This is a genomic window from Pseudomonas sp. EYE_354 (assembly GCF_023148575.1).
Lineage (GTDB): Bacteria > Pseudomonadota > Gammaproteobacteria > Pseudomonadales > Pseudomonadaceae > Aquipseudomonas.
The window spans coordinates 1-113049 of the sequence record NZ_JAHXNQ010000012.1 but is presented as its reverse complement, the minus strand read 5'-3'; the positions used below and the strand labels follow the sequence as shown (position 1 = coordinate 113049).

Annotated in this window: 108 protein-coding genes, 1 other RNA gene and 1 pseudogene (1 of these 110 only partly in view); 67 read left to right on the top strand and 43 right to left on the bottom strand. The window is 61.0% G+C overall.

The window, feature by feature from the left end:
• Together KZX66_RS17725 and KZX66_RS17720 are read left to right on the top strand one after the other, a co-directional pair.
• Positions 1-1808: the 3' portion of a cytochrome c/FTR1 family iron permease gene (locus KZX66_RS17725; protein ID WP_248081738.1), read on the top strand. It extends 88 nt beyond the left edge of the window; only the last 1808 of its 1896 coding nucleotides appear in the window; its start codon lies beyond the left edge, outside the window; its stop codon occupies positions 1806-1808.
• Between the two features lie 2 nt (positions 1809-1810).
• The gene (locus KZX66_RS17720; protein ID WP_248081736.1) at positions 1811-2266 is read left to right on the top strand and encodes a YaiI/YqxD family protein; all 456 of its coding nucleotides are present in this window, start codon (positions 1811-1813) and stop codon (positions 2264-2266) included.
• Between the two features lie 56 nt (positions 2267-2322).
• Here KZX66_RS17720 and elbB read toward each other — a convergent pair whose 3' ends face one another.
• Positions 2323-2988 (bottom strand): isoprenoid biosynthesis glyoxalase ElbB, encoded by a 666-nt coding sequence (elbB, locus tag KZX66_RS17715; protein ID WP_248081734.1) that lies wholly within the window; start codon positions 2986-2988, stop codon positions 2323-2325.
• A gap of 116 nt (positions 2989-3104) precedes the next feature.
• Here elbB and KZX66_RS17710 point away from each other — a divergent pair, with 116 nt between their 5' ends.
• Complete coding sequence (locus tag KZX66_RS17710) at positions 3105-4340, top strand: sterol desaturase family protein (protein WP_248081732.1); 1236 nt, start codon at positions 3105-3107, stop codon at positions 4338-4340.
• On the opposite strand, the gene KZX66_RS17705 is transcribed toward KZX66_RS17710, so the two are convergent.
• On the bottom strand, positions 4321-4956 hold the full coding sequence (locus KZX66_RS17705; RefSeq protein WP_248081730.1) for a DedA family protein: 636 nt from the start codon (positions 4954-4956) through the stop codon (positions 4321-4323). The genes KZX66_RS17710 and KZX66_RS17705 overlap by 20 nt on opposite strands.
• Before the next feature lie 207 nt (positions 4957-5163).
• Between KZX66_RS17705 and hemB the strand changes: the two genes are divergently transcribed.
• Both hemB and ppk1 read left to right on the top strand, forming a co-directional pair.
• On the top strand, positions 5164-6177 hold the full coding sequence (gene hemB, locus KZX66_RS17700) for a porphobilinogen synthase (RefSeq protein ID WP_248081728.1): 1014 nt from the start codon (positions 5164-5166) through the stop codon (positions 6175-6177).
• 18 nt (positions 6178-6195) lie between these two features.
• Positions 6196-8418 (top strand): polyphosphate kinase 1, encoded by a 2223-nt coding sequence (gene ppk1, locus KZX66_RS17695; protein WP_248081727.1) that lies wholly within the window; start codon positions 6196-6198, stop codon positions 8416-8418.
• 152 nt (positions 8419-8570) lie between these two features.
• Here the strand turns inward: ppk1 and ppx are convergent, their stop codons facing one another.
• A complete protein-coding gene (gene ppx / locus KZX66_RS17690; RefSeq protein ID WP_248081726.1) occupies positions 8571-10073 on the bottom strand; it encodes an exopolyphosphatase in 1503 nt (500 codons plus the stop codon).
• Between the two features lie 447 nt (positions 10074-10520).
• On the opposite strand from ppx, the gene KZX66_RS17685 reads away from it, so the two are divergent.
• From KZX66_RS17685 to KZX66_RS17670, 4 genes are all read left to right on the top strand, one after another.
• Positions 10521-11168: a DUF1120 domain-containing protein gene (locus KZX66_RS17685; RefSeq protein WP_248081725.1), complete on the top strand. Its 648-nt coding sequence runs from the start codon at positions 10521-10523 to the stop codon at positions 11166-11168.
• A gap of 121 nt (positions 11169-11289) precedes the next feature.
• Positions 11290-11988: a fimbria/pilus chaperone family protein gene (locus tag KZX66_RS17680; protein WP_348983822.1), complete on the top strand. Its 699-nt coding sequence runs from the start codon at positions 11290-11292 to the stop codon at positions 11986-11988.
• A gap of 7 nt (positions 11989-11995) precedes the next feature.
• A complete protein-coding gene (locus KZX66_RS17675; protein ID WP_248081724.1) occupies positions 11996-14494 on the top strand; it encodes a fimbria/pilus outer membrane usher protein in 2499 nt (832 codons plus the stop codon).
• On the top strand, positions 14484-15017 hold the full coding sequence (locus KZX66_RS17670; protein ID WP_248081723.1) for a hypothetical protein: 534 nt from the start codon (positions 14484-14486) through the stop codon (positions 15015-15017). Before KZX66_RS17675 ends, KZX66_RS17670 begins: the two co-directional genes overlap by 11 nt.
• On the opposite strand, the gene KZX66_RS17665 is transcribed toward KZX66_RS17670, so the two are convergent.
• From KZX66_RS17665 to KZX66_RS17650, 4 genes are read right to left on the bottom strand one after another with little or no spacing between them, the layout of a single operon-like run.
• Complete coding sequence (locus tag KZX66_RS17665) at positions 14989-15726, bottom strand: amino acid ABC transporter ATP-binding protein (RefSeq protein WP_248081722.1); 738 nt, start codon at positions 15724-15726, stop codon at positions 14989-14991. The two genes, KZX66_RS17670 and KZX66_RS17665, sit on opposite strands and share 29 nt — an antisense overlap.
• Positions 15713-16363 (bottom strand): amino acid ABC transporter permease, encoded by a 651-nt coding sequence (locus tag KZX66_RS17660; protein WP_248081720.1) that lies wholly within the window; start codon positions 16361-16363, stop codon positions 15713-15715. The genes KZX66_RS17665 and KZX66_RS17660 overlap by 14 nt, the downstream gene beginning before the upstream one ends.
• A complete protein-coding gene (locus KZX66_RS17655; protein ID WP_017736949.1) occupies positions 16360-17028 on the bottom strand; it encodes an amino acid ABC transporter permease in 669 nt (222 codons plus the stop codon). The genes KZX66_RS17660 and KZX66_RS17655 overlap by 4 nt, the downstream gene beginning before the upstream one ends.
• Positions 17029-17045: 17 nt before the next feature.
• Positions 17046-17831 (bottom strand): transporter substrate-binding domain-containing protein, encoded by a 786-nt coding sequence (locus KZX66_RS17650; protein WP_248081718.1) that lies wholly within the window; start codon positions 17829-17831, stop codon positions 17046-17048.
• 262 nt (positions 17832-18093) lie between these two features.
• On the opposite strand from KZX66_RS17650, the gene KZX66_RS17645 reads away from it, so the two are divergent.
• The 5 genes from KZX66_RS17645 (at position 18094) to KZX66_RS17625 (ending at position 23325) form a co-directional block, all read left to right on the top strand.
• Complete coding sequence (locus KZX66_RS17645) at positions 18094-18789, top strand: FCD domain-containing protein (protein ID WP_248081717.1); 696 nt, start codon at positions 18094-18096, stop codon at positions 18787-18789.
• Between the two features lie 121 nt (positions 18790-18910).
• Positions 18911-19240, top strand: coding sequence for a thioredoxin TrxA (gene trxA, locus KZX66_RS17640; protein WP_015886460.1), 330 nt, complete (start codon positions 18911-18913; stop codon positions 19238-19240).
• 235 nt (positions 19241-19475) lie between these two features.
• On the top strand, positions 19476-20735 hold the full coding sequence (gene rho / locus KZX66_RS17635) for a transcription termination factor Rho (protein WP_003176825.1): 1260 nt from the start codon (positions 19476-19478) through the stop codon (positions 20733-20735).
• A 155-nt stretch (positions 20736-20890) separates the two neighbouring features.
• Positions 20891-22357, top strand: a complete 1467-nt coding sequence (ubiD, locus tag KZX66_RS17630; RefSeq protein WP_248081715.1) for a 4-hydroxy-3-polyprenylbenzoate decarboxylase — start codon at positions 20891-20893, stop codon at positions 22355-22357.
• Positions 22357-23325 (top strand): CDP-6-deoxy-delta-3,4-glucoseen reductase, encoded by a 969-nt coding sequence (locus KZX66_RS17625; RefSeq protein ID WP_248081713.1) that lies wholly within the window; start codon positions 22357-22359, stop codon positions 23323-23325. Before ubiD ends, KZX66_RS17625 begins: the two co-directional genes overlap by 1 nt.
• Here the strand turns inward: KZX66_RS17625 and KZX66_RS17620 are convergent.
• Entirely contained in the window at positions 23322-23798 is a 477-nt protein-coding gene (locus KZX66_RS17620) for a sn-glycerol-3-phosphate transporter (protein WP_248081711.1), read from the bottom strand. The genes KZX66_RS17625 and KZX66_RS17620 overlap by 4 nt on opposite strands.
• A 273-nt stretch (positions 23799-24071) precedes the next feature.
• Here KZX66_RS17620 and KZX66_RS17615 point away from each other — a divergent pair, with 273 nt between their 5' ends.
• Positions 24072-24725: a gamma-glutamylcyclotransferase gene (locus tag KZX66_RS17615; protein WP_248081709.1), complete on the top strand. Its 654-nt coding sequence runs from the start codon at positions 24072-24074 to the stop codon at positions 24723-24725.
• On the opposite strand, the gene glpT is transcribed toward KZX66_RS17615, so the two are convergent.
• Both glpT and KZX66_RS17605 read right to left on the bottom strand, forming a co-directional pair.
• Positions 24722-26059 carry a glycerol-3-phosphate transporter gene (glpT, locus tag KZX66_RS17610; protein ID WP_248081707.1) on the bottom strand — a complete coding sequence of 446 codons (1338 nt, stop codon included), beginning with the start codon at positions 26057-26059 and terminating at the stop codon, positions 24722-24724. The two genes, KZX66_RS17615 and glpT, sit on opposite strands and share 4 nt — an antisense overlap.
• A gap of 283 nt (positions 26060-26342) precedes the next feature.
• A complete protein-coding gene (locus tag KZX66_RS17605; RefSeq protein ID WP_248081705.1) occupies positions 26343-27320 on the bottom strand; it encodes an NADPH:quinone oxidoreductase family protein in 978 nt (325 codons plus the stop codon).
• A gap of 150 nt (positions 27321-27470) precedes the next feature.
• Here KZX66_RS17605 and KZX66_RS17600 point away from each other — a divergent pair, with 150 nt between their 5' ends.
• Complete coding sequence (locus KZX66_RS17600) at positions 27471-27878, top strand: flagellar basal body-associated protein FliL (protein ID WP_248081703.1); 408 nt, start codon at positions 27471-27473, stop codon at positions 27876-27878.
• Here the strand turns inward: KZX66_RS17600 and KZX66_RS17595 are convergent.
• The 5 genes from KZX66_RS17595 to KZX66_RS17575 all read right to left on the bottom strand — a co-directional run bounded on the left by KZX66_RS17595 (position 27868) and on the right by KZX66_RS17575 (position 35354).
• A complete protein-coding gene (locus KZX66_RS17595) occupies positions 27868-29871 on the bottom strand; it encodes an acyltransferase family protein (protein ID WP_248081701.1) in 2004 nt (667 codons plus the stop codon). The two genes, KZX66_RS17600 and KZX66_RS17595, sit on opposite strands and share 11 nt — an antisense overlap.
• A gap of 99 nt (positions 29872-29970) precedes the next feature.
• Positions 29971-31089: an ABC transporter permease gene (locus tag KZX66_RS17590; protein ID WP_248081699.1), complete on the bottom strand. Its 1119-nt coding sequence runs from the start codon at positions 31087-31089 to the stop codon at positions 29971-29973.
• A complete protein-coding gene (rbbA, locus tag KZX66_RS17585; RefSeq protein ID WP_248081696.1) occupies positions 31089-33806 on the bottom strand; it encodes a ribosome-associated ATPase/putative transporter RbbA in 2718 nt (905 codons plus the stop codon). Before rbbA ends, KZX66_RS17590 begins: the two co-directional genes overlap by 1 nt.
• Entirely contained in the window at positions 33803-34768 is a 966-nt protein-coding gene (locus tag KZX66_RS17580) for a biotin/lipoyl-binding protein (protein ID WP_248081692.1), read from the bottom strand. The genes rbbA and KZX66_RS17580 overlap by 4 nt, the downstream gene beginning before the upstream one ends.
• 136 nt (positions 34769-34904) lie before the next feature.
• Entirely contained in the window at positions 34905-35354 is a 450-nt protein-coding gene (locus KZX66_RS17575; protein ID WP_248081689.1) for an EVE domain-containing protein, read from the bottom strand.
• Between the two features lie 195 nt (positions 35355-35549).
• On the opposite strand from KZX66_RS17575, the gene KZX66_RS17570 reads away from it, so the two are divergent.
• Complete coding sequence (locus KZX66_RS17570) at positions 35550-35699, top strand: hypothetical protein (protein WP_092355790.1); 150 nt, start codon at positions 35550-35552, stop codon at positions 35697-35699.
• Between the two features lie 24 nt (positions 35700-35723).
• Here the strand turns inward: KZX66_RS17570 and KZX66_RS17565 are convergent, their stop codons facing one another.
• The 4 genes from KZX66_RS17565 to KZX66_RS17550 form a co-directional block, all read right to left on the bottom strand.
• Positions 35724-36338, bottom strand: a complete 615-nt coding sequence (locus KZX66_RS17565) for a 5-formyltetrahydrofolate cyclo-ligase (protein WP_248081686.1) — start codon at positions 36336-36338, stop codon at positions 35724-35726.
• Between the two features lie 57 nt (positions 36339-36395).
• A non-coding RNA gene (ssrS, locus tag KZX66_RS17560) (6S RNA) lies at positions 36396-36574 on the bottom strand.
• A gap of 30 nt (positions 36575-36604) precedes the next feature.
• Positions 36605-36922, bottom strand: a complete 318-nt coding sequence (locus KZX66_RS17555) for a cell division protein ZapA (protein ID WP_248081685.1) — start codon at positions 36920-36922, stop codon at positions 36605-36607.
• Positions 36919-37128 carry a TIGR02449 family protein gene (locus tag KZX66_RS17550; protein WP_007982902.1) on the bottom strand — a complete coding sequence of 70 codons (210 nt, stop codon included), beginning with the start codon at positions 37126-37128 and terminating at the stop codon, positions 36919-36921. Before KZX66_RS17550 ends, KZX66_RS17555 begins: the two co-directional genes overlap by 4 nt.
• 139 nt (positions 37129-37267) lie before the next feature.
• Here KZX66_RS17550 and KZX66_RS17545 point away from each other — a divergent pair, with 139 nt between their 5' ends.
• The 9 genes from KZX66_RS17545 to gcvH all read left to right on the top strand — a co-directional run bounded on the left by KZX66_RS17545 (position 37268) and on the right by gcvH (position 46522).
• Positions 37268-37825, top strand: coding sequence for a YecA family protein (locus KZX66_RS17545; protein WP_248081684.1), 558 nt, complete (start codon positions 37268-37270; stop codon positions 37823-37825).
• 20 nt (positions 37826-37845) lie between these two features.
• A complete protein-coding gene (gene pepP, locus KZX66_RS17540; RefSeq protein WP_248081683.1) occupies positions 37846-39168 on the top strand; it encodes a Xaa-Pro aminopeptidase in 1323 nt (440 codons plus the stop codon).
• Positions 39165-40352 (top strand): 2-octaprenyl-6-methoxyphenyl hydroxylase, encoded by a 1188-nt coding sequence (gene ubiH, locus KZX66_RS17535; protein WP_248081681.1) that lies wholly within the window; start codon positions 39165-39167, stop codon positions 40350-40352. Before pepP ends, ubiH begins: the two co-directional genes overlap by 4 nt.
• On the top strand, positions 40345-40830 hold the full coding sequence (locus tag KZX66_RS17530) for a DUF4442 domain-containing protein (RefSeq protein WP_248081678.1): 486 nt from the start codon (positions 40345-40347) through the stop codon (positions 40828-40830). Before ubiH ends, KZX66_RS17530 begins: the two co-directional genes overlap by 8 nt.
• Before the next feature lie 9 nt (positions 40831-40839).
• On the top strand, positions 40840-42057 hold the full coding sequence (locus KZX66_RS17525) for a 2-octaprenyl-3-methyl-6-methoxy-1,4-benzoquinol hydroxylase (protein WP_248081838.1): 1218 nt from the start codon (positions 40840-40842) through the stop codon (positions 42055-42057).
• Positions 42058-42152: 95 nt separating this feature from the next.
• Positions 42153-43157, top strand: coding sequence for an extracellular solute-binding protein (locus tag KZX66_RS17520; protein WP_248081675.1), 1005 nt, complete (start codon positions 42153-42155; stop codon positions 43155-43157).
• Positions 43158-43232: 75 nt separating this feature from the next.
• Positions 43233-44849 carry an iron ABC transporter permease gene (locus KZX66_RS17515; protein WP_248081672.1) on the top strand — a complete coding sequence of 539 codons (1617 nt, stop codon included), beginning with the start codon at positions 43233-43235 and terminating at the stop codon, positions 44847-44849.
• Between the two features lie 156 nt (positions 44850-45005).
• The gene (gene gcvT / locus KZX66_RS17510; protein ID WP_248081669.1) at positions 45006-46088 is read left to right on the top strand and encodes a glycine cleavage system aminomethyltransferase GcvT; all 1083 of its coding nucleotides are present in this window, start codon (positions 45006-45008) and stop codon (positions 46086-46088) included.
• 50 nt (positions 46089-46138) lie between these two features.
• Positions 46139-46522 (top strand): glycine cleavage system protein GcvH, encoded by a 384-nt coding sequence (gene gcvH / locus KZX66_RS17505; protein ID WP_248081667.1) that lies wholly within the window; start codon positions 46139-46141, stop codon positions 46520-46522.
• Positions 46523-46587: 65 nt separating this feature from the next.
• Here the strand turns inward: gcvH and KZX66_RS17500 are convergent, their stop codons facing one another.
• The 6 genes from KZX66_RS17500 to KZX66_RS17475 all read right to left on the bottom strand — a co-directional run bounded on the left by KZX66_RS17500 (position 46588) and on the right by KZX66_RS17475 (position 51827).
• A complete protein-coding gene (locus KZX66_RS17500) occupies positions 46588-47730 on the bottom strand; it encodes a DegT/DnrJ/EryC1/StrS aminotransferase family protein (protein WP_248081664.1) in 1143 nt (380 codons plus the stop codon).
• A 163-nt stretch (positions 47731-47893) separates the two neighbouring features.
• Positions 47894-48208, bottom strand: a complete 315-nt coding sequence (locus KZX66_RS17495) for a DUF2388 domain-containing protein (RefSeq protein ID WP_135290698.1) — start codon at positions 48206-48208, stop codon at positions 47894-47896.
• Between the two features lie 69 nt (positions 48209-48277).
• On the bottom strand, positions 48278-48724 hold the full coding sequence (locus tag KZX66_RS17490; protein ID WP_248081663.1) for an NfeD family protein: 447 nt from the start codon (positions 48722-48724) through the stop codon (positions 48278-48280).
• Between the two features lie 4 nt (positions 48725-48728).
• Entirely contained in the window at positions 48729-49649 is a 921-nt protein-coding gene (locus KZX66_RS17485; protein WP_248081662.1) for an SPFH domain-containing protein, read from the bottom strand.
• A gap of 77 nt (positions 49650-49726) precedes the next feature.
• Positions 49727-51406, bottom strand: a complete 1680-nt coding sequence (locus KZX66_RS17480; RefSeq protein WP_248081661.1) for a GspE/PulE family protein — start codon at positions 51404-51406, stop codon at positions 49727-49729.
• 82 nt (positions 51407-51488) lie between these two features.
• Positions 51489-51827 carry a hypothetical protein gene (locus KZX66_RS17475; RefSeq protein WP_248081660.1) on the bottom strand — a complete coding sequence of 113 codons (339 nt, stop codon included), beginning with the start codon at positions 51825-51827 and terminating at the stop codon, positions 51489-51491.
• A gap of 127 nt (positions 51828-51954) precedes the next feature.
• Here KZX66_RS17475 and KZX66_RS17470 point away from each other — a divergent pair, with 127 nt between their 5' ends.
• Positions 51955-52425 carry an Lrp/AsnC family transcriptional regulator gene (locus KZX66_RS17470; RefSeq protein ID WP_248081659.1) on the top strand — a complete coding sequence of 157 codons (471 nt, stop codon included), beginning with the start codon at positions 51955-51957 and terminating at the stop codon, positions 52423-52425.
• A gap of 21 nt (positions 52426-52446) precedes the next feature.
• Here the strand turns inward: KZX66_RS17470 and KZX66_RS17465 are convergent, their stop codons facing one another.
• On the bottom strand, positions 52447-53814 hold the full coding sequence (locus KZX66_RS17465; RefSeq protein WP_248081658.1) for a CYTH domain-containing protein: 1368 nt from the start codon (positions 53812-53814) through the stop codon (positions 52447-52449).
• A 158-nt stretch (positions 53815-53972) separates the two neighbouring features.
• Between KZX66_RS17465 and argE the strand changes: the two genes are divergently transcribed.
• Both argE and argA read left to right on the top strand, forming a co-directional pair.
• Positions 53973-55121: an acetylornithine deacetylase gene (argE, locus tag KZX66_RS17460; RefSeq protein ID WP_248081656.1), complete on the top strand. Its 1149-nt coding sequence runs from the start codon at positions 53973-53975 to the stop codon at positions 55119-55121.
• 139 nt (positions 55122-55260) lie between these two features.
• Positions 55261-56562, top strand: a complete 1302-nt coding sequence (argA, locus tag KZX66_RS17455) for an amino-acid N-acetyltransferase (protein ID WP_248081654.1) — start codon at positions 55261-55263, stop codon at positions 56560-56562.
• A gap of 196 nt (positions 56563-56758) precedes the next feature.
• On the opposite strand, the pseudogene tauA reads toward argA, so the two are convergent.
• A pseudogene (tauA, locus tag KZX66_RS17450) lies at positions 56759-56998 on the bottom strand (taurine ABC transporter substrate-binding protein); the annotation flags it as partial.
• 370 nt (positions 56999-57368) lie between these two features.
• On the opposite strand from tauA, the gene KZX66_RS17445 reads away from it, so the two are divergent.
• On the top strand, positions 57369-58769 hold the full coding sequence (locus KZX66_RS17445; protein WP_248081652.1) for an OprD family porin: 1401 nt from the start codon (positions 57369-57371) through the stop codon (positions 58767-58769).
• A 290-nt stretch (positions 58770-59059) separates the two neighbouring features.
• Positions 59060-59698: a peroxiredoxin gene (locus tag KZX66_RS17440; RefSeq protein ID WP_248081650.1), complete on the top strand. Its 639-nt coding sequence runs from the start codon at positions 59060-59062 to the stop codon at positions 59696-59698.
• On the opposite strand, the gene KZX66_RS17435 is transcribed toward KZX66_RS17440, so the two are convergent.
• Entirely contained in the window at positions 59676-59960 is a 285-nt protein-coding gene (locus KZX66_RS17435) for a hypothetical protein (protein ID WP_248081648.1), read from the bottom strand. The genes KZX66_RS17440 and KZX66_RS17435 overlap by 23 nt on opposite strands.
• Between KZX66_RS17435 and ssuE the strand changes: the two genes are divergently transcribed.
• The 6 genes from ssuE to KZX66_RS17405 all read left to right on the top strand — a co-directional run bounded on the left by ssuE (position 59947) and on the right by KZX66_RS17405 (position 64645).
• Positions 59947-60540 (top strand): NADPH-dependent FMN reductase, encoded by a 594-nt coding sequence (gene ssuE / locus KZX66_RS17430; protein WP_248081646.1) that lies wholly within the window; start codon positions 59947-59949, stop codon positions 60538-60540. The genes KZX66_RS17435 and ssuE overlap by 14 nt on opposite strands.
• A 93-nt stretch (positions 60541-60633) precedes the next feature.
• On the top strand, positions 60634-61602 hold the full coding sequence (locus tag KZX66_RS17425; protein WP_248081644.1) for a sulfonate ABC transporter substrate-binding protein: 969 nt from the start codon (positions 60634-60636) through the stop codon (positions 61600-61602).
• Between the two features lie 26 nt (positions 61603-61628).
• A complete protein-coding gene (gene ssuD / locus KZX66_RS17420; RefSeq protein ID WP_248081642.1) occupies positions 61629-62777 on the top strand; it encodes an FMNH2-dependent alkanesulfonate monooxygenase in 1149 nt (382 codons plus the stop codon).
• A gap of 9 nt (positions 62778-62786) precedes the next feature.
• Complete coding sequence (gene ssuC, locus KZX66_RS17415) at positions 62787-63575, top strand: aliphatic sulfonate ABC transporter permease SsuC (protein WP_248081640.1); 789 nt, start codon at positions 62787-62789, stop codon at positions 63573-63575.
• A complete protein-coding gene (ssuB, locus tag KZX66_RS17410; RefSeq protein ID WP_248081638.1) occupies positions 63572-64378 on the top strand; it encodes an aliphatic sulfonates ABC transporter ATP-binding protein in 807 nt (268 codons plus the stop codon). Before ssuC ends, ssuB begins: the two co-directional genes overlap by 4 nt.
• 51 nt (positions 64379-64429) lie before the next feature.
• Entirely contained in the window at positions 64430-64645 is a 216-nt protein-coding gene (locus tag KZX66_RS17405; RefSeq protein WP_003176783.1) for a TOBE domain-containing protein, read from the top strand.
• Positions 64646-64701: 56 nt separating this feature from the next.
• Here the strand turns inward: KZX66_RS17405 and KZX66_RS17400 are convergent, their stop codons facing one another.
• Together KZX66_RS17400 and KZX66_RS17395 are read right to left on the bottom strand one after the other, a co-directional pair.
• Complete coding sequence (locus tag KZX66_RS17400; protein ID WP_248081636.1) at positions 64702-65334, bottom strand: TetR/AcrR family transcriptional regulator; 633 nt, start codon at positions 65332-65334, stop codon at positions 64702-64704.
• A gap of 257 nt (positions 65335-65591) precedes the next feature.
• A complete protein-coding gene (locus KZX66_RS17395; RefSeq protein ID WP_201140833.1) occupies positions 65592-66968 on the bottom strand; it encodes a glutamine synthetase family protein in 1377 nt (458 codons plus the stop codon).
• Between the two features lie 597 nt (positions 66969-67565).
• Between KZX66_RS17395 and KZX66_RS17390 the strand changes: the two genes are divergently transcribed.
• From KZX66_RS17390 to KZX66_RS17360, 7 genes are all read left to right on the top strand, one after another.
• Positions 67566-68924 (top strand): glutamine synthetase family protein, encoded by a 1359-nt coding sequence (locus KZX66_RS17390; RefSeq protein ID WP_057014226.1) that lies wholly within the window; start codon positions 67566-67568, stop codon positions 68922-68924.
• 58 nt (positions 68925-68982) lie between these two features.
• A complete protein-coding gene (locus tag KZX66_RS17385; RefSeq protein WP_248081634.1) occupies positions 68983-70347 on the top strand; it encodes an aspartate aminotransferase family protein in 1365 nt (454 codons plus the stop codon).
• 182 nt (positions 70348-70529) lie between these two features.
• On the top strand, positions 70530-71624 hold the full coding sequence (locus tag KZX66_RS17380) for a polyamine ABC transporter substrate-binding protein (protein WP_282445978.1): 1095 nt from the start codon (positions 70530-70532) through the stop codon (positions 71622-71624).
• Between the two features lie 150 nt (positions 71625-71774).
• The gene (locus KZX66_RS17375; protein WP_282445973.1) at positions 71775-72869 is read left to right on the top strand and encodes a polyamine ABC transporter substrate-binding protein; all 1095 of its coding nucleotides are present in this window, start codon (positions 71775-71777) and stop codon (positions 72867-72869) included.
• A 66-nt stretch (positions 72870-72935) separates the two neighbouring features.
• Positions 72936-74078, top strand: coding sequence for a polyamine ABC transporter ATP-binding protein (gene potA, locus KZX66_RS17370; RefSeq protein WP_248081630.1), 1143 nt, complete (start codon positions 72936-72938; stop codon positions 74076-74078).
• Positions 74075-74995, top strand: a complete 921-nt coding sequence (locus KZX66_RS17365; protein WP_248081628.1) for an ABC transporter permease subunit — start codon at positions 74075-74077, stop codon at positions 74993-74995. The genes potA and KZX66_RS17365 overlap by 4 nt, the downstream gene beginning before the upstream one ends.
• Positions 74992-75876 carry an ABC transporter permease subunit gene (locus KZX66_RS17360; RefSeq protein WP_003176774.1) on the top strand — a complete coding sequence of 295 codons (885 nt, stop codon included), beginning with the start codon at positions 74992-74994 and terminating at the stop codon, positions 75874-75876. The genes KZX66_RS17365 and KZX66_RS17360 overlap by 4 nt, the downstream gene beginning before the upstream one ends.
• A 155-nt stretch (positions 75877-76031) precedes the next feature.
• On the opposite strand, the gene KZX66_RS17355 is transcribed toward KZX66_RS17360, so the two are convergent.
• Both KZX66_RS17355 and KZX66_RS17350 read right to left on the bottom strand, forming a co-directional pair.
• Positions 76032-78386: a penicillin acylase family protein gene (locus KZX66_RS17355; RefSeq protein WP_248081626.1), complete on the bottom strand. Its 2355-nt coding sequence runs from the start codon at positions 78384-78386 to the stop codon at positions 76032-76034.
• Between the two features lie 27 nt (positions 78387-78413).
• Positions 78414-78989 (bottom strand): DUF6436 domain-containing protein, encoded by a 576-nt coding sequence (locus KZX66_RS17350; RefSeq protein WP_248081624.1) that lies wholly within the window; start codon positions 78987-78989, stop codon positions 78414-78416.
• A 99-nt stretch (positions 78990-79088) separates the two neighbouring features.
• Here KZX66_RS17350 and KZX66_RS17345 point away from each other — a divergent pair, with 99 nt between their 5' ends.
• Positions 79089-80030 (top strand): alpha/beta hydrolase, encoded by a 942-nt coding sequence (locus tag KZX66_RS17345; protein ID WP_248081622.1) that lies wholly within the window; start codon positions 79089-79091, stop codon positions 80028-80030.
• 41 nt (positions 80031-80071) lie between these two features.
• Here the strand turns inward: KZX66_RS17345 and KZX66_RS17340 are convergent, their stop codons facing one another.
• Positions 80072-80824, bottom strand: a complete 753-nt coding sequence (locus KZX66_RS17340; protein ID WP_248081620.1) for a DUF2059 domain-containing protein — start codon at positions 80822-80824, stop codon at positions 80072-80074.
• A gap of 131 nt (positions 80825-80955) precedes the next feature.
• Here KZX66_RS17340 and KZX66_RS17335 point away from each other — a divergent pair, with 131 nt between their 5' ends.
• Positions 80956-81588, top strand: a complete 633-nt coding sequence (locus tag KZX66_RS17335; protein ID WP_248081836.1) for a 2OG-Fe(II) oxygenase — start codon at positions 80956-80958, stop codon at positions 81586-81588.
• Position 81589: 1 nt separating this feature from the next.
• The gene (locus KZX66_RS17330; protein WP_248081618.1) at positions 81590-82072 is read left to right on the top strand and encodes a DUF523 domain-containing protein; all 483 of its coding nucleotides are present in this window, start codon (positions 81590-81592) and stop codon (positions 82070-82072) included.
• Here KZX66_RS17330 and KZX66_RS17325 read toward each other — a convergent pair.
• Positions 82023-82547, bottom strand: a complete 525-nt coding sequence (locus KZX66_RS17325) for a transporter substrate-binding domain-containing protein (RefSeq protein WP_248081617.1) — start codon at positions 82545-82547, stop codon at positions 82023-82025. The two genes, KZX66_RS17330 and KZX66_RS17325, sit on opposite strands and share 50 nt — an antisense overlap.
• A gap of 134 nt (positions 82548-82681) precedes the next feature.
• On the opposite strand from KZX66_RS17325, the gene KZX66_RS17320 reads away from it, so the two are divergent.
• A complete protein-coding gene (locus tag KZX66_RS17320) occupies positions 82682-83122 on the top strand; it encodes a DUF4399 domain-containing protein (protein ID WP_248081615.1) in 441 nt (146 codons plus the stop codon).
• Between the two features lie 67 nt (positions 83123-83189).
• On the opposite strand, the gene serA is transcribed toward KZX66_RS17320, so the two are convergent.
• The gene (serA, locus tag KZX66_RS17315) at positions 83190-84419 is read right to left on the bottom strand and encodes a phosphoglycerate dehydrogenase (RefSeq protein WP_248081613.1); all 1230 of its coding nucleotides are present in this window, start codon (positions 84417-84419) and stop codon (positions 83190-83192) included.
• A gap of 204 nt (positions 84420-84623) precedes the next feature.
• Here serA and KZX66_RS17310 point away from each other — a divergent pair, with 204 nt between their 5' ends.
• From KZX66_RS17310 to KZX66_RS17295, 4 genes are all read left to right on the top strand, one after another.
• Positions 84624-86018, top strand: coding sequence for an FAD-binding oxidoreductase (locus tag KZX66_RS17310; RefSeq protein WP_248081612.1), 1395 nt, complete (start codon positions 84624-84626; stop codon positions 86016-86018).
• A 22-nt stretch (positions 86019-86040) separates the two neighbouring features.
• On the top strand, positions 86041-86706 hold the full coding sequence (locus tag KZX66_RS17305; protein WP_248081610.1) for a fumarylacetoacetate hydrolase family protein: 666 nt from the start codon (positions 86041-86043) through the stop codon (positions 86704-86706).
• A gap of 283 nt (positions 86707-86989) precedes the next feature.
• Positions 86990-87916 (top strand): SdiA-regulated domain-containing protein, encoded by a 927-nt coding sequence (locus tag KZX66_RS17300; RefSeq protein WP_248081608.1) that lies wholly within the window; start codon positions 86990-86992, stop codon positions 87914-87916.
• Positions 87917-88037: 121 nt separating this feature from the next.
• On the top strand, positions 88038-88955 hold the full coding sequence (locus KZX66_RS17295; RefSeq protein ID WP_248081606.1) for an SdiA-regulated domain-containing protein: 918 nt from the start codon (positions 88038-88040) through the stop codon (positions 88953-88955).
• Here the strand turns inward: KZX66_RS17295 and rpiA are convergent.
• A complete protein-coding gene (rpiA, locus tag KZX66_RS17290) occupies positions 88945-89616 on the bottom strand; it encodes a ribose-5-phosphate isomerase RpiA (protein ID WP_248081604.1) in 672 nt (223 codons plus the stop codon). The genes KZX66_RS17295 and rpiA overlap by 11 nt on opposite strands.
• A 137-nt stretch (positions 89617-89753) precedes the next feature.
• Here rpiA and ilvA point away from each other — a divergent pair, with 137 nt between their 5' ends.
• Both ilvA and KZX66_RS17280 read left to right on the top strand, forming a co-directional pair.
• Positions 89754-91268, top strand: a complete 1515-nt coding sequence (ilvA, locus tag KZX66_RS17285; RefSeq protein ID WP_248081602.1) for a threonine ammonia-lyase, biosynthetic — start codon at positions 89754-89756, stop codon at positions 91266-91268.
• Positions 91269-91308: 40 nt separating this feature from the next.
• Complete coding sequence (locus KZX66_RS17280; protein ID WP_248081601.1) at positions 91309-91722, top strand: DUF2269 family protein; 414 nt, start codon at positions 91309-91311, stop codon at positions 91720-91722.
• 21 nt (positions 91723-91743) lie between these two features.
• Here KZX66_RS17280 and KZX66_RS17275 read toward each other — a convergent pair whose 3' ends face one another.
• The gene (locus tag KZX66_RS17275) at positions 91744-92400 is read right to left on the bottom strand and encodes an HAD family hydrolase (protein ID WP_248081599.1); all 657 of its coding nucleotides are present in this window, start codon (positions 92398-92400) and stop codon (positions 91744-91746) included.
• 143 nt (positions 92401-92543) lie between these two features.
• On the opposite strand from KZX66_RS17275, the gene KZX66_RS17270 reads away from it, so the two are divergent.
• Together KZX66_RS17270 and ptsP are read left to right on the top strand one after the other, a co-directional pair.
• Positions 92544-93023, top strand: a complete 480-nt coding sequence (locus KZX66_RS17270; protein ID WP_003176750.1) for an RNA pyrophosphohydrolase — start codon at positions 92544-92546, stop codon at positions 93021-93023.
• Between the two features lie 22 nt (positions 93024-93045).
• Positions 93046-95325, top strand: a complete 2280-nt coding sequence (gene ptsP, locus KZX66_RS17265; protein ID WP_248081598.1) for a phosphoenolpyruvate--protein phosphotransferase — start codon at positions 93046-93048, stop codon at positions 95323-95325.
• Positions 95326-95442: 117 nt separating this feature from the next.
• Here ptsP and KZX66_RS17260 read toward each other — a convergent pair whose 3' ends face one another.
• Positions 95443-96189 carry an NRDE family protein gene (locus KZX66_RS17260; RefSeq protein ID WP_248081597.1) on the bottom strand — a complete coding sequence of 249 codons (747 nt, stop codon included), beginning with the start codon at positions 96187-96189 and terminating at the stop codon, positions 95443-95445.
• 119 nt (positions 96190-96308) lie between these two features.
• On the opposite strand from KZX66_RS17260, the gene KZX66_RS17255 reads away from it, so the two are divergent.
• From KZX66_RS17255 to KZX66_RS17245, 3 genes are all read left to right on the top strand, one after another.
• Positions 96309-97091: a sulfite exporter TauE/SafE family protein gene (locus KZX66_RS17255; protein ID WP_248081596.1), complete on the top strand. Its 783-nt coding sequence runs from the start codon at positions 96309-96311 to the stop codon at positions 97089-97091.
• A 65-nt stretch (positions 97092-97156) separates the two neighbouring features.
• The gene (gene lgt, locus KZX66_RS17250; protein ID WP_248081595.1) at positions 97157-97969 is read left to right on the top strand and encodes a prolipoprotein diacylglyceryl transferase; all 813 of its coding nucleotides are present in this window, start codon (positions 97157-97159) and stop codon (positions 97967-97969) included.
• Positions 97970-98021: 52 nt separating this feature from the next.
• On the top strand, positions 98022-98855 hold the full coding sequence (locus KZX66_RS17245) for a thymidylate synthase (protein WP_248081594.1): 834 nt from the start codon (positions 98022-98024) through the stop codon (positions 98853-98855).
• Positions 98856-98918: 63 nt separating this feature from the next.
• On the opposite strand, the gene cadR is transcribed toward KZX66_RS17245, so the two are convergent.
• Complete coding sequence (gene cadR / locus KZX66_RS17240) at positions 98919-99368, bottom strand: Cd(II)/Pb(II)-responsive transcriptional regulator (protein WP_248081593.1); 450 nt, start codon at positions 99366-99368, stop codon at positions 98919-98921.
• A gap of 84 nt (positions 99369-99452) precedes the next feature.
• On the opposite strand from cadR, the gene KZX66_RS17235 reads away from it, so the two are divergent.
• From KZX66_RS17235 to KZX66_RS17205, 7 genes are all read left to right on the top strand, one after another.
• Positions 99453-101705: a heavy metal translocating P-type ATPase gene (locus KZX66_RS17235; protein WP_248081591.1), complete on the top strand. Its 2253-nt coding sequence runs from the start codon at positions 99453-99455 to the stop codon at positions 101703-101705.
• A 15-nt stretch (positions 101706-101720) separates the two neighbouring features.
• Complete coding sequence (locus tag KZX66_RS17230) at positions 101721-102584, top strand: LysR family transcriptional regulator (RefSeq protein ID WP_248081589.1); 864 nt, start codon at positions 101721-101723, stop codon at positions 102582-102584.
• Positions 102585-102771: 187 nt separating this feature from the next.
• Positions 102772-103836 carry a putative 2-aminoethylphosphonate ABC transporter ATP-binding protein gene (locus KZX66_RS17225; RefSeq protein ID WP_248081587.1) on the top strand — a complete coding sequence of 355 codons (1065 nt, stop codon included), beginning with the start codon at positions 102772-102774 and terminating at the stop codon, positions 103834-103836.
• Between the two features lies 1 nt (position 103837).
• Complete coding sequence (locus tag KZX66_RS17220) at positions 103838-105550, top strand: putative 2-aminoethylphosphonate ABC transporter permease subunit (RefSeq protein ID WP_248081585.1); 1713 nt, start codon at positions 103838-103840, stop codon at positions 105548-105550.
• Positions 105551-105571: 21 nt separating this feature from the next.
• Entirely contained in the window at positions 105572-106594 is a 1023-nt protein-coding gene (locus KZX66_RS17215; RefSeq protein ID WP_248081583.1) for a putative 2-aminoethylphosphonate ABC transporter substrate-binding protein, read from the top strand.
• Positions 106595-106668: 74 nt separating this feature from the next.
• Positions 106669-107805 (top strand): TIGR03364 family FAD-dependent oxidoreductase, encoded by a 1137-nt coding sequence (locus tag KZX66_RS17210; protein WP_248081581.1) that lies wholly within the window; start codon positions 106669-106671, stop codon positions 107803-107805.
• On the top strand, positions 107802-108374 hold the full coding sequence (locus tag KZX66_RS17205) for a phosphonate degradation HD-domain oxygenase (RefSeq protein ID WP_248081579.1): 573 nt from the start codon (positions 107802-107804) through the stop codon (positions 108372-108374). The genes KZX66_RS17210 and KZX66_RS17205 overlap by 4 nt, the downstream gene beginning before the upstream one ends.
• Here the strand turns inward: KZX66_RS17205 and KZX66_RS17200 are convergent.
• Together KZX66_RS17200 and KZX66_RS17195 are read right to left on the bottom strand one after the other, a co-directional pair.
• Positions 108353-109720, bottom strand: a complete 1368-nt coding sequence (locus KZX66_RS17200; RefSeq protein ID WP_248081577.1) for a DUF3482 domain-containing protein — start codon at positions 109718-109720, stop codon at positions 108353-108355. The genes KZX66_RS17205 and KZX66_RS17200 overlap by 22 nt on opposite strands.
• Positions 109713-111092 carry a DUF2868 domain-containing protein gene (locus KZX66_RS17195; RefSeq protein WP_248081575.1) on the bottom strand — a complete coding sequence of 460 codons (1380 nt, stop codon included), beginning with the start codon at positions 111090-111092 and terminating at the stop codon, positions 109713-109715. The genes KZX66_RS17200 and KZX66_RS17195 overlap by 8 nt, the downstream gene beginning before the upstream one ends.
• Before the next feature lie 69 nt (positions 111093-111161).
• On the opposite strand from KZX66_RS17195, the gene KZX66_RS17190 reads away from it, so the two are divergent.
• Positions 111162-111674: a dihydrofolate reductase gene (locus KZX66_RS17190; RefSeq protein ID WP_248081573.1), complete on the top strand. Its 513-nt coding sequence runs from the start codon at positions 111162-111164 to the stop codon at positions 111672-111674.
• Between the two features lie 128 nt (positions 111675-111802).
• On the opposite strand, the gene KZX66_RS17185 is transcribed toward KZX66_RS17190, so the two are convergent.
• Both KZX66_RS17185 and KZX66_RS17180 read right to left on the bottom strand, forming a co-directional pair.
• Positions 111803-112276 carry a DUF6392 family protein gene (locus KZX66_RS17185; RefSeq protein WP_248081571.1) on the bottom strand — a complete coding sequence of 158 codons (474 nt, stop codon included), beginning with the start codon at positions 112274-112276 and terminating at the stop codon, positions 111803-111805.
• The coding region (locus KZX66_RS17180; protein WP_248081570.1) for an S-type pyocin domain-containing protein at positions 112183-113049 on the bottom strand (867 nt) is incomplete at its 5' end. The genes KZX66_RS17185 and KZX66_RS17180, both read right to left, overlap by 94 nt.

Below are 113049 nucleotides of genomic sequence, written 5' to 3'. Positions count from 1 at the left end.
GCGCCCCGCAGGCCCTGCATTTGCTGGACTACATTGGTGCCGATTACCCACCGACGGTGCAAGCGGGCAAGGTTATCGATGACTCGGAATACCGCGAGCAGGTGGAGTTTCTCGGGGTGTTACAGGGGCTGGTGGCGGATTTGCCGCAAAAGCCTGAGCGCGCCGAGTTGGTCAAGGGCGTCGACGAACTGCTGGCCGCGGTCACCGCTCGCCAGGACGGCGCGACCGTCGCGCGCCAGGCCCGCCAATTGGGTGCCAGGTTGGCGGTGGCGTATGAGGTCAGCCAGGCCCCGGCCATCACGCCTGATCCAGCGCGGGGTGCACCGCTCTACGCCCAGCATTGCTCGGTGTGCCACGGCACGACCGGTGCGGGTGATGGCCCCGCAGGCGTGGGCCTGACGCCGCCGCCAGCCAATTTGCGCGATGCCGCACGGCTGGACCGCCTGAGCCTCTACGCGATCTATAACACCTTGGGCCTGGGCGTCGAAGGCACCGATATGCCGTCCTTCGCCGACCAACTGGACGACCGCCAGCGCTGGGACCTGGCCACCTACATCGCCGGTTTCACGGCCGACCCCACGGCGGCGAAAAGCGAGCAGTCCTTTAACCTTGCCGACCTGGCCCGCCAAACCCCAAATGAAGTGCTGGCCGCAGAAGGCCCCGCCGCCGCGGCAACCTTCCGCGCCCAGCGTGCGCAACCGCCGCAGGTCAAGCGTGGCCCTGCGCAGTTGCTCGACTACACCGCGACGACGTTGGACAAGAGCCTCGCCGCGTTCCGTAACGGCGAACACGAACAAGCCTACGACCTGTCCGTGGCGGCTTATCTGGAAGGCTTCGAGCTGGTGGAAAGTTCGCTGGATAACGTCGACGCCAACGTGCGCAAAGACACCGAAAAGGCCCTGATGGCCTACCGGCAGTCATTGCAGGACGGTTTGCCAATCGAGCAGGTGCAACAACGCCTGGACGTGGCCAAGGGCAAACTCAAAGAATCCGCCGGCTTGCTGGGCAGCGACGGCTTGAGCTGGTCGCTGAGCTACATCTCGGGCCTGCTGATCCTGCTGCGTGAGGGCCTGGAAGCGATTCTGGTGCTGGCGGCGATCCTCGCCTTCCTGCGTAACACCGGCCAGCAGTCGGCGGTGCGCAGCGTCAACGTAGGATGGGGCCTGGCGCTGTTGGCCGGTTTGGCCACCTGGGCGTTGGCGGCATACGTGATTGACGTGAGCGGCGCCCAGCGCGAATTGCTTGAAGGCTGCACCGCGCTGTTCGCCAGCGTGATGGTGCTGTGGCTGGGGGTGTGGATGCACGACCGCCGCCATGCCGCCGCTTGGCAGGACTACATCAAGAGCAGCCTTGTGGGCGGCGGCGGGCGTTTTGGTTTCGCCGTGCTGGCGTTCTTCTCGGTGTACCGCGAGCTGTTCGAAGTGATCCTGTTCTACGAAACCCTGTGGCTGCAGGCCGGCCCCGCCGGGCACAACGCGGTGCTGGCCGGTGGCGCCACCGCACTGGTGCTGCTGGTGGGTCTGGCCTGGGTGATTTTGCGGGGCTCGGCGAAGCTGCCGCTGGCGTTGTTCTTTGGGATCAACGCGGCCTTGTTGTGCGCTCTGTCGGTAGTGTTCGCCGGGCATGGCGTCAAGGCGTTGCAGGAAGCGGGCATCTTCGGCACACGACCGGTGGCGTTCTTTGACTTTGACTGGCTGGGCATCCACGCCGACGCCTATTCGTTGAGCGCCCAGGCCGTGGCGATCCTGGCGATTGTGGTGCTGTACGGTCGCAGTCGCCTGGCCGAAAAGCGGCGCGTGGCGGCATGACCATGCGGGTATGGATCGATGCCGACGCCTGCCCGCGGGCGGCCAAGGATCAGGTGGTGAAGTTTGCCCTCAAGCGCCAATTCGAGGTGGTGCTGGTGGCCGGGCAAAGCCAGATCAAGCCGAGCTTTACCTGTGTGAAGCTGATTGTGGTGCCCAGCGGGCCGGATGCCGCGGATGATTACCTGGTGGAGCACGCGGTTCCTGGCGAGCTGGTGATCTGCAGCGACGTGCCCTTGGCCGACCGCTTGGTGAAGAAGGGCGTTACCGCCCTCGATCCTCGCGGCAAGGAATTCAGCCCCGCAAATATGAGTGAGCGTCTGGCGGTGCGTAACCTGTTTACCGACCTGCGCGAACAGCGCCAGATGGGCGGTGGTCCACCGCCCCATGGGGAGAAGGACAAACAGGCATTTGCCAACGCGCTGGACCGCATTCTCACCCAGTTGATGCGCCCGGCCTGAGCCCCGTGGTGAGCGAGCTCGCCTCGCGCACCACAATTTATTGCTCTGTCCGTTGATCAGTCATTTTCGTGGGTCAGTTCTAACACTCGATCCACCAGCTTGTTGATCCCGGATGCAACTTCGCCGATGTTCTTGCCGAGCATGTAGGCCGGCGTGCTGACCAATTTGCGCGCCGTATCTTCGACGATGTCCTCAACCGTGGCTTCCTGGTGAATGGCGCCCATCTTATCCAGCGCGGCGGCGGTGTCGGCACAGTTGCCGATGGTGCAGGTCACGCCCGGACCATAGATCTTCGCGGCCAGGGCCGGTGAAATGCAGATCAGCCCCACCGGCTTGCCCGCCTCGGCAAAGGCTTCGGCCAGCGCCAATACCTGCGGGTTGACGCTGCAACCGGCGCCTTCCACGGCAAAGTTCGACAGGTTCTTGGCCGCGCCAAATCCACCAGGCACGATCAGGGCGTCAAAGTCTTCGGCATTGGCCCGGGCGATGTCTTTCACCTCGCCACGGGCAATGCGCGCCGATTCCACCAGCACGTTGCGCGACTCGGGCATCTCTTCGCCGGTCAGGTGGTTGATCACGTGTAACTGCGCAATGTCGGGGGCAAAGCATTGGACCTGGGCGCCGCGTTGATCCAGGCGCAGCAGGGTGATCACGCTTTCGTGGATTTCTGCGCCGTCGTACACGCCGCAGCCGGAAAGGATCACTGCAATCTTTTTGCTCATGGGCATTTCTCCTGAAGTCTTGGCGTTAAATGTCTACTAATTTGTAACCTGTTGCCAATGGGATCTCCTACCGCTGCACCTACTCTTGATGTCACAAAAACAGACCGGACCAGCCCATGGACTTCGTGCCTTATGCGGTACCGTTTTTCATCGCCCTGATCGTGGTGGAACTGCTCGCCGATCGTTGGCGCGGGCAGCGCAACTACCGGGTCGCGGATGCCATCAACAGCCTCAGCACCGGCGTGCTGTCCACCACCACTGGGTTGTTGACCAAGGGTGTGGGGCTGCTGACCTACGCATTCGCCCTTAAACACCTGGCCGTCATCGAACTGCCTGCCCGGAGTGTCTGGACCTGGGTGTTCGCCTTCGTGCTCTACGACTTCTGCTACTACTGGCTGCATCGAATGGGCCACGAGCGCAATATCCTGTGGGCCGCGCATTCGGTGCATCACCAGAGCGAGGACTACAACCTCAGCACTGCCCTGCGCCAGACCAGCACCGGCTTTTTGCTGAGCTGGATCTTCTACCTGCCCCTGGCCGTGCTCGGCGTACCGCTGGTGGTGTTTATCAGCGTGGCCTCGCTCAACCTGCTCTATCAATTCTGGGTACATACCCGCCACGTGCCCAAGCTCGGCTGGTTCGAGTGGTTCTTCGTTACGCCGTCCAATCATCGGGCCCACCATGCACAGAACGCTCTTTACATGGATCGCAACTACGGCGGGGTGTTCATTCTTTGGGATCGGCTGTTCGCAACCTTCCAGGAAGAAGACGACAACGAACCGGTGATTTTCGGGGTAACCACCCCGTTGGCCAGTTGGAACCCGCTGTGGGCCAACCTGCAGTTTTATGCGCAGCTGTGGAGTGATGCGCGGCGCACCGAACGCTGGTGGGACAAGTTGCGCATCTGGTTCATGCGCACCGGCTGGCGCCCGGCGGACGTGAGGGAACGGTACCCGCAGGCCAAGCCGGACTTGAGCCAGTTCCGCAAATTTGACGTGCCGCTGGAGGCGCGCCAACAGGTGTATATCGCGCTGCAGTTTGCCGTGTATGTGGGGTTTGGCAGTTATTTGATGAATGCTGGCGAGGGGTTGCCCACCGCAGCGCTGGTGGTGGGCTGGAGCGTGATGGCGCTGGGGTTGTTTACCTTGGGCGTGGCCCTGGAGAACCGGCCATGGGCGCTGAAAGCCGAGCTGACACGCCTGGCGCTGAATGTGCCGCTGGTGTGGCTGGCGCCGCTGGTTGGGCTGTGGCCGGCCAGCCATGTGGGCTGGCTGGCCCTGCTGAGTTACAGCCTGCTCAGCCTGATCGGCCTCTACAGCTGTAGAAGCCGGTTTACTCGACGGGTGTCTTAGGCGCTTGGACCGCGGCCTGCTCGGCCGCGAGCTGGGCCTTGGCATCGGCACAGGCCTGGCGTGCGATACGCGCATTCTTGAAGCGGCGGCGCAGCCACAGGCCGAAGCCCAGCAGCAGCAACGCGCCCAGCACCCACAGTTCGTACTTCTTGACGCTGCCAAGCATGCCTTCCAGCACGGCGCCGAAATGGTAGGCCGCAGCGCCCAGTGCCGCCGCCCAGACCGCGGCGCCGATACCGTTGAGAATCAGGTAGCGCATCGGCGGATAGCCGGACAGGCCGATCGCCACCGGCATCACGGTGCGCAGTCCATAGACGAAGCGGAAGCTCAGCACCCAGATATCCGGGTGTTTGCGGATATGTTCCAGGGCCTTGTCGCCCATCAACTGCCAGCGCGGCTTGCGCGCCAATAGCTTGCGCCCGTGCTTGCGCCCCATGTAGTACCAAAGCTGGTCGCCGGCGTAGCTGCCGAAGAAGGCAACGACCACCACCAGGTTGATATCCATGTAACCACGGAACGCCAAGAAGCCTGCGAGAACCAAGATGGTTTCGCCTTCGAAGAAGGTGCCCAGGAAGAGGGCAAAGTAGCCGAAGTCATGCAGAAATTGTTGAAGCATGGTCTGGGTGCTGGCGAAATGAACGCGCAGCCTACGCCTTCGTGAACATTCATGAAAGTATCGAGATGTGTCACGAAGTGAACATTTCCTACAGAAACGACGAATGCGACTACAGGTCGCATCGATAAACACAACTGTCATTCTTTCGTCATAATGACCGCTTATAACTGCAACGCTCGCCCGTAAACCCGGGCTCAGGAGTCTGTCGTGAGCTTTACCCCAGCCAATCGCCTGTTTCCCGCCACCCGTCTGCGTCGCAACCGCCGTGATGATTTTTCTCGCCGTCTGGTTCGTGAAAACGTACTGACGACGAACGATCTGATTCTGCCGGTATTCGTGCTGGACGGTGAAAATCGGCGTGAAGCGGTTGCGTCAATGCCGGGGGTCGAGCGTTTGACCATTGATTTGCTGCTTGAAGAAGCGGCGGGCTGGGTCGAACTGGGGATTCCAGCGCTGGCCCTGTTCCCGGTCACGCCGTCTGAACTCAAGTCCCTGGATGCGGCCGAAGCGTGGAACCCGCAAGGCATTGCCCAGCGCGCCACCCGCGCGCTGCGCGAGCGTTTCCCGGAGCTTGGGGTGATCACCGACGTGGCGCTGGACCCGTTCACCACCCACGGCCAGGATGGCATCCTCGACGAAGACGGCTATGTTCAGAACGACATCACCGTCGACGCACTGGTCAAACAGGCCTTGTCCCACGCCGCTGCGGGCGCCCAGGTGGTGGCACCTTCGGACATGATGGACGGCCGCATCCAGGCGATTCGCGAAGCCCTGGAAGTGGCCGGCCACGTCAATGTGCGGATCATGGCCTATTCGGCCAAGTACGCCAGCGCCTATTACGGCCCGTTCCGTGATGCGGTGGGCTCGGCCCTGAACCTGGGCAAGGCCAACAAGGCCTCGTACCAGATGGACCCGGCCAACAGCCAGGAAGCCCTGCACGAAGTGGCAGCCGACCTGGCTGAAGGCGCTGACATGGTCATGGTCAAGCCGGGGATGCCGTACCTGGACATCCTGTGGCGGGTCAAAGATGAATTCAAGGTGCCGACCTTTGTCTATCAGGTCAGCGGCGAATACGCCATGCACATGGCTGCAATACAGAATGGATGGTTGAGTGAAGGGGTGATTCTGGAATCCCTGACGGCCTTTAAACGTGCGGGGGCTGATGGCATTCTGACTTATTTTGCCGCCCGCGCCGCCCAATTGCTTAGAGAGCAACAATAGCCCTCACAGGAACACTCGATGAATACCGAAGGACTCTCCGAAGTGGCAGTAAAAGACGCTCATCCGGTGGTTGAACAAGTCGCCGAGACCCCGCCGGAGCTTGAGCCGGCTCCGCCTGTGGTGGTGGCCGAAGCGCCTGCGCCGGCCCCCGTCGCGGTGATTACCAACCTGGATGACAGCAGCCTGTACATCCACCGCGAGCTGTCCCAACTGCAATTCAACATTCGCGTGCTGGAGCAGGCGCTGGATGAGTCCTATCCGCTGCTCGAACGCCTGAAGTTCCTGCTGATCTTCTCCAGCAACCTGGACGAATTCTTCGAGATCCGCGTGGCCGGCCTCAAGAAGCAGATTACCTTCGCCCGTGAACAGGCCGGCGCCGACGGCCTGCAGCCGCACCAGGCCCTGGCGCGAATCAGTGAGCTGGTGCACGGTCACGTTGATCGCCAATACGCGATTCTCAACGACATCCTGCTGCCGGAACTGGAAAAACATCAGGTCCGCTTCATCCGTCGCCGTCATTGGACCACCAAGATCAAGACCTGGGTGCGCCGTTACTTCCGTGACGAGATCGCGCCGATCATCACGCCGATCGGCCTTGATCCGACGCACCCGTTCCCGTTGCTGGTGAACAAAAGCCTTAACTTCATCGTTGAGCTTGAGGGCATTGACGCCTTCGGTCGCGATTCGGGCCTGGCGATCATCCCTGCGCCGCGCCTGTTGCCACGGATCATCAAGGTACCGGAAGAGGTGGGAGGCGCTGGCGACAATTATGTGTTCCTGTCGTCGATGATCCACGCCCATGCCGATGACCTGTTCCAAGGCATGAAGGTCAAGGGCTGCTACCAGTTCCGCCTGACCCGAAACGCCGACCTGGCGCTGGATTCCGAAGATGTCGAAGACTTGGCGCGTGCCCTGCGCGGTGAGCTGTTCTCGCGGCGCTACGGTGATGCGGTGCGACTGGAAGTGGCCGACACCTGTCCGAAGCATCTGTCGGACTATCTGCTCAAGCAGTTCAATCTGGGCGAGACCGAGCTGTATCAGGTCAACGGTCCGGTAAACCTGACGCGCCTGTTCAGCATCACTGGCCTGGACAGCCATCCGGAGCTGCAATACAAGCCGTTCACCCCGCAGATTCCGAAACTGCTGCAAAACAGCGAGAACATTTTCAGCGTGGTCAGCAAGCAGGACATCCTGTTGCTGCACCCGTTCGAGTCCTTCACCCCGGTGGTTGACCTGCTGCGCCAGGCCGCCAAAGACCCGCATGTGTTGGCCGTGCGCCAGACCCTGTACCGCTCCGGTGCCAACTCGGAAATCGTTGACGCCCTGGTGGACGCCGCGCGCAACGGCAAGGAAGTCACCGCGGTGATCGAGTTGCGTGCGCGGTTCGACGAAGAATCCAACCTGCAACTGGCCAGCCGCCTGCAAGCGGCCGGTGCGGTGGTGATCTACGGCGTGGTCGGCTTCAAGACCCACGCCAAGATGATGCTGATTCTGCGCCGCGAAGCCGGTGAGATCGTGCGCTACGCCCACTTGGGCACCGGTAACTACCACGCCGGCAACGCCAAGCTCTACACCGACTACAGCCTGCTGACCTCGGACGACGCCTTGTGTGAAGACGTTGGCAAGCTGTTCAGCCAGTTGATCGGCATGGGCAAGACGTTGCGCATGAAGAAGCTGCTGCACGCACCGTTCACCCTCAAGAAGGGCATGCTCGACATGATTGCCCGCGAGACGCAGTTCGCCCTGGACGGCAAACCGGCGCACATCATTGCCAAGTTCAACTCGTTGACCGATCCGAAGATCATCCGCGCGCTGTACAAGGCCAGTCAGTCCGGTGTGCGTATCGATCTGGTGGTGCGGGGCATGTGCTGCCTGCGTCCTGGCATCGTCGGCGTGTCGCACAATATCCACGTGCGCTCGATCATTGGCCGCTTCCTGGAGCACACGCGGGTGTTCTACTTCCTCAACGGCGGCGAAGAGCAGATGTTCCTCTCCAGTGCCGACTGGATGGAGCGAAACCTCGATAAACGCGTGGAGACGTGCTTCCCGGTCGAGGGCAAGAAGCTGATCATGCGGGTCAAGAAAGAGCTGGAAAGTTATCTCACCGATAACACCCACAGCTGGAGTCTGCAGTCGGACGGCCGTTACGTGCGCAATACGCCGACCGGCAACCAAAACCCACGCAGCGCCCAAGCGACGTTGCTGGAGAAGCTGGGTAGCCCGATTCTGTCGGTGAACTGAAGCGGGCTCCAGTGTTTTGGCCGGCTTGTCTGTGTGGCGTGCCCGTGCACCCCGATGGTGAGTGAAGCCGTTGTGGTGTGCGGGCTTGCCCGCGCCGGGCTGCGCAGCGGCCCGCCCTCGCCACAACACGCCCGCCCGCACGTCCTGGTTTTTTAGCGCACGTTCAGTGTGAACCCCACCCGTGTCAGCCACTCCGCTTCCTGGCCGAAATCCGCCTGGGTCAGCTGGTTTTCATCCAGCCAGCCTTTGGGGAACATCACTTCCAGGCTGTCGCCATCGGCGCGCAGTTTGACCTGGGGCATTTCCTGGGTACCACGAATATGGTGGAACAGGATCGCAAAGCGCAGCAGGGCGCACAGGCGGATCAGCTTGATGCCGTCATCGCCGAATTCAGCGAATTTGTCCTTGGGGATATTGCGCCGATGGCCGCGCACGAGCAGCGCGAGCATCTGCTGGTCCTCCCGGGAGAAGCCGGCCAGGTCGGAGTGCTCGATCAGGTAGGCGCCGTGCTTGTGGTAATGGTAGTGGGCGATATCCAGACCCACTTCATGCACCTTCGCGGCCCAGCCCAGCAGCTCACGCCATACACCGTCTTGCAGGTCCCAGTCTTCGGCCACTTGGTCGAAGGCATGCAGGGCTTTGCGCTCTACGCGCGCCGCTTGCTCCAGGTCGACGTGATAACGCTCCATCAACGAGGTGAGGGTGCGTTCGCGCACGTCTTCATGGTGATGACGGCCCAGCAGGTCGTAGAGCACACCTTCACGCAGCGCGCCATCGCAGTGGTCCATGCGTTTGAGTTCCAAGGCGTCGAAGATCGCCTCCAGAATCGCCAGGCCCGCCGGGAAAATGGTGCGACGGTCGGGTTTGATGCCGTCGAAGTCGATTTTCTCGGCATCGCCCAGCTTGAACAACTTGCGCTTGAGCCACGCCAGGCCTTCGGCATTGACCTCCCCGGTACCGTGGCCGCCCGCCTTGAGGGCCAGGCCGATGGCACGGATGGTACCGGACGAGCCGATGGCTTCATCCCAGGTCAGGCGGTGCAGGGCGTGCTCGATGCTCATGATTTCCAGGCGCGCCGCGGTGTAGGCCTGGGCGTAGCGGGCCGGGGTGATCTTGCCGTCCTTGAAGTAACGCTGGGTATAACTGACGCAGCCCATCTGCAGGCTTTCACGCAGCAGCGGTTCGAAGCGTTGGCCGATGATGAACTCGGTGCTGCCGCCGCCGATGTCCGCCACCAGGCGTTTACCGGGGGTATCGGCCAGGGTATGGGACACGCCCAGATAGATCAGGCGCGCTTCTTCTCGGCCGGAGATGACTTCTACCGGGTGCCCGAGGATCTCCTCGGCGCGGCGGATGAATTCGCCGCGGTTACGCGCCTCGCGCAAGGCGTTGGTGCCCACAATCCGCACGGCACCCAGTGGCATGCCATTGATCAGTTGGGCAAAACGTTTAAGGCAATCGAGCCCGCGCTGCATGGACTCTTCATTGAGCTGGCGCGCGTCGTCTATCCCGGCTGCCAACTGCACTTTCTCGCCGAGCCGCTCAAGGATGCGGATCTCACCGTTCTGGGCCTTGGCCACGACCATGTGAAAGCTGTTGGAGCCCAGGTCTATGGCGGCGATCAGGGACAGATTCTTGGCTTGGGTTTGCGGCATGGTTTGGGGGTCTCGGTCGATAACCTGACCATCGTGCCACGATCGACCGCTGACGCCAACGCGTAGCGCTACGGGAATTTTTCTGAGCCTGGCTGTAGGGCGTTATTGCGGAAACTGTAGGTTGTCTTTTCGGGACACCGTTGAGTCCGTACAGGCATGAGTAGGAAAGTTTAACTTATTGCAGTTTTAAGGCTCGCTAAGATTATCCCCACAGGCTTGGGGTTTATGGTTTAGTTGTTTTTGTGTTTGGGACTACTGGGTTAATAAGTTTGGCCGACGTTTGTTTCTAATGGCTCTCACATGCATTGAAAGGTTGTCTTATTTTTTAATGGGCTCGTGAAACGTCAGACTGTGATCCGGCAATTCTGCCGTGGTGGTACTTATTTATGGCGTGTCACGCCAAGGTAAAAATAAATACGCCGGATAACTTTCAGTCACAGGTCAAATATGAAAAAAATTGTAGGGTTGACTCTCGGAGTTGTGTGCCTGGCTGCAGTGGTGGGTGCCCAGGCCTCCACCAGTGCCCAATTGGTGGTGAGAGGGACGATCACGCCCGCGTCCTGCAACCTCAGCCTGACCGGCAGCGGCATTATCGATTATGGCGTCATACGGTCCTCCGAGCTGTCGCAAACCGCATTCAATCCGCGCGAGGAGCGCGTCACCTCAGTGGCGATCAATTGCGGCAACACCCCCGCCAAGTTCGGCCTGAGTTTCAGCGACCTGCAGTCCGGCAGCAAGGTGTACGGCATTCTCGGTGCAGGCTATACCGAAGCGCAGAACTACGGGCTGGGCAGCGTGGGTACCAAGCGAACCGGTGGTTACTCGGTGACCCTCAGGGACCTGCGGTCTGTGGGGACGGTGCTTCATCCCATCACACGAGTGGGTGCGGGTACCTGGCAGAGCAGCGATGGAAAAGTCGCGCAGACACCGAGCCAATATTCCTGGCGTTCCGGCTCGTCTTTTTCGCCTGCATCGATCAGCCAGATGACGGGCACCATCGCCGTGAAAGCCGTGATCAACAAAGCGCAGGATCTGGACTTGAGCCGCGACATCGCCATGGATGGGCGCGCCACGTTGGTATTGAGTTACCTATAAACCACGGAACACAGCCGATAACGAAACCCTTCACTTCTTGTCGGCTGTTTTTACGTGGGTGTTTGAGCGTGTGTGGTCGGTTTTATACGAGCGGGGAAACGAAGTGCGTGCTTTTTTAAAGATAAGTAAGGCGCTGTTATCAAGTGCAAGTATGTGTCTCTGTTTTTCAACTATGGCAGTGGCGGACGGTATGCGTCCGGACACCACGCTGGTTATTCTTTATGAGGAACAGGGCGAAGCCACCATTAATGTAGAAAATACCGATGCGGGGCCGGCGCTTCTTTACTCTGTAGTAGAGGACGTGCCTGAAGATACCGAGCCGCTGCTTATTGTCACACCGCCCATCAGCCGTGTAGAGGCGGGCGACGTCCAGCTGGTCCGGTTCATCAGCACTTTGAAGGCGCCACTCAAAACCCAGCGATTGAAGCGTGTTTCCTTTGAGGGAATCCCTCAGGCCCGTGCCGCGGACGGTGCGACCATTGGTATCACGCTGCGGCAAAACCTGCCGTTGATCCTGCACCCCAAAGGCTTACCTCGGCATAACTCGCCATGGGAATTGCTCAAATGGGCACGCAACGGTGACCGTCTGAGCGTACATAACGACAGCGCGTATGTGGTCCGCCTGGCCTCCGAGGTGCAGTTGCTTCCCACACAGGGCGTGGCCTTGTTGCCGCGTACCTATCTATTACCGGGGGAAACCCTGACGGCAACGGTCGAAGGCCGCTTGGAGGGGGTGTCTGCAGTCGAGATACAACCGGCGACGGTTTACGGATTTTCGACCGACATCTTCCGTGCCTCGGTTGAAGCCAGTGGGGGGTAAGCGGTTCATGCAGAGAACCCGACAGCCATCCCCGCGCAATTCATCAACGTGCCGACCTACGCTGTTAGTCGGGCTTGCGACGTTGTGGGGGTTGCCAGGGCCTGTGCCTGCGCTGGAGCTGGGCGAAGGGTTTGACGTGGCGGCCCTGACAACCCATGGCATTGACCCGAAGGTCGCCGACTACTTTCGCAGTGCTGCGCGTTTTCGCGAAGGTGTCCAGGTGGTGGGGCTGCGGGTCAATGGCAACCCGCTGGGATTGGTGGATGCGCGGTTCGACTCTAACGGCCAGTTGTGCTTTACCCCGGGACTGCTTGCCAAAGCCGGGCTGGTGAAGCCCGCCGGGCGGCTCACTGAAGGTGCGACGCCGGGCCAGGCCTGTCATGACTTCCTGGGAGCCTTCCCCACGACGATGGTGCGATTGCGTCCTGGCTCCGACGAAGTGACGCTGGTGGTGCCCACCCAGTCCTTGCGCGAGCCCGAATGGGACGGGGGCAGCTTTGCCAGGGGAGGCTCGGCGGCGCTGTTCAACTATGACGTGTTGGGTTTTGACAGCCATTCGCAAAGTGGCTCCAGCCGGTTCCTGTCGGCTTATACCGAGGCGGGATTCAACCTGGGGGACTGGATAGTGCGCAGCCGCCAGTTGTATGTGTCCGACAACGGTGAGACACGTACCGAACACCTGTATGCCTATGCCCAGAGGGACATCGCCGCGTTGCAGTCAACGTTCCAGGCGGGGCAGTTGTCCAGCAATAACCCGTTGTTCGGTGGCGTGCAGTTCGCGGGTGTCCAGCTTTCTCCCGACGGCGTGTCGCGCGCCCCGGCCGGCAGCAACAATGTAGTGGTCGAAGGGGTGGCCCCGAGCCAGTCGCGCATCGAGGTGCGCCAATCCGGCGTCTTGATTCACAGCACATTGGTTCCCGAAGGACCGTTCAGGTTGACCGGTTTGCCGTTGCTCAATGGCACCAGTGACCTGCAGGTGAGTGTGATCGACGTGCGCGGTGCCAGGCGCAGCTTTGTTGTACCGGCGGCCTCGTTCCATGGGGCGGCGCCGGTAACGCCGGGCTTTTACGCATCGGTGGGCAAGCTGCGCGAAACGTCATTCGATGAACAATCGGCACCGATGATCGCCATGGGCAGTGCTACTTGGGGTGTGGGGCGCCAGTCATCCGTTGGGGTGGGGCTGCTGCGCGGCGAGGCGTATGGAGCTGCCGGTGCCAGCCTGGACAGTGTGGTCTTTGAGCGGTTGTCCGTGGGGGCTCGACATAACATCTCCCGCGATAGCCGTAATGCGGTGTCCGGCACGCGCAGCACGTTGTCGGTGAGCAGCCCGGTCTATGCCGGCATTGACGTCAACCTGAGTGCCACCACCCAGAGCCGGGGTTACCGCGAGGTGCTTGAGGCAGGAAGGTCATCCACGGCCGATAACCTGGATTCTCGCTTCAAAAACCAGTACACGGCTGGCATGACGTGGGTTGACCCCTCACTGGGTGGCTTTTCTTTAGGCTACAGCCGTAGCGCTCAATTTGATGGGCACTCGGTGGAGCATGTTTTTGCTTCATGGAACAAGACGTTGCATGGCGTGGATGTGGCGCTGATCGCGGACTCGCAGGTGGGTGGTAAACGTGCGCGCCAGGGCCCGATGCCTTTGGGCAGTCGGCGCGACGCTACGTTGGACAGCGAGCTTTCCCTGCGCTTGCAGGTCAGCGTGCCCCTGGGAGGCGATCGTCGCATGAACAGTTACCTCAGCCGTCGAGGACGCCAGTTCAATGCCGGAGCGGCGTTCAGCGAGCGGGTCAATGAGTCTGTGAACTACGAGGTGGGTGCCGAGCGGGATATCACTGCCCGTGAGCAATCTATCCGTGGCCAGTTAAACGTGACGCCGCGCTACGCCCAGGTCGGTCTGGGTGTCAGTCGAGATGCGCAGAACTCCAGTTACTCCGGGCAATTGCGTGGGGGCGTGGTCGCCCATGGAGGGGGCGTGACCTTCTCGCCCTACGCCGTGCAGGACACCTTCGGCATTGTGTCGGTGGGCGATATCGGATCGGCCAGGATCGATACACCCCAGGGGCCGGTGTGGACCGACTTCCGAGGACAGGCCGTGATCGCGGGACTACCGGCCTACACCCCTGGCCGGGTTGAGGTGCAGACGCGCTCGCTGCCCAAGCGTGTCGATCTGAAAAACGGCACCCAGGTGCTCACGGCCGGCCGTGGTTCCTTTAGTGCGGTGAACTTCGAGGTGTTGAAGGTGCGCCGCGTGCTGCTGCAGGCCAGTGACGCGACAGGCAAACCGTTGACCCAGGGCGCCCCCGTATTCGGCGAAGACAAACGCTTCCTGACCAGTGTCGTGGGCGATGGGATGATCTACCTCAGTGACGTGCAGGGGCCACAAAACCTGCGGGTGACGTTGCCGGATACATCCACCTGCCTTTTGCGTCTTGAACCCCAAACCGAGCCGGACAATGACAACCTCTATGAAACGACATCGGCGGTGTGCCGTGCCCTCTAAGCCAATCTACCTTGGCCTGTTGCTCTGGCTCGGCGTGACGGGGCATGAAGCAAGGGCTGAGAACTGTCGGTTGTCGATCAGCCAGCCTCAGGTCGAGTACGGCATCATTCGCCCGGAGCACGCCGATGAACGATCCACGGTTGCGCCCGGCACGCGAACGTTGCACTTGAATATCCAGTGCGCGCAGCCCTCGGCAATAGGGGTGCGCTTTAACGGGACGCCAGCCGATGGACAGAGTTTTCGTTTTGGGCGTGAGGGGCGTTTTCGTGTGCGTCTCAGACATGCCCTGGTGGATGGACGTGCGGTGCAATGGGCTGTAGCGCACGCGCCAGGTGAGACGACCAGTGGGCAGTTGCTGCCAGGCAAAGCCTTACTGGCGCAGGTGCCGGGCCGACGATTGTCGGCTCAGGTCGACATCGACGTTGAACTGCCCTTCAGCGCCATGCAGGTACGCAGCCTGACGTTGCTGGAGGGGCAGGGCAGTTTCGAGTGGGTCAGTTCGGCTGTTCCACTGAGCCAATGAAGTTGGCCAGCTCCGGGGTTTTAGGGTTGGCGAACAGCACCTTGGGATCGCCCACCTCATGCACCTTACCCTGGTGCATGAACACCAGCTTGTCGCCGACCTCCCGGGCAAAGCGCATTTCGTGGGTCACCATGATCAGAGTCATGCCGTCTTTGGCCAGTTGGCGCACCACGCTGAGCACTTCATTGACCAGTTCCGGGTCCAGGGCCGAGGTGATTTCATCGCACAGCAGCACTTTAGGCGACATCGCCAGGGCCCGGGCAATGGCGACGCGTTGCTGCTGGCCGCCGGACAAGCGATCCGGGAATGCGTCGAATTTTTCCCCCAGCCCCACGCGCTCCAGCATTTGTCTTGCCAGTTGCGCAGCCTTCGCCTTAGGCACCTTCTGCACCACCTGCGGCGCGAGCATGACGTTTTCGCCCACGGTCAGGTGCGGGAACAGGTTGAATTGCTGGAACACCATGCCGACTTTCTGCCGCAGGCTGCGCAGATCGGCGCGAGCGGCGTCGAGGTATTCGCCGTCGACTTCGATCACGCCATCGTTGATCGATTCCAGGCCATTGAGCGTTCGCAGCAGGGTGGATTTACCCGAGCCGCTGCGGCCGATGATCGCCACCACCTGGCCTTCTTCTACGGTGAGGTCGATGCCCTTGAGCACGTGGTGATCGCCGTAATACTTATGCAGGGCGGAAATTCTAAGCAGAGGCATGCAGTCTCCTTTCCAGGTAGCGCGCACTGAGGGACAAGGGGTAGCAGAGCAGGAAGTAACCGAGGGCCACCAGGCCGTAGACCATAAAGGGCTCGAAGGTCGCATTGGCGAGCATGCCGCCGGTCTTGGTCAGTTCGGTAAAGCCGATAATCGAAGTCACCGCAGTGCCTTTGACCACTTGCACCGAGAACCCCACCGTTGGCGCGACGGCAATCCGCAGGGCCTGTGGCAGGATCACATAGCGCAGTTGCTCCAGTGGGTTCAGCGCCAGGCTGGCCGACGCTTCCCACTGCCCGTGGGCGATGGAGTCGACGCAGCCACGCCAGATTTCGGCGAGGTAGGCGCTGGTAAACAATGTCAGGGCAATCGCCGCTGCCAGCCAGGGCGAAATGTCTACCCCCAGCAGTGCGACGCCGAAGAACACCAGAAACAACTGCATCAACAGCGGCGTGCCCTGGAACAGCTCGATATAGGTGCGTGCAACATTGCGCGCGAAGGCTTTCTTGCTGATGCGCAGGGTCATCACCAGCAAGCCGATCACACCGCCGCCGATAAAGGCCACCAGCGACAACAACAAGGTCCATTGCAGCCCTGTCAGCAGGTTGCGCACGATGTCCCAGAACGAAAAATCACTCATCGGCTGTTCCTCATCACAAAACGCCGGCCGATCCAATTGAGCAACTGGCGAATCATCAGCGCCATGCACAGGTACACCAGAGTGGTCAGGGCGTAGGTTTCAAACGCACGGAAATTACGCGATTGAATGAAGTTGGCGGCAAAGCTCAGCTCTTCCGTGGCGATCTGCGAACACACCGCCGAACCGAGCATCACGATGATGATCTGGCTGCTCAGAGCCGGCCACACCTTGCCCAGCGCCGGCAGCAGCACCACGTGGCGGAACGCCTCGAAACGTGTCATCGCCAGCGCGGCGGCGGCTTCCAGTTGCCCGCGTGGGATGGCCTGGATACCGGCGCGGATAATCTCCGTGGAGTAGGCCCCCAGGTTGATCACCATCGCCAATACGGCGGCCTGCCACTCGGTGATCTTCAGCCCCAGGGACGGCAGGCCGAAGAAGATGAAAAACAGTTGCACCAGGAACGGCGTGTTGCGGATCAACTCGACATACACGCCGAAGAACCAGGCGAACGGCTGGATCTTCCACGCGCGCACCACCGCCCCGACGGTACCCAACGCCACCCCAAGGATCGCGCCGATGGCTGTCAGCTCAAGGGTGAACAGCGCGCCGCGCAGCAGCAGGTCGGTATTGGCCAGCACGGGTACAAAGTCAAATTGATACGCCATGAGTCAGCTCCGTCGTATCAAAGGTCGGCGGGCAGCGGCTCTTTGAGCCATTGCATCGCGTTCTTTTCCAGGCTGCCATCGGCCTTGGCCGCGACCAGGATCTGGTTGACCTTGTCCAGCAACGCCGGCTCGTTTTTGTTCACGCCTACGTACACCGGCGAGTCTTTGAGTTTCACTTTCAGCGCCGGTACGCGTTTCGGGTTGCGTTCGCTGATCGCCACCATCACCACGTTGCCGCTGGCGATCAGGTCGACCTGGCCTGCCAGGTAGGCGGCGATGGTTGAGTTGTTGTCTTCAAAGCGCTTGATCGTGGCTTCCTTGGGCGCCACAGCGGTCAGCTCGATGTCTTCAATGGCGCCGCGGGTCACGCTGATGGTCTTGCCTTTGAGGTCGTCGGTGCTGCTGATGGCGGCGTCAGGTGGGCCGAACACGGCGAGGTAAAACGGCGCATAGGCCTTGGAGAAGTCGATGACTTTTTCCCGCTCCGGATTTTTGCCCAGGCTGGAAATCACCAGGTCGACCTTGCCGGTGGTGAGGAATGGAATGCGGTTGGTGCTGTTGACCGGCGTGAGCTCCAGCTTGACCTTGAGTTGGTCGGCCAGCAGCTTGGCGGTGTCGATGTCCAGACCGCGAGGCTTCATGTCGGGGCCGACCGAGCCGAATGGTGGAAAGTCCTGGGGCACGGCGACCTTGAGGGTGCCACGGGCGACGATATCGTCCAGACCGTTAGCCTGGGCGGGTGCCTGGCTCAGCATCAGGCTGGCAAACAGGGCAGTGAGCAGGGCGCTGTAGCGCTTGGTCATGGCAACTCTCCGAAGGGCGAAGGAATTTTCTGAGTTCGACTGCCGGAGGTGATTGCACAGCCCATGCCAGCATGCTCGAAATCGTCCGTAGCGCTGGAGTTTGTTGAGGTGCAGTGGTCTTACTGGTCTGAACAGTGCTTAGGTTTTTCGCACCCTTTTCGAGCGCCGCTAAAACCCGGCGAGCCCCTTTGGGGCGTGGCTTGCCGTCGGCCTTGAATAGCTTTACAACTAGCCGCTCAGTTGTCTGGAAACTTGAGTTTTTATGAATTCCATCGCCCAAGCGGTACCGGAAGCGGCCCTGCAGGCCATCCGTAAACTGATCAAGGAGCAGGGCTTCGGGCCGGGCGACGCCTTGCCGTCCCAGCGCGACCTGGCGGTTCAGTTGGGCGTGAGCCGGGCATCGTTGCGCGAAGCGTTATCGTCGTTGAGCGCCTTGGGTGTGGTCAGTGTGCAGCCGGGCAAAGGAGTGTTTGTGCAGGCGGCGCAAGAGCCGCCAGGGTTTGCCTGGCCCTTCGCCGCGCAGGCCACGCCGTTGGATATCTTCCAATTGCGCTATGCGCTTGAAGGATTTGCGGCGGGGTTGGCGGCGGTGACGTTGACGATTGATGCGCTGGACAGCCTTGAAGACAACGTCGAGGCGATGCGCAAGGTGCTCAAGGCCGGCGACTTCGAAGCGGCCGCCCGGCTGGACTTCGAATTTCACCGGCGCATCCTGTTGGCCAGTGGCAATCAAGCGATGGTGAGCATCCTGAGTGCCAGTGCCGAGGTATTTCTGGAAAGCCAGAAACTACCGTTCATCCGGCCGGAGCGAGCCATGGAAACCTGGCAGGAACATCGCAAAATTCTGCGGGCGCTGGCCCGGCGCGCCAGTGCCGCCGCTCAGAAAACCATGCAGGAACATGTACGTAATGCAGCGTTGCGTACTGGCATCGCGTTCGTGACGCCCGTGTCACCCTGAGTGGGGCCATATCCAAACTCATGCACCACCATAGCAAGACTCAATCAGAGGCGGCTTCCTGAACGGGGGAAGGGCGGCTATGATGGGCAACGTTTTTTTTGCTTACAATCCGGAGACATCCATGAGCAACGATCTTATCAAGCACGTCACCGACGCGACCTTTGAGGCCGAAGTACTCAAGGCTGCCGGCCCGGTGCTGGTTGACTACTGGGCTGAATGGTGTGGCCCTTGCAAAATGATCGCTCCGGTCCTGGACGACATTGCAACCACTTATGAAGGCAAGTTGACCATTGCCAAACTGAACATCGACGACAATCAGGAAACTCCGGCCAAGCATGGCGTGCGTGGTATTCCTACGTTGATGCTGTTCAAGAACGGCAACGTCGAAGCGACTAAAGTCGGTGCGCTGTCCAAGTCCCAGCTGCAAGCTTTCCTCGACGCCAACATCTAAGCGTCGCCAAAAAAGCCCCGCAAAATCGCGGGGCTTTTTCGTGAAACAGGGCTAGACGCTCCGAAACTCAGGTGGTACATTCGGCCCCGCACTGGTTTCTCCACTGCCCCCTGCAAGCCGTCGCCGACGCACTCCTTTTCGATTAGTAAGCGATCCTGTCGCCTTCTCTGCGGCGCGGCCTCATTAAGCCAAAAGCTTAATTTCCCCCCTCCATAAATGATTACGTCATTCCTATATGAATCTGACTGAACTCAAGCAAAAGCCGATTACCGACCTGCTCCAATTGGCCGAAGAAATGGGCATAGAAAATATGGCCCGTTCGCGCAAGCAGGACGTGATTTTCTCCCTGCTCAAAAAGCACGCGAAAAGCGGCGAGGAAATCTCCGGTGATGGCGTGCTGGAGATTCTCCAGGACGGCTTCGGCTTCCTCCGCTCCGCAGACGCTTCCTATCTCGCAGGCCCAGACGATATCTACGTCTCGCCGAGCCAGATCCGTCGCTTCAACTTGCGCACCGGTGACACCATCGTTGGCAAGATCCGTCCTCCGAAGGAAGGCGAGCGTTATTTCGCCCTGCTCAAGGTCGACACGATCAACTTCGATCGTCCGGAAAACGCGAAAAACAAGATTCTCTTCGAGAACCTGACCCCGCTGTTCCCGACCGTGCGCATGAAGATGGAAGCCGGTAACGGTTCCACCGAAGACTTGACCGGTCGTGTCATCGACCTGTGCGCGCCGATCGGCAAAGGCCAGCGTGGCTTGATCGTTGCGCCGCCGAAAGCCGGCAAGACCATCATGCTGCAGAACATCGCAGCGAACATCGCACGCAATAACCCTGAAGTTCATTTGATCGTATTGTTGATCGATGAGCGTCCGGAAGAAGTAACCGAAATGCAGCGCACCGTGCGCGGCGAAGTGGTTGCCTCGACGTTCGATGAGCCGCCAACTCGCCACGTGCAGGTTGCCGAAATGGTGATCGAGAAGGCCAAGCGCCTGGTCGAACACAAGAAGGACGTGGTGATCCTGCTCGACTCCATCACTCGTCTGGCCCGTGCCTACAACACCGTGATCCCGAGCTCCGGCAAGGTATTGACCGGTGGTGTCGATGCCCACGCCCTGGAGAAACCGAAACGTTTCTTCGGCGCTGCGCGGAACATCGAAGAAGGCGGCTCGCTGACCATTATCGCCACCGCGCTGGTTGAAACCGGCTCGAAGATGGACGAAGTGATCTACGAAGAGTTCAAGGGTACCGGCAACATGGAACTGCCGTTGGACCGTCGTATCGCGGAAAAACGCGTGTTCCCGGCGATCAATATCAACCGTTCCGGCACCCGCCGCGAAGAGTTGCTGACAGCCGACGACGAACTGCAGCGCATGTGGATCCTGCGCAAGCTGCTGCACCCGATGGACGAAGTTGCTGCCATCGAGTTCCTGATCGACAAGCTGAAAACCACCAAGACCAACGACGAGTTCTTCCTGTCGATGAAGCGCAAGTAACACGCCGCTGTTGGTCCGAAAGAATGGTGCCCCCAGGGGCGCCATTTTTTTTGCGCATTTTTTAAACGCATTCCGTGACCAAATGCACCGCGATAAGCTGCCAGCGGCCTTCAGAGCAGGTAGGATGTACGCCTATTTTACGGGTGGCATGGTTAATGAAATTCAAGGATCTTCGGGATTTCGTGCAGCAACTTGAGCAGCGCGGAGAGTTGAAACGTATCCAGATGCCGATTTCCCCGGTGCTGGAAATGACTGAGATTTGCGACCGTACCCTGCGTAACAAGGGCCCGGCGCTGCTGTTCGAAAACCCGACCGGCTATGACATTCCGGTGCTCGGCAACCTGTTCGGTACCCCCGAGCGCGTGGCCTTTGGCATGGGCGCCGAGTCGGTCAGCGAGTTGCGCGAGATCGGCAAGCTGCTGGCTTTCCTCAAGGAACCCGAGCCGCCCAAGGGTTTGAAGGATGCCTGGTCGAAGCTGCCGATCTTCCGCAAGATCATTGCCATGGCCCCCAAAGTGGTCAAAGACGCGGTGTGCCAGGAAGTGGTCATCGAAGGCGACGACGTCGACCTGGCGATGCTGCCGGTGCAGACCTGCTGGCCTGGCGACGTCGGCCCGCTGATTACCTGGGGCCTGACCGTCACCAAGGGCCCGAACAAGGACCGCCAGAACCTCGGCATCTACCGTCAGCAAGTGATCGGTCGCAACAAGGTGATCATGCGCTGGTTGAGCCATCGCGGCGGCGCTCTGGACTTCCGTGAGTGGTGCGAAAAGCACCCTGGCAAACCGTTTCCGGTTTCCGTGGCCCTGGGCGCCGATCCGGCGACCATTCTGGGGGCTGTGACCCCGGTGCCGGACAGCCTGTCCGAATACGCCTTCGCCGGTCTGTTGCGCGGTAACCGTACCGAGCTGGTGAAGTGCCGTGGCAACGACCTGCAAGTGCCGGCCACTGCAGAAATCATCCTCGAAGGCGTGATTCATCCGGGCGAGATGGCCGATGAAGGCCCTTACGGTGACCACACCGGCTATTACAACGAAGTCGACAGCTTCCCGGTGTTCACCGTGGAGCGCATCACGCACCGCATCAAGCCGATCTACCACAGCACCTATACCGGGCGGCCGCCGGATGAGCCGGCTATCCTGGGGGTGGCGTTGAACGAAGTATTCGTGCCGATCCTGCAGAAGCAATTCCCGGAAATTACCGACTTCTACCTGCCGCCGGAAGGCTGTTCGTACCGCATGGCCATCGTGACCATGAAGAAGTCGTACCCCGGCCACGCCAAGCGGGTAATGCTGGGTGTGTGGTCGTTTTTGCGACAGTTCATGTACACCAAGTTCGTTATTGTCACGGATGATGACATTAACGCCCGCGACTGGAACGACGTGATCTGGGCCATCACCACGCGCATGGACCCCAAACGCGACACGGTGATGATCGACAACACGCCGATCGACTACCTCGACTTTGCGTCGCCGGTGTCGGGCCTGGGTTCGAAGATGGGCCTGGACGCCACCCACAAATGGCCGGGTGAAACCACCCGCGAGTGGGGCCGGGTGATCGTCAAGGATGAAGCCGTCACAGCCCGTGTCGATGCGATCTGGAAAGAATTGGGAATAGATTGATGCGTGTAACCCTGCAACCTTCCGGCGCTGTGCTGGAGCTGGTCCCCGGCGAACGAATCCTCGAAGGTGCGCGCCGCCTGGGCTATGAATGTCCTCAAGCCTGCCGCAACGGCGTGTGCCACGTGTGTGCGGCGCTGCTGGTGGAAGGACGTGTGCAGCAAGCCGGTGAGGTGCGTGATCACGGTGAGTTCTACACCTGCATCGCCGAGCCGCTGGAAGATTGCGTTGTGTTGTGGGATGGCGTGCTGGCGCCGGGAGAGTTGCCGTTGCGCAAGTTGTCGTGCCAATTGAGCGAGTGCGTGGAGGTGGGTGGCGATGTGTGGCGCGTACGCCTGCGCGCCCCAGCCGGCAAGGCCGTGCGTTACCACGCAGGCCAATACCTGATGATTGAACGGGAAAACGGCGAGAAATCGGCGTTTTCCCTGGCCTCGGCGCCCCATGCCGGGCGCGAGCTGGAGTTGCACGTGCTGGTCCGTGAGGACAGCGCGCGCAACCTGCTGGAGCAACTGCAACGCACCCGGATGGCGCGCATCGAGCTGCCCTTTGGCGATACCCACCTGGCCGAATTGCCGGATGGGCCCTTGGTGTTGATCGCCGCCGGCACCGGCATGGCGCAGATGCACAGCCTGATCGAGCATTGCCGGGCTACCGGGTTCAAGCACCCGGTGCACCTGTACTGGGGCGTGCGCCGCCCGGAAGACTTTTACACCATTGAGCACTGGGAACAGTGGCAGCAACTGCCCAACCTGTTCCTGCACAAAGTGGTCAGCGACCTGTGCGGTTGGAACGGGCGTTGCGGCCTGCTCCATGAAGCCGTGTGTGAAGACATTGCCGACCTCAAGGCCGTGCACGTCTACGCCAGCGGCTCACCCGCGATGATCTACGGCACGCTGGATGCGCTGGTGGACGCCGGCATGGATGCGCACCAGATGCGTGCCGACGTATTTGCCTACGCGCCGCGCCCTTAGAACCGCACGCCTGCGGTCAGCATCGCCGCATTGAAACCCAGCAACACCAGCTCACTGGCCACGGGCCCGAAGTTCACGCCCACGGAAGGGATGATCGCCGGAGCCACGCCGAAGCGGTTGAGCGGGATTTTATCGCGGTACTTGCCGCGATAGCCCTGCAGCGCGCCTGCGGTTACCTTCACGTAGAGCGGCGAGTCGGCGATGTCATAGCGCTTGCCGGCGTAGACGTAATACGAGCGCTGGCTGAAGGAGTTGCGAAACGTCGCCCCGCCATACACCAACCCCGATGCTTCGTTACGCTCCAGATTGATCAGGTCCTGATTATTGTTGTGCTTTGGGTCTGGTGAAAAATGCCGGGTGTAGAGGCTGGTTTGTGCGTACCAGAAGCCTTTGTCGTCTTGAGTGGCCGTATCGTTAGCCAGGGCGGCAGTGGTCTGCAGCAATAGCAGCAAACCGGAAAAAAGATACTTCATGCATCGACCTCGGTAGTCGTTCGAATGGGCGGCTAATGTGGGTCGCTAAACCCGTGCAGTTTGGCGGGTAATGGCCTGAGGGGCCTGAACCTGCGCTGAAACATGGCCGCCTATGCTTATGCATTTAAGGTATTACTTCTGTAGGAAGAATCTCATTAGGCTATAAGTGCCGCGGAAGGCGGTTTTTTGCGCCATACGGTTGCAGCGCCGCGCTGCGATTACGGTAAAGTTGCTTACATCTGGTAACACACAGGAGGCGCAGCGCTTTTCGCCATGACCGCCATAGAAACCGATCTTCTGCAATTGGCTTACCCGCCGCGCCTCGATCTCGGGCCGCAACTCACTCACGAACAGTTAATGAGCTCGATGCAGGCCACCATGGGCCGGCACAAGGGTGGCCCGGTCTGGCTATTTGCGTACGGTTCGTTGATCTGGCGCCCTGAATGTTCATCGACCGAGCGCGTGCGGGCGCGGGTGCATGGTTATCATCGAGGCCTGTACCTGTGGTCTCACGAGCATCGGGGCACGCCGGAGTTGCCGGGGCTGGTGTTCGGGTTGGATCGCGGTGGTTCTTGCAGTGGGTTTGCCTACCGCTTGCCGGAGGACCAACTGGAAGCTTCGCTTTACGCCTTGTGGCAGCGCGAGATGCCTTACCCTTCATACCGTCCGCACTGGCTCAGTTGCCGCCTTGAAGATGGCAGTCAGGTACAGGCGTTAGGGTTTGTTTTAGAACGGCACTTGCCCAGCTACGCCGGTAATTTGCCGGATATCGTGCTCAACCATGTGCTGCAAAGCGCTTGCGGGCGTTACGGTACCACTCGCGATTATGTCGAGCAGACCGTGAACGCCCTGCGCAGCCACGCCATGCCAGACAAGAATCTGGAGGCGCGGCTCAAGCGTTGTGCAAAGGGTTGCTCAGGCGATTAACGCGCCGAGCTGACGCTGTTGGTGTGCCACAGCGTTGGGATCAAGAACGCGATCGCCAGCAGGCACGCGCCGACCAACAGGACAAAGCCGCCATCCCAGCCGAAATGGTCCACGGTGTAGCCCATGGCCGCACTCGCGGCCACCGAGCCACCCAGGTACCCGAACAAGCCGGTGAAACCCGCCGCAGTGCCGGCGGCTTTCTTCGGTGCCAACTCCAGCGCCTGCAGACCGATCAGCATCACCGGGCCGTAGATCAGGAAGCCGATGGAGAACAGCGCAATCATGTCGACCATCGGGTTGCCCGGTGGGTTGAGCCAGTACACCAGGGTGGCCACAGTCACCAGCGCCATGAACACAATGCCGGTCAGTCCACGGTTGCCACGGAAGATCTTGTCCGACATCCAGCCGCACAGCAGCGTGCCCGGAATACCCGCCCATTCATAGAAGAAGTACGCCCAGGACGACTTGTCGACCGTGAAGTGCTTGGCTTCCTTAAGGTAGGTCGGTGCCCAGTCCAGTACGCCGTAGCGCAGCAGGTAAACAAAAACGTTGGCGAAGGCGATGTACCACAGCATTTTGTTGCGCAGCACGTACTTGACGAAGATTTCCTTGGCGCTGAATTCGTCTTCGTGGCTGGCGTCGTACCCTTCGGGGTAGTCGTTCTTGTACTGCTCGATCGGCGGCAGGCCCACCGATTGCGGGGTGTCGCGCATGGTGATGAAGGCAAACGCCGCCACCAACAGGGCCACGGTGGCCGGTACGTAGAAGGCTGCGTGCCAGTCGTTGAACCAGGCCATCCCCAACAGGAACAGTGGGCCGATCAGGCCGCCGCCGACGTTATGCGCCACGTTCCACACCGACACCACGCCGCCGCGTTCCTTCTGCGACCACCAGTGCACCATGGTGCGTCCACTCGGCGGCCAGCCCATGCCTTGGGCCCAACCGTTGATGAACAGCAAAATGAACATCATGGTCACGCTGGACGTGGCCCAAGGCGCGAAACCGAAAATGAACATCACACCTGCCGACACCAGCAGGCCGAAGGGCAGGAAGTAGCGTGGGTTGGAACGGTCGGAGACCAGGCCCATCAGGAACTTGGAAAGCCCGTAGGCAATGGCGATGGCGGACATCGCCAGGCCCAGCTCACCGCGGGTGTAGCCCTCGTCGATCAGGTAGGGCATGGCCAGGGAGAAGTTCTTGCGCAGCAGGTAGTAACCGGCGTAACCGAAGAAAATGCCGGCGAAGATCTGCCAGCGCAGTCGTCGGTAGGTACTGTCTATTTTTTCTTCAGGCAGGGGCGCCTGGTGCGCGGCAGGACGAAAGAAAGCAAACATTCAAGAGCTCCAGATTTCTTGTTTTGACTGCGGATGCGAATGTTACAGTTTCATTACCGAAAATAGCATCGTGTCTTGGCGTCAAACACAGGAAATAAGAGCAATTGCATGTTCTTTAATGAACATGTCGCAGATGGGTAAGTGATGGTCGTGAATAGATTCTTCAGGGGCATGAAGCTCAAATGTGCGCGGGCTTGCTCGCGAATGCGGTGATTCAGTCAGCAATTGTGCTGCTGACGTAGCGTATTCGCGAGCAAGCCCGCACATCTGATTGCATTTCAGGTCAGCGCACCTGCACAACGACCTTGCCGACTGCCTTGCGCTGCCCCAAATCGTTGATGGCCTGTGCGGCTTGCTCCAGCGGGTAAAGCTGCGACACCAGCGGCTTCAATTTGCCTTCGGCAAACCAGCCAAACAGCTGGTTGAAGTTCGCTGCATTGTCCTGAGGCTGACGCTGGGCGAACGAGCCCCAGAACACCCCAACCACCGCCGCGCCCTTGAGCAATGCGAGGTTCACCGGCAGTTCGGGAATGCGTCCGCTGGCAAAGCCCACCACCAGCAAACGGCCATTCCAGGCGATGGCACGGATGGCCTGGTCAAACAGGTCGCCGCCCACCGGGTCGTAGATCACATCGACGCCGTTGCCATCTGTCAGGCGCTTGATCTCGTCTTTGAGGCTGGCTTCGCTGTAATTGATCAGCTCGTCAGCACCAGCGGCCTTGGCCACGGCGAGTTTGTCGGCGCTGCTCGCCGCTGCGATCACACGGGCGCCCATGGCCTTGCCGATTTCCACGGCGGCCAGGCCCACGCCGCCCGAGGCGCCGAGTACCAGCAGGGTCTCGCCGGGTTGCAGGTTGGCCCGTTGCTTGAGCGCGTGCATCGAGGTGCCGTAGGTCATGCTGAAGGCCGCGGCGGTATTGAAGTCCATGCTCGGCGGGATTGGCAGCACGTTGTAACCCGGCACTGCGACCTGTTCGGCAAAACTGCCCCAGCCGGTGAGGGCCATGACCCGATCACCGACTTTCAGATGGCTGACCTTTTCCCCCACTTCGCTGACCACGCCCGACGCTTCACCGCCCGGCGAAAACGGAAACGGCGGTTTGAATTGGTACTTGCCCTCGATGATCAGGGTGTCCGGGAAATTCACCCCCGCGGCGTGCACGTCCAGCAGGATTTCGTTCTTCTTGATCGCGGGGCCGGCGATCTCTTCCAGCACCAGGGTTTCGGCGGGGCCGAAGGCTTTGCACAGCACAGCTTTCATCGGGCTATTCCTTTTGGTGTCGTGGCCGATAAGTGTAGGAGGGTGCGCCCGTGGGTCAACGAGCATGCCCTGGCCTGATAAGTCGCCATAAGCTTGTACTCAGCCTTGCTAGCGTTATGCTACCCGGCAACCGAATTCGAGGAATGAACTGTGAAAGCGTGGATCCTGTTGATGCTGGCCCTGACCTTGCCGATGGCAGCCCAGGCCGAAGAAGCCAAAGAAGGCGAGGCGCCGAAGGTCAGCTATATCAGCCTGAGCCCGCCGTTCGTGGGCAACTATGGCCTGGACGGCACGGCGAAGCTCAAGGTGTTCAAGGCCGATATCGCCCTGCGCGTGACCGGCACCGAGGCTGCGGCTGCCGTCAAAGCCAACGACGCGTTGATTCGTAACCAATTGGTGGCGTTGTTCACCCAGCAAACCAACGACGCCATGAGTACGGTCGAAGGCAAAGAGAAGCTGCGCCAGGAAGCCCTCAAGCAAACCCAGCAAGTGATGAACGACGAAACCGGCAAGCCGATGGTCGAGGACCTGTTGTTCAACAACCTGATCATTCAGTAACCGGCGGCGTCACGCGCCAGATCTTCAGCAACGCTGCGCTGAAGGATGGTTCAAGCACGCGATTGCCATGGCCACTGAGGTGGTTGGAGTCGAAGAACAACGGTTTGCCGTTGGCGTCGTAGGCCGAGCAGATCGGGCCGGGGCACAGCAACGGCAACGGGTCCCAGACATGCAGTGCCGGGTAGCGTGATTGCAGTGCGAGCAACGCGCCCATTTGCGGTGCGCGCAGCCGTTCAAGTTGCTCACGTGCCATCGTCAGGCCCGGCGCGCAGACAGGGTTCATGCGGTTGAAGCTGTCCGAGCAGCGATTGGGGGCGGCCTTGAACAGCGGTTTCGGGGCATCGATCAGGATGTTGAGGCGCGCTTTCTGCAAGCGGCTCAACAGTCTGTCGGCATCGATTCGCGCGGCGTTGAGGCGCTCGGTGGTCAGCTCGCCAGAGGCCTCGTCAACGAGAACCGCGTCACCCTCCTGCCACCTGCGCCCGGCCAGCTCAGGCATGCGCAACGAAGCGAGAAACACCACGTCACCCGGTTTTGCACGGGCCTCGATTTCCTGAAGTTGGGCTTCGCGGGCGGCGGCGCAGGGTGCAGGGTCGGGGCCGATCAGGCTGACGACGCTGCAACCCCCTTTTTCGTATTCCACCACCGTGATGCCGAGCTTCAGCGAAACAAGCTTGAGCAGGGTGCGGTAGGCCGCTGTGTGCGAATCCCCCATGACGAACAACTGTCGCCCCGCCAGGGCAGGGTCGTTGAAGGTTGCGAAGTCTTCCTGGGGGTAGTGTTTGTAGGCATACCAGGTGTAGGCGTCGCGGGTCTGGCTGAGTGACAGGGCGGCGGGGTTCAGCGCCACCCACTGCGCGCACAGTGCCATCAGGCAGGTAGCACCCAAACCACTTGCAAACGTGAGCCACGCCTTGCGTTGCATGGCCGACCGGCCGCTGCGTATCGGCGTTTCTATGCAGTGATAGGACGTCGCCGCGAGGGCGAATACCAGCACGGGGTAAACCAGCTGTACGGCCAACCACTCCAGCCCGACGGTCCAGCGCAAAAAAACGGCGACCGGCCAGTGCCACAGGTACAGCGAATAGGACAGTCGGCCGATGTAGGTGACCTGCGGAAGCTGCAGCACGCGCTGCACGACACCTGGCGCGCAATCGCCGCGCAATACGATCCCGGCGATCATCAAGAGCGAGCCGGCCACCGTGACCATGGCCCAGGGAAAGGGAAACTGCTTGGGGGCGGCGTACAGGCAACCGACGATCGCCAGACCGAGGCCGCCGCCGAGCATGGCTGGGGCCAGGCGATTGAGTCCTGGCGTCACACCGCGTATGCCAATGACTTGAAAAAGGATCGCACCCGCGGCCAGCTCCCAGAAGCGTGCGGGCAACAAATAAAATGCCGACAACGGCGCCGCGTCCACCTCGAAGGCGCTGACGATCAGCGAAGCCATCGCCATCAATGGCAGCAGCGCGCAGACAACGGCTGACCGTTGCCGGTAGCGAAGCCATACAAAAAACAGCGCGGGGAATATCACATAGAACTGTTCCTCAACCCCCAGCGACCAGGTGTGCAGGTAGGGGTTGAGTTCAGCGCTGGGTGAAAAGTAGGTGTCGGTGTTCCAGGCCAGCACCACATTGCTCAGGCCAAAAAACGCCGCGAGGCCGGTGTTGTCGATCAGCTCGCTGAGCCAGAACTGTGGCATGAACATCGCGCCCAGCACAAAGCTCACGCTCAGCACGGTCAGCAGCGCGGGCATGATGCGCAGCAGGCGCCGCCGGTAGAAGTCCGCCAGGTAGCGGCCGAAGGTCAGGTCACGGCGCTCCCATAGCGACTGGCTGATCACATACCCGGAAATCACGAAGAACATGTCTACGCCGGTAAACCCGCCGGGCAACAGACTGAACACGTCCAGGTGGAAGACGATGACGCTGATGACCGCAATGGCCCGCAAGCCATCGATGGCCGGTTTGTACGTGCTGGCGAACTGGGACACGAGAAGGTCCTCTGGCATGGGCGGACCCCGGATTCTGCCAAAGCCTGCCTTGGGCGACGACTGGCCGTTCGGACAGGTGTGGGTGCGGATGTGTCCGGATCAGGACGCCAGGCTTTTGCGGAACCTGGCCAGTGCCACCGCAAAGAACAGCAAGCCAATTGCCGCCAGCGCCAGCAGGTCCGGCCACACCACGCTCGCGCTCGCATCCCGGAACAGGATCGCCGCACTCAGGCTGACAAAATGTGTCGACGGCGAGCCCTGCATGACCCACTGCAGCCAGTCGGGCATGCTGTCCAGCGGCGTACTGCCGCCGGAAAGCAGCAGCATGGGGATAATCACCGGGATCGCCAGCAAGCCGAACTGCGGCGTCGAGCGGGCGAGCGTGGCGAGGAAGATCCCCAGGGCGGTGCTGGCAAACAGGTACAGGGCCGTCACCAGCAGAAACAGGCTCAGCGAACCGGCCAGCGGCACGCCGAGCAAGCCTTTGACCACCACCTCCAAGGAGACCCATGTGCACAGCACCACCACCAACATGTTGCTCCAGATTTTCGCCAGCATGATTTCCAGGGCGGTCAGCGGCAGCACCAGCAGATGGTCGAGGGTGCCGTGTTCGCGCTCACGCAACAGCGCAGTGCCAGTGAGGACGATCGCGAGGATGGTGATGTTGTTGACGATCTGGATCACTGCCAGGAACCAGCCGCCTTCCAGGTTGGTATTAAACAACGCGCGGGTGGTCAGCCGTGCCGGCGAGGCGCTGGCGGTGTCGGCCTGGCCGCTGTAGTCAAGCAGCTCGCCCTGGAAGATCCGCCCGATGTAGCCGGCGCCCATAAACGCTTGGCTCATGGCCGTGGCGTCGACGTTCACCTGCACGCCCGGCTCGCGACCTGCCAACAGGTCCGCCTGGAAGTTGGCCGGTACATTGACCACGAAGGTGTACTGGCCGCTGTCCATTACCTTGTCCAGTTGGTCGTAGGCCAGTGGCGCCGGTGCCTGGAACTCCGGCGGTTGCAGGGCCTCGGCCATCTGCCGTGAGAGTGCGCTGTGATCTTCATCGACAAACGCCACGCTGGCGTTGTGCACGCCGATCACAGACCCGGCGGCAGGCATGTAGATGGCGACGGTGAAGGCATAGAACAGAAACAGCAGCAGCACGCTGTCGTGGCGCAGGCTGGTGAGTTCCTTGATTCCCAGGCGCAGAATATGCGCGAACTTATGCATCACACCTCCTGCTTCTTGAGCATCACCAGGCTCAGCCCGGTGAACCCGACGAAAAACCCGAACAGCGCCAGGCATTGCGGCCACAGTTGGCGCAGGTCCAGGGCCTTGGTGAAGGTGCCTACCGCGATATCCAAGAAGTGACCGGCCGGAAACAGCGTGCCCATCAGCGCAGCCGCCCCTTCCAGGGACGAGCGCGGCACGATCAGTCCGGAAAACTGGATGGTCGGCAGGCTGGTGATGATCATGGTGCCGAGGATGGCCGCGATCTGCGTGCGGGTGAACGCGGAAATCAGCAGACCCATGCTGGTGGTGGCCAGCACGTACAGCAGGCCGCCGAACGCCAGCGTCAGGCCGCTGCCCTTGAACGGCACACCAAACAGCCAACGGTTCATCGCCACCAGCAGCGCCAGGTTGACCAGGCTTACGGCCAGGTAAGGTGCTTGTTTGCCCAGCAGGAACTCCAGGCGTGTGAGCGGCGTGGCGTAAAAGTTGGTGATCGAGCCCAGCTCCTTCTCGCGCACGATGCCCAATGCGGTGAGCATCGCCGGGATAAACGCCAGGATCAGCGCCATCACGCCGGGACCGATGGCGTTCACACTGACCACGTCCTGGTTATAACGAAAGCGGGTTTCCAGCTTGGCGCCGGCCTGGGTACTGCGCGGCAGGCTGCTCAGTTCGGCCAGTTGCTGCAGGTTGCCCTGATGCACGGCTTCTACATAATTGCGGCTGGTTTCTGCGCGAAACGGCATGCCGCCGTCGAGCCAGGCGGCGACCGTGGGTTGGCGACCGGCGTAGAGGTCGCGACCAAACCCCGGCGGAATCTCCAGAGCCAGTTTGATTTCCGAGCGTTGCAGGCGCCGGTGTAATTCATTGGCGTCCTGGATTGGCGCTTGCTCGGCGAAGTAGCGCGAGCTGCGAAAGGCCTCCAGGTAGGCGCGGCTCTGCGGTGTCTGGTCCTGGTCGTAGACGGCGAAGGCGAGGTTTTCCACGTCCAGGGAGATGCCGTAGCCGAAGATCACCATCATGAACATCGCGCCGAGCAGGGCAAAGGCCATGCGCACTTTATCGCGCAGCAGTTCTTTGCCTTCACGGCTGGCCACGGCCAACAAGCGGGGCAGGCTGAAGCCGCGTTTGCCGATGGGGGGCGGGCCCGTTTCGCTGACGGTGTTGGCTGGCGCTGTGGGTTCGGGTTCACCCTGAGCCTGTTCCAGGCACGTGACGAACGCCGCTTCCAGGGTGTCGCCGTGGAACTGCTGCTGCAAGGCATCAGGGGTGTCGCAGGCCAGCACCTTGCCCGCGTGCATCAATGAGATGCGGTCGCAGCGCTGGGCCTCATTCATAAAGTGGGTGGACAGGAAGATGGTCACGCCTTGCTCGCGCGACAGTTCGACCAGCAGCCGCCAGAAATCATCCCGCGCCGCCGGGTCGACGCCCGAGGTCGGCTCATCGAGGATCAGCACTTCCGGGCGATGCAGCACCGCCACGGCCAGGGACAGGCGCTGGCGCAGGCCCAGGGGCAACTCGCCGGAGGGTTGTTCGGCCACCGCGCCCAGGTCAAAGCGCTGGATCAACTCCTCGATACGCCGGCCACTGTCGGCCTTGGGCAGGTCGAACAGCTGTGCGTGCAATACCAGGTTCTGGCGCACGCTGAGTTCGCCATACAGCGAGAAGCTCTGTGACATGAAACCCACGCGTTTGCGGGTGGCCAGGTCCTTGGCGTTCACCGGATTGCCGAGCAACGTCGCGCTGCCTTCGGTGGCGGGCATCAGGCCGGTGAGGACTTTCATGGTGGTGGTCTTGCCGCAACCGTTGGAGCCGAGGAAGCCGAAAATCTCCCCCCGGCCGATCGCAAAGCTGACCTTGTCCACCGCCGTGAAATCACCGAAGCGCAGCGTCAGGTCGTGGGCTTCGATGGCGATATCGTGGCTGTCGCCTTCACGCGGCGGTATCACCAGCGGCTGGTTGTCATGGGCGCTGTCGCCCTGGAAGTGAGTGAAGGCCTCGTCCAGCTTGCCGCTCGGCGTCGCTGCGGCAAGTTCGCAACTGAGGCCGTCGGCGATCAGTTTGCCGCGGTCGAGCATCAGGCAATGTTCGAACTGCTCGGCTTCTTCCATGTAGGCCGTGGCCACCAGCAGTGTCAGTTGCGGGCGTTCACTGCGTACGGTGTCGACCAGCTCCCAGAAGCGTCGACGTGACAGTGGGTCGACGCCGGTGGTGGGCTCATCGAGGATCAACAGGTCCGGGTCATGAATGAGCGCGCAGCACAGGCCGAGTTTTTGCTTCATGCCGCCCGAGAGTTTGCCCGCCGGGCGCTCGGCAAAGCGCGCCAGGTCGGTGGCCTGCAGCAGATTGTGCATGCGCAGGTTGCAGTCGGCGGTGGACAAGCCGAACAGGGTGGCGAAGAAACGGATGTTCTCGCTGATCGACAGCTCTGGATACAGGTTGCCGCCCAGGCCCTGCGGCATAAAGGCGATGCGCGGGTACAGGCTGTTGCGGTGCCGACGGTCCGCGATGGAACCGCCAAGCACTTGCAGTTCGCCGGCCTGGAGCTTTTTAATCCCGGCGATCAGTCCCAGCAGGCTCGACTTCCCCGCACCGTCCGGGCCGATCAGCCCGCAGCGTGTGCCGGCGGGCAGGCTGAAGGTGACATCGATCAGCGCCTGTTGCTGGCCGTAACGGTGCTTGATATCCGTGGCGTGCAGCGCCAGGCCGGTCATTGCAGGTTGGCCGGCCAGTCGATATCCGCAGTGCGCACGTAACCTGCACCCGGCATGCCGGGCTTGGCTTGAGGCACGGCGCTGGGTTGGGTCAGGCGCAGTTTGACGCGGAACACCAGTTTCTGGCGCTCGTCACGGGTTTCCACTTCTTTGGGGGTGAACTGCGATTTGGCGGCGACAAAGCTGATTTTCGCCGGCAACGGTTGCTGGGGCAGGGCGTCGAGCAGGATCCGCGCGTCGCTGCCGACGGTCAGGCGACCGGTGACGGAGGCGGGCAGGTAAAGGTTCATGTACTGATCACTGGGATCGATCAGCAGCAACACCCGTCCGCCCGCGCCAAGGACTTCGCCGGGCTCGGCCAGGCGCAGTTGGATGATCCCATCGATGGGCGCGCGCAGGCTGCTGTCGTCGATTTCACTGGTGAGCTGGGCGACCTGGGCCTGGGCGGCGCCGATGGTGGCCTTGACCGCATTGACCTGGGCTTGGGCAGCGACCACGGCGGCGTTGCCGGTGTTCTGGCGCGCTTGCTGCTGGTCAATCAATTGGCTGCTGGCGAAGCCGCGTTTGTACAGCTCCTGGGTGCGCCTGAGTTCCTGGCTGGCCAGCAGTTGTTCGCTTTGGCGCAGTTGCACATTGGCTTCGGCGGCGGAGAAGTTTTCCTTGGCGCGCAGCACCTCGGCTTCAGCCTGGGCGCGCTGGGCTTCCAGGGTGCGGGTATCCATGCGCGCCAGCACCTGGCCCTTGAGCACCTTATCGCCTTCGTCCACCCGCACCTCGGCCAGACGCCCGGGGATCTTGGCGGCGATCTGCACTTCGGTCGATTCCAGGCGCCCATTGCCCATGCTCAGGCCTTCGGGCAAGCGGTCCTGGGTGGAGCGCCAGTAACCGAAGCCGCCGGCGCCCACCAGCAGAGCGATCAGTGCGATGGCGAAAACGCGAGAGGTGTGATGGTGCGTCGACATGGCGGCTTCCTGCGGCATTAGCGTCCTAGTTTGACCGGTGCTGCCCTGTAGGCGTTGATGCCGATCAAATGAAGCGCAAGCCTAACCCGGTTAAGCCGTAGATGCATGCGCCGGGGGCGTGACTGCAGGGTTCTGGTCAGCGCAGCGCCAGCACCGCCGACCATTGTTCGGCGGTCACCGGCATCACTGACAGCCGGCTGCCTTTTTGCACCAGCGGTAATTCGGCGAGGGCGGTTTGCTGTTTGAGGAGCCTCAAACCCAGCACCTTGGGAAACGTTTGGACGTGGCAGACGTTAATTGCAGTCCACGGGTTTTTCTCGGGGGTTGCCTTGGCGTCGAAGTAGTGGCTGTCCGGCTCCAGTGCGGTCGGGTCCGGGTAGGCGGCCTCGATGATTTTGCCGATGCCGGCAATGCCAGGCTCAGGGCAACTGGAGTGATAGAAGAAAAATTGGTCACCCACGGCCATGGCGCGCAGGAAGTTGCGCGCCTGGTAGTTGCGCACGCCATCCCAGCGGGCTTCGCCAAGTTTTTCCAGGCCTTTGATAGAGAGTTCGTCGGGCTCGGATTTCATCAGCCAGTAGGCCATTCTTGGGCTCCTGAAAAAGGCAGTGGGCAAGTTGTCAGGCAATTTGATGACAAACCGACGGTCGGTTGGCGTCAAGGTTTGCGTGTTGGTTCACGTTATCGCAGAATGCCGGGATTTTAAGCTTGACGCAGCTGCAACGGACTACTTTGGAACGTTGTTGTCATCGTGTACGAGGTGCCTGAAGGGGGGCAATCGATGCAACGTAAACCGGATTTACTATGGATTTTGGTGATTTTGTTTGGTCTGGGCGTCGTGACCACCGGGTATGCGCAAAGCTTGTGGTCGAACAAGACCGATGCGCCGGTTGAGCTGACTCAACAGCAGCCGCAACCTTTCAAGCGTTAACCCTTCCTTCCAGAACGCCGCTGCTTACAGCGGCGTTTTTGCGATGTACCACTGCCTGTCGGTGACGGTGCCCGCCAACGGCACATCCCAGCTGGCCTGTGCCAATCGATCGACTTTCTGACATTCGTGGGCCAGGCCCAACAGCGTCGGCTTGCGCCAGTTTTGGCGGCGTGCCATGTACGCCAGGCTGCGGTCGTAGAAACCGCCACCCATGCCCAGACGGCCACCCTCGTCATCGAACCCCACCAACGGCAGCAATACCAGGTCCAGCGCCCACACCTGGCGTTGGCAGGCCGCGTTGACCCGTGGCTCCAGAATGCGAAAGCGATTGGGAGACAGTTTTTCCCCTGGTCGCACGCGCTGGAACACCATCTTGGTACGCGGCCATGCGCTCAGTACCGGCAGGTAAGTGGCCTTGCCCCGGCGCTGAGCGGCACGCAGCAGCAATCGCGGATCGATTTCACCGTCCGTCGGCAGGTATAGGGAGATATGTTTGGCCCGGCGAAACAGCGGGTGCTGTGCCAGTTGGCGATACAGGCCATGGGCGGCCTGGCGCTGTTCGCTCGGCGTGAGCGCGCGGCGGGCCTTGCGCAACATGCGTCGAAGGTGCGGACGGGACAGCGGCGCAGGTTCGGTCATGGTTTTCGGCTCTTAAAACAATGCCAGTCCGAAGACTGGCATTGAGTTTGGGAATTCAGGCTCCCCGACAGAGCCGCTGTCGACTTAGCCCTTGAACCCGAAAGTTCAAGGTGGAAGATGCAGTAGGCTTTAAGGCTTTCCGTCTAGCGGACATGCACACCAGCCCAACGTGCAACTTCCAGGGTAGTGCGAATCGGCTCAGGGACATCGCCGACTGGCAAACACGCCAGGGAGTGGGGCGAGTATACCTTAAACGGACGCGGCAATCAGCCCTTGGGTGTGTCCGAGTCGGTGGAAAGCGCCAGATCCACGCGTTCGAGCAGGTCACGAACTTGCTCTCGGGTCGAACCGCTGGCCTGTACGTCAGGGCGTTCCTGCTTGTGCAGCAGGTCATGGGTAATGTTCAGCGCGGCCATTACGGCGATACGGTCGGCGCCGATGACTTTGCCGCTGCTGCGGATTTCACGCATCTTGCCATCCAGGTAGCGGGCGGCGCTCACCAGGTTGTTGCGCTCTTCCTGGGGACAGATGATCGAATATTCTTTGTCGAGGATCTGCACGGTGACGCTATTGCTTGAACTCATGAGTCTTGCTCCAGGGCCTTCAGGCGCGAAATCATCGATTCGACCTTACGCCGGGCGATTTCGTTTTTTTCAATGAGGTGAGCGCGTTCCTCGCGCCAGGTCTTTTCCTGAGCTAATAGGAGTCCGTTTTGACTCTTAAGTTGCTCGACCCGAGTAATTAGCAATTCGAGTCTGGCCATCAGCGCTTGCAGGTCGGTGTCTTCCATTGGGTTCCACTGGATTTTGTCTGATGAATGGCAACTGCAGGATAAACGATCTGACGCCCTTGATAGTCTTGGTACGTCTGCCGGTGCTAGGATACAGCGCTCCATTCTAGACATTGCGCCGTCTGGCGCCTAGCTCACCATGCCCATTCAGAACTCCCCGTACGATGCTTTTTCCAAACTGCTGAGCGCCAGCGGTCACCCTTGCTCGCCTGCCGAACTGCACGGCGTGTTGCTGGGCCGCAGTTGCACCGGTGTCGGCTTTGATGCCGACAACTGGCTGGCCGATGTGGCCGAACTGCTGGAAACCGAACCGACCGAGAACGTGCGTAACGCACTGATCGGCCTGCAAGAGATGGTCAAGGGCGAACTGACCGGCGACGACGTCACCGTGGTCCTGCTGCTGCCGACCGATGACGCACCGCTCACCGAACGTGCCGCTGCACTGGGCCAATGGTGCCAGGGCTTCCTCCACGGTTTCGGCGTGAATGCCGGTGGCCTCGAGCTGAGCACCGACGCCAAGGAAGTGTTGCAGGACCTCGCCGCGATTTCCCAGGTGCAAGATGCACTGGAAGAGTCCGAAGACGGTGAAGGCGACTACATGGAAGTCATGGAATACCTGCGCGTCGCGCCATTGCTGCTGTTCACCGAGACCAAGAAGTCCGCTGAACCTGCAGCACCCAAGCCGTCGCTGCATTAAGAAAGGAAACCCATTTGCCCATGATCCATATCCCTAAAGCGGAATACACCCGGCGCCGCAAGGCGCTCATGGCGCAGATGGAACCCAACAGCATCGCGATCCTGCCGGCTGCCGCCGTGGCGATCCGCAACCGCGATGTGGAGCACGTCTACCGCCAGGACAGCGATTTCCAGTACCTGAGCGGCTTCCCCGAGCCCCAGGCGGTGATCGTGCTGATGCCCGGTCGCCAGCACGGCGAGTACGTGCTGTTCTGCCGTGAACGCAACGCCGAACGCGAATTGTGGGACGGCCTGCGTGCCGGCACCGAAGGTGCGATCCGTGTGTTCGGCGCCGACGATGCCTTCCCCATCACCGATATCGACGACATCCTGCCCGGCCTGATCGAAGGCCGCGACCGGGTCTATTCGGCCATGGGCAGCAACGCCGAATTCGATCGGCACCTGATGGAGTGGATCAATGTGATCCGCTCTAAAGCGCACCTTGGCGCCCAGCCGCCGAACGAATTCGTTGCCCTGGATCATTTGCTCCACGACATGCGCCTGTATAAATCGGCGGCGGAAGTGAAGGTGATGCGCGAAGCCGCACGGATCTCCTGCGCGGCCCATGTAAAGGCGATGCAAGCCTGCCGCGCCGGCCTCTACGAATTCAGCCTCGAGGCCGAGCTGGATTATGAGTTCCGCAAAGGCGGCGCGAAAATGCCCGCCTATGGCTCTATCGTCGCCGCCGGGCGCAACAGTTGCATCCTGCATTACCAGCAGAATGACGCGCTGCTCAAGGACGGCGACCTGGTGCTGATCGACGCCGGGTGCGAAATCGACTGCTACGCCAGTGACATCACCCGCACCTGGCCGGTCAATGGCAAGTTTTCGCCTGAGCAAAAAGCTATCTACGAGGTTGTGCTGGCCTCCCAGGAAGCCGCCTTTGCCGAGATCGCGCCGAACAAACATTGGAACCAGGCCCATGAGGCCACCGTGCGGGTCATCACCGCGGGGCTGGTGAAGCTGGGTTTGCTGCAAGGTGATATCGATGAACTGATCGCCAGCGAAGCCTACAAACCCTTCTATATGCACCGCGCCGGCCATTGGCTGGGCATGGATGTGCATGACGTGGGCGAGTACCGAGTGGGTGGTGAATGGCGCGTGCTGGAAGTCGGCATGGCGTTGACCGTGGAGCCGGGGATCTACATCTCGCCGGACAACACCAGCGTGGCAAAGAAATGGCGTGGCATTGGCGTGCGCATCGAGGACGACGTGATAGTGACCAAACAAGGCTGTGAGATTCTGACCAGCGGCGTGCCCAAGACTGTCGCCGAGATTGAAGCCCTGATGGCGGCTGCGCGATGAGTCGGGTCAACCTGGCGATCATCGGCGGCGGTCTGGTCGGTGCGAGCCTGGCGCTGGCATTGCAGGCGGGGGCCAAGGCGCGGGGCTGGAAGATCATGCTGATCGAACCCTTCGCGCCGGGTGACAGCTATCAGCCAAGCTACGATGCGCGCTCCTCGGCGCTTTCGTTCGGCGCCCGGCAGATCTATCAGCGCCTGGGTGTGTGGCAGGCTATTTCCCCGCGTGCCGAGCCGATCAAACAGATTCACGTGTCGGACAAAGGCCGCTTCTCCACCGCGCGCTTGTCCGCCATGGAGGAGGGCGTGCCGGCCCTGGGCTATGTGGTGGAAAACGCCTGGCTCGGCCAATGCCTGTGGCAGGGCCTGGATAAAGATGTGGTGAGCTGGCGCTGCCCTGCGGAAGTCTCGCGCCTGGAGCCACTGCCCGACGGCTACCGCCTGACCCTCAACGACGAAACCGTGCTGGAGTGCGACCTTGCGGTGCTCGCCGATGGCGGCCGCTCCGGCTTGCGCGAGCAATTGGGCATTGGCGTGAAAACCCGGCCTTATAACCAGAGCGCGTTGATCGCCAATATCACCCCGAGTGAATCCCACAACGGCGAAGCCTTCGAACGCTTTACCGATGAGGGGCCGATGGCCTTGCTGCCGCTGCCGGATAACCGCTGCGCACTGGTGTGGACCCGTATCGGCATGGACGCCCAGCGCCTGGCCGGCCTCGATGAGCGCAGTTTTCTGAGCGAATTGCAGGATGTGTTCGGCTATCGCCTGGGCACCCTCAAGCAAGTCGGCGCGCGACATTTGTATCCGCTGACCCTGGTGGAGGCCGAAGAGCAAGTGCGTTCGCACCTGGCTATCCTCGGCAATGCCGCCCACAGCCTGCACCCGATTGCCGGGCAGGGGTTCAACCTGTCCCTGCGCGATGCCAACGCCCTGGCCGAGGCCTTGCTGGCCGGGCCGGCGGTACCAGGTGACCTGGCGACCCTGCAGGCCTATCGCGAGCGTCAGCGGCTGGACCAGCAGTTGACCGTGGGCTTCTCCGATCAGGTCACGCGCCTGTTCGGCAGCGCCCAGCCGCTGGTGGCGTTCGGGCGCAGCATGGGCCTGTTGGGCCTGGACTTGTTGCCGCCGGCCAAGCGCTGGTTCGCCCGTCAGGCCATGGGCCTGGGTACGCGTCCCGATGCGTAAGTGGCTGGTTGAGCGTCTGGGCAAGGCGCGGTTGTTGCGCTGGGTCATGACCCTGTACCCGCCGTACCTGGGGGCCGGGGTCAGTGTGCAGCACATGAGTGCGGATTTTCGTCATGTCAAAGTGCGCATGGGCCTGGGCTGGTACAACCGTAACTATGTCGGCACCCAGTTCGGCGGCAGCCTTTATTCGATGGTCGATCCGTTCTACATGCTGATGCTGATGGAGAACCTGGGTCGCGATTACATCGTGTGGGACAAGGCCGCGAGCATCGACTTTATCTCGCCGGGCAAAGGCCCGGTATATGCGGAATTTTTCATCGATGACGCTTTGCTGGATGAAGTGCGTCGACAGACCGAAGGTGGCGAGAAGTACCTGCCCCACCTCAAGGTCCAGATTCATGACGGCTCCGGCACCCTGGTGGCGCGGGTCGACAAAACCCTTTACGTGCGGCGCAAGCCGCCAGCGAGACAGGCTTAAAGCATGGACATGCGCGCAGATGTGCTGATTGTCGGGGCCGGAATGGTCGGAAGCGCCCTGGCGCTGGCGTTACAGGGCAGCGGCCTGCACGTGCTGTTGCTCGACGGCAGCCCGCTGAGTGTCAAACCGTTCGACCGCGACGCGGCCTTCGAGCCGCGTGTGAGCGCGTTGTCGGCCGCCAGCCAGCGCATCCTCGAACGCCTGGGTGTGTGGGACGGCATCATTTCGCGCCGTGCCAGCCCGTATGGCGAGATGCAAGTGTGGGACGGCAGCGGCACCGGGCAGATCCACTTTGCGGCCGCCAGCGTGCATGCCGACGTGCTCGGGCATATCGTCGAAAACCGTGTGGTGCAGGATGCCTTGCTCGACCGTCTGCACGACTGCGACCTGGGCCTTTTGGCCAACTCGCGCCTGGAACAGATGCGCCGCTCCGGCGATGACTGGCTGCTGAGCCTGGCCGATGGCCGTACCTTGCGCGCACCGCTGGTGGTTGCCGCCGACGGTGCCAATTCCGCCGTACGTCGCCTCACCGGTACCGCGACCCGTGAGTGGGATTATCTGCACCACGCCATCGTCACCAGCGTGCGCAGTAGCCAGCCGCACCAGCGCACGGCCTGGCAGCGGTTTACCGATCACGGCCCGCTGGCGTTTTTGCCGCTGGAACGGGACGGGCAGGAAGATTGGTGCTCCATTGTCTGGTCGACCACGCCGGCTGAGTCCGAGCGCTTGATGGCGTTGGATGACGAACCGTTCTGCCGTGAACTGGAGCGCGCCTTCGAAGGGCGCCTAGGCACCGTGCTCAGTGCCGATCCGCGGGTCTGCGTGCCGTTGCGCCAGCGTCATGCCAAACGCTATGTGGCCGAAGGGCTGGCGTTGATCGGCGATGCGGCTCACGTGATCCATCCTTTGGCGGGGCAGGGCGTGAACCTGGGCTTTCTCGATGCGGCAGTGCTGGCCGAAGTGCTGTTGTCGGCCACTGAGCGCGGTGAGCGCCTGGCGGATGTGAAAGTGCTCAGCCGTTACGAGCGTCGGCGTATGCCGCACAACCTGGCGCTGATGGCCGCGATGGAAGGCTTTGAACGGCTGTTCCAGGCCGATCAACTGCCGTTGCGCTGGTTGCGTAATGCCGGCTTGAAGATGGTCGACCAGATGCCCGAAGCCAAGGCGGTATTTGTGCGCCAGGCCCTCGGATTGACCGGGGATCTGCCGGAGCTTGCCAGGCCCTGAGGCATCTGTGCAACATCTGGTAACGCCTCCGCCAAGCGTTACCAAATGTGAGTCCCTATCATTTGCGCTCCCTTTGCAAACGAGAGACCGCACCTATGTTGGCACCCAAGCGCCTTCTGACTGCCCTGGCACTCACCCTGATCGGCAGCACCACCGTGCAGGCAGCCGACGAAGTGGTGGTCTACTCCTCGCGCATCGACGAACTGATCAAGCCGGTGTTCGACGCCTACACCAAAAAGACCGGTGTGCAGGTCAAGTTCATCACCGACAAGGAAGCCCCGCTGATGCAGCGCATCAAGGCCGAGGGCGAAAACGCCACCGCCGACCTGCTGCTCACCGTCGATGCCGGCAACCTCTGGCAAGCCGAGCAGATGGGCATCCTGCAACCCTTCACCTCACCGGTGATCGACAAGAACATCCCCCTGCAATACCGCTCCTCCAAACACGCCTGGACCGGCTTGAGCCTGCGCGCGCGGACCATCGCCTATTCCACTGACCGGGTAAAACCGGCAGAGCTGACCACCTACGAAGCCCTGGCCGACCCGCAGTGGGCAGGACGTCTGTGCCTGCGTACGGCGAAAAAGGTCTACAACCAGTCGCTGACTGCGACCCTGATTGAAACCCACGGCGCGGCCAAGACCGAAGAAATCATCAAGGGCTGGGTGAATAACCTGTCCACCGACGTGTTTTCCGATGACATCGCTGTTCTGGAAGCGATCAACGCCGGGCAATGCGACGTGGGTATCGTCAACACCTACTACTATGGTCGTCTGCACAAGCAGAAGCCGGACCTGGCGGTGAAGCTGTTCTGGCCGAACCAAGGCGACCGTGGTGTGCACGTGAACCTGTCGGGTATCGGCCTGACCAAGCACGCGCCACACCCGGAGGCTGCCAAGGCCCTGGTGGAGTGGATGACCACGCCTGAGGCGCAACAGATCTTTGCGGACGTGAACCAGGAGTTCCCGGCCAACCCGGCGGTACCGCCGTCGGCCGAAGTGGCCACCTGGGGCAAGTTTGTTGCGGACACCTTGCCGGTGGAAGTGGCGGGCAAGCGTCAGGCTGAGGCGATTCGGTTGATGGATCGGGCGGGCTGGAACTAAGTACAATCTGCGCGACACCGCAGGTCTAAATGTTAGCGGCGACTTCAAGATTTTCATTTTCATGAGAGTTTTTCCTTGGCCCACCCCGCCCAACGCCGTTGGTACCTGCCGGTCTTCACCGTCGCCGCCCTGGTGCTGCTGCCGCTGAGCGTGCTGTTGCTGTCCTGGCAAAGCATCGACCTGCAGATCTGGTCCCATCTCTGGGAAACCCAGATGCCGCGTCTGCTGGGCAATACCTTGACCCTTGTGCTCGGCGTTGGCATCGGCGTGACACTGCTGGGCGTCAGCCTTGCCTGGCTGACCAGCCTGTGTGAGTTCCCTGGGCGACGCTGGCTCGACTGGGCATTGATGCTGCCGTTCGCCATTCCGGCTTATGTGTTGGCCTTTGTATTTGTTGGCCTGCTGGACTTCTCGGGCCCGGTGCAAACCCTGCTGCGAGATTGGCTCGGCAGCGGCTTGCGGCTGCCGCGCGTGCGCTCCACCAGCGGCGTGATCATTGTGCTGGTGCTGGTGTTTTATCCCTACGTTTACCTGTTGGCGCGCAGCGCATTCCTATCCCAGGGCAAAGGCTTGATGGAGGCTGCACGGGTGCTGGGGCAATCGCCGTGGCAAGCGTTCTGGCGGGTGGCACTGCCGATGGCGCGGCCAGCGATCGGTGCCGGGGTTGCGCTGGCGTTGATGGAGACCCTGGCGGATTTCGGTGCGGTCTCGGTGTTCAATTTCGATACGTTCACCACGGCCATTTATAAGACCTGGTACGGCTTTTTCAGCCTGTCCAGCGCAGCCCAACTGGCCAGCCTGTTGCTGCTGGTGGTGATGCTGGTGCTGTACGGCGAACGCCGCGCACGGGGCGCCAGCCGCCCGAGCAACGAGCGACCACGGGGCAAGGCGCTGTACCACCTGACCGGTTTCAAGGCGACAGCGGCCAGTACCTGGTGTGGTCTGGTGTTCGCGTGTGCCTTTGTGATCCCGGTGCTGCAACTGGTCGCGTGGTTCTGGCAGCGCGGGCGGTTCGATCTGGATGAACGCTATGCGGGGCTGATCGTACATACCCTTTATCTTGGCGGCATTGCGGCGCTGATCACGGTGAGCGTGGTGCTGGTGCTGGCCTTCGCCAACCGTCTGGCGCCGACACGGGCGATTCGCTCCGGTATCAGTCTGGCCAACGTCGGCTATGCCTTGCCGGGCTCGGTGCTGGCAGTGTCGATCATGTTGGCCTTCAGCTACCTGGACCGTGAACTGGTGGTGCCGCTGTCGGGCTGGCTGGGCGGTGCGGGTAAGCCGTTGCTGCTGGGCAGCCTGTCGGCGCTGGTGCTGGCGTATCTGGTACGTTTTCTGGCGGTGGCCTACGGACCGTTGGAAAACAGCCTGGCACGCATCCGGCCTTCATTGCCGGAAGCCGCGCGCAGTCTCGGCGTGAGTGGACCACGACTGTTTTTCAAAGTGTATCTGCCGCTCTTGCTCCCCGGAACCTTGAGCGCGGCGTTGCTGGTGTTTGTCGATGTGCTCAAGGAAATGCCGGCCACCTTGCTGATGCGCCCGTTTGGCTGGGACACGCTGGCGGTGCGGATCTTTGAAATGACCAGCGAAGGCGAGTGGGCGCGGGCCTCTTTGCCGGCACTGACGCTGGTGCTGGTGGGCCTGCTGCCGGTCATTGGGTTGATTCGACGCTCTGCTCGACCCATCGGTTAGGTGCCAGTCCTACGGCTTGCGGCTACAATGCGCGGCATTCGGTGCGCTCCGCCTTTCGGATCGGGTCGCTGTACGTGGCTGTAGCCCTTGCTTTTCAGGGTTTTCAGCACGAACAGCAACGCTGCGCACCTTCGCCAAGCCCGGAAGGAGAAACCCATGGGACAGCGTACGCCTCTGTATGACCTGCATCTCGCCCTCGGCGCGAAAATGGTCGATTTTGGCGGTTGGGATATGCCTCTGCACTACGGCTCGCAAGTTGAAGAGCACCATCAGGTGCGACGCGACTGCGGGGTGTTCGATGTATCTCACATGACCGTGATCGATGTCACAGGCCCCCAGGCCAAGGAATGGCTGCAGCACTTGCTGGCCAATGATGTGGATCGTTTGCACGGCTGCGGCCGTGCGTTGTACAGCGCCATGCTCAACGAGCGCGGCGGCGTGGTGGACGACATGATCGTGTACCGCACCGAGGCCGCGTACCGGCTGGTGGTCAACGCCGCCACCCGTGATCAGGACATGGCCTGGATGCAAGCCCAACTGGGCAGCTATCAGGTGCAACTGCATGAGCGGTCGGAGTTGGCCATGCTCGCCATTCAAGGCCCCAATGCCCGGCAGAAAATTGCCGAACTGGTCACCCAATCGCGCGGTACCCTGATTCACCAGCTCAAGCCCTTTGAAGGCCAGGCCGATGGCGATTGGTTCATCGCCCGCACGGGTTACACCGGCGAAGACGGCCTGGAAATTGTCCTGCCGGCCGATCAGGCCCCAGGCTTTTTCAACGACCTGGTGGGCGCCGGTATTTCACCTATCGGCCTTGGCGCGCGGGACACCCTGCGCCTTGAAGCCGGCATGAACCTGTACGGCCAGGACATTCACCCGGACGTTTCGCCCTTGGCGGCGAACATGGCCTGGAGCATCGCTTGGGAGCCCGCCGCGCGTAATTTCATCGGCCGTGCAGCGCTGGAGGCCGAGTTGGCGGCCGGTGTGCAGTTCAAATTGGTTGGGCTGGTGCTGGAAGAGCGTGGTGTTTTACGGGCTCATCAGGTTGTTCGCATCGCCAATGTTGGCGAAGGAGAGATCACCAGTGGTAGTTTCTCTCCTACGCTTAGCAAATCCATTGCCCTGGCGCGTGTACCGACGGCGACTGCCGATCGGGCCGAAGTGGAAATCCGCGGCAAGTGGTACCCGGTTCGAGTGGTCAAACCGACCTTTGTGCGCCATGGCAAAACCTTGATCTAACCTTCCGGCAGGCCAATGGCCGCTGACACTTTTTCTTGAGGACACAGACTATGAGCAATATCCCTGCGGACCTGCGTTTTGCCGAAAGCCACGAATGGGCCCGTTTGGAAGCCGACGGTACTGTGACCGTCGGCATCTCCGACCATGCCCAGGAAGCGTTGGGGGATGTGGTGTTTGTTGAGCTGACAGAAGTGGGCAAGGTGTTTGCCGCTGGAGATCAATCGGGCGTAGTTGAGTCAGTGAAGGCCGCTTCGGATATCTACTCGCCGATTGCGGGCGAAGTGATTGCCGTGAACGAGGAACTGGGTGGCAGCCCTGAGCTGCTGAACTCCGACCCTTACGGCGCCTGGATCTTCAAGCTCAAGCCAAGCGACGCGGCTGAAATGGGCAAATTGCTGGATGCCGCCGGTTACAAATCCGCTATCGGCGAGTAAACGCAAGACCGATGTGGGAGGGCGCAAGCCTCCCTCCCACATTCAAGCGCGGCCGGTGGTGAGTGTCAGTTCGCTTTCAGCACTGCCTTGACCGCCGCCACCGACCGTTCCACGTCCGCCTCTGTCATCGCCGTAAACATCGGCAACGACACGATCAAACGCCCAACCCGCTCCGCCACTGGAAACATCCCCTCCTTGAACCCCTGCGCCCGATACAGGCTAAGCAGGTGAATCGACGGATAGTGATAGCCAATACCCACGCCTTGGGCTTGCATCTGCTCCATGAAGGTCGCGCGGGCGGGCAAGCCATCCTGGCGTTCCGGCAGCACCAGTTGGAACAGGTGCCAGTTGCTGTTTTCGAAATCTGCCGGGGGCAATTGCGCGCCATACCTTCCTTCAAAATCACTGCCAAAGCACTTGAAGTAGTGCCGCGCCAGGTTCTGGCGGTGGGCGGTGATCTGTTCGATGTGGGCAAACTGCCCCAGCCCGATGGCGGCGGCGATATCGGTCATGTTGAACTTGCCGCCCAATACGTCCACATCCAGGCCGTCGAAACCGCTGCGGGTCACGCCCTGCAAGCGGTATTTTTCTGCCAGGCGTGCCTCTTCGGCGTTATTCAACACCAGGCAACCGCCCTCGGAAGAGGTGATGTTCTTGTTGGCCTGAAAACTGAACGACACGAAGTCTCCCGTGGCACCGATACGCTCTCCATCCCAGCTGGAACCCAGGGCCTGGGCGGCATCCTCGACGATACGCAGGTTGTACTTGTTAGCCAGGGCGTAAAGCATCGGCATATCCACAGGCAGGCCGGCCAGGTACACCGGGATGATTGCCTTGGTGCGCGGCGTGATCGCCGCTTCCACCTGGGCCAGGTCGATATTGCGGGTGACCGGGTCGATATCGGCAAACACCGGTGTGGCGCCCACCTCCAGGATCACGTTCGCCGTGGCGACCCACGAGATCGGTGTGGTGATGACCTCATCCCCCGGCCCGATACCGGCGATGCGCAGGGCGATCTCCATGGTGCAGGTGCCAGAGTTGAACGTGCGCACCGGACGGCCGCCAAAGTACTCCGACAGCTGGGCCTCGAACGCCTGTACTTTCGGCCCGCTGGTGATCCAGCCCGAGCGAAGCACATCGCCTACCGCCGAAATAGTGGCTTCATCGATGGTAGGTTTGGAGAACGGCAGAAAGGGCTGTTGGCTCATAGCGACGAAGGCGTCCGTTTCAGATTGGCGATGAATGAGAGGCTTATCAGTGCGGGTATGGTTGCACGGCATGACTGAATATAGCCTGTCGCCTGTGAATGAATCGTCACGTCGCGGGCAAAAAAATGCCGCTGTAGCAGCGGCATTTTTTAAAGCAGGGGTATCACTCGGTGACAGCGTTTTTCGCGAGGATGGCGTTGGCCAGTTCCATGTCCGTGGCTTGCAGGCCAGGGTTCTCGGCGCGGACTTTTTGCATGGCGGCTTCCAGGTATGGGCCACGGATCCCGCCATCGCTGGCCACGAAGCTGCCCGCGTCGTCCTGGGCGGCAACTACCAGCTTGTGGTCCTTGAAGGTCAGGTACGTCGAGCCGGTGGTGGCGCCCGACGAGATGACATTGCGCCAGAAGCTATCGGCCATGGCTGAACCGACAGGAAGGGAAAGCACAGCGAGGGTTGCGACAGCATATTTGAGACGCATGATGGGTGACTCCGGTGGGGTTATCTGAGGGTTTTGATTGTAGATAGCGCAACCGAGTTCCATCACTGACTAAACAGTTTCAACTTTTAATATCACACCGTCCTGACCCACTACTCGGACTTGAGCGCCTACGGGGCTGTCCGGGCCGGTCACCATCCACACACCATCGCCGACTTTGACTTTGCCCCGGCCGTCCACGATGGCTTGATGCACCAGGAAGGTACGACCGATCAGCTCCGAACCCCGCTCATTCAGCCCCGGCTGATCACTGGCCTTGGCACTGCTGCGCTGGCGTTTCCACCAGTACACCGCCGTCAGTATCGACAGCACTGCGAACAGCAGCAGCTGCCACTCCAGACCAAGTGGCGGTACCAGGAACTTGATCACGCCCACGGCAGCTGCGGCGATACCCATCCACAACAGGTAACCACCGGCGCCGAATACCTCAAGAATCAGCAGCACCGTGCCCAGTGCCAGCCAATCCCAAAATGAAAGGTGCTGCAGGAAATCCCACATGGCCTCAGCCTTTCTTGTTATCGAACGTTGCCTTGACGATCTCGCCGATACCGCCGACCGCACCAATCACCTGGCTTGCTTCCAGCGGCATGAGAATCACCTTACTGTTGTTGGCAGAGGCCAGCTTGCCCAAGGCGTCGATGTATTTCTGGGCGACGAAGTAGTTGACCGCCTGCACGCTGCCCGACGCGATGGCTTGCGACACCACCTGCGTTGCACGCGCTTCTGCCTCGGCCTGACGTTCACGGGCCTCGGACTCCAAAAACGCCGCTTGCCGGCTGCCCTCGGCCTCGAGGATCTGCGCCTGCTTCTTGCCTTCGGCCGTCAGGATCGCCGATGCCCGCAGGCCCTCGGCTTCCAGGATTTGCGCACGCTTGATCCGCTCGGCTTTCATCTGGCCGGACATGGCGGCCATCAAGTCGGCGGGTGGGCTGATGTCTTTGATTTCGATACGCGTGATCTTGATGCCCCACGGTGCGGTGGCTTCGTCCACGGTTTTGAGCAGTTTCTCGTTAATGCCGTCGCGCTGACTGAGCATGGCGTCCAGTTCCATGGAGCCGAGTACCGTACGGATATTGGTTTGCAGCAGGTTGCGAATGGCATGTTCGAGGTTGTTGACCTCGTAGGCGGCCTGGGCGGTATTGACCACTTGGAAGAAGCACACAGCGTCGATCTGCACCGTGGCGTTGTCGGCCGTGATCACTTCCTGAGGCGGGATGTCCAGCACGCTTTCCATCACGTTGATCTTGCGACCAATGCGGTCCATGACTGGAATGATGATATTCAGGCCGGGCTTGAGCGTGTTGGTGTAGCGGCCAAAACGCTCGACCGTCCATTGGTAGCCCTGGGGTACTACCTTGAAGCCCATGAACAGGATGGCGATGGCCAAACCCACGAAAAGAAGCAGTACGGTTCCGATCTGCATGGCGATTCCCTATCTGATGGTGTCAGTGACACGATGTCCGGCCGATTGTAGCGGTGTTGTCACCGATAAGAACGGTTTCAAAGCGCTGCAAGCAAGGGTTTTGTTACTGAATCACCGGGCGTCACCCGTAATACCTCCGCCATGGTGGTCAGCCCTGCCTTCACCTTTCCCATGCCGGCTGTGCGCAGGTCACACATCCCTTGCTCAATCGCGGCCCTCCGTAACGACTGCACATCGGCGCCTGGCGTGATGAGCGCTTTGATCGCCTCGTTCAGCACCATGACCTCGTACACCCCTGCTCGGCCCCGATACCCGCTGTTTCGGCATTGCGCGCAGCCAATGGCCTCGTACACCTCACCCGCCGCCTTTTTGCAGTGGGGGCACAGCACGCGTACCAATCGCTGGGCCATCACTCCCAGCAAGGTGGCCTTGATCAAATAATGAGCAATACCCAGCTCCTGCAAACGGCTGATAGCGCTGGGTGCGTCGTTGGTGTGCAGCGTCGACAGCACCAGATGCCCGGTGAGCGCGGCCTGGATCGCCATTTCTGCGGTTTCCTGGTCGCGTATCTCGCCGATCATGATGATGTCGGGGTCTTGGCGCAGCAGGGCGCGGATGCCGCTGGCGAAGGTCAGGTCGATGTTGTGCTGCACCTGCATCTGGTTGAACGCCGGTTCGACCATTTCTATCGGGTCTTCCACCGTGCACAGGTTGACCTCGCGGGTCGCCAGTTGCTTGAGCGTTGTATAGAGGCTGCTGGTCTTGCCCGAGCCGGTGGGTCCGGTGACCAGAATGATGCCGCTGGTCTGGCAAGTCATGGCGTGCCAGCGCTGCTGGTCCTCGGCGGACAGGCCCAACTGATCGAAGTCCTTGAGCAGCACCTGAGGGTCGAAAATCCGCATCACCAGCTTTTCGCCGAAGGCGGTGGGCAAGGTCGACAGGCGCAACTCAACCTCGACACCCTCCGGGCTTTTGGTCTTGACCCGGCCGTCCTGAGGTCTGCGTTTTTCCGCGACGTTCATCCGGCCCAGGCTTTTCAGGCGGCTGACCACCGCCATCGTGACGTGAGGAGGGAATTGATACACATCGTGCAACAGCCCATCAATGCGAAAGCGCACCTGCCCCTGCTCACGGCAGGGTTCGACATGAATATCACTGGCGCGCTGGGCGAATGCGTACTGCAACAGCCAGTCGACGATATGGACGATATGCGCGTCGTTGGCGTCCGGCTCCTGGTCGCCGCTGCCAAGGTTAAGCAGGTCGAAGTTACCCGGCGCTGCCGCTTTTTGATCCGCACCGCTGACGGACTTTGCCAGCCGGTAAAACTCGCCGATACAGCGCTGGATTTCCTGAGGGTTGGCCACCACGCGCTTGATGGAACGCCTGAGCATCTGCGCCAGCCCGGCTTCCCAACCGGTCACATTGGGCTGGGCGCTGGCGACGGTGACGGTGTGCGCATCCACTGCGACGGCAAGAATGGCGTGGCGTTGGGCAAACCCTTGGGACATCAGCGGCACCAGCTTTGCCACATCGATCTTCAAGGGATCAATGCGCAAATAAGGTTGCCCGACATGCAGGGCAAGCCAATGGGTCAGGGTTTCCAGGCAGGGCCCCTGGGCTGCGATGCATTCCAGCGGGTGCTGGGTATTGCCGGCCGGCAGCGCGCACAAACGTTGAGCAATGTCGGCGGTGATAAGCCCGGCCTCGAGCAAAGGCGGCAGCAACGCATGCAGTTCCAATCGCTGATCAACAGACATGAAGGTGTTCCTGGATATCTTGGACGTCATCCCAGGCTAGTCGGCCCCTGAATATCCTCCCTTCACTGTGTATTGCAGGCTTTTACCGGGCGGCCGCAATGACCGCCTGAGGCCCGACGGAATCAGCCGAGCACACGTCCAGCGTGCACACGTTGATCAAGTTTCGAATCTTTTCGCCGATCACTTGGGCCCGGTGCCAGCTCAGGCCATCTATCACAATGTCGATATTCAACAGGCCGTCTGCGCGGGTTACGGTGACTTGGCTGGGCGTTAAAAACTGCAAAGCGAAAAAGTTGAGTACCCGACAGAGCACGTCAGGCTCGGCCTCGGCGGCGACCCTGTAATGGGCTTGGCAATGAGCAGTGCTGACGGCCCAGGCATCGACGCGACCGGTTGGGTGGTGGGTTTCGACGGCGTGCATGCTGATTCTCCAGATTCGACGGAAGAAATTTTTACATGCGCTTGCGGAGATTTCTTATCTAAGATGGGCTCGAATTGCACCTTATTGAATGAATCAATTCAAGGTAACGACCATAAAAGGTATTTTTATGCGCAGCGAGTTGGACGCTTACGACCGCCGTATCCTGGCCCTGCTACAAGAAGATGCGTCGCTCTCCAGTGCGCAGATCGCCGAGCAGGTCGGCCTGTCCCAGTCGCCATGTTGGCGGCGGATTCAGCGGCTCAAGGACGAGGGTGTGATTCGTGGCCAGGTGACGCTGCTGGACCGTAAGAAAATAGGCCTGAACACGCAGATTTTCGCCGAGGTCAAACTCAACGCCCACGGCCGATCCAACTTCACGGAGTTCACCGATGCCATTCGAGGTTTTCCGGAAGTATTGGAGTGCTATGTATTGATGGGCGCGGTGGATTTTTTACTGCGCATCGTGACGTCGGACATTGAGGCGTACGAGCGGTTTTTCTTCGAAAAACTGTCGATGGTGCCGGGGATTCAGGAGGTCAATTCGATTGTGGCGTTGTCCGAGATCAAATCGACCACCAGCCTGCCAGTGTTGCGCTGACAGGCTTGCCCGCAATGGCGATTACAGGCGCAGCAGCGTCTTCCACGCACGGTTCTGGTACACCGCAATCGCCTGATGCATCCGCGCATCCAGCGACTCATCGGTGATTGGCTGGTTGGCCAGTTGCGCCAACTTGTTCAGCTCGCCGTACAAGCGGTCCAGTTCCGGAATGTCCACCACATGACGTGCGTGGTGCAGCCAGGCCTGGATGCGTTCGATACGCGGCAGTTGCTCGGCCAAGTCTTCCGGTTGTTGCTGGTAGCGCGACAGTTGCAGCGCAACGGCGTCGTCGGCCAGCAGGCGTGGCAGCCAGTTGGTGATTTGCGCGGCGCCCTGGCGGTTGCCACGGACGTTACGCTCTGCGGTCCAACTGCGGGCCAGCAGCCAGCGCGAGGTGTTCAGCGAGAACAGGCCCCAGCGCACGTCTTGCAGTTCTTCGGCGAACTGCTCGGGCGCGGCTTTGCGGATGTCTTCGTCGTCATCACCGGCCTGTACCAGTGGGCGCCAGTCTTCCAGCAAGGCGTCCAGTGCACTGCGCAACTCGCTGGTGGATTGGCGCGGTGCGGCCTGGCCGAGGCTGCCGATCAGCGCGCGCAATTCACCGAGGTTGTCGACCCAGTCCTGCAGCAGGCGCCAGTGACCATTGAAGCGGTATTGCTCGGCCAGACGCTGGCTGCTGCCCAACAGGTGCCACATGATCGCGGCAAATGCGTCGTCCAACGGCATTTCGGCGTGGATCTGCGGCGCTGGCAGGCTCAACGAGTAGCTGCCGGCGTCATATAGACGGTAGCCGCGCTCAGCCTTGCTGATATCGCAGGGCATCAGGGCCAGGGTGGCTGCCAGTTCGGCGGCCAGTTCCAGCAGGGCCGCCGGCTCGCCTTCGCGCAGTTCCAGTTCCAGCTCGCAGATTTCTTCTTTCTGCTTGCCGACCACCACGTGGCCCAGGTCCAGGGCAGCTTCGATCACCACCTTGGCTTTGCCACGACCCCAGGCGATTTCAGCGCGTTCACGCACGAAATCGGTGGTGAAGATTGGCTTGAGGGTTTTTTTGTCCAACTCGGCCAGTTGCCCGGGCCAGCATTCGCCGTCGAGTTTTTTCACGTCGAGCTTGGCTTTGGGCAGATCCCAGTTGTACTCATTGCGTTCCGACAAGCCTGCGACGCTTTGGCCACGGGTCTTGAGGGTCTGGATGATCTCGTCACCGTCTTTGCGCAGGCGCAGGGCGACTTTGGCCTGGGCCAGGTCACGCTCTGGGGTGTCGAAATACTGGTTCATCAACTCACGGCGTTCCCAGCCACTTTTGTTGCGTTTTTTCAGTAGCGGGTGCTCACGCAGTGCGGCGAGTGTTTCGCGGCTGACGCGGAGCTTGATTTCGGTTTCTTTCTGCATGGCCGGAAAATCCAGGATCGGGAGCGCAGCCGGGGAAAAAGGTGGCTGCCAAGGCCGTGCAGTGTACAGGACTGAGCCCGGCAACGCGCCGCAACGGTTTATTGTGTCGTGCAGATGGTTCTATAGTGGGGTTCATCCGGGAAGTAGAGAGACCGCGCATGCCGTTACCCACCATGAAAGAGCAGTTCGCCGCGCTGATTGCCGCGCCCTCGGTCAGTTGCACTCAAGCGTCTCTCGACCAGACCAACCGCCCGGTGATCGATTTGCTCGCCGGTTGGCTGGGCGACCTGGGGTTTTCCATCGACATCCAGTCGGTCAGCCCCGGCAAGTTCAACCTGCTGGCAACGTTCGGCAGTGGGCCGGGCGGCCTGGTGCTGGCCGGCCATAGCGATACGGTGCCTTATGACGCGGCGCTATGGAAAACCGACCCGCTCAAGCTGACGGAAGTCGACGGCCGCTGGGTAGGATTGGGCAGTTGCGACATGAAGGGCTTTTTTGCTCTGGCGATCGAGGCGGTCTTGCCGCTGCTGGATCAGCCCTTCAAGCAACCATTGCTGATCCTGGCCACGTGCGATGAAGAAAGCTCGATGTCGGGCGCTCGTGCCCTGGCCGAGGCCGGTCGCCCGCTGGGCCGCGCGGCGGTGATCGGTGAGCCCACGGGCCTCAAGCCGATCCGCCTGCACAAAGGCGTGATGATGGAGCGCATCGACATCCTCGGGCAAAGCGGCCATTCGTCGGACCCAAGACTGGGCCACAGCGCCCTCGAAGCCATGCATGACGCCATCGGCGAATTGCGCGGCCTGCGTCTGGCCTGGCAGCGCGAATACCGCAATCCACAATTCAGCGTGCCGCAGCCAACGATGAACTTCGGCTGCATTCATGGTGGCGACAACCCCAACCGCATCTGCGGCCAGTGCTCTCTGGAGTTCGACTTGCGACCTTTGCCGGGCATGGACCCCGAGGTGCTGCGCGCGGCCATCCGGCAGAAGCTCGAACCTCTCGCCGAGCGCCATCAGGTCAAGATCGACTATGCGCCGCTGTTCCCCGCAGTGCCGCCGTTCGAGCAGGCTGAAGACGCTGAACTGGTGCGGGTCGCGGAACGATTGACCGGTCATCGTGCCGAAGCAGTAGCGTTCGGCACCGAAGCGCCTTATCTTCAGCGCCTTGGTTGTGAAACCCTGGTTTTGGGCCCTGGCGATATAGCCTGTGCTCACCAGCCGGGCGAATACCTCGAAATGTCACGCTTGACGCCTACAGTGCGTCTATTGCGAGAGCTGATCGAGCATTACTGCCTCAAGCCTGCATAAATTAACCCCTGCCTGTTCGTCCATAGAGACAAGGAGAGTGAGCGTGTCGCCAAGCCTGTTCCGACGATAACCATCAGCCCGCTGTGCGTTTTCACGATTCATCCTTTTTCGGCTGCTTTTTATTACAGGCCCAGGTGTTATGCCCGAATACGTCAATTGGCTTCGTCACGCTTCGCCCTACATCAACGCCCACCGCGACTGCACTTTTGTGGTCATGCTGCCCGGCGATGGTGTGGACCACCCCAATTTCGGCAATATCGTCCACGACCTGGTGCTGCTGCACAGCCTGGGTGTGCGTCTGGTTCTGGTCCACGGTTCGCGCCCGCAGATTGAAGCGCGCCTTGAGGCGCGCGGCCTTACCCCGGCTTACCACGAAGGCCTGCGCATCACGGATGCGGCAACGCTGGAGTGTGTGATCGACGCGGTTGGCCATCTGCGTATCGCGATCGAAGCGCGCTTGTCGATGGACATGGCCTCGTCGCCAATGCAGGGTTCGCGTCTGCGGGTGGCCAGCGGCAATCTGGTGACTGCGCGCCCGATCGGCGTGCTCGAAGGTGTGGATTACCACCACACCGGCGAAGTGCGCCGCGTCGATCGCAAAGGCATCAACCGTCTGCTGGACGAGCGCTCCATCGTGCTGCTGTCGCCCCTGGGTTATTCGCCCACCGGTGAGATCTTCAACCTGGCCTGCGAAGACGTCGCCACCCGCGCCGCCATCGACCTGGGGGCCGACAAACTGTTGCTGTTCGGCGCCGACCTCGGCCTGATCGATGAAAACGGTCGTCTGGTGCGCGAACTGCGCCCGCAACAGGTGCCGGCCCACCTGCAACGCCTGGGCAGCAGCAACTACCAGGCCGAACTGCTCGATGCGGCGGCCGAAGCCTGCCGGGGCGGGGTAGGGCGCAGTCATATCGTCAGCTATGCCGAAGACGGTGCGTTGCTCACCGAGCTGTTCACCCGCGACGGTGGCGGCACGCTGGTGGCGCAGGAGCAGTTCGAACTGGTACGCGAAGCGGCGATTGAAGACGTTGGCGGCTTGCTCGACCTGATCAGCCCGCTGGAAGAACAGGGCATTCTGGTACGCCGTTCGCGGGAAGTGCTGGAGCGTGAGATTGAGCAGTTCAGCGTGGTCGAGCGCGAGGGCATGATCATCGCGTGTGCGGCGCTGTATCAGATCGCCGACTCGGACGCGGGCGAGCTGGCGTGCCTGGCGGTCAACCCGGAGTATCGCCATGGCGGGCGCGGTGATGAGTTGCTGGAACGCATTGAAACCCGTGCCCGTGCCCAGGGCCTGAAGACCTTGTTCGTTCTCACCACCCGTACTGCCCACTGGTTCCGCGAGCGCGGTTTCGTGCCGAGCAGCGTCGACCGTCTGCCGTCGGCGCGGGCCTCGCTGTACAACTACCAGCGTAATTCGAAGATTTTCGAAAAGGCCCTGTAACCCCCGGTTTTGGGAGCACCCTCAGATCTGATTGCAGGAGCAAGCCTGCTTCTTCAGTCAGATCGCGGGTCGCTCTCAAACGCTGAATAGTCCGGCAGCGCCGTCTCAACCTTCCCCTGCTCCTTCAAGCATTTCGCTGTTTCCCGATCGCCTTCGCTGTGCCGCCTTTGAGCAGCGCTTCGGTTTGCTGTGCCTTACGCACTACCCATGCTTTAGAAGTACTGATTTGCGCCGATATGTTGAAGACGACGTTGGCTAAATGGCGCAAGTCTGCCGCCGCCGGGGGGCTTGAACCGAGGTTGCCGATGTGTCTATCGCCCGGCGCAGGGGCGGTGAGTACTCGCGGCCGGCTGTCAAAGCGGCCCTGGACAGCGAAAGAAATTATTAGTGACACAAAAACTGTAACAAATTGACGGGAGGATATGCCTTTCGCCATCATGGCGTCGCCTTTTTGATCGTGGGTGACGTATGCGGCAGAGCGTCCATACTGATCGATCTAAAAAAGTGCTAACAAATACCCTTTAGGAATTAGCTTATGCAGCGTCGAGTCTTCCCTGGCTGGACCGCGCTATGCAAATGCTTATTCCTGGATCGTATGAAAAAGAATGAAATAATTCTTTTTGGGTGTATGAAAAACTCATTACCCTGCAGGGACCAAATCAACGGTGATTAGACCAAGGTAGTAGACACACAAGGTTACGATTGACTTGCCAGTCACTATCCGGTGCTAATCGCGCATCTGTGGATCGAGGGCGTCAGACCCGAGACCAAAGAAATACAAAAATTAGAAACGAGAGGAGCGGTACATGAAGAAGTCCACCTTGGCTTTGGCTGTAGCTTTGGGCGCAATCGCCCAGCACGCAGGCGCGGCCGGTTTCATCGAAGACAGCAAGGCCACACTGGGCTTGCGTAACTTCTACATCAACACTGATAACCGTGACGACGCTACCAAAGCGGCCGGCGCGCAGAACAAGGCGGAAGAGTGGGGCCAAGCTTTTGACCTGCGCTTCATCTCCGGTTACACCCAAGGCACCGTAGGCTTCGGTCTTGACGCTATCGGCCTGCTGGGCGTGCGTCTGGATTCGGGTGGTGGCACCAACGGCGCCACCGCTGCGTCGACTGGTAATGCTGGCTCTTACGGCGGTACGGTTTTCCCGAGCAAGTCCAATGGCGAAGCCGTTGATAACTACTCCAGCCTGGGCCTGACCGCTAAAGTCAAGATCTCCCAGACCGAACTGAAGTTGGGTACTTTGCAGCCTAAGCTGCCGGTCATCGTCACCAACGACGGTCGTCTGTTGCCGCAAACTTTCCAGGGTGGCCAGATCACCACCAACGACATCAAGGACCTGACGCTGGTTGCCGGTCAGATCGAAAAAGCCAAGGGTCGTAACTCCAGCAACGTCGAGAACCTGTCTCTCGCGGGTGCCAACGGCCGTACAGCTGCTGGCCGCGACACCAACAAGTTCTACTACGCTGGTGGCGACTACAAGATCACCAAAGACCTGACTGCCCAGTACTACTACGGCAATCTGGATCAGTTCTACAAACAGCACTTCCTGGGCTTGCTGCACAACTGGGCGATTGGTCCAGGCGTGTTGAAAACCGACTTGCGCTACTTCAATAGCCGCGCTGACGGTGCCAACAGCCACGACGCCAACTACTTCACCACCGGTGATTACGGCACTACCGCTGCTGGCGCTAACGTCACCAAAGGTAAAGTCGACAACAACCTGTACAGCGGCTTGTTCCTGTATTCGGTGGCCGGTCACACCTTCGGTGGTGGTTATCAGGTCAGCAACGGTGACAGCGACTTCCCATGGTTGAACCAAGGCGACGGTTCGTCGGCTTACTTGACCACTGACTCGCAGATCTCCAAGTTTGCCCGTGCTGGCGAACGTACATGGCAAGCTCGCTACGCGTATGACTTCGCTAAAGTGGGTGTGCCAGGTTTGACTGCTGGTGTGGTTTACCTGCGTGGCGACAATATCGATACCCGCGGTCGAGTGGGTGTTGCCCAGGTCCAAACAAACTCCAATGGCGCGAACGAGTGGGAGCGTGACATCACTGTTGCCTACGTCGTACCAGAAGGTACGTTCAAGAACGTCGGTGTGGCCTGGAAAAACGCCATGTGGCGCAACGATATTGCCGGTCAGCGCAACCAAGACGAAAACCGCGTAATCGTCAGCTACTCGCTGCCACTGCTGTAATAGCGTAAAGCTGTTGTAAGACCGTAAAACCTTGCCCGGCGCAACGCCGGGCAAGGTGTCTTGCTTTTCAAGTCGGGCTAAACCCCCGCAAGCCCTTCCTGAACCCCTCTTTACAGCGTCTCAAGGCCTTCTCGAACCTTGAAAGCGATGTTGCACCTCGCCCTTTCCCGCGTCCAATGAACACATTTTTAATATTCTTTTATCGTCTAGATAAATCGATATTTATTCTTTTTAAATAATCTGCAATCCATGCACAGTAGGCTCCATAAGTATTCATCAGGAGCCACACCATGAGCCTAAGACTGGGCGATATCGCCCCCGACTTCGAACAGGATTCCAGCGCCGGCAAGATTCGCTTTCATGAATGGCTGGGCGACAGCTGGGGCGTGTTGTTTTCCCATCCGGCGGACTTCACCCCGGTGTGCACCACCGAGCTGGGGTTTACCGCCAAGCTCAAGGATGAATTCGCCAAGCGTGGCGTCAAGGCCATCGCCCTGTCGGTCGACCCGGTGGACTCGCACCACAAGTGGATTGAAGACATCAACGAAACCCAGCACACCGTGGTCAACTTCCCGATCCTGGCTGACGCTGACCGCAAGGTCTCGGACCTGTACGACCTGATCCACCCGAACGCCAGTGACACCCTTACCGTGCGTTCTTTGTTCGTGATCGACCCGAACAAAAAGATTCGCCTGACGATTACTTATCCGGCCAGCACTGGGCGTAACTTCCATGAAATCCTGCGGGTTATCGACTCGCTGCAGCTGACCGACAACCACAAGGTCGCCACGCCCGCCAACTGGCAGGACGGTGATGATGTGGTGATCGTGCCGTCGCTCAAGGATGAAGAAGAGATCAACAAGCGCTTTCCCAAGGGTTACAAGGCAGTGAAGCCCTATCTGCGGCTCACCCCACAACCCAATCGCTGAAGCTCGGGGGCTTGTCCCCGATGGCGTCACCAAATGCACCGCCTTTCAAGCTGAATGACACAGGGGTTTTCAGGCCGTTTCCACGGCCTTTTTTTCGTCTGGTGACTTCAAAACCGTATATGCAATTAAAGAATAAACAAATGAAAAAATAAGATTTATAGATATATAAATCTACTGATAAGGTCTGTTCCATCTTGGCGCCATCGCCCACCCAGCGAACCGCCGGCACTTGCTCAAGGAATCCCTGCATGTTGGTCGTCACACTTGGAGGCAGTCCCAGTCAGCGTTCCCGTTCCGGGGTCCTGCTGGAAAAAACCCGTCAATGGTTGCAAGACAAAGGCGTTGAAGTGGTGAGTTACCAGGTACGGGACTTCCCGGCCGAAGACCTGCTGCACGCACGCTTCGACAGCCCAAAGGTCATCGACCTGCTGCAACAGGTGGCTAACGCCGACGGCCTGGTGATCGCCACGCCGGTGTACAAGGCGTCATTCTCCGGGGCGCTGAAGACCGTGCTCGACCTGCTGCCTGAACGCGCGCTGGCCCACAAGGTCGTGTTGCCGATGGCCACGGGCGGCAGCATCGCCCACATGCTGGCAGTGGACTATGCCTTGAAACCGGTGCTGTCGGCGCTGAAGGCCCAGGAATTGCTCCACGGCATTTTTGCCGAAGACAGCCAGATCGCCTATGGCGAGGGCAGCGTTCAGGCGCAACTGGTGCCGGTGCTCGAGCAGCGTTTGCACGAGGCGCTTGAAACGCTCTACAGCGCCATGGCCCGTCGCCCGAAACCGCTGGACCCCCATGTATTGAATGATCGTTTGTTGACTGCTCGCTGGAGCATCTAAGCCTCACCCCTTTAAGAAACACTCACCTTACTCAGCCGCCAACGGCCAAGCAGGTGCAGCCAAAACCCTCATCGCATAATTGGAGAGAGCGCCATGCGCACTGTCATTTTGCGTCGTGGCCTGGTCGCACTGTTTGCTGCGGCTGTGTCCTTCGGCGCCATTGTTCAAGCCCAAGCCGCCGAGACCTTGCGGATCGGTTATCAGAAATACGGCACCCTGGTGCTGCTCAAAGCCAAGGGCACCCTGGAAAAACGCCTGGCCGCCAAAGGCGTGCAGGTGCAGTGGACCGAGTTTCCCGGTGGGCCGCAATTGCTCGAAGGCCTGAACGTCGGTTCCATCGACTTCGGCGTGACCGGCGAAACCCCGCCCGTGTTCGCCCAGGCGGCCGGTGCCGATCTGCTCTACGTCGCCTACGAGCCGCCCGCGCCGACCAGTGAAGCGATCCTGGTACCCAAGGACTCGACGATCACATCCGTGGCCGAGCTTAAGGGCAAGAAAATCGTGCTCAATAAAGGCTCCAACGTGCACTACCTGTTGGTACGTGCCCTCGAAGACGCCGGCCTGAAATACACCGACGTGCAGACCGTTTTCCTGCCGCCCGCCGATGCCCGCGCCGCGTTCGAGCGCGGCAGCGTGGACGCCTGGGTGATCTGGGACCCGTACCAGGCCGCCGCCGAGAAACAATTGCAAGCCCGCACCCTGCGTGACGGTACCGGCATTGCCGACAACCACCAGTTCTACCTGGCCACCAAGCCGTATGCCGAGCAACACCCGGACGTGATCACGGCACTGGTGGAAGAAGTGCGTGCAGTGGGCGAATGGTCCAAGGCCAACCCGCAGGAAGTCACCGAACAAGTCGCACCGCTGCTCGGCCTGCCGGCTGACATCACCCTGACCTCGGTGAAGCGCCAGGGCTACGGCGCGCTGTTTCTCACGCCTGAAGTGGTCGCCGCCCAACAAAAAATCGCCGACAGCTTCTACCAACTCAAATTGATCCCTAAACCCTTGAGCATCAAGGACGTGATCTGGACGCCACCGGCCGCTGTGGCCAAAGCGCCGTAATCCGACTTTCTTCAGGAGACAACTCCATGAGCCTCACTATTTTCTGGTTCCTGCCTACCCACGGCGACGGCCATTACCTCGGCACTGCCGAAGGCGCCCGCGCTGTCGATCACGGTTACCTGCAGCAAGTGGCCCAGGCCGCCGACCGTCTCGGCTTCGGTGGGGTGTTGATTCCCACCGGGCGCTCCTGCGAAGACTCCTGGCTGGTGGCCGCCTCGCTGATCCCGGTGACCCAGCGCTTGAAGTTTCTCGTCGCCCTGCGCCCCGGGATCATCTCGCCGACGGTGGCCGCGCGTCAGGCGGCGACCCTGGATCGTCTGTCCGGCGGTCGTGCGTTGTTCAACCTGGTGACCGGCGGTGACCCGGAAGAGTTGGCCGGCGACGGCTTGTTCCTCAGTCATGAAGAGCGCTACCAGGCGTCAGTGGAGTTCACCCGTATATGGCGCCGCGTGCTGGAAGGCGAAACCGTGGATTACGACGGCGAACACATCAGCGTCAAAGGCGCCAAATTGCTCTACCCACCGATCCAGCAGCCACGTCCGCCGCTGTACTTCGGCGGCTCCTCGGAAGCGGCCCAGGACCTGGCCGCCGAACAAGTGGAGATGGTGCTGACCTGGGGCGAGCCGCCGGCGGCTGTCGCCGAGAAAATCGAACAGGTACGGGCCAAGGCCGCCAAGCTGGGGCGTACCGTGCGTTTCGGTATTCGCTTGCATGTGATCGTGCGCGAAACCAACGATGAAGCGTGGAAGGCGGCCGACAAGCTGATCTCCCATCTGGACGACGACACCATCGCCCGTGCCCAGGCTTCCCTGGCGCGCTTCGACTCGGTCGGCCAGCAGCGCATGGCAGCGTTGCACGGCGGCAGCCGCGACAACCTGGAAGTCAGCCCCAACCTGTGGGCCGGCGTCGGCCTGGTGCGCGGCGGTGCCGGTACGGCGTTGGTGGGCGATGGCCCCACCGTCGCCGCGCGGGTCAAGGAGTACGCCGCGCTGGGTATCGACACCTTTATCTTCTCTGGTTATCCGCACCTGGAAGAGTCGTATCGCGTCGCCGAACTGCTGTTCCCGCACCTGGATATCGAGCGTCCGGAGTTGCCCAAGAGCGCCGGCTATGTGAGCCCGTTCGGCGAAATGGTCGCCAACGACATCCTGCCCAAAGCCGCGTCACAGAGCTGAGGCGGCGTTATGAGCTACGAAAAAATAAGCCATCGTGTCGCGCCCTTGGTGCTGCCGGTTTTGTTGCTTGCGGTGTGGCAGTTGTCGGTGTCGGCGGGCTGGTTGTCGACGCGCATCCTGCCGGCTCCCAGCGCGGTCATTGACGCCGGGGTTCGCCTGGTGGCCAGCGGTGAAATCTGGACGCACCTGGCCATCAGTGGCTGGCGCGCGGGCCTGGGATTTGTGATCGGCGGCGGCATCGGCCTGGCGCTGGGGTTTATCACCGGTTTGTCGGCGTGGGGCGAGCGCCTGCTGGACAGCTCGGTGCAGATGATCCGCAACGTGCCGCACCTGGCGCTGATCCCGCTGGTAATCCTGTGGTTCGGCATTGACGAAACCGCGAAGATTTTCCTGGTGGCCCTCGGCACGCTGTTCCCGATTTACCTCAACACCTATCACGGCATCCGCAACGTCGACCCGGCGCTGGTGGAAATGTCGCGCAGTTACGGGTTGTCCGGCTTCAGCCTGTTCTGGCAGGTGATCCTGCCGGGGGCGCTGCCGTCGATCCTGGTGGGTGTGCGCTTTGCCCTGGGCTTTATGTGGTTGACGCTGATCGTGGCGGAAACCATCTCGGCCAGCTCAGGCATCGGTTACCTGGCGATGAACGCCCGTGAATTCCTGCAGACCGACGTGGTGGTGCTGGCCATCGTGATGTACGCGATCCTCGGCAAATTGGCCGACCTGGCCGCGCGCGGTCTGGAGCGTGTGTGGCTGCGTTGGCATCCGGCGTATCAAGTGAATAAAGGCGGTGCGGCATGACGGCTCAACAACCTGCGCGCCTGCTCAAAGGGATCCCACTGGCGGTGCGCAAACTGCGCAAGTCGTTCGGTGCCCGTGAAGTGCTCAAAGGGATTGATCTGCACATTCCGGCGGGCCAGTTCGTGGCGGTGGTGGGGCGCAGCGGTTGCGGCAAAAGCACCTTGCTGCGCCTGCTGGCCGGCCTGGACAACGCCACTGATGGCGAGCTGCTGGCCGGTTCCGCGCCGCTTTGCGAGGCAATCGAAGACACTCGGTTGATGTTCCAGGAAGCCCGTTTGCTGCCCTGGAAAAAGATCATCGACAACGTGGGCCTGGGCCTTAAAGGCAACTGGCGCCCTAAAGCGCTGCAAGCCCTGGAGGCGGTCGGCCTCGCTGAGCGCGCCCATGAATGGCCGGCAGCCTTGTCCGGTGGCCAGAAGCAACGCGTGGCCCTGGCCCGTGCGTTGATCCACCAGCCGCGCCTGTTGCTGCTCGATGAGCCGCTCGGCGCGCTGGATGCACTGACCCGCATCGAGATGCAGCAACTGATCGAAAACCTGTGGCGCACGCACGGTTTCACCGTGTTGCTGGTGACCCACGACGTCAGTGAGGCTGTATCGATTGCCGACCGGGTCATCCTGATTGAAGACGGCGAAATCGGCCTGGACCTGATCGTCGACCTGCCCCGCCCACGGGCCCGTGGCTCCCACCGCCTGGCCGCGCTGGAAGCCGAAGTGCTCAACCGTGTGCTGGCGTTACCCGGCACCCCGCCGGAACCCGAACCTGTTTCACCGCTGCCCACGCAACTGCGTTGGGCGCAATAAAGCAGCGGCACGCTTCGAGCTTGCCGCTATTTCGACTCGAGGAGAAATCGCATGACTATTAAAGCCATCAACGTACGTAACCAGTTCAAAGGCACCATCAAGGAAATCGTGGTCGGCGACGTACTGTCGGAAATCGACGTGCAGACGGCATCGGGCATCGTGACTTCGGTGATCACCACGCGCTCGGTCAAAGAGCTGGAGTTGGTGATTGGCAGCGAAGTGATCGCCTTTGTGAAATCCACCGAGGTGTCGATTGCCAAGTTGTAAGGGGCGTTGTTTTTGAGGCCGTCATCGAGGGCTTGCCCTTGATGAGGTCGACCTCGTCAGCGCTTGGGCAGGTAAGCCGGTAAATACAGTCCCACATACGCATCAAACACGCGCATGCCTTCTTCCGCCATGCGCGGTGTGATCTGCCCGTGCTGATGCACCGAGCGCGCGTACACGCGGTCGCTCAGCTCCAGCGCCAGGGCGAACACGTCCACGTCATGGGGTAAAGCCGGCACCTCGAAGTGTCGGTTGAAGACCTCCAGCATCAAATCCCCCAGCTCCAGATCATGTTGTCGATCTGCCTGAGTCACTTCGGTGAGGCCGTGCTGCGTCAGGATCAACTGGCGGGCGGCGGCGTCCTGGCTGTACACGCTGAGCATGCGCTGCTCGATCACGCAGGACAGGTCGCGCCAGTGTTTGAGTGAGTCGTGATCGATCGGCGCCTGAATGGCTGCGCGAAACGCCGCGTGAACATCGGCCGTCAAGGCCTCCAACAGCGCCGGCACACTGGCGAAAAAGTGATACACCGACGACGGCGGAATCTGCGCGCGTTCGGCCACGCTGTAGATCGACAACCCGGCCACGCCTTCGGCGGCCAGCAAGGTGCGGGCTGCGTCAAGAATCGCATCAATCCGGGCCTGGCTGCGGGCGCGGGGTTTGCGAGGGGCAGCGGCGGGGCGGGTGGTCATGGAAGTCTCCTACAAGGCAGAGCGCATTGTACGCAGAGCTTGAGGATGATCCATACCTGGGAGGAGGCTGTGGTGAGTGTGCTTATGCGTTGAGCCGGCTTGCCGTGGTGCGCGGGCTTGTCCCGCGCCGGGCTGCGAAGCGGCCCCAATAAAAAACGCCGAGTTCTTCTGAAAGAACTCGGCGTTGGTGTTTAGGGCTGCTTAGCAGCCCGGCGCAGGACAAGCCTGCTCACCACAACATTTAATACAGCAACCGCTTACACGGTATGCAGGTACCAGTTGTATTCAAGGTCGGAGATGGAGTGTTCGAACTCTTCCAGCTCACTTTCCTTACAGGCGACGAAGATATCGATGTATTTAGGATCGATGTACTTGGCCATGACCTCGCTGTCGTCCAACTCGCGCAGCGCATCACGCAGGTTGTTCGGCAGGCTCTGCTCGTTTTGCTCGTAGCTGTTGCCTTCCACGGGTGCGCCCGGTTCGATCTTGTTGGTCAGACCGTGGTGCACGCCTGCCAAGACCGAAGCCATCAGCAGGTAAGGGTTGGCGTCGGCACCGGCCACACGGTGTTCGATACGTACGGCATCGGACGCGCCGGTTGGTACGCGAATCGCCACGGTGCGGTTGTCCAGGCCCCAGCACGGCGAATTCGGCACGTAGAACTGTGCGCCGAAACGACGGTAGGAGTTGACGTTGGGGCAAAGGAACGCCATCTGGGCGGGTAGGGTCTCCAGCACACCGCCGATCGCATGACGCAATGCGGCGTTCTGCTCGGGATCCTCACTGGCGAAGATGTTCTTGCCGTCTTTGTCCAGGATCGAAATGTGTACGTGCAGCCCGTTGCCTGCCTGGCCTGGGTAAGGCTTGGCCATGAAGGTGGTGTCCATCTCATGGTCGTAGGCGATGTTCTTGATCAGGCGCTTGAGCAGTACCGCGTAGTCGCAGGCCTTGATCGGGTCGGCCACGTGGTGCAGGTTCACTTCGAACTGCGCCGGGGCACTTTCCTTGACGATGGCGTCAGCCGGGATACCTTGCTCTTTGGCCCCTTCCAGAATGTCCTGTAGGCAGTCGACGTATTCGTCGAGGTCATCGATCAGGTAGACCTGTGTCGAGTGCGGGCGTTTGCCGGAGATCGGCGAGCGGGGTGGTTGTGGCCGGCCGTTCACGTTCTCCTGGTCGATCAGGTAGAACTCAAGCTCGAAGGCGGCACAGATGGTCAGACCCAGATCGTCGAATTTGCTGACGACTTGGCGCAGGACTTCGCGCGGATCGGCGAAGAAAGGTTCACCTTCAAGTTCGTGCATGGTCATCAGCAATTGCGCGGTAGGGCGCTTTTGCCAGGGCTCATTGCACAGGGTGTCGGGGATTGGATAACAGATTCGGTCAGCATCACCGATGTCCAGACCCAGGCCGGTGCTTTCCACCGTTGAGCCGTTGATATCCAGGGCAAATAAAGAGGCAGGCAGGTTAATGCCCTTCTCGTAAACCTTGTGGAGGCTGGTGCGTTCGATGCGCTTGCCGCGCACCACACCATTCATATCCGCAATTAGAAGGTCTACGTACAGAACCTCAGGATGATCCTTAAGGAACGCGTTCGCTTCGTTAAGCTGAACGGCACGCGGGGGTACCGACATGATGCAACACCTTTGTTGTTAAAAATATCAATCATTGATCTTTTCTGGTTTCAGTCAACCCGAACGGCATGCCGAAGTCAAGCGAGGCCTTTTTTGCCCTAAAAAAGCGCTCTGGTGGCTTTTTTGCGGGGTTTTGGGGCGGTTTTACGGGTTTGACCGGCTTGGGACTCGCGGGCTTGAGCGGGCCGTGTTGTATTTTTTACGGGGGTGTTGTGTAAAAAAATGAACAAGGCTAAGCTCGATTCAAACCCATAACAGCAATAATACCGGGGTGTTTCATGTTTCACCTGCCGCCACTCGGCGTCTCTGCCTGCTTGTGCCAGGCGTTGCCCGCAGTCCGTTCGCCCCGCGTGAATGCCTATGCTCCGGCCAATATTCTTGACGGCCAGTCAAACCTCTTCTTTGCCTCCTCACCTGCCCCCGATCGGCCTCTCTCTGCGCGGGCGATCATGATTCTGCACAACTTTGGCCTGAGGAATGCAACGTTGCAGCAAATGGCAGGTAAGCTCCTACCCTGAACGAAAAAACGACGCGGATGCTGCGTCAACCAACGCCTGGCCTTTAACGGATGCCAGGAAACCCAGCCCAGAGGCATTTATGAGTAACAACCTCGACCAGCTCACCGATTGGTTGAAAGACCACAAGATCACAGAAGTCGAATGCATGATTGGCGACCTGACCGGCATCACCCGGGGCAAGATTTCGCCGACCAACAAGTTCATCGCCGAAAAAGGCATGCGTCTGCCCGAGAGCGTTCTGTTGCAGACCGTGACCGGCGACTACGTCGAAGACGATATCTATTACGAATTGCTCGACCCGGCCGACATCGACATGATCTGCCGTCCCGACCAGAACGCCGTGTTCCTGGTGCCTTGGGCCATCGAGCCGACCGCCCAAGTGATCCACGATACCTACGACAAGCAAGGCAACCCCATCGAGTTGTCGCCGCGCAACGTGCTCAAGAAAGTCCTCAAGCTCTACGCCGACCGCGGCTGGCAGCCCATCGTGGCGCCGGAGATGGAGTTCTACCTGACCAAGCGCTGCGAAGATCCGGACTTCCCGCTGCAACCGCCGATCGGCCGTTCCGGGCGTCCGGAGACGGGTCGCCAGTCCTTCTCTATAGAAGCGGCCAACGAATTCGACCCGCTGTTCGAAGACGTCTACGACTGGTGCGAACTGCAAGAGCTGGACCTCGACACCCTGATCCACGAAGACGGCACCGCGCAGATGGAAATCAACTTCCGTCACGGCGATGCGCTGTCCCTGGCCGACCAGATCCTGGTGTTCAAGCGCACCATGCGTGAAGCCGCGCTCAAGCACAACGTGGCGGCCACCTTTATGGCCAAGCCGATGACCGGCGAGCCCGGCAGCGCGATGCACCTGCACCAGAGCATCATCGACATCGCCACCGGCAAGAACGTCTTCTCCAATGAAGACGGGACCATGAGCCAGCTGTTTCTCAACCACATTGGCGGTCTGCAGAAATTCATTCCCGAACTGCTGCCGCTGTTTGCCCCCAACGTGAACTCGTTCCGTCGCTTCCTGCCCGACACCTCGGCACCGGTGAACGTGGAGTGGGGTGAAGAAAACCGTACCGTCGGCCTGCGCGTGCCGGATGCCGGCCCACAGAACCGTCGCGTGGAAAACCGCCTGCCGGGCGCCGATGCCAACCCGTACCTGGCGATTGCCGCCAGCTTGTTGTGCGGCTACATCGGCATGGTCGAAGGCCACAACCCGAGCGCACCCGTGGTGGGTCGTGGTTACGAGCGCCGCAACCTGCGCCTGCCTTTGACCATCGAAGACGCCCTGGAGCGTATGGAAAACAGCAAGACCATCGAGAAATACCTGGGTCAGAAATTCATCACAGGCTACGTCGCGGTCAAGCGGGCCGAGCATGAAAACTTCAAGCGCGTGATCAGTTCGTGGGAGCGGGAATTCCTGCTCTTCGCCGTCTGATGCGCCGGGCGCCCGGGGCAACCCGAGCGCCCTTCACTGAAAAGTCTAGGAGATTGGTATGTCCAGCAACAACCCGCAAACCCGCGAATGGCAAGCCTTGAGCAGTGATCACCACCTGGCGCCGTTCAGCGACTTCAAGCAATTGAAAGAGAAAGGCCCGCGGATCATCACCAAAGCCCACGGCGTGTACTTGTGGGACAGCGAAGGCAACAAAATCCTCGACGGCATGGCCGGCCTGTGGTGCGTGGCGATCGGTTACGGTCGCGATGAACTGGCCGACGCCGCCGCCAAGCAAATGAAAGAACTGCCGTACTACAACCTGTTCTTCCAGACCGCTCACCCGCCGGTGCTGGAACTGGCCAAGGCCATTTCCGACATCGCGCCGGCCGGCATGAACCACGTGTTCTTCACCGGTTCCGGCTCCGAAGGCAACGACACCATGTTGCGCATGGTCCGCCATTACTGGGCGATCAAAGGCCAGCCGAACAAGAAAACCATCATCAGCCGCAAGAATGGCTACCACGGCTCGACCGTGGCCGGCGCCAGCCTGGGCGGCATGACTTATATGCACGAGCAGGGCGACTTGCCGATCCCTGGCATCACCCACATTGCCCAGCCGTACTGGTTCGGCGAAGGCGGCGACATGAGCCCCGATGAGTTCGGGGTCTGGGCCGCCAATCAATTGGAAGAGAAAATCCTCGAGCTGGGCGTGGACACCGTCGGCGCCTTTATTGCCGAGCCGATCCAGGGTGCCGGCGGCGTGATCGTGCCGCCTGCCACGTATTGGCCGCGCATCAAGGAAATTCTCGCCAAGTACGACATCCTGTTTATCGCCGACGAAGTGATCTGCGGTTTCGGCCGTACCGGCGAATGGTTCGGCAGCGATTTCTACGACCTCAAGCCGCACATGATGACCATCGCCAAGGGCCTGACCTCGGGCTATATCCCGATGGGCGGCCTGATTGTGCGCGATGACGTTGTGGCAGTGCTCAACGAAGGTGGCGATTTCAACCACGGTTTCACTTACTCCGGCCACCCGGTGGCTGCGGCGGTTGCCCTGGAAAACATCCGCATCCTGCGCGAAGAGAAAATCGTTAACCGCGTTCACGACGAAACGGCACCGTATTTGCAAAAGCGTCTGAGGGAGCTGGCTGATCACCCGTTGGTGGGCGAAGTTCGTGGTGTGGGCATGCTCGGTGCGATCGAGCTGGTGCAAGACAAGGCCACCCGCAAGCGTTATGAAGGCAAAGGCGTGGGCATGATTTGCCGCAACTTCTGTTTCAACAACGGCCTGATCATGCGCGCCGTGGGCGACACCATGATCATTTCGCCGCCGCTGGTGATCAGCAAGGCAGAAATCGACGAACTGGTGACCAAGGCGCGCAAGTGCCTGGACCTGACTTTGGAAGCATTGCAGGGCTAAGTGCTAGGCTCAGTGCCAAGCACACTGGGCAGTTATAAATGTAGGGGCTTTGGTTGAAAGCCGGCCCCTGAACTTGCCAGACTGTCGCCCTGTTTTGTTGCCCTCTGGAAGGGCCGCTGAACATAAAAAAACGTGGCCCAAAAAAGAAAAAATTGGAGCATCACCAAATGAAGGCATTAGGTTTGAAGAACGCTGGCAAGACCCTCCTCGCCTTGTCCCTGATGGGCGCAATCGCGGGCGCGGCCCAGGCAGACGATAAAGTGCTGCACGTCTACAACTGGTCCGACTACATTGCACCGGACACCATCGCCAACTTTGAAAAAGAGTCGGGCATTAAAGTGGTGTACGACGTGTTCGACAGCAACGAGACCCTCGAAGCCAAGTTGCTGGCAGGCAAGTCCGGTTACGACATCGTCGTACCGTCGAACAACTTCCTCGCCAAGCAGATCAAGGCCGGTGTCTACCAGGAGTTGGACAAGTCCAAGTTATCCAATTACGGCAACCTGAACAAATCCCTCCTTAAAGCCGTGTCGGTCAGCGACCCGGACAACAAGCACGCGTTCCCGTACATGTGGGGCTCGATCGGCATCGGCTACAACCCGGACAAGGTCAAGGCCGCGCTGGGCGTGGACAAGATCGATTCGTGGGACGTGCTGCTCAAGCCAGAAAACATCGCCAAGCTTAAAAGCTGCGGCGTGAGCTTCCTCGATTCGCCGACCGAAATGCTGCCGATCGCGCTGCATTACCTGGGCCTGCCAACCGACAGCCAGAAAAAAGCCGACCTCAAGCAAGCCGAAGATCTGTTCCTCAAGATCCGTCCTTCTATCGGCTACTTCCACTCCTCCAAGTACATCTCGGACCTGGCCAACGGCAACATCTGCGTGGCCGTGGGTTACTCGGGTGATATCCAGCAGGCCAAGTCCCGCGCGGCTGAAGCCGGCGGCAAGGTCAAAGTGGCCTACGACATTCCGAAAGAAGGCGCCGGTAGCTTCTTCGACATGGTCGCTGTCCCTAAAGATGCCGAAAACGTCGACGCTGCTTATAAGTTCATGAACTACCTGCTCAAGCCGGAAGTCATGGCCTCGATCACAAACAGCGTGCGTTTCCCGAACGGTAACGAGAAAGCCACGGCACTGGTTGATAAAGACATCACCAGCGATCCAGGTATCTACCCGCCAGCGGATGTGCAAGCCAAGCTCTACGCCATTGCTGATTTGCCTGCTGCCACCCAGCGTGAAATGACGCGCAGCTGGACCAAGATCAAGTCCGGCAAGTAAGCCGTAAAACCGGTGGGAGGGGGAAATCTCCCCCTCCCACACATTAAATGACAGAAAGTTTTGCCGGATCGGTTTATCGAGGGTAAGTTGCGCGCCGGTTTTGTTGCCGGGCAGCCACTTCAAGGCCCAACTATTTAAGAGGACCTCCACTTGCCAATTTCTTTATTTCGTCAAGCCATGCTGGTGGGCGCAGGTATCACGCTGGCTGTCAGCGTGCAGGCTGCACCGACGGTGCATATTTATAACTGGTCGGACTACATCGGTAACGACACCCTGGCCAACTTCGAAAAGGCCACCGGCATCAAGCCCGTGTATGACGTGTTTGATTCCAACGAAACCCTGGAAGGCAAGTTGTTGGCCGGGCGTACCGGTTATGACGTGGTGGTGCCGTCCAACCACTTCCTCGGCAAACAGATCAAGGCCGGGGCGTTCCAGAAGCTCGACAAGTCGTTGCTGACGAACTACGCGAATCTTGACCCGGCGTTGCTCAAGCGCCTGGAGAAAAACGATCCGGGTAATCAGTACGCCGTGCCGTACCTGTGGGGTACCAATGGCATCGGTTATAACGTCGACAAAGTGAAGCAAGTGCTGGGCGTCGACAAGATCGACTCCTGGGCGGTGCTGTTCGAGCCGGAAAACATGAAAAAGCTGGCCACCTGTGGCGTGTCGTTCATGGACTCGGCTGATGAAATGCTGCCGGCGGTGCTCAACTACATGGGTTTGAACCCCAACAGCACCAACCCTGAAGACTACAAGAAGGCCGAAGAAAAGCTGCTTAAAGTGCGGCCCTACGTGACCTACTTTCATTCCTCCAAATACATCTCGGACCTGGCCAACGGCAACATCTGTGTGGCGGCCGGTTTCTCGGGTGATGTGTTCCAGGCCAAGGCCCGCGCCAAAGAGGCGGGCAAGGGCGTGAACATCGCCTACGCGATTCCGAAAGAAGGCGGCAACCTGTGGTTTGACGTGCTGGCGATCCCCAAGGATGCCACCAACGTCAAAGAGGCCCATGCCTACATCAACTATTTGCTGCAACCTGAGGTCATCGCCCAGGTCAGTGATTACGTCGGTTATGCCAACCCTAACCCAGGGGCGGACAAACTGATGGAGCAATCGATACGCACCGACGAAGCGGTTTACCCACCGCAGGCGGTTCTCGAGCGGACATTCGTCAACTTCGAGCTACCCCCGAAAGTGCAACGTTTAATGACCCGTAGCTGGACCAAGATCAAGACGGGCAAGTAAGGCTCAAACTATCCTGGGTTCGTCCGCCTCGGGCGAACTGCACCATTTTTTTTGGGAGTTTCGTAAATGGCAGTTGCCTCCGGCGCCTATAAGAAAGCCCTCGAGGGCGACCAGACACCGAAAAAGGTGCTGGTCAAAATCGACCGGGTCACAAAGAAGTTCGACGAGACGATTGCCGTGGACGATGTGTCCCTGGAAATCAAGAAAGGCGAGATCTTCGCCTTGCTCGGCGGTTCGGGTTCGGGCAAATCCACGTTGCTGCGCATGCTCGCAGGCTTCGAACGCCCCACCGAAGGTCGCATCTACCTCGACGGTGTGGACATCACCGACATGCCGCCCTACGAGCGGCCGATCAACATGATGTTCCAGTCCTACGCCTTGTTTCCGCACATGACCGTCGCGCAGAACATCGCCTTCGGCCTGCAGCAGGACAAGATCCCCAAGGCTGAGGTCGACGCTCGTGTGGCCGAGATGCTCAAGCTGGTGCAGATGAGCCAATACGCCAAGCGCAAGCCGCACCAGTTGTCCGGCGGCCAGCGCCAGCGTGTGGCCCTGGCGCGTTCCCTGGCCAAGCGCCCGAAACTGCTGCTGCTCGATGAGCCCATGGGCGCCCTCGACAAAAAGCTGCGCTCGCAGATGCAGCTTGAGCTGGTGGAGATCATCGAGCGCGTGGGCGTGACCTGCGTGATGGTGACCCACGACCAGGAAGAGGCCATGACCATGGCCGAGCGTATCGCGATCATGCACTTGGGCTGGATCGCCCAGATCGGCAGCCCGATCGACATCTACGAAACCCCTACCAGCCGCCTGGTGTGCGAGTTCATCGGCAACGTCAACATCTTCGACACCCAAGTGGTGGACGATGCCGAAGGCCACGCGGTGCTCAAATGCCCGGACTTGGACCGCGATATCTACGTAGGTTACGGCATCCCCACTTCGGTGGAAGACAAGTCGGTGACCTATGCGATTCGTCCGGAAAAGCTGCTGGTGACCACCGAAATGCCGACCTGTGAACACAACTGGTCCAGCGGCAAGGTGCACGACATCGCCTACCTGGGCGGCCACTCGGTGTTCTACGTGGAGCTGCCAAGCGGCAAGCTGGTGCAGTCCTTCGTCGCCAACGCCGAGCGCCGCGGCCAGCGGCCGACCTGGGGTGATCAGGTGTACGTCTGGTGGGAAGACGACAGCGGCGTGGTACTTCGCTCATGAACATGAAAAAGCTCAAGCGGCGCTTGCACCGCATCGTCCCCAGCGGCAAGCAGGTGGTCATCGGGATACCGTTCCTGTGGCTGTTCCTATTCTTTGCCCTGCCGTTTTTCATCGTACTGAAAATCAGCTTTGCCGAAGCCGACGTGGCGATCCCGCCGTATACCGAGATCTACACCTACGTTGAGCAAAAGCTGCAGGTCGTGCTGAACCTGGCCAACTACGGTTTGCTCGCCGGTGACGAGCTGTACATCGCCGCCTACCTGGGTTCGCTGAAAATGGCGTTCTTCAGCACGCTGCTGTGCCTGTTGATCGGCTACCCGATGGCCTACGCAATTGCCACCGCGCGCAAAGAGATGCAGACCGTGCTGGTGCTGCTGATCATGATGCCGACCTGGACCGCGATCCTGATCCGTGTGTACGCCTGGATGGGCATCCTCAGCAACAACGGCCTGCTCAATGGTTTCCTGATGTCCATGGGGCTGATCAACGAGCCGGTGCAGATCCTCAACACCAACATCGCGGTGTATATCGGCGTGGTTTATTCGTACCTGCCGTTCATGATCCTGCCGCTGTACGCCAACCTGGTGAAGCATGACCAGAGCCTGCTGGAAGCGGCCTCTGACCTGGGTTCGAGCACCTTCAACAGCTTCTGGAAGATCACCGTGCCGCTGTCCAAGAACGGCATCATCGCCGGCTGCATGCTGGTATTTATCCCGGTGGTGGGCGAGTTCGTGATTCCGGAACTGCTCGGCGGCCCGGAAACCCTGATGATCGGTAAAGTATTGTGGCAAGAGTTCTTCAACAACCGTGACTGGCCGGTGGCGTCTGCCCTGGCGGTAGTGATGCTGGCGATTTTGATCGTGCCCATCATTCTGTTTAACCGCAGCCAAGCCAAAGAAATGGAGGGCAAGATATGAAGCGCGTCAGTTTCTCAAGCTTCATGCTGGTGGCGGGGTTGTTGTTCATCTACCTGCCAATGCTGATTCTGGTGATCTATTCGTTCAACGAATCCAAGCTGGTGACGGTGTGGGGCGGTTGGTCGATCAAGTGGTACGTGGGCCTGTTGGACAACACCCAACTGATGGGCTCGGTGGCGCGTTCGCTTGAGATCGCCTGCTATACGGCGGTGGCGGCGGTGGCACTGGGCACCTTGGCGGCGTTCGTGCTTACGCGCATCAGCCAGTTCAAGGGTCGCACGCTGTTCGGCGGCCTGGTGACGGCGCCTTTGGTCATGCCGGAAGTGATCACCGGTCTGTCGCTATTACTGCTGTTCGTGGCCATGGCGCAGATGATCGGCTGGCCCCAAGAGCGTGGCATTGTCACCATCTGGATCGCCCATACCACCTTCTGTGCCGCGTACGTAGCGGTGGTGGTGTCGGCGCGCTTGCGTGAGCTGGACCTGTCGATCGAAGAAGCGGCGATGGACCTGGGGGCGCGGCCGTGGAAGGTGTTCTTCCTGATCACCATCCCGATGATCGCGCCGTCCCTGGCTGCGGGCGGCATGATGTCGTTCGCGCTGTCCCTGGATGACCTGGTACTGGCCAGCTTCGTGTCGGGCCCGGGCTCGACTACCTTGCCGATGGAAGTGTTCTCGGCCGTGCGCCTTGGGGTCAAGCCCGAGATCAACGCCGTGGCGAGCCTGATCCTGTTGGCGGTGTCGCTGGTGACCTTCCTGGTGTGGTTCTTCAGCCGTCGTGCCGAAGAACACCGTAAGAAGGCCATTCAGCAGGCGATTGAAGAAGCCGCCGCAGATGGCTGGCAACAGCCGGACAAGCGTCGGGCTCCGGCGCCGGTCTAACGGCCGTAACAGGCGCAAAAGGTGGGAGGGGGCTTGCCCTCGATGGCGGTGGATCAGTCGATGCTGCAGTGACTGACTCCCTGCTATCGGGGCAGGCCCCCTCCCACATTTGCTTGCACTTCGACTCGGCTACGCCCGGCACCTGCCGGGCCGAGCTATCGGGCAGGCATCAGCTTTAACGTGCCGCGGGTATTCGCCGTGACTTCCTCGTCGGTGAAGTGCGCCTGTTCGTACCCACCTTCGATGTAGGTTTGCGCCTGGTCGCTGTAGTGGCGGTCAAACGGTACCCCGCTTTGGCCGACGGGGTTGATGGTCAGGGCATGGGCCACGTCGGCGAAGTCGATCAGACGGCGGGTCGACGGCCCGTAGGTCACCGGCCAAGGCGCCGGGCCGATAGGGGCCGACTGATTGTTCGGCACTTCGTGGCTGCCGGGCGCCGGGAAGGGGCCGACGTTGACGATCAGGTCCAAGGGTTTTTGCGAACCGAGCGGATGGCCGTGGGTGAGGGTGTGCGCCTTGCCCCATTGCCATTGGGCCGGGTCGTCGCCGAAGGTGGCCTTGAGGTGCGCCAGGCTGTTGTCCCAGGCAAGTTTGACGGTGTCGGCGCGTTTGTCGTCCCACCAGGGCGAAGCAGGGTCGGCCGCCAGGCGTGGCAGGGCGGCGTCGATCACGCGGGTGCTGAGCAGGGTCTTGAACATGGCATCGCCCAGCTTCGGGTGGAAAGCTGCATCCGCCAGGTTGAACAGGAACTGGTTGAACAGCGTGGCGCTCGTGGAATCGAGTGGGTAGTCGCCTTTCCACGTGGCCAATTGCTCCACCTGTTTCAATTGCGCCGGGTCCTTGACCACCTCACGCAGTACCGGCAACAGCGGCGCCAGCAGGCGCGGGCCGAACGCGGTGGTGGTGCCCAGTTGCAAGGCCTGGCTGTTATCCACATCCCACTTCACGCTTTTGTCGCTCAACTGCGCGTTCAACTGCTGGCCCCGGTCGGCCAGGTTGTAATAGCCGGGGATCTCCATGCCAGTGGGCGACACCGGCTGGGCGTTGGCCGACACCACATACCCGCGTGCCGGGTTTTCTTCCTGGGGGTTGGCGCTGAAGGGGTAGAAGCCCAGCTTGTCGGCCTGGGCGGTGCTGCCGTCGAGGATAAACCCGGCCGCGGCGCGTGCCGGGCGGATCGGCAACTGTGCCGCCGCCCACCAGCCGATGTCGCCCTTGGCGTTGGCCCACACGATATTCAGCCCCGGCGCGGAGACCTTGGCCGCCGCGGCGCGCGCTTTGGCCAGGGTATCGGCGCGGTTGAGCTGGTAGAACCCGTCGAGGATCGGGTTTTGGGTGTCGAGGAACGCCCACCACATGGCGATCGGCGTCTTGCCGGCGCTCTCACCGAGCACGTCATTGATGATCGGCCCGTGGGGCGACTGGCGCAGGGTGAGGGTGACCGGTGCCTGGCCCTTCACGGCGATCTGCTGCTCGCTGCTGGTCATGTCGACCCACTGCTCGTGGTACCAGACTTGATTGGGGTTGGCCGGGTTGACCTTCTCGGCGATCAGGTCGAGGTCATCGTTCTGGAACATGGTCAGGCTCCAACCGAAATCCAGGTTGTGCCCCAGGAACGCCACCGGCACCAGTGCGTTGTGATAGCCATACAGCTCAAAGCCCGGCGCCGACAAGTGCGCTTCGTACCACACCGATGGCACCGAGAACCGGATATGGGGGTCACCCGCCAGCAGCGGCTTGCCGCTTTTGGTGCGGCTGCCGCTGACGGCCCAGGCGTTACTGCCTTCGAACTGCGGCAAGCCGTTATCGGCCAGTGCCTGGTCGCTCAGGGCGGCGATGGCGCCCAGGGTCTGCCAGTCGCTGGCGGCCAGGTTGAGCGCGCCCTTGGGTTGCCAGCCGAGGTCGAAGACGTTCAGGTAATTGCTGCCCAGCTCGTCGCGCACGTAAGTCAGCAGAGGCTCGGTACGAAACGCTGCGGCAAAGCTGTAGGCCAGGTAACCGGCGACGCTGATGGTGTCTTCGGCGGTGAACCGGCGCTTGGGGATGCCCAGTACGTCGAACTCCATGGGGCTGGCGTGGCTGTCCTGATACTGGTTGATGCCGTCCAGGTAGGCTTGCAGGGCCTTCCACGCGGCGGACTCGTGGTCCATGTGTTCCACGTAGCTCAAGGCGCGCTCACGAATGCGCAGACTGCGAAACAGTTTGTCGGTCTCGAGCAGCTTGGGCCCCAGCACCTCGGCCAGTTCGCCACGGGACAGGCGCCGCATGATTTCCATCTGGAACAGCCGGTCCTGCGCATGCACATAGCCCAGGGCGCGATACAGGTCGGCCTCGTTTTCGGCGCGGATATGCGGCACACCACGGTCGTCATAGCGCACCGTGACCGAGCCTTGCAGGTTGGCCAGCGTGACCGTGCCCTGGCGGGTGGGCTGCTTGCTGTACACGTACCAACCGGCGCCGAGGCCGATCAACACCAGTAGAACCGCGAGAACCCGCAAGACGCGCTTCATGGACTGTCCTTACCTGCAATGGAGTGACTAACGATCTTCAGGCCACGAACAATAGCAGCCCACCGCCAGGGTGTGCGTGGCATTCACTTCGCGCCCCGCGCCAAGGGCTTTGAGGATCGGCTCGATAAAGCTGTTGCTCGAATTGCACGTCAGCCCTTCGCTGTAGGGTCCGAAGTACGCAAGTTTGCCATTGCGATCCCAGATGCCCACGGCCGGGCTGGCCGGTACTTGGTCGGCGCCGGGCAGGGCGGCGAGGGTTTTCATGTGGCGCAGGTTGTCGGGCAGTTGGCCGTGGCTGCCAGGCTTTTGCAGTGCGTAGAACTCCACCCCTTGGGGCGCGTACTGCTCGATCAATTCGCCCAGGTGCTGCTGGTTGCCGACGTTGCACGGGCAGGCCGGGTCCCAGAAGTGCACCAGACGGATCGGGCCCGGGCCGCTCAATTCGGCGGGCAGGCGCAGCGGGTCGCCGGAAAACACGGCCGTGTGTTCGCTGAAGGCGCGCAGGTAGCGGCCCTGGAACCAGTCATACGCGGCCCACAGCACGCCGGCGCAGATAACCAGGATCAGGCTGGCGAACAGGGCGGTACGGTAGGGCTGTCGCATTCAGATCTATCCTCGAAGGTCGCGTAGCTTGCCATGCTTGCCCTGACAGATGAATATCGCAGCTCGATATTCATCTTCGCCGCAAGTCTGGAACCCTTTATGCCCGTCACCTTTGACCCCGATCATCTGCGCGACAGCTTGCGCCCCCTGGTGGATGCGCAACCGCTCAGCGCCGAGGCGCGGGTGTACCAGCGTTTCTACGGCCTGGATCTGGCTGCACGCAATGTGCCGGCCGTGAGCCGTCTGGGACGTTTCGAGGTGGACGGGTTCACGGTGGTGGCCCAGGTGTGGTGGCCGCCGGTGCCGGTGGCGACGATGTTCCTGTTCCATGGCTTCTACGACCACATGGGCTTGTATCGCCACGTGGTGGATTGGGCGTTGGATCAGGGTTTCGTGGTGATCGCCTGCGACCTGCCGGGCCATGGCCTGTCCAGCGGCGCCCGAGCCAGCATCGATGACTTTGCGGTGTATCAGCAGGTGGTGCAGGCGCTGTTTGCCCAGGCCGAGGCCCTGCAACTGCCGCAACCCTGGCACTTGTTCGGGCAGAGCACTGGTGGCGCGGTGGTGGTGGACCATTTACTCCACCACGGCGCCGACAGTCCGGCCCAGGGCAAGACCTTTTTGTTGTCACCGTTGGTGCGCCCGCGTGCCTGGGGCTGGTCACAGCTGAGCTATTACCTGCTGCGCCCATTCGTCAACGGCATCGCGCGGCGGTTCAGCGAGAACACTAACGACCCTGAATTCAAACCCTTTTTGGAAGCCGACCCGCTCCAGCCGCGCCAACTGCCCACCGCCTGGGTGGGGGCACTGTCGCGCTGGATCAAACGCATCGAAGCGGCGCCGCGCAGTTCGCGGCGACCGTTGATCGTGCAGGGTGAGGAAGACATGACGGTGGACTGGCAGCACAACCTGCAGGTGCTGCGCGGCAAGTTCGATCAGCCTGAGATGTTGATGCTCAAGCGTGGTCGGCATCACTTGGCCAATGAGATTCCGGAGATTCGCGAAGAATACTTCCAGTATTTGACGGACCATCTCAAGTAAGGCGATCCAACGGTGAGAGGGGGCGGGCGCCTGTCCTTATTTTACGGCGCCAGGCTGGAGGTGCTCTGGCCGACTGCCAGTCCCGCACGAATCGCCGCCAACGCCGCCTGATAGTACGCCTTGCCCTCCGGCGACTCTGCAAACGTTGCGAATTCTTCCAGTTCAGGGTCAGACAAATCGCGATAGACATACAGCAGCGTGTTGTTCAGGTCATTGCCGATCTGCTGCATCAAACGCTCGCGCTGTCCATTCAACATACCCTGGGCCTGACCGCCGCCGAGCAGGCCGGGGATCATCTGGCTCAAGCTGTCAGCGGCCACACCGGCGATCGCCAGGCTCACTTCGGCGCCGGCTTCGCGGGCAGGCAGGGCCTGGGCCAAGTGGCCGATGATCAGGCTGCGGGTGGCGTCGGCTTCGATCCTGGGCAAACCCTGAGCGTTTTTCGCCAACTGGTCGCGGCGGGTGGCGAGCAGTTCGGCTGCGACAATCTTGCGTCCCAATGGCGACTGGAAGAACGCCAGGGCGGGCTTGGGGTCCGCCAGGTGCTTGCGCAGTTGCGCCTCGGCACGTTGGTCCATGGGCTGGGCGGCAAAGCGTTTATTACTGTTGTCCACCAGCGCCTGGTACACCGCCGGCGGCAGACTATTGCGATAGCGCTGCTGGGCGGCACTGAGGGCGTCATTGAAATGCGCACGTTGTTCGGCCCAGCCGGCGACCTTGTACAACTGGTCATGGCCGTCTGCCCAGGCGGGCAAAACGCAGAACATCAGCAAGGAAAAAAACAAACGACGCATATGGACTCCTGTCAGTCGGCCACTATTGTCCGTGTCGGGCGTAGGATTTGTCGAGAAGTCCTATCAGTCACCTGACTAAAGTGCATTCACACGCTCGACGGCGCTGTCGGATTCACAGGCGTATGGATACTATGCGCGCCATGCAAATACCCCTTGATCACCCACTGCTGCAACGCATCGTCGAGGACCTGGCCGAAAAAGGCTGGTCGCAGCAGAACGGCTTCCTGCCCCAGGCTCTGACCCTGGAACTGGCGGCTGAGTGCCGTAAACGTGCGGCCGAGGGTGAACTGGCCCCGGCGGCGGTGGGGCGCGGGCCGTCGCAGGAGATTCGCGAGGGTATTCGCGGTGACCATATCCAGTGGCTGGAGGAGGGCGACGCCGCCGTCTGTGACAGCTACATGCTGCTGATGGACAGCCTGCGTCTGGCGATGAACCGGGGTTTGTTCCTCGGCCTGGAAGACTTCGAAAGCCATTTCGCGATGTACCCGCCGGGCGCGTTTTACCTCAAGCACCTGGACCGATTCCGCGATGATGATCGGCGCATGGTCTCGGCGGTGATCTACTTGAACGACGCCTGGCTGCCCGAGCATGGCGGCCAGTTGCGCATGTACCTCAAGGACGGCGTCGAATACGATGTGGTGCCCACCGGCGGTTGCCTGGTGGTGTTCCTGTCGGGCGAGGTGCCCCACGAAGTCATGCCTGCCACGCGCGAACGGCTGTCCCTCACCGGCTGGTTTCGTCGGCGGGGCAACGAGCCGTTTTAACATGCAAAAGATCCTGATCAGCCGCTGTCTGTTGGGCCACAAGGTGCGCTACGACGGTGGTGCCAGCGGGCCATTTGGCCAGCTCGCCGCGTGGCAAGCCGAAGGCCGGGTGGTGGCGATTTGCCCGGAAGTGGCAGGCGGTTTGCCGACGCCCAGGCCTGCGGCGGAGATTGGCGGCGGGCAGGGCGCGGATGTGTGGGACGGCCGCGCGAGCGTGCTGACGGCCGAGGGCGAAGACTTCAGCGCCGCCTTTCTCGATGGCGCGTGGCAGGCCCTGGCGCTGGTGCAGCGGCACAACATCCGCATCGCTGTGCTCAAGGCCAACAGTCCGTCGTGCGGCAACCTGCTGACCTACGACGGCACCTTCCGCGGCGTGAAGGTGCCGGGTGAAGGCGTCACGGCGGCGCTGCTCAAGCGCCATGGCGTGCAGGTGTTCAGTGAGTTGGAGTTGCCGGAGGCGGCACAGGCGTTGGCGCAACTGTAGGGGCCTGGTCTTCGAACCACTTCTGCCACAGTGCCTTTAGTCGCCCATCGTCCTTCACGCGCTTCAATGCCCCGTTCAAACTCGTCTTGAAGGCCGGGTTACCTTTCTGGAACGGGATCGCCAGCTCAGACTTCTCGTCATAAACCTCGCTGAAATCGAACCGATCCTTCATCTCGGCAGTCATAGCGATATGGTTGATGGCCACGTCGTATTTGCCGGTTTCCACACCTGGCAGCAGGTCGGCGTCATCGGTGGTGATAAACGAGGAGCGCACGTCCATTTCTTTTGCCAGCAGTTCACCCAACTCGACTTCAAACCCGGTGAGCTTGTCGCCCTCCTTGAAGTTGTAGGGCGGGGTATTGGCTTCAAGGGCTATGCGCAGTTCACCGCGATCATTGACGTCGTCGATCAGTTCGGCATGAGCCAAGGGGCTCAGAAGAGGTAGCAAAAGTAACAGGCCAGGCGAGAAGCGCATGGTCACTCCTAAAGAATTTGAATGTGCGAGGCGCCGTTCAGCATCGCTTTGCTAGGGTGGTGAGTGCCTTGGACAGCAATTTGTCGCGAAGTTGTCACAACCCTACAGATTTCACAGAAAAACTGGAGAAGCGAATGAAAGCCCTTTTGTCCCGTGCAACGATTGCCAGCCTGCTGCTGGGCACCTCGATGTTGGCCGGCGCCGCAGACCTTCCTCGTACGCCTGCGCCTAAAGGCGCTGAAGTGTTTATCGTCTCGCCCAAAGATGGCGCGACCGTCGACAAAACCTTCACCGTCAAATTCGGCGTCAAGGGCCTGGACCTCGAGCCGATCGACAAACAAGTGCCTAACGCCGGCCACCACCACCTGCTGGTCGACCAGGACGTGAGCGCACTTAAAGCAGATGAGGCGATTCCGGCCACGGCTACCTCGATTCACTTCGGCAAGGCGCAAACCGAAACCGAGCTGACCCTGACCCCAGGCAAGCACACGCTGCAACTGGTGGCTGGCGATAACGTACATCGCCAATTCGAGCCCACGGTAGCGTCGAAAGTCATCACGGTTAACGTCAAGTAAGCTGTGTTCAGATAAAAAAATGGGAGGCCCTCGCGGGTCTCCCATTTTTTGTGCAGCGTTTAAAGCCTTAGAACAACACGCGGCTACGGATAGTGCCGTTGATGTGCTGCAGCTTCTCTTGCGCCAGGTCCGAGTACTCGGCATCGACGTCGATGACCACGTAGCCGACCTTCTCGTTGGTCTGCAGGAACTGACCGGAGATGTTGATGCCGTTTTCCGCGAACACCTTGTTGATCTCCATCATCACGCCAGGGATGTTCTGGTGGATGTGCAGTAGACGGTGCTTGCCAGGGTGAGCCGGCAGGGCCACTTCCGGGAAGTTTACGGACGATACCGAGGTACCGTTGTCGCTGTACTTGACCAGTTTTTCCGAAACTTCCAGGCCGATGTTGGCTTGGGCTTCAGCGGTGGAACCGCCGATGTGCGGGGTCAGGATCACGTTGTCCAGGCCACGCAGCGGGCTTTCGAAGATGTCATCGTTGGAGCGCGGCTCCACCGGGAACACGTCGATAGCGGCGCCGATCAGGTGCTTGTCCTTGATCGCGTTGGCCAGGGCGTCCAGCTCGACCACGGTGCCGCGTGCTGCGTTGATCAGGATGCCGCCCTTCTTGATAGCGCGGATTTCCTTCTCGCCGATCATCCACTGGGTTTCAGCGGTTTCCGGAACGTGCAGGGTGACGATGTCGGACATGCCCAGCAGCTCGGTCAGGCTCGACACCTGGGTGGCGTTGCCCAACGGCAGTTTGGTCAGGGTGTCGTAGAAGAACACCTGCATGCCAAGGCCTTCAGCCAGCACCGACAGCTGAGTGCCGATCGAGCCGTAACCGACGATACCCAGCTTTTTGCCACGGATTTCGAAGGAGTTGGCCGCGCTCTTGATCCAGCCGCCACGGTGGCAGGAAGCGTTCTTCTCAGGAATGCCGCGCAGCAACAGGATGGCCTCGGCCAGCACCAGCTCCGCAACGGAACGGGTGTTGGAGTACGGTGCGTTGAACACCGCGATGCCGCGCTCGCGCGCTGCGTTGAGGTCGACCTGATTGGTGCCGATGCAGAAACAGCCAACTGCCACGAGTTTCTTGGCGTGATCGAAGATCTCTTCGGTCAGTTGAGTGCGGGAGCGAATGCCGATGAAGTGCGCGTCGGCGATCTTTTCCTTGAGCTGGGCTTCCGGCAGAGAACTGGTGATGTACTCAATGCTGGTGTACCCGGCGGCTTTCAGAACGTCGACAGCCGATGGGTGGACGCCTTCCAGAAGAAGGAACTTGATCTTGCTCTTATCGAGAGAAGTCTTGCTCATCTGCGTAAACCTGTATCCCGGAGAAAAATGGCAGGGAATCGAGCAGCGCAAGCTGACCCGGACGGCAGGAAAGCCGTCACCGCAGAAACGCCCTTGGGCTCTGTCCTGCGGGGGCGGTATGCTAGCATACGCGCCCCGCTAACACTCATTCCTGCGACGTGAAGCGTTCTCAGGATGACCATGAATTGTTCGAGAGTTCTGTCGATGACCCATCCTGCCCTGATTGATGAGCTAAAGACCCTGGTTGAGCCCGGCAAAGTGCTGACCGACGCCGACTCCCTGGAGGCTTACGGCAAGGATTGGACCAAGCACTTCGCACCCGCGCCCACCGCCATCGTCTTTCCCAAGACGATCGAGCAGGTCCAGGCCATTGTGCGCTGGGCCAATGAACGCAAGGTGGCGCTGGTGCCATCGGGCGGTCGCACCGGCCTGTCGGCAGCCGCTGTGGCGGCCAATGGCGAAGTGGTGGTGTCCTTCGACTATATGAACCAGATCCTCGACGTGAACCTCACCGACCGCACCGCCGTGTGCCAGCCGGGCGTGGTCACCAAGCAATTGCAGAACGTCGCTGAAGAAAACGGCCTGTACTACCCGGTGGACTTTGCATCGTCCGGTTCGAGCCAGATTGGCGGCAATATCGGCACCAATGCCGGCGGAATCAAGGTTATTCGCTACGGCATGACCCGCAACTGGGTGGCCGGCATGAAAGTCGTTACCGGCAAGGGTGACGTGCTGGAACTGAACCGCGACCTGATCAAAAACGCTACCGGCTACGACATGCGCCAACTGTTCATCGGCGCCGAAGGCACCCTGGGCTTCGTCGTCGAAGCCACCATGCGCCTGGACCGGGCGCCGAAAAACCTCACTGCCATGGTGCTGGGCACCACCGATTTCGACTCGATCATGCCGGTGCTGCATGCGTTCCAAAGCAAGCTGGACCTGACCGCCTTCGAGTTCTTCTCCGACAAGGCCCTGGCCAAAGTCCTCGGCCGCGGTGACGTGCCGGCACCGTTCGAAACCGAGTGCCCGTTCTACGCGCTGCTGGAATTCGAAGCCACCACCGAGGAAGTGGCCAACCACGCCCTGGAAACCTTCGAGCACTGCGTGGAGCAGGGCTGGGTGCTCGACGGGGTGATGAGCCAGAGCGAAACCCAACTGCATAACCTGTGGAAGTTGCGCGAGTACATCTCCGAGACCATCTCCCACTGGACGCCGTACAAAAACGATATTTCGGTCACTGTCTCCAAAGTGCCGGCGTTCTTGAAGGAAATTGACGCGATCGTCGGCGAGCACTACCCGGATTTTGAAATTGTCTGGTTCGGCCACATCGGCGACGGCAACCTGCACCTGAACATCCTCAAACCGGAAAGCCTCAGCAAAGACGAGTTCTTCGCCAAGTGCGCCACCGTGAACAAGTGGGTGTTTGAAACCGTCGAGAAGTACAACGGCTCGATCTCCGCCGAACACGGCGTGGGCATGACCAAGCGCGATTACCTGCACTACAGCCGTTCCGCGGTTGAGATCGAATACATGAAAGCCGTCAAAGCGGTGTTCGACCCGAACGGGATTATGAACCCGGGCAAGATCTTCGCTGTTTAACCGCCCCTGAAGGAGTCGTTTCATGAGCTACCAGCACAAGTATATCGACGGCACCAGCATTCACTTTCCGGTGGGTAAAGTGGTGTGCATTGGGCGTAACTACGCCGAACATGCCAAGGAACTGGACAATCCGGTTCCGACTGAGCCGTTGCTGTTCATCAAGCCAGGCAGCTGCGTGGTGCCGTTGGAAGGCGGGTTCGCCATCCCGACCGAGCGCGGTTCGGTGCATTACGAAGCGGAAATCGCGGTATTGATCGGCAAACCGCTGTCGAACAAACCGAGCCGTGAAGAAGTGCTGGATGCCATCTCCGGCTTCGCCCCGGCCCTGGATTTGACCCTGCGCGACAAGCAGGCCGAACTCAAAGCCAAGGGCCTGCCGTGGGAAATCGCCAAGTCTTTCGACGGCGCGGCGGTGCTGGCGCCTTTTGTGGTGAGCAGCACCTTTGCCGACTTCACCGACATCGGCATCCGCCTGGCCATCAATGGCGAAGTGCGCCAGAACGGCAACAGCGCGCAGATGCTCAACCCGATCATCCCGATGATCCAGTACATGGCTGGCTGCTTTTCGCTGCAGGCCGGTGACGTGATCCTCACCGGCACCCCGGCCGGCGTGGGCCCGCTGAATGTGGGCGATGAGCTGGTGCTGGAACTGTCGGGCGTCAATCGCTTCGAAAGCGTCGTTCGCTGAGGTCTGACCCGGCGCACTGGATCTCTGTGGCAAGCCCGCTTGCTGTAATAGGCGGGCTTGCTGTGGTAAGCGGGCTATTTGTTGTAGTCGGCTTTTTGTGGTGAGCGGGCTTGCCCCGCGCCGAGCTGCGCAGCAGCCGTCAAGCTCCTACGCCTTCGCCACACCCCCCATCCGGTCTTTTTGCATTTTTTTCACACACCATCCGGATAATCCCCAGCCTCCAGGGCGCGGGCCTGTTGATCCTGTGCTATCACCTAACGCTGACTTTCCGGAAAAGCGCCCAATGGCCGTGCCTCTGCCCTCCGTTACACCCAAGCCGCGTTCTCGTTTTGCCCTGCGCTGGTATTCCTGGCTGCTGCTGGCAGGGGTGATCGTCTATGGCGTTTCCTGGGCCATGCATTGGGACGACCGCGGCGTACTCTGGGTGCTGGAACGTTTTGAAACCCCAGCCGAACGCAGCGAAAGTGTATGGCTGCCGGACTACCACGTGGTCATCGATGCCAAGGTGTTGCCGGGCATGGAGAAAGACGAGGCCTCGGATGTGGCCTATAACCCGCAGACCAAAACCCTGTTTTCGGTCATGGGCAAAAACCCCTTCCTCGTCGAGTTGAACCTGCAGGGCGATGTACTGCGCAAGATGCCGCTCAACGGCTGGGACAACGCGGAAGGCGTAACGGTGATGGAAGACGGCATGATGGCGATCGTCGATGAGCGCCAGCATGGCCTGACCCTTGTCAAGGTCGATGCCACCACCCAGCAACTTAATAAGGCCGATTTCCAGACGGTCGACCTGGGCCCCTCCAAAGACCAGAACAAAGCCTTTGAAGCGGTCGCGTGGGATAAGCGCCAACAACAGTTGGTGCTGGGCGAAGAGCGCCCACCGGCGTTATTCACCTGGAAAAGCGATGGCAGCCAGCCTCTGGTTGGCGACAAGCAGAAACTGGCCAGTAAAGAGCTGGACATGCGCAACCTTTCGGCCCTGGCCGTGGACCCACGCACGGGCCACCTGCTGGTGCTCTCGGCTGACTCCCACTTGCTGCTGGAGCTGGACGAGAAGGGCGAACAAGTCAGCTTCATGACGTTGCTTGGCGGATTCAACGGGCTCAAGGACACCATCCCGCGTGCGGAAGGGGTGACCATGGACGAGAACGGCACGCTGTACATCGTCAGTGAGCCGAACCTGTTCTACCGTTTCGAAAAGCAGAAATAGCACACCGATTACGTCGCATACCTCGCTGGCAGCGGCATTCGCCAGACATTTGGGCGCGTTTAAGTTTAAATTCAGACAGGCGTGATATTCATTCGCCACTTTTGATTTTGAGCCCGCCCCGATGCGTCGATTAGCCCGCCCCAAACCCATCCTATATGTACTCGCGCTGATCGCCCTGATCAGCGCCGGGGCTGTTGCGCAGCACTTTCGCCTGTTCGAGCGCGCCTGGTTCAACTGGCAGGCATGGCGCCAGCCGGCAAATGCCGGTTCGATTTGCCTGGCGGATTACCGGGTGGCCGTGGAGGCCCAGGTCATCGAGGGGCTTGATGACGATGTCTCGGCGCTCACCTACGACCCGGTGCGCAAAAGCCTGTTTACCGTCACCAATAAAAATGCCGAGCTGATCGAATTGTCGCTGGAGGGCAAGATCCTGCGGCGTATTCCCCTGGTGGGCTTTGGTGATGCCGAGGCAGTGGAGTTCATCAGCGACAACATCTACGTCATCACCGATGAGCGCCAGCAGCGTCTGATCAAGGTGCATGTGGACGACGACACCCAGTTTCTCGACGCCGGCGACGCTGAACAAATGACCTTGGGCGTGCATGTCGGCGGTAACAAGGGGTTTGAGGGGTTGGCCTATGACTCGGTGGGCAAGCGTCTGTTCGTGGCCAAGGAGCGCGACCCGATGCTGATCTACGAGGTCCACGGTTTTCCCCATTTCAAGCCGGAAAAGACCTACTCGGTGCACGTGGTCAACAACCCCAAGCGTGACGCCGGGCTGTTTGTGCGCGACCTGTCGAGCCTGCAATACGACGAACGCAGCGGCCACTTGCTGGCGCTGTCGGACGAGTCGTTTCTGGTATTGGAGCTGGATATCGACGGTCGCCCGCTGAGCAGTCTTTCTCTACTCAACGGGCGCCATGGCCTGAACAAGCGAGTGCCGCAGGCCGAAGGCATCGCCATGGATGACGAGGGCACCTTGTACCTCGTCAGCGAGCCGAACCTGTTCTACGTGTTCAAAAAACCGGTCAGGCCTTAAGGGTTTTCACGCCTTCTGGCGTACCCAGCAGCAACACATCCGCCGGACGCGCGGCGAACAGGCCATTGGTGACCACGCCGACAATGGCGTTGATCCGGGTTTCCAGTTCTACCGGGTTGGTGATCTGCATATTAAAGACGTCGAGGATGATGTTGCCGTTGTCGGTCAGCACGCCTTCGCGGTACACCGGGTCGCCGCCCAGTTTGACCAGCTCGCGGGCCACGTGGCTGCGGGCCATCGGGATCACTTCCACAGGCAGCGGGAACGCGCCGAGCACCGGCACCAGCTTGCTGGCGTCGGCGATGCAGATGAACGTCTTGGCCACGGCCGCGACGATCTTCTCGCGGGTCAGGGCCGCGCCGCCGCCTTTGATCAGGTTCAGGTGTTCGTCGCTCTCATCGGCGCCGTCGACGTAGAACTCCAGGTCGCTCACGGTGTTGAGCTCATACACCGGAATGCCATGACCCTTGAGGCGCGCGGCAGTGGCTTCGGAACTGGCCACGGCGCCGTCGAACGCGCCCTTGTGTTGGGCCAGCGCATCGATAAAGCAGTTGGCAGTGGAGCCGGTGCCGACACCGACGATGCTCTTGTCGTCGAGTTTAGGAAGGATTAAATCGACGGCGGCCTGGGCCACTGCCTGTTTGAGTTGATCCTGGGTCATGCGTGCTCCGGAACGGGCGGGGAGTTATCGAGGCGCGCGAGTATAACCCAACAAAACCTCGGGATTCGTGTGGTCGTACGGCCAAAAGCCGGGTTAGACTCCTCGGCCCTGCCCAACCCGCCCAGTGATTTCCGCCGATGCTTGAACAGTACGTCAAAAAGATCCTCACCTCGCGCGTTTACGACGTTGCCGTAGAAACTCCGCTGCAGACCGCCCGCCAGCTCTCCGAGCGCCTGGGTAATAACGTCTGGCTCAAGCGCGAAGACCTGCAGCCGGTGTTCTCGTTCAAGATTCGCGGTGCGTATAACAAGCTGACTCAATTGACCGCCGAAGAGCGCGCGCGTGGCGTGGTCACGGCCTCGGCGGGCAACCATGCCCAGGGCCTGGCCCTGGCGGCCAAGGTGCTGGGGGTCAAGGCGACTATCGTGATGCCCAAGACCACCCCGGAGATCAAGGTCGAAGGCGTGCGTTCTCGTGGCGGTAAAGTGGTGTTGCACGGTGATTCCTTCCCGGAAGCCCTGGCCTACTCGCTGAAGCTGGTCGACGAAAAAGGCTACGTCTACATTCACCCCTACGATGATCCGCACACCATTGCCGGGCAGGGCACCGTGGCGATGGAAATCCTGCGCCAGCACCCGGGGCCGCTGGACGCGATCTTCGTACCGGTAGGCGGCGGCGGCCTGATCGCGGGGATTGCGGCGTACGTGAAATACCTGCGGCCGGAGATCAAGGTCATCGGCGTCGAGCCGGACGACTCCAACTGCCTGCAAGTGGCGATGGCTGCGGGCGAGCGCGTGGTGTTGCCGACCGTGGGGCTCTTTGCTGACGGCGTGGCGGTGGCGCAGATCGGTCAGCACACCTTTGATATCTGCAAAGACTATGTCGATGAAGTGATCACCGTGAGCACCGATGAAATCTGTGCTGCGATCAAGGACATCTACGACGACACCCGCTCCATCACCGAACCGGCTGGCGCATTGGGCGTGGCGGGGATCAAGAAGTACGTGGAGACCCGTGGCGTCAGCGGCCAGACGTTTGTCGCGATCGACTCCGGGGCCAACGTCAACTTCGATCGCCTGCGCCATGTGGCCGAGCGTGCCGAGCTGGGTGAAGGGCGCGAAGCGATCATCGCCGTGACCATTCCCGAGCAGCCGGGCAGCTTCAAGGCGTTCTGCGAGGCTGTAGGCAAGCGCCAGATCACCGAATTCAACTACCGTTACCACTCCGGCAGCGAGGCGCACATCTTCGTTGGCGTGCAGACTCACCCCGAAACCGACCCACGCAGTGCGTTGATCGCCAGTCTCACTGAGCAGGGCTTTCCGGTGCTGGACCTGACGGAAAACGAACTGGCCAAGCTGCACATCCGCCATATGGTCGGCGGCCATGCGGCCCACGTCAGCAACGAAGTGGTGTTTCGCTTCGAGTTCCCGGAGCGTCCGGGGGCGCTGTTCAACTTCCTGAACAAACTGGGCGGGCGCTGGAACATCTCGATGTTCCACTACCGCAACCACGGCGCGGCCGATGGCCGAGTGGTCGCGGGGCTGCAAGTACCGGCGAACGAACGTCATCTGGTACCCGCAGCGCTGGAGGCCATCGGCTACCCGTACTGGGATGAGAGCGACAACCCGGCCTACACGCTGTTCCTCGGTTGAGCGACTACGCTGAGGATGCGGCCTTTAAGGAAGACGACACATGGAAACCCTGACCACCCTGAAAGTTATCCACATCGCGGCCACCGTGCTGTTGCTGCTCAGCGGCCTGGGCCTGGCGCTGTTGACCTGGCGCAAACGCAGCGCCGGCCCGGCGGTCAGTCTGCAGCGGCCGGGGGCGTTCGTGTGGCTGTTGATGGGCATTTGCCTGGTGAGCATGCCGTTCACCGGCTGGTGGCTGGTGCACCTGACCGGCTGGCCGCTGGGACAGACCTGGATTCTGGGCTCCAGCCTGCTTTACACCGTCGCGGCGCTTGCCTGGTTCTGGCTGCTGGCGCGACTCAATCGCCTGCGTAAAGGCGAGGGCGGCAGCGTGAACTTCACGCTGGTGCTCGCAGTGGTGAGCCTGATGGGGTTTGTGGCGATTGCGGGGTTGATGGGGGCCAAGCCGGTTTAAGGCTCGCCCCCGACAGGGCCATCAGCTACGCAGGGTAATCACCGGCCAGCCGCGCTTCTCGGCCTCGGCGCGAAGATTAGGATCCGGGTCCACGGCCACCGGGTGCGTTACCTGCTCCAGCAGCGCTAAATCATTCATCGAGTCGCTGTAGAAATAGCTGTCTTTCAGGCTATGGCCAGTCTCTTGCAGCCAGCGATTCAAGCGCGTCACCTTGCCTTCACGGAAGCACGGCACGTCAGTGCTGCGCCCGGTGTAGCGGCCATTTTCCATCTCGCACTCGGTGGCGATCAGGGTGTCGACGCCCAGGCGTGCGGCAATTGGCGCGGTGACGAACCGGTTGGTGGCGGTGATGATCACCAGCTTGTCGCCGGCGGCGCGGTGCCTGGCCAGCAGCTCTGAGGCCTGCGGCAGCATGATCGGCTCAATGCAGTCGCGCATATAGTCGTTGTGCCACTCATTGAGTTGGGCCATCTCGGTACGGCCGAGAATCTCCAGGCAGAAGTTCAGGTAGGCGGCGTTGTCCAGCTGGCCGGCCAGGTAGTCCTGGTAAAACTCGTCGTTGCGAGCTTTGTAGGCCACCGCGTCAAGAATCCCGCGCTCGCACAGGTAATCGCCCCACGCGTGGTCGCTGTCACCGCCGAGAAGGGTGTTGTCCAAGTCGAATAAAGCCAGGCGCATTGCAGTTACTCGCTGAAAAGTCTGTAAAAAGGCGTCCAGAATACGGTCTTTTCACAAGAGTGCACATAAGCTAAGAAGCCTCGTTGCCGCTTGCGCAAGCTTTGTGGAACAATGCGGCGACATGCGTTTGCGAGGTTGTTGCCGTGATCGACCCCGATGGTTTCCGTCCTAATGTCGGGATCATTCTTACGAATGATGCCGGACAGGTGCTATGGGCTCGCCGAATCAACCAAGATGCCTGGCAGTTTCCTCAAGGTGGAATCAACCCCGACGAAACCCCTGAAGACGCCTTGTACCGTGAGTTGAATGAAGAAGTCGGCCTTGAGCGTGAAGATGTGCAAATTCTGGCCTGTACCCGTGGCTGGTTGCGCTATCGTTTGCCGCAACGCCTGGTGCGTACCCACAGCCAACCGCTGTGCATCGGCCAGAAGCAGAAATGGTTTCTCCTGCGCCTGATCTCTAACGAGCAGCGGGTGCGGATGGATTTGACCGGTAAACCGGAGTTCGATGGCTGGCGTTGGGTCAGCTATTGGTACCCGTTGGGCCAGGTGGTGACATTCAAGCGCGAAGTTTATCGTCGCGCTCTCAAAGAGCTTGCCCCGCGCCTTTTAGCGCGCGACTGACGACGGAGTTCGACCCCGAGCCATGCTCAATACGCTGCGCAAGATCGTCCAGGAAGTTAACTCCGCCAAGGATCTCAAGGCGGCGTTGGGGATTATTGTGTTGCGCGTCAAGGAAGCCATGGGCAGCCAGGTCTGCTCGGTTTACCTGCTGGACCCAGAGACCAACCGTTTTGTGCTGATGGCCACGGAGGGCTTGAACAAGCGCTCCATCGGCAAGGTCAGCATGGCGCCCAATGAAGGTCTGGTTGGCCTGGTGGGGACGCGTGAAGAACCCTTGAACCTTGAAAACGCGGCCGATCACCCGCGTTACCGCTACTTTGCCGAAACCGGCGAAGAGCGCTATGCGTCGTTCCTCGGCGCACCGATCATTCACCACCGCCGCGTCGTCGGCGTGTTGGTCATCCAGCAGAAAGAACGCCGCCAGTTCGATGAAGGTGAAGAAGCCTTCCTCGTGACCATGAGCGCGCAGCTCGCCGGGGTTATCGCCCACGCCGAAGCCACGGGTTCGATTCGGGGTCTGGGCCGTCAGGGCAAGGGTATCCAGGAAGCGAAGTTCGTCGGTGTGCCGGGCTCGCCGGGTGCCGCCGTCGGTACGGCCGTGGTCATGTTGCCGCCGGCCGACCTCGATGTGGTGCCGGACAAGTCCATCGAAGACATCGACGCCGAAATCAAACTGTTCAAGACGGCCCTCGAAGGCGTGCGCGCCGACATGCGCAATCTGTCGACAAAACTGGCCACCCAACTGCGCCCCGAAGAGCGTGCGTTGTTTGATGTGTACCAGATGATGCTCGACGACGCGTCGCTGGGCAACGAAGTCAAAACCGTGATTAAGACCGGCCAGTGGGCCCAGGGCGCACTGCGCCAGGTGGTTACCGATCACGTCAACCGTTTCGAATTGATGGATGACGCCTACCTGCGCGAACGTGCCTCGGATGTGCGCGACCTCGGTCGCCGTCTGTTGGCCTATCTGCAGGAAGATCGCACCACCAACCTGGTCTACCCCGACAACACCATCCTGATCAGTGAAGAACTGACGGCCACCATGCTCGGCGAAGTGCCCGAAGGCAAGCTGGTGGGTCTGGTGTCGGTATTGGGCTCGGGTAACTCCCACGTTGCGATCCTGGCCCGGGCCATGGGCATTCCGACGGTGATGGGGCTGGTAGATCTGCCGTATTCCAAGGTCGACGGCATCGACATGATCGTCGACGGCCATCGCGGTGAAGTCTTTACCAACCCCAGCGACGTGCTGCGCAAGCAATACGCCGAAGTGGTTGAAGAAGAGAAACAACTGGCGCTGGGCCTCGATTCGTTGCGCGAACTGCCGTGCGTGACCACCGACGGCCATCGTGTACCACTGCTGGTCAACACTGGCCTGCTGGCCGACGTTGCCCGCGCGCAACAGCGTGGCGCCGAAGGGGTGGGGCTGTACCGCACCGAAGTGCCGTTCATGATCAACCAGCGTTTCCCGAGCGAGAAGGAGCAGCTGGCGATTTATCGCGAGCAACTGCAGGCCTTCCACCCGTTGCCGGTGACCATGCGCAGCCTGGACATCGGCGGCGACAAGTCACTGTCGTATTTCCCGATCAAGGAAGACAACCCCTTCCTTGGCTGGCGCGGTATCCGCGTGACCCTCGACCACCCTGAAATTTTCCTTGTACAGACCCGCGCCATGCTCAAGGCCAGCGAAGGCCTGAACAACCTGCGCATCCTGCTGCCGATGATCTCCGGCACCCATGAGTTGGAAGAAGCCCTGCACCTGATCCACCGCGCCTGGGGCGAAGTGCGCGACGAAGGTGCCGACGTACCGATGCCGCCGATTGGCGTGATGATCGAAATTCCGGCGGCGGTGTACCAGGCCAAAGAGCTGGCGCGGCAAGTGGACTTCCTGTCGGTGGGCTCCAACGACCTGACCCAATACCTGCTGGCCGTGGACCGTAACAACCCACGGGTGGCCGACCTCTACGACTACCTGCACCCGGCGGTGCTGCAAGCGCTGCAACACGTCGTGCGCGACGCCCACGCCGAGGGCAAGCCGGTGAGTATCTGCGGTGAGATGGCCGGCGACCCGGCTGCGGCGGTGCTGTTGATGGCGATGGGCTTTGACAGCCTGTCGATGAACGCCACCAACTTGCCAAAGGTGAAGTGGATGCTGCGCCAGGTTGAACTGAGCATGGCCAAGGACCTGCTGGCCGAGTTGATGACCATCGACAACCCGCAAGTTATCCACAGCTCGCTGCAACTGGCGCTGAAGAACCTGGGGCTGACACGCATGATTAACCCGGCTTCCGCCAAAACCTTGTAACCGATCGTTCCCACGCTCTGCGTGGGAATGCAGCACCGGGCGCTCTGCGTCCGCTTTTAAAGCGTGACGCATATCGTCACAAGAGGCATTCCCACGCAGAGTGGGGCGATCATGCCGCTAAATTCTGAGCTCTACTTCACCCAGCCGCCCACCCATCGGCCCAAAACTACGCTCCACCATCTGCCGCGTCCCATCGGCATTCACAATAAGCGCCGTACTGGCTCGGGTCCCATAAGTAGGGCTGGCGATAAACACGCTCGACAACAGACTTTCGGTGGCCAAGCCGACGCCGGTATCCGGTAACTCGGCAAAGGGGGCGGTCTGCGAATCGCTTAATATGTCCAGCAAGGCCTCAGGCTGCGGGTTATCCAAGCCTTCACGCAATGCTGCCTTGGCCTTGACCAGCTTCGGCCAGGGCGTATCCAGGCCCGCATTGGATACGCCATACACGCCTTCCTTCAAACGTGTCGGTTCAGTCTCGTTGGCGTTGTAGTGCCACAGCTCATCTTGCGTTCCCAGCAGCAGGTTGAAGCCGGCATATTCAATCGAGCGGCCGTTAACTTCGGCCAAATAGTCGTCAACGGACAGCGATCCACTAAGAAACCGCGCTACCAGTTCCCCGCGCGACTTGCGTGCCGGCGGCTGGTGCGGATCACGGATATTGGTCAGGGCTGCAAATCGCCCATCGGCATTGACCCCCAACCAGGTGCCGCCCGCTTCCAGATCGCGGCCGGCATAGACATGGGGCGCATCTTCCCACTGGGCCAAGGGCAGGCTGGGGCGTGCGTAGAACTCGTCGCGGTTGGCCGCGACGATCAGCGGTTGGGCATGGCCCGGTCGCCAGGCGAAAACAATCAGGCACATCAGGTCATCCCTTTTGTGTTTTTGCCACTCTACCGACTCAAGCAAAGACGTTCCATCGTATCCAGTTGGGTCGCATGCCTTCCATCCGTTAACATGCCGGACTTGCTTCGGGGGCTCCCATGGAATTTGTGCTGTATTTGCTGCTGGGTGCCTGCGCGGGCGTGCTCGCCGGGCTGTTTGGCGTAGGCGGCGGGATCATTATTGTGCCGGTGCTGGTGTTCAGCTTCACCTTGCAGGGTTTCGATCCCCAGGTGCTGACCCATCTGGCGGTGGGCACCTCCCTGGCGACCATCATCTTTACGTCGGTCAATGCCGTGCGCGAGCATCACCGACGGGGCGCTGTGCGGTGGCCGATCTTTGTGTGGATGACGGTGGGCATCCTGATCGGCGCGGGCTTTGGCGCACTTACTGCCGAGGCGATTTCCGGCCCTCACTTGCAAAAGATCATCGGCGTGTTCGCGTTGATCATCGCTGTGCAGTTGGCCCTGGAGGTCAAGCCCAAGGCCAGCCGCACGGTGCCGGGCAAGCTCGTGCTGACCCTGGCCGGCACGGTGATTGGCTGGGCCTCGGCGATTTTCGGCATCGGCGGCGGCTCGCTGACGGTGCCCTTTTTGACCTGGCGCAGTGTGCCGATGCAGCAGGCGGTGGCGACGTCGTCTGCCTGTGGCCTGCCGATTGCCCTGGCCAGTGCGTTAAGTTTCATGATTCTGGGCTGGCATGACCCCCTGCTGCCCGCCCATAGTCTGGGGTTCGTGTATTTGCCGGCGCTGCTGGGCATAGCCCTGACCAGCATGGTGTTTGCCCGCTTCGGCGCGCGCCTGGCACACCGGTTGTCGCCGCGGTTGCTCAAGCGCCTGTTCGCTGCTCTGCTGTTTTGCGTCGGCTTAAACTTTTTGTTGTAACGCAGGCTTAATCGCGCACGGGCATGGTCCGGGCGCTATCACGAATGATTGAACGAGGAGTCGCAATGCTGCCTTACCCGCAGATCGACCCGGTGGCCCTGGCCATCGGTCCGCTGAAAATCCACTGGTACGGGTTGATGTACCTGATCGGCATCGGCGGCGCCTGGCTGCTGGCCTCCCGACGCCTGAACCGTTTCGACCCGACCTGGACCAAGGAGAAACTCTCCGACATGGTGTTCTGGCTGTCGATGGGGGTGATCGTCGGCGGGCGCCTGGGGTATGTGCTGTTTTACGATCTGCCTGCGTACATCGATAACCCGACGCTGATTTTCGAGGTGTGGAAGGGCGGCATGGCGTTCCACGGTGGGTTTATCGGCGTGATGATCGCCGCCTGGTGGTTTGGCCGGCGCAACGGCAAGTCGTTCTTCCAACTGATGGACTTTGTCGCGCCACTGGTCCCGATCGGCCTGGGTGCCGGGCGCATTGGTAACTTTATCAATGCCGAATTGTGGGGCAAACCGACCGACGTGCCATGGGCCATGGTCTTCCCGCCGTTCAGCGACCCGGCGCAATTGCCGCGTCATCCGTCGCAGCTGTACCAGTTTGCTCTCGAAGGCGTGGCGTTGTTCGTGATTCTCTACCTCTTCTCGCGCAAGCCGCGTCCGACCATGGCCGTTTCCGGCATGTTCGCGCTGTTCTACGGGATCTTCCGCTTTATCGTCGAGTTCGTACGCGTGCCGGATGCACAGTTGGGCTACCTGGCGTGGGGCTGGTTGACCATGGGGCAGGTGCTCAGCATCCCGATGATCCTCGTCGGCCTGGGCCTGCTGTGGTGGGCGTACAATCGCCCGCAGCCGCTGAAGCACACCGCGCTTTGAATTCGAATGCCGGGGCCTGCTGGGCCTCGGCTTCAACGATACAGGTAATGACATGAAGCAATATCTCGAACTACTGAACGACGTCGTGACCAATGGCCTGACCAAGGGCGATCGCACCGGCACCGGCACCAAGGCCGTGTTCGCCCGTCAGTACCGGCATAACCTGGCCGATGGCTTCCCGCTGCTGACCACCAAGAAGCTTCACTTCAAAAGCATCGCCAACGAGCTGATCTGGATGTTAAGCGGCAATACCAACATCAAGTGGCTCAACGAGAACGGCGTAAGAATCTGGGACGAATGGGCCACCGAAGACGGTGACCTGGGCCCGGTGTACGGCGAGCAGTGGACGGCCTGGCCGACCAAGGACGGCGGCAAGATCAACCAGATCGACTACATGGTCGAGACGCTGAAGACCAACCCCAACAGCCGTCGCATCCTGTTCCACGGCTGGAACGTCGAGTACCTGCCGGACGAAACCAAGAGCCCCCAGGAAAACGCGCGCAACGGCAAGCAAGCCCTGCCACCGTGCCACTTGCTGTACCAGGCATTCGTGCATGACGGCCATTTATCGATGCAGTTGTATATCCGCAGCTCCGATGTATTCCTCGGCCTGCCCTACAACACCGCCGCCCTGGCGCTGCTCACCCATATGCTGGCCCAGCAGTGCGACCTGATCCCTCACGAGATCATCGTCACCACCGGCGACACCCACGCCTACAGCAACCACATGGAACAGATCCGGACCCAGCTGGCGCGTACGCCGAAGAAGCTGCCGGAACTGGTGATCAAGCGTAAGCCTGCGTCGATCTACGACTACCGGTTCGAAGATTTCGAGATCGTCGGTTACGACGCCGACCCAAGCATCAAGGCCGATGTAGCCATTTAAAGGCTGCCTCGAGCTGAATGTGGGAAGGGCGAGCCGCTTCCCACATTTCTGAACCCGGCTGACTCAATGGCCGTGGCTTCTGCCTACATGCGAAGGCTCAGCCTCGCTGGCCTGCACACTGCCGCTGACTTCCAGCCGCTGCAAAATCCCGCACTGATCAAGGTCCGGCCCACTGCCGCAGCGTTGGCGCAGATCCAGCAACTGGTCCTGCAACGCCAACAGCCCATCGATCCGCGCTTTCACATGGTGGATATGCTCATCGATCAAGGCATTCACGCTTTCGCACTGGTCCTGCGGGCTGTCGCGCAGGCTGAGCAGGCTGCGGATTTCTTCCAGGGTCATGTCGAGGCTGCGGCAATTGCGGATAAAGATCAGGCGCTCGGTGTGCGCCTGGGTGTACACGCGGTAGTTGGCGTCCGTGCGCGCCGGGGGCGGCAACAGGCCTTCTTTCTCGTAATAACGGATGGTTTCCACCTGACAGTCGGTCAGTTTGGCCAGTTCGCCGATCTTCATCGCAGCAATCTCCAAATGGGTGCTTGACCCTATAGTGGCTACAGGGTCTTTACTTGGCAACAGGCACCTTACGGACGCGACAGAATGAGCGATTCCCTCCACACCCCGCACAAACATGACCATGATCACGATCACGGCCCCAGGAAACTCACGCCGGTCCACGACCACGGCCATGGCGGCTCCTGTTGTTCCGGCGCGCCGGCACCGGCGCTGGTGCAACTGAGCGAAGCGCCCACCGCGGGCTCGCGCCTGAGCACTTTCCGCATCGAGGCGATGGACTGTCCCACCGAGCAGACGCTGATCCAGAACAAACTGGGCAAGCTCGCCGGTGTGCAGCAGCTGGAATTCAACCTGATCAACCGCATCCTCGGCGTTACCCATGACCTGCCGAGCACGGCACCGATCATCGACGCGATCAAATCACTGGGCATGCAGGCCGACCCGATCGAAGAAGGCACGCCGGCCGCCGAACCGCCGGCCAAGAAGCACTGGTGGCCGCTGGCGCTGTCCGGCTTTGGTGCGTTGGGCGCTGAAGTGCTGCACTTCACGGATGCTGCACCTACCTGGGTGATCGCCATCGTGGCGCTGGTGTCGATCCTCAGCGGTGGCCTCACCACCTATAAAAAGGGCTGGATTGCCCTGAAGAACCTCAACCTGAACATCAACGCCCTGATGAGCATAGCCGTCACCGGCGCGATCCTGATCGGCCAATGGCCGGAAGCCGCCATGGTGATGTTCCTGTTCACCGTTGCCGAGTTGATCGAAGCCAAGTCCCTGGACCGTGCGCGCAATGCCATCAGTGGCTTGATGCAGATGACCTCGGAACAGGCCACCGTACGGCAGGCCGACGGCAGTTGGGCGGAACAGGAAGTCAAAAGCATCGAACTGGGTGCTATCGTTCGGGTTAAGCCCGGTGAGCGCATTGGCCTGGACGGCGAAGTCACTGCCGGCCAGTCCACCATCGACCAAGCGCCGATCACCGGTGAAAGCCTGCCGATTGAAAAGACCGTGGGCGACAAGGTCTTCGCCGGCACCATCAACCAGGCCGGTTCGCTGGAGTACGCTGTGACGGCAGCGGCCAATAACTCGACGCTGGCGCGGATCATTCACGCGGTGGAGCAGGCCCAGGGCGCGCGCGCACCGACTCAGCGCTTTGTCGACAGCTTCTCCAAGGTCTACACCCCGGCCGTTTTCCTGTTTGCCCTGGGTGTGGCCGTCATTCCACCGCTGTTTATGGCCGGCGTGTGGTTCGACTGGATCTACCGCGCCCTGGTATTGCTGGTGGTCGCCTGCCCATGCGCGCTGGTGATCTCCACCCCGGTGACCATCGTCAGCGGCCTGGCGGCTGCCGCGCGTAAAGGCATCCTGATCAAGGGCGGTGTGTACCTGGAGGGCGGGTACAAACTCGACTACCTGGCGCTGGACAAGACCGGCACCATCACCCACGGCAAGCCGGTGCAAACCGATTACCTGGCGCTGTTCCCGAATGTGGAGTCCAGCGCGCCAGCCCTGGCCGCCAGTTTGGCCCGGCGCTCTGACCACCCGGTGTCGATGGCGATCGCCAACGCGGCTGTGGATAAAAACCTGTCGAACCACGTTGTGGATAACTTCGCAGCCCTGGCCGGTCGCGGTGTGCGCGGTGACATTGAGGGCCAAACCTATCACCTGGGCAACCATCGCCTGGTAGAAGACCTTGGCCTCTGCTCGCCGGAGCTGGAAGAAAAACTCTTCGCCCTGGAGAAACAAGGCAAGTCCGTGGTGCTGTTGCTCGACAAGTCCGGCCCCCTTGCCCTGTTTGCCGTGGCCGACACGGTCAAGGACAGCAGCCGCGAAGCCATCCGGCAGTTGCACGAACTGGGCATCAAGACCCTGATGCTCACGGGCGACAACACCCACACCGCCAAGGCGATTGCGGCCCAGGTCGGCATCGATCAGGCTCAGGGTGACCTGCTGCCCACCGACAAACTGCATGCCATTGAAGCCCTTTACAGCCAGGGCCACCGCGTGGGCATGGTTGGCGACGGTATCAACGACGCGCCAGCCCTGGCCCGCGCCGAGATCGGCTTTGCCATGGCAGCGGCGGGCACGGACACGGCCATCGAAACCGCCGACGTGGCGCTGATGGACGATGATTTGCGCAAGATCCCGGCTTTCATTCGGCTGTCGCGACAAACGTCGAGTATCCTCAAGCAGAACATCGCCCTGGCGTTGGTGATCAAGGCGATCTTCCTGGCGGTCACTTTCCTGGGCATGGCCACTATGTGGATGGCGGTGTTCGCCGATATGGGGGTGAGCCTGCTGGTGGTATTCAATGGCCTGCGTCTGTTGCGCAAATAGGGTTGAGAGGCTGGTGTGCTGAGTGCTGAGCTAAAAGCGTTTTACAAGGTCGCCCGCCTGGGCAGCATCACCCAGGCGGCGAAAAAACTCGGCCTGAGCCAACCCACCGTCACCACCCAGATCCGCAACCTCGAAAGCCAGTACGGCGTAGAGCTGTTCTACCGTGGCGGCCGTCGTCTGACCGTCAGTGACGAGGGCGCGCGGCTGCTGCCGATGGTCAAGGCGCTGTTGCAGCAGGAAGCGGATATCGAGTTTTTCCTGCGTAACAATGGTCAGGTGCAGGGCGCCTTGCGCATTGCTGCGACCGCGCCGTATTACATCCTTGATCTGGTCAAAGCCTTTCGCGAGCGCTTGCCGCAGGTGGAGGTGTCCGTGGAAATCGGCAACTCCCAGCAGGTACTCGAAGCACTGGACGATTACCGCGTCGACGTCGCCGCCTCGTCGCAATTGCTGGAAGACCCGCGCTTGATTCGCCGCGTGCTCGGTACCGACCCGTTGGTGCTGGCGGTGCACCGCAATCACCCCCTGGCCACACTCGAGCATGTACCGTTGACCGCACTGGCCGGGCATACGTTGCTGATGCGCGAAGCCGGCTCCACCACCCGCCGCCTGACCGAAGAGATGCTGCACGGCGCCGGCGTGAGTTATGGCCCGCTGCTGGAAATCGGCAGTCGAGAGTCGATCCGCGAGGCGGTGCTGCGCAACATCGGCATCAGCATCATCGCGCGTCAGGAAGTGCCCCATGACCCGCAACTGCGCGTGCTGACCATCGAGAACGCGCCGCAGATTCCGGAGTACCTGTACTGCCTCAAGGAACGCAAAGGCGCGCGGCTGCCGGCGGCGTTTTTGGGGTTGGCTCAGGAAATGTCGCCGCTCTGAGGTGGTGTGGTGCTGGCCTTGAGGGCCAATCGGAGGCGATCCTGCGATTGCGACAGACCAGGCGGCCCATTTTTGAATCGCCTACCCAAATCCACCAATACCACTATCACTCCCTTTTGCCTTCCTGCCACATGAGCGACGCATTGCCTGCCTAGCATGGCTCTCATCAGTTTGATGAGGTGCCACCATGAACACAGCCCTGAGCCAACCCGGCGCGCCGATGAAAGTGCGCGGTATCCAGAAACGCTTCGGCGCCTTTGCGGCGTTGGACAACGTGTCCCTGGACGTCGCCGCCGGCGAGCTGGTGTGCCTGCTGGGGCCGTCCGGTTGCGGCAAGACCACCTTGCTGCGTTGCATCGCCGGCCTGGAGCGCCAGGACAGTGGCGAACTTTACCTGGGTAACCGCGACGTTTCCCTGTTGCCACCGCAGGCGCGGGACTACGGCATTTTGTTCCAGTCCTACGCGCTGTTTCCCAATCTCACTGTCGAAGCGAACATCGGCTACGGCCTCACCGGCAGCGGCCGCGATGAAGTGCGCCAGCGCGTCGGGCAAATGCTGGCGTTGGTCGGCCTGGTGGGCAGCGAAAAGAAATACCCCGGTCAACTCTCCGGTGGCCAGCAGCAACGGGTGGCCCTGGCCCGAGCGCTGGCGCCTGCGCCTTCGTTGTTGTTGCTCGACGAACCCATGTCGGCCCTCGACGCCCGTGTGCGTGAGCACCTGTGCACCGAGCTGCGCCAACTGCAACGCCGCCTGGGCATCACCACCTTGATGGTCACCCACAACCAGGACGAAGCCATGTTGATGGCCGATCGCATTGCGGTGATGAACAACGGCAAGGTCGAGCAATACGCAACGCCCCAGGAGATTTACGACCGCCCGGCCACACCGTTCGTGGCGGAGTTTGTCGGCCAGGGCAACTGGCTGCCGTTCAGCCGCAACAGTGCCAGCCATGCCCAGGTCGGCGGGCTGAACATGCGTCTGGCCGATGACGCCGGTGTGGCCAAGTCCGGCCGCCTGTTCTGCCGCCCGGAAGCCATCAGCGTCAACCCGCCGGTGCACGAAGAAAACCTGTTCCCGGCCAAGGTTCGCGAGATCACCTTCCTTGGCAACCGCTGCCGCATGAGCTTTGAACTGGAACAACTGCCCGGTCACCCACTGCTGGCCGAACTGGCTCCCGAAGCCATGCCGCGCCTGGGCGCTCAGGACATTTGGGTGGCGTTGCCGCCGCGCAGCCTGCAGGTGTTTGCCTGAAATGGCCGTTGATATGAGCGTGCCGCTGCCCCGCGAGGTGTCCCGTGCCGAAGCCGGCGACCGCCTGTTCGTGGTCGGCGGCAAACTGCTGTGGTTGTGCCTGCTGGGTGTCGCGGTATTGATGCCCTTGCTGGCGATTTTCTGGCGCGGGTTCAGCAGCGAAGCCGGGCAGGGCGGTGGTCTTGTGGCGGCACGAGAACTGCTCATCAGCGCAAATTTCCACTGGCTGCTGGGCAACAGCCTCAAAGTCTCCCTCAGCGTGGCGGCCATCGTCGTACCGTTGGCTTACCTGTTTGCCTTCGCGCTGCAACGCACGCTGATTCCTGGCAAGGCGATCTGGCGCGGTCTTTCGCTGCTGCCGCTGATGGCGCCGTCAATGCTGCCAGGCATTGCGCTGGTGTACTTGTTTGGTAACCAGGGCCTGCTGCGCGGGCTGCTCGCGGAGAATATCTACGGGTTCTGGGGGATTGTGCTGGGTGAGGTGATCTACACCTTCCCGCACGCGCTGATGATTCTGCTGTCGGCGCTGTCCCTGGCGGATGCGCGACTGTTCGATGCGGCGTCAAGCATGGGCGCCAGCCCCGCCCGGGCGTTTCGCAGCATTACCTGGCCGGCCACGCGACAAGCCGTCTTTGCCGCGTTCTGCCTGGTGTTCACCCTGACCATCACTGACTTCGGCGTGCCCGTGGTGGTCGGTGGTGATTACCAAGTGCTGGCGCTGGAGGCCTATAAAGCCGTGGTCGGCCAGCAGCAGTTTGGTCGTGGCGCGTTGATCGGCATGGTGTTGCTGCTGCCGGCGCTGTTCAGTTTTGGCGTGGATGCGTGGTTGCGCCGTCGTCAGGGCGACGCCATGAGTGGCCGCGCCCAAGTGTTCCAGCCGACACCCTCGCGGTTAAGGGATGGCTGCTACCTGGCCATCGTCCTGCTGATCTGCGGCGTGTTGCTGCTGGTGTTCGGCATGGCGGTGTATTCCTCGCTGGTCAAATTCTGGCCGTACAACCTGTCGCTGTCGCTCAACCACTACCAGTTCGAAGACACCGCAGGCGGTGGCTGGCTGGCCTATCGCAACAGCCTGACCATGGCCTTGTGCACGGCATTGGTCGGCAGCGTGTTGATCTTCACCGGCGCCTACCTGATGGAAAAAACCAAAGGTCAGAGAGGCCTCAACCTGGCGCTGCGCCTGCTCAGTTTTGTGCCGATGGCCGTGCCGGGACTGGTGCTGGGGTTGGGCTATGTATTTTTCTTCAACCTCAACGGCAACCCGCTCCATGTGTTCTACGGCACCATGACCCTGCTGGTGGTGTGCACCATTGCTCATTATTTGACCACCGCGCAGATGACCGCCACCACGGCCCTGCGCCAGTTGGACAGCGAGTTCGAAGCCGCCGCGCTGTCGCTCAAGGCGCCGCTGTACCGCCACTATCTGCGCGTCACCGTGCCGATCTGCCTGCCGGCGTTGCTGGACATCGTGCGCTACTTGTTTGTGTCGGCGATGACCACCGTGTCCGCCGCGATCTTCCTCTACAGCCCCGACACCCTCCTCGCCGCCGTCGCCGTATTGAACATGGATGACGCCGGCAATGTGGGCGGTGCGGCGGCGATGTCGACCCTGATCCTGTTCACCTCGGGCGGCGTTTCGCTGCTGCTGGCGTGGGCTTCACGTGGCGCGTTGCGCCGTTCCCAAGCCTGGCGCCAGCGTGCGCCGGGCCAATAAACATCCTGAAGGAGGTGCTCCATGTTCAAGCCCCTGGCGCTGGTCGCTGCGGTACTCACTGCATTCAGCCTGAATGCCTTCGCCAAGACCGAGCTCACCGTGTACACGGCCCTCGAAGCCGAGCAGTTGAAGACCTACAAAAAGGCCTTCGAGCAGGCCAACCCCGACGTCGAGATCAAATGGGTGCGTGACTCCACCGGCATCATCACTGCCAAGCTGCTGGCCGAAAAAGCTCGGCCCCAGGCGGACGTGGTGTGGGGCCTGGCCGCCTCCAGCCTGGCGATCCTCGACCAGCAGGGCATGCTGGACAACTACGCGCCGAAGGATCTGGACAAGATCGGCAAAAATTACCGCGACGCCGCCAACCCGCCGGCCTGGGTGGGCATGGACGTGTGGGCCGCGACCATTTGCTTCAACACCGTCGAAGCCGAGAAGCAAGGCCTGACCAAGCCGGTGAGTTGGCAAGACCTGACCAAGCCTGAGTACAAGGGCAAGATCGTCATGCCTAACCCGGCATCCTCCGGTACCGGCTTTCTGGATGTGAGCGCCTGGCTGCAGACCTTCGGCGAGAAGCAGGGCTGGCAGTACATGGACGACCTGCACCAGAACATCGGCCAGTACGTCCACTCCGGTTCCAAGCCTTGCAAACTGGCGGCGTCTGGTGAGTTCCCGATCGGTATTTCCTTTGAATACCCGGCCGTGCAGCTCAAGCGCCAGGGCGCGCCGCTGGACATCATCCTGCCCAAGGAGGGCCTGGGTTGGGACATCGAAGCGACCGCCGTGATCAAGGGCACCGCCCACGCCGAGGCAGCGAAAAAACTGGCTGACTTTTCGGCCAGCCCCGCCGCGATGGAGCTGTACAAGGACAACTTCGCCGTCCTCGCTCAGCCCGGTGTTGCCAAGCCGCAGACCGAATTGCCGGCCGACTATGAGCAACGGTTGATCAAGAATGACTTCGCCTGGGCCTCGAAGAACCGCGACAGCATTTTGACCGAGTGGCGTAAGCGTTATGACGGCAAGTCGGAGAAGGTTGCCGGTCAGTAGGTTTTTTTCGTCAGGGCCAGTGGCCTCATCGGGGGCTTGCCCCCGATAGCGGTCTTGAAAACAGGACATTACCAATGACACACCACAGCGACCTGCTGATCATCGGCGCCGGTATCCTCGGCCTGTCCCACGCCTACGCAGCCGCCAGGCGCGGGCTCAAGGTCAAGGTGTTCGAGCGCAGCGCCACGCCGTTGGGGGCGTCGGTGCGCAACTTCGGTCAGGCATTGGTCACGGGCCAACCGCCGGGGCCGATGCTCGAGCTGGCACGGGAAAGCCGCGAGATCTGGGGGCACTGGGCCCAGGTGGCGGGGGTGCAACTCAAGCGCAATGGTTCGTACCTGTTCGCCCGGACCGAGGCCGAAGAGCAACTGTTGGAAGCGTTCTGCGCCGGACGTGCACAGCAACATGGCTACCGCGTCGAGTTGCTGCAAGGCGCGGCGCTGAAGGCGTTGTATGGCGGCCAGTTTGGCCATCACCGCGCGGCGTTGCACGGCAAGGACGATCAGCAGCTGTATTCGCGCGAAGCGATCCCGGCGCTGATCCACTACCTGAGCCAGGTATTGAACGTGGAGTTTCACTTCTCGACCCTGGTGCGCGAGGTCGAACCGGGCCAGCTGCACAGCACGGCGGGCAGTTTTCGGGGCGAGCAGATCATTGTGTGCTCCGGGCACGATTACCAGACCCTGCTGGCCGAGGCGATCACGCAGCTCAATCCACAGGTCTGTCGCCTGCAAATGCTGCGCGCCCGGCCGGCGTTTGACCTGAACCTGAAACACGCATTGCTCACGGGCCTCAGTTGTGTGCATTACGGCGCGTTCGCCGACTTGCCGGAAGCAGCAGCGGTGCAGGCGCAGATCCTGCGTGAAGCACCGCACCTGCACCAACACGGGATTCACCTGCTGATCAGCCCGACGCCCCATGGCGAACTGATCATCGGCGACTCCCACGACTACGGCAGCGATGCATCACCGTTCAATGCCGAGCAGGTCGACGACTGGCTGATCGAACTGGCCGAGCACACCTTGGGGTGCAAGGTTCAGGTGCTGGAGCGTTGGCAGGGGGTGTACGGCGCGCGCGGGCCTGGACCGTTTTCGTTCCTGCGCGTGGCCCCCGGCGTGAGCACCGCGTTGATGCACACCGGAGTGGGGATGAGTGTGGGCCCGGCGATGGCCGAGCGGAATATCACGGCATTGTGGGGGCAGGTGCTATGACCCGTGCGCAGGTGGTGGCCGAGGTCTTCGGTTTGTACGAACAGCACGGCCAGGCCGATTACATCGGCGAGCGGGTGTCGCAGATCGAACACATGTCCCAGGCCGCACAGCTGGCAATGGCTGAAGGCTTTGATGATGAGGTGGTGCTGGCGGCGTTTTTCCACGATATCGGGCATATCTGCGGGCAGGGCGGCGAGCCTATGGGCGGTTACGGCGTGGCCAGCCATGAGCGGCTGGGGGCCGATTATTTGCGGCGCGCAGGCTTCGGCGAGCGCATGGCCAGGCTGGTGGAGTATCACGTGCAGGCCAAGCGTTACCTGACGTTCAGCCAGCCTGGCTACTATGCCCGCCTAAGCGAAGCCAGCCGCCGGACCCTGGCTTACCAGGGCGGGCCCATGAGCGCCGAAGAGGCCCAGGTGTTCGAACAGGACCCGCTGTGCGCGGTGAGCCTGCGCATGCGCCACTGGGACGAGCACGCCAAGGAGATGCACGTGTCATTGATCGACCTTGAGCTGCTCAAAGCCAAAGCGTTGCAGCTATTGGCCGATCAGGACGCGTCCAGCCGCTGAGCCAGGGCCTGGACCTGTTCCTGGCGTTCAGTCTGGCTCAGTTTCGCGTGCGGGTTGAGGGATGACCATTGCGGGTGGGCGCGAGCCTTGTGCAGCGCGTCCGGTAATTTACCCTCGCGCCAGGTTTTGTCCTGGGGCGTGTCGACCTTGATGCTGTGCATCGCCGCATGCCCGCGCTGGTTCAAGGCCTTGAGCAGTTGGCGCTGGCGCAGGGCGAGCAGGCGCAGCACGCTGTCGTCGACGGTGAGTTCGCGCTGGCCTTTGATCTTGCCCAGCAGGCGGCCGCCATAGCTGCGTGCGGTTTGCAGCGCGCCTCCGGCAATCGCTCCGGCGATGGCGGCGGCGCCGAGGGTCAGCCCGCCGACGAGCAAGTCCACCCCGGCCCCGGCGGCGGCGCCTGCGGCGATGCCACCGCCCACGCGCACGCCGAGTTGTTTGAGGGTTTCCGGGTTGAACAAGTCGTCACCCCAGCGCCCGTCCAGCAGCGGTAAATCGCTGGCGGCGGCGTCCTGCGGGCGGAAACCGAACAGCTTGAGCAGGGCCTCCACGCATTTTTGTTCGCGCTGACGCACGGCTTTGCGCAGATCGCTGATGGCCTGGGGTTCGTCTTCGGTGACCACGCTGCGCCGACAGGCCGCGCAGTCGATCAGCAGCTCGGCGATCAACCGGGCGGCGCTTTGCTGGCGGGCCTGGCGTTGGGCTTGCTGATCAAGGATCAAGCGTTCCAACTGCGGCCGTGCGTTCTCCAGCAGCAGGGCCAGGCTTTCATACAGGCGGCGCTCGCCGTCTTCGGGCGGCGCGACACTGTCGAAACGCACCAGTGCATGCAGGCCCAGGCGGGCCAGGGCTTCGCGCCAATCGGGCTCGCGATGGTCGCTGCTGCTGACGAAGTTGAGCACCGGCAGCAACGGCTTGCCGCAACTGGCCAGCACTTGCAGCTCATCGCGGTACTTGGCCAGCACCGGCTCGCGGGCGTCGATCACATACAGGCCGGCATCCGAGGCCAGCAGTTGGCGCAACACCTTGGCTTCCTGCTCGAAACGCTGGCGGGCCTCGCTGCCTTCGAGAAACCGCGCAAGGCGCGCCGGACCGTCCAGGCGTTCGCCGGGTCGATCGAGGCGTTCCAGATAGTCGAGCAGGGCGATGGCATCTTCCAGGCCGGGCGTGTCGTACAGCTCCAGCAAGGCGTCGCCGTCCACCGACAACCGTGCGCCTTCCACATGCCGCGTGGTGCTGGGGCGATGGGATACTTCGCCAAAGCCCACATCGCGGGTCAGGGTGCGCAGCAGGGAGGTCTTGCCCACGTTGGTGTGGCCGACCACGGCGAGTTTCAGCGGTTTAGTCATGGCCGGTCTCCAGCCAATTGAGCGGCGCGCAGTCGGCGAACGGCAGTTCCAACTGTTGCAGCGCGGTGTGCCAATCGCCCAGGCGTGCGGCGTCCAGTGCCTGGCCCGGTGGGGCTTGCAGCAACCAGACACGGGTGGCCGTGGCGCTGCGTGCCAGCTCGGCGATCAACGCCAGGCTGCCACGGTCGGGCGAGCGGCGCGGGTCGCAGGCAATGGCCAGGCGGGCGGGCGGGAAGCGGGTGAGCTGATCCAGCAGTTTGTGGCGCGATTCGCGGCTGTCGAGGATGCCGGCATTTTTGACGTTGGCCGGCAGTTTCGGTGGCCAGGTGTGTGTGTCGTCCAGTTCGATGGCCACCAGCAGCGCACCGTCGCTGTCCAACTCACTCACGCCTGCCGTGATGTGGTGTAACTGTTCGGGCGCGGCGTCGTTGACCCCCAGGCGTTCGCTGCTCGGCATCAGGCGTTCGCGCAGTTGCGCGTAGCCGGGCAGGTTGAGGTCCAGGTGCAAGGCGACGCGCCCGCGGTGCCAGCGCCAGAGGCATAGCAGGGCGAGGATCAAGCGCGGCACCACGCCGTAGACCAGCAGCACTCCGACCAGCCAGGCGGCCCAGGCCTGGCGGGCGCTTTCGACAGTGAGCGCGGCGTCACCGCTGGCGCGGATCATCTCGATGCTCGGCACGTTAAACCCGAGCAAGGCCGGCAGACTGCCGAGGGCCTGGGTGGCGGCGACAAACGTATCGGCTCCGAGAATGGTGGTTTCCCACACAAAGCCGTAGCGCCGGGTGGCGAGCAGTGTCAGCACAATGACCAGGGCGCTGAGCAGCGCCAGCAACCACAGGCCATTGACCAGCACGCCCACGGCCCAGCGATTGAGCTTTTGCCGTTGCAGCAGCAGTAACAGCGCGGGCGCCAGTTGAGCGGCCTTGGCGTCGCGGGCGAGTTTTTCGCTGAGCCACAACCACAGGCGGCCGAGGCTGGCGCCGTGCTCGCCGGCAAACAGCAGGCCCAGGGCCCAACTGAGCAGCAGGATCAGGTTCACGCCGAGCAGGCTGCCCAGGGCCCAGAACACATTTACGGGGGTTAAACCGTTGCCCAGCGCGGCAAATGCCAGCCCGGCACCGCTGATGATCGCGACTATCGCCAGCAGCACCAGCGCCAGGCGCGCGCCTTGCAGCCAACGGGTGAGGGCGGGGGTGAGGCCATCGCGCTCGGCCAGGTGCAAGGCGCGCTGCTGGATGCGCGTCGGCAGGTCGCCGCCCGCGGTGCGGGCCAGCCGGTTGGCTTCCAGGTCGTCCAGGGCGCCGGCGTGTTCTTCACGCAAGCGCACGGTTTCCGTCAGCCAGAGTTTTTGCAGAGGAGTCAGTACAGTCACGCGCCGTCCTGTCGTGTCAGTGAGCCTGGAGCATAACCGCTGGGTCGCGGCTCTGGTATTCTCGTCGCCATGAAAAAAACTCTCCCTTTAAGCCTGATCGCAGCCCTCGGTGAAAACCGCGTGATCGGCGTCGACAACAGCATGCCCTGGCACTTGCCAGGGGATTTCAAATATTTCAAGGCCACCACGCTGGGCAAGCCCATCATCATGGGGCGCAAGACCTGGGACTCCCTGGGCCGACCGCTGCCGGGGCGCTTGAACCTGGTGGTCAGCCGTCAGACCAACCTGGTGCTGGAAGGTGCGGAAGTTTTTCCGTCGCTTGAAACCGCCGTGGCACGGGCTCAAGCCTGGGCGCTGGAGCAGGGCGTGGATGAGCTGATGCTGATTGGCGGCGCGCAGTTGTATGCGCAGGGGCTGGAACACGCGGATCGCCTGTATTTGACGCGCGTGGCGCTGAGCCCGGAAGGGGATGCTTGGTTTCCGGCGTTTGATGCGCAGCAGTGGAAGCTGGTTTCCAATCTGCCGAATCCCGGCGAAGGTGATAAGCCGGCATACAGCTTTGAGGTGTGGGAACGCGGCTAAGATCGTCCCCGCTCGGAGCGGGGAGCGTGTGGTTTTATCGATCCGGCACGAAGTAGGCTCTCGACAATAAACTCGTCATAAGTTCGCCCCGAACCTCCTACTAAACAATGAGTTTTAACGGCATCCACTCATCGTGATCCAGGATCAAGCAGGGTAAACGTCAGTGTCTTGATCTGAAGATTTTCTGCATAGGTAAAAATCAGTTTGGCGTTTGGATGAGTTTGCGAGTCTAGCCGATAAGAATCCCAACCCCCAATCGCCGTATTCAAGGGCAATTTCGTCATTCCCCTTGACTCCAGCGGCGCTCCGAAAGCGGCCCGCACACCAGATTGATTCCTCACCAGTGAAAATGGTTTGGGTAGCTCTCCGGCGTATGACGTCATCCCCTTCATAGTCTCAAGCAGGATAATGTGAAGAGTTTCCAGATTTTTTGTCTGCGCCGAAAAGCTCAACTCAAGTCCCGCACCAGGCTTTAACGTTAACGAGTCACGCCCTTGGTAAAGCTCGCTTAAAGGCTGACTGGGTACGGTACCTTCAGCGACCAAGACGTCATGATGGCGCCCAAGGTTTTTAATCCATTTTTCAATGGTTCTGCCGTCCATGAGTACCACCCCTGTTCCTGATTGAGTTTGTGCAATTGCTCACGGGCTGCTTCGATTTTTAACTCGCTATAGCCCTCTTCCAACAAACCCGGCTTGATTGCATTAAAGTTCCGATCCGTGGCGGCTCGTAAATTGAAAACGTCATGAGCTTGTTTCGCCTTGGTATTGCGCCCACCGTAAGTCTCGCTGAATTTTTGATGCACCCGAGCGGGAATCGCTATCGCAGAGGCTTGCCTCAGGTATATCTGAACCTCCTGCTCGGTAATACCAGGGAACGTGGCCTTCAAACTGGCCTCAAGCACCTTTCGTGACGGAATATGATCAATGTCTAAACCGTCCCCCCGGCTTCGCGCGCTGAGATCACCATAAACCCCCACCTCAAGCGGACTCACCGCAGGCTTGGCAAACACCAAATACAACGGCGGCAAACCCGAATCAGCCGGAAACGAAATGATCGCATCCTGCCAGGTAACATCCTCAGCTTCGCGCCCAGGGTAGTGACTGATTGCCGAATCCTGCCCCACGGCAACCGGATGCACGAACAAATTATCCAGGCGCTCCGATGTGCCTGGATACGGGCTCGGCGCACTGACCACCGGCCCTTTATTTGGCGTCCAGGTAATGCTGATGCCATCCAGCACGGCCACCATCGCGCTTTTGTCCGTATTCCATCTAGCTTGCGCAACGGGTACACGATCAGCGCCACTGTCAGCCTTGGTATGTATGCCGTAAACACGCAGCTCACCTGACTCATCCTGGCGAAACTGAAACCG

Coding starts and splice junctions, on each gene's coding strand:
- KZX66_RS17720 (WP_248081736.1), top strand. CDS start 1,811: ATGCGGGTATGGATCGATGCCGACGCCTGCCCGCGGGCGGCCAAGGAT.
- elbB (WP_248081734.1), bottom strand. CDS start 2,988: ATGAGCAAAAAGATTGCAGTGATCCTTTCCGGCTGCGGCGTGTACGAC.
- KZX66_RS17710 (WP_248081732.1), top strand. CDS start 3,105: ATGGACTTCGTGCCTTATGCGGTACCGTTTTTCATCGCCCTGATCGTG.
- KZX66_RS17705 (WP_248081730.1), bottom strand. CDS start 4,956: ATGCTTCAACAATTTCTGCATGACTTCGGCTACTTTGCCCTCTTCCTG.
- ppk1 (WP_248081727.1), top strand. CDS start 6,196: ATGAATACCGAAGGACTCTCCGAAGTGGCAGTAAAAGACGCTCATCCG.
- ppx (WP_248081726.1), bottom strand. CDS start 10,073: ATGCCGCAAACCCAAGCCAAGAATCTGTCCCTGATCGCCGCCATAGAC.
- KZX66_RS17685 (WP_248081725.1), top strand. CDS start 10,521: ATGAAAAAAATTGTAGGGTTGACTCTCGGAGTTGTGTGCCTGGCTGCA.
- KZX66_RS17675 (WP_248081724.1), top strand. CDS start 11,996: ATGCAGAGAACCCGACAGCCATCCCCGCGCAATTCATCAACGTGCCGA.
- KZX66_RS17665 (WP_248081722.1), bottom strand. CDS start 15,726: ATGCCTCTGCTTAGAATTTCCGCCCTGCATAAGTATTACGGCGATCAC.
- KZX66_RS17660 (WP_248081720.1), bottom strand. CDS start 16,363: ATGAGTGATTTTTCGTTCTGGGACATCGTGCGCAACCTGCTGACAGGG.
- KZX66_RS17655 (WP_017736949.1), bottom strand. CDS start 17,028: ATGGCGTATCAATTTGACTTTGTACCCGTGCTGGCCAATACCGACCTG.
- KZX66_RS17650 (WP_248081718.1), bottom strand. CDS start 17,831: ATGACCAAGCGCTACAGCGCCCTGCTCACTGCCCTGTTTGCCAGCCTG.
- KZX66_RS17645 (WP_248081717.1), top strand. CDS start 18,094: ATGAATTCCATCGCCCAAGCGGTACCGGAAGCGGCCCTGCAGGCCATC.
- trxA (WP_015886460.1), top strand. CDS start 18,911: ATGAGCAACGATCTTATCAAGCACGTCACCGACGCGACCTTTGAGGCC.
- rho (WP_003176825.1), top strand. CDS start 19,476: ATGAATCTGACTGAACTCAAGCAAAAGCCGATTACCGACCTGCTCCAA.
- ubiD (WP_248081715.1), top strand. CDS start 20,891: ATGAAATTCAAGGATCTTCGGGATTTCGTGCAGCAACTTGAGCAGCGC.
- KZX66_RS17625 (WP_248081713.1), top strand. CDS start 22,357: ATGCGTGTAACCCTGCAACCTTCCGGCGCTGTGCTGGAGCTGGTCCCC.
- KZX66_RS17620 (WP_248081711.1), bottom strand. CDS start 23,798: ATGAAGTATCTTTTTTCCGGTTTGCTGCTATTGCTGCAGACCACTGCC.
- KZX66_RS17615 (WP_248081709.1), top strand. CDS start 24,072: ATGACCGCCATAGAAACCGATCTTCTGCAATTGGCTTACCCGCCGCGC.
- glpT (WP_248081707.1), bottom strand. CDS start 26,059: ATGTTTGCTTTCTTTCGTCCTGCCGCGCACCAGGCGCCCCTGCCTGAA.
- KZX66_RS17605 (WP_248081705.1), bottom strand. CDS start 27,320: ATGAAAGCTGTGCTGTGCAAAGCCTTCGGCCCCGCCGAAACCCTGGTG.
- KZX66_RS17590 (WP_248081699.1), bottom strand. CDS start 31,089: ATGCATAAGTTCGCGCATATTCTGCGCCTGGGAATCAAGGAACTCACC.
- rbbA (WP_248081696.1), bottom strand. CDS start 33,806: ATGACCGGCCTGGCGCTGCACGCCACGGATATCAAGCACCGTTACGGC.
- KZX66_RS17580 (WP_248081692.1), bottom strand. CDS start 34,768: ATGTCGACGCACCATCACACCTCTCGCGTTTTCGCCATCGCACTGATC.
- KZX66_RS17575 (WP_248081689.1), bottom strand. CDS start 35,354: ATGGCCTACTGGCTGATGAAATCCGAGCCCGACGAACTCTCTATCAAA.
- KZX66_RS17570 (WP_092355790.1), top strand. CDS start 35,550: ATGCAACGTAAACCGGATTTACTATGGATTTTGGTGATTTTGTTTGGT.
- KZX66_RS17565 (WP_248081686.1), bottom strand. CDS start 36,338: ATGACCGAACCTGCGCCGCTGTCCCGTCCGCACCTTCGACGCATGTTG.
- KZX66_RS17555 (WP_248081685.1), bottom strand. CDS start 36,922: ATGAGTTCAAGCAATAGCGTCACCGTGCAGATCCTCGACAAAGAATAT.
- KZX66_RS17550 (WP_007982902.1), bottom strand. CDS start 37,128: ATGGAAGACACCGACCTGCAAGCGCTGATGGCCAGACTCGAATTGCTA.
- KZX66_RS17545 (WP_248081684.1), top strand. CDS start 37,268: ATGCCCATTCAGAACTCCCCGTACGATGCTTTTTCCAAACTGCTGAGC.
- pepP (WP_248081683.1), top strand. CDS start 37,846: ATGATCCATATCCCTAAAGCGGAATACACCCGGCGCCGCAAGGCGCTC.
- ubiH (WP_248081681.1), top strand. CDS start 39,165: ATGAGTCGGGTCAACCTGGCGATCATCGGCGGCGGTCTGGTCGGTGCG.
- KZX66_RS17530 (WP_248081678.1), top strand. CDS start 40,345: ATGCGTAAGTGGCTGGTTGAGCGTCTGGGCAAGGCGCGGTTGTTGCGC.
- KZX66_RS17525 (WP_248081838.1), top strand. CDS start 40,840: ATGCGCGCAGATGTGCTGATTGTCGGGGCCGGAATGGTCGGAAGCGCC.
- KZX66_RS17520 (WP_248081675.1), top strand. CDS start 42,153: ATGTTGGCACCCAAGCGCCTTCTGACTGCCCTGGCACTCACCCTGATC.
- gcvT (WP_248081669.1), top strand. CDS start 45,006: ATGGGACAGCGTACGCCTCTGTATGACCTGCATCTCGCCCTCGGCGCG.
- gcvH (WP_248081667.1), top strand. CDS start 46,139: ATGAGCAATATCCCTGCGGACCTGCGTTTTGCCGAAAGCCACGAATGG.
- KZX66_RS17500 (WP_248081664.1), bottom strand. CDS start 47,730: ATGAGCCAACAGCCCTTTCTGCCGTTCTCCAAACCTACCATCGATGAA.
- KZX66_RS17495 (WP_135290698.1), bottom strand. CDS start 48,208: ATGCGTCTCAAATATGCTGTCGCAACCCTCGCTGTGCTTTCCCTTCCT.
- KZX66_RS17490 (WP_248081663.1), bottom strand. CDS start 48,724: ATGTGGGATTTCCTGCAGCACCTTTCATTTTGGGATTGGCTGGCACTG.
- KZX66_RS17485 (WP_248081662.1), bottom strand. CDS start 49,649: ATGCAGATCGGAACCGTACTGCTTCTTTTCGTGGGTTTGGCCATCGCC.
- KZX66_RS17480 (WP_248081661.1), bottom strand. CDS start 51,406: ATGTCTGTTGATCAGCGATTGGAACTGCATGCGTTGCTGCCGCCTTTG.
- KZX66_RS17475 (WP_248081660.1), bottom strand. CDS start 51,827: ATGCACGCCGTCGAAACCCACCACCCAACCGGTCGCGTCGATGCCTGG.
- KZX66_RS17470 (WP_248081659.1), top strand. CDS start 51,955: ATGCGCAGCGAGTTGGACGCTTACGACCGCCGTATCCTGGCCCTGCTA.
- KZX66_RS17465 (WP_248081658.1), bottom strand. CDS start 53,814: ATGCAGAAAGAAACCGAAATCAAGCTCCGCGTCAGCCGCGAAACACTC.
- argE (WP_248081656.1), top strand. CDS start 53,973: ATGCCGTTACCCACCATGAAAGAGCAGTTCGCCGCGCTGATTGCCGCG.
- argA (WP_248081654.1), top strand. CDS start 55,261: ATGCCCGAATACGTCAATTGGCTTCGTCACGCTTCGCCCTACATCAAC.
- KZX66_RS17445 (WP_248081652.1), top strand. CDS start 57,369: ATGAAGAAGTCCACCTTGGCTTTGGCTGTAGCTTTGGGCGCAATCGCC.
- KZX66_RS17440 (WP_248081650.1), top strand. CDS start 59,060: ATGAGCCTAAGACTGGGCGATATCGCCCCCGACTTCGAACAGGATTCC.
- ssuE (WP_248081646.1), top strand. CDS start 59,947: ATGTTGGTCGTCACACTTGGAGGCAGTCCCAGTCAGCGTTCCCGTTCC.
- KZX66_RS17425 (WP_248081644.1), top strand. CDS start 60,634: ATGCGCACTGTCATTTTGCGTCGTGGCCTGGTCGCACTGTTTGCTGCG.
- ssuD (WP_248081642.1), top strand. CDS start 61,629: ATGAGCCTCACTATTTTCTGGTTCCTGCCTACCCACGGCGACGGCCAT.
- ssuC (WP_248081640.1), top strand. CDS start 62,787: ATGAGCTACGAAAAAATAAGCCATCGTGTCGCGCCCTTGGTGCTGCCG.
- ssuB (WP_248081638.1), top strand. CDS start 63,572: ATGACGGCTCAACAACCTGCGCGCCTGCTCAAAGGGATCCCACTGGCG.
- KZX66_RS17405 (WP_003176783.1), top strand. CDS start 64,430: ATGACTATTAAAGCCATCAACGTACGTAACCAGTTCAAAGGCACCATC.
- KZX66_RS17400 (WP_248081636.1), bottom strand. CDS start 65,334: ATGACCACCCGCCCCGCCGCTGCCCCTCGCAAACCCCGCGCCCGCAGC.
- KZX66_RS17395 (WP_201140833.1), bottom strand. CDS start 66,968: ATGTCGGTACCCCCGCGTGCCGTTCAGCTTAACGAAGCGAACGCGTTC.
- KZX66_RS17390 (WP_057014226.1), top strand. CDS start 67,566: ATGAGTAACAACCTCGACCAGCTCACCGATTGGTTGAAAGACCACAAG.
- KZX66_RS17385 (WP_248081634.1), top strand. CDS start 68,983: ATGTCCAGCAACAACCCGCAAACCCGCGAATGGCAAGCCTTGAGCAGT.
- potA (WP_248081630.1), top strand. CDS start 72,936: ATGGCAGTTGCCTCCGGCGCCTATAAGAAAGCCCTCGAGGGCGACCAG.
- KZX66_RS17365 (WP_248081628.1), top strand. CDS start 74,075: ATGAACATGAAAAAGCTCAAGCGGCGCTTGCACCGCATCGTCCCCAGC.
- KZX66_RS17360 (WP_003176774.1), top strand. CDS start 74,992: ATGAAGCGCGTCAGTTTCTCAAGCTTCATGCTGGTGGCGGGGTTGTTG.
- KZX66_RS17355 (WP_248081626.1), bottom strand. CDS start 78,386: ATGAAGCGCGTCTTGCGGGTTCTCGCGGTTCTACTGGTGTTGATCGGC.
- KZX66_RS17350 (WP_248081624.1), bottom strand. CDS start 78,989: ATGCGACAGCCCTACCGTACCGCCCTGTTCGCCAGCCTGATCCTGGTT.
- KZX66_RS17345 (WP_248081622.1), top strand. CDS start 79,089: ATGCCCGTCACCTTTGACCCCGATCATCTGCGCGACAGCTTGCGCCCC.
- KZX66_RS17340 (WP_248081620.1), bottom strand. CDS start 80,824: ATGCGTCGTTTGTTTTTTTCCTTGCTGATGTTCTGCGTTTTGCCCGCC.
- KZX66_RS17335 (WP_248081836.1), top strand. CDS start 80,956: ATGCGCGCCATGCAAATACCCCTTGATCACCCACTGCTGCAACGCATC.
- KZX66_RS17330 (WP_248081618.1), top strand. CDS start 81,590: ATGCAAAAGATCCTGATCAGCCGCTGTCTGTTGGGCCACAAGGTGCGC.
- KZX66_RS17325 (WP_248081617.1), bottom strand. CDS start 82,547: ATGCGCTTCTCGCCTGGCCTGTTACTTTTGCTACCTCTTCTGAGCCCC.
- KZX66_RS17320 (WP_248081615.1), top strand. CDS start 82,682: ATGAAAGCCCTTTTGTCCCGTGCAACGATTGCCAGCCTGCTGCTGGGC.
- serA (WP_248081613.1), bottom strand. CDS start 84,419: ATGAGCAAGACTTCTCTCGATAAGAGCAAGATCAAGTTCCTTCTTCTG.
- KZX66_RS17310 (WP_248081612.1), top strand. CDS start 84,624: ATGACCCATCCTGCCCTGATTGATGAGCTAAAGACCCTGGTTGAGCCC.
- KZX66_RS17305 (WP_248081610.1), top strand. CDS start 86,041: ATGAGCTACCAGCACAAGTATATCGACGGCACCAGCATTCACTTTCCG.
- KZX66_RS17300 (WP_248081608.1), top strand. CDS start 86,990: ATGGCCGTGCCTCTGCCCTCCGTTACACCCAAGCCGCGTTCTCGTTTT.
- KZX66_RS17295 (WP_248081606.1), top strand. CDS start 88,038: ATGCGTCGATTAGCCCGCCCCAAACCCATCCTATATGTACTCGCGCTG.
- rpiA (WP_248081604.1), bottom strand. CDS start 89,616: ATGACCCAGGATCAACTCAAACAGGCAGTGGCCCAGGCCGCCGTCGAT.
- ilvA (WP_248081602.1), top strand. CDS start 89,754: ATGCTTGAACAGTACGTCAAAAAGATCCTCACCTCGCGCGTTTACGAC.
- KZX66_RS17280 (WP_248081601.1), top strand. CDS start 91,309: ATGGAAACCCTGACCACCCTGAAAGTTATCCACATCGCGGCCACCGTG.
- KZX66_RS17275 (WP_248081599.1), bottom strand. CDS start 92,400: ATGCGCCTGGCTTTATTCGACTTGGACAACACCCTTCTCGGCGGTGAC.
- ptsP (WP_248081598.1), top strand. CDS start 93,046: ATGCTCAATACGCTGCGCAAGATCGTCCAGGAAGTTAACTCCGCCAAG.
- KZX66_RS17260 (WP_248081597.1), bottom strand. CDS start 96,189: ATGTGCCTGATTGTTTTCGCCTGGCGACCGGGCCATGCCCAACCGCTG.
- KZX66_RS17255 (WP_248081596.1), top strand. CDS start 96,309: ATGGAATTTGTGCTGTATTTGCTGCTGGGTGCCTGCGCGGGCGTGCTC.
- lgt (WP_248081595.1), top strand. CDS start 97,157: ATGCTGCCTTACCCGCAGATCGACCCGGTGGCCCTGGCCATCGGTCCG.
- KZX66_RS17245 (WP_248081594.1), top strand. CDS start 98,022: ATGAAGCAATATCTCGAACTACTGAACGACGTCGTGACCAATGGCCTG.
- cadR (WP_248081593.1), bottom strand. CDS start 99,368: ATGAAGATCGGCGAACTGGCCAAACTGACCGACTGTCAGGTGGAAACC.
- KZX66_RS17235 (WP_248081591.1), top strand. CDS start 99,453: ATGAGCGATTCCCTCCACACCCCGCACAAACATGACCATGATCACGAT.
- KZX66_RS17225 (WP_248081587.1), top strand. CDS start 102,772: ATGAACACAGCCCTGAGCCAACCCGGCGCGCCGATGAAAGTGCGCGGT.
- KZX66_RS17220 (WP_248081585.1), top strand. CDS start 103,838: ATGGCCGTTGATATGAGCGTGCCGCTGCCCCGCGAGGTGTCCCGTGCC.
- KZX66_RS17215 (WP_248081583.1), top strand. CDS start 105,572: ATGTTCAAGCCCCTGGCGCTGGTCGCTGCGGTACTCACTGCATTCAGC.
- KZX66_RS17210 (WP_248081581.1), top strand. CDS start 106,669: ATGACACACCACAGCGACCTGCTGATCATCGGCGCCGGTATCCTCGGC.
- KZX66_RS17205 (WP_248081579.1), top strand. CDS start 107,802: ATGACCCGTGCGCAGGTGGTGGCCGAGGTCTTCGGTTTGTACGAACAG.
- KZX66_RS17200 (WP_248081577.1), bottom strand. CDS start 109,720: ATGACTAAACCGCTGAAACTCGCCGTGGTCGGCCACACCAACGTGGGC.
- KZX66_RS17190 (WP_248081573.1), top strand. CDS start 111,162: ATGAAAAAAACTCTCCCTTTAAGCCTGATCGCAGCCCTCGGTGAAAAC.
- KZX66_RS17185 (WP_248081571.1), bottom strand. CDS start 112,276: ATGGACGGCAGAACCATTGAAAAATGGATTAAAAACCTTGGGCGCCAT.